Raw genomic sequence first — 82,822 nt, 5'->3', positions numbered from 1 at the left:
CCGCTACGACGGGGGCCCCACCCACACACGGTGGCGTCCCGGTCGTCGCGTTCCGGGTCGGAGGATCAGCAGTGGTCCGCCGACTTGGCCGCCAGCGACACCTGGTACAGCGTCTCCGTCCCACCTGCCGGCACGCAGGCCCAGCTGGAGATTCCTTCGTAGTACTGGAACCAGATCTTGACGGCGTGGTCCTCGCAGTTCCGGTAGTACTTGGGATCCCCGGTTCCGGAGAGCCCGCAGGGAAGGTCCACCACCGCGGCACCCGCGCTCGGGGTGGCGCCGGCCGGCACGGCGAGGGCGAGCAGCGCCGCCCCGGTCGCAGCCGCCACGAAGACCCGCTTCAGAGCATTTCGATTCTTCTGCATACCCGTCAGGCTGCCGGCGTCCCCTGCATTTTCTCTATACCAACAGCCTGCCGGTCCGCGCCCGATGCGGACCCGGCGGCAAGCACTCCCACCGGCCTGCCGGCCCGGGTTCCGGGACGCCTCCCGGGGCGGCGACGACGTGCCGCAGCCCCCGGGAGCCGGGTCCGGCCGAGGCGTCAACGGCGGGCCCGGCGGCGTCCGCCGCGCTCCCCGTCCGGCCGCCGGGAGGGGACGGGGAGCGCCTTGCGGTCGCACTTGCCGTTGGCCGTGAGCGGCAGTTCGGGAAGGACGACGACGAAGGACGGGACCATGTACTCCGGGAGCCTGGTGGCCAGGCGGGCACGGATCCGGTCGGCGTCGAGCTCCGCGCCGCCCGCCGGAACGACGTAGAGGACGAGCTTGGCGCCGCCGGGCACGTCGTCCCGCAGCACCACCACGGCCGAGGCGACGTCGGGGTGGTCGGCCGCGGCCGCCTCGATCTCGGCCGGCTCGACGCGCAGACCGCGCAGCTTCACCTGGTGGTCCATCCGCCCGAGGAACTCCAGGTACCCGGCAGGGTGCCAGCGGACCAGGTCACCGGTGCGGTAGAGGACGGCACCGGCACGGTCGGCGAACCGGTCGGGCGCGAACTGGCGCTCCGTCAGATCGGGCCGCCCGACGTAGCCGCGGGCCAGGCAGACGCCGCCGAGGTGGAGCTCGCCGGGGCTGCCGAACGGCGCGAGGCCGCCCGCGGGGTCGAGGACGAGCACGCGGACGCCGTCGATCGGGTGGCCGATCGGCACGGTCGGTCCCGGTTCGAGCGGGCCGCAGGTCCAGTGGGTGACGTCGACGGACGCCTCGGTGGGCCCGTACAGGTTGTGGAGTCCGGCCGGGTTCAGCTCGTGGAACCGGTTGGCCAGGGCCGGGCCGAGCGCCTCGCCGCTGGCGAACACCCGGCGCAGGCCGGTGCACTCGCGCAGGCCCGGCTCCTCGACCACGAGGCCCAGCATCGACGGGACGAAGTGCACCGTGGTGACGCCGGCGCTGCGGATGACGTCCACGAGGTACCCGGGGTCGCGGTGGCCTTCGGGCCTGGCCATCATCACGGCGGCGCCGGTGATCAGCGGCCAGAAGAACTCCCAGACCGAGACGTCGAAGGTGTAGGGGGTCTTCTGCAGGACGACGTCCTCGCGGCCGAGCCCGTACCGGCGCTGCATCCACAGCAGGCGGTTGACGATTCCGCGGTGCGGGACCGCGACGCCCTTGGGCCAGCCGGTCGAGCCCGAGGTGTAGATGATGTAGGCGGTGTCCCGGTCCGAGGCGGCGGGCCGGACCCCGGGCGCCCGGTCGACGGCGGCGCTGCCGGCGCGGGCGGCGCCGGTCAGCGACAGGACCGCCGTGTCGAAGCACTCGGCCATGAGAGCGGTGTACGGCTCGTCGCACAGGACCAGGACCGGCGCGGCCTCGGTGGCGATGTGGCGGATCCGGGCGGACGGCCAGGAGGGGTCCACGGGGAGGTAGGCGCCGTCGGCGAGAAGGACCGCGACCAGGGCGACGACCAGGGCGGCCGACCGTTCGGCGGCCACCGCGACGGCGGTGTCCGGGCCGACCCCGTGGGAGCGGAGGGTGGCGGCCAGGGCCTCGGCGCGTTCCTCCAGCTCACGGTAGGTGAGGCTCTGGTGGTGGTCGCGGACGGCCACCGCGTCCGGGGTGCGCCGGCACTGGGCGAGGATCAGCTCGGACAGCCGCACGCCCCCGTGGTCGGCCAGGCCGTCCCCCGCCAGGGCGAGCAGGTGGGAGCGTTCGGCTCCGCCGAGCAGCGGGAGCCGGGCGACCGGGGTGTCCGGGTCCGCGGTGACGGCGCTCAGCAGCGTGTCGAGCCGCTCGGCGAACCGGTCCGCCGCCTGCTCGTCGTAGCGGTCGCCGTCCAGGTGGATCCGGCAGCCGTGGGCGGGGTCGGCCTCGATCCGTACGGCGAAGGGACCGTCCGCGGGCGCGCCGTGCACCGGGTCACCGGTCCGCCCGGGGTCGGCGGCGGAGCCGTCGGCGCCGGCCGCCCCGTCGGCGCCGGAGAGGTCCCCGACCGGCCCGAGGCACCAGGCGGGCGCCGACCCTCCGGCGTCGTCGGACGCACGGCCGGGGCGGCCGGCGGGCTCGTCCGCGCCGGCCAGGGCACGGACGGTGGTGTCGCCGTCGTAGCTCCACCGGTCGGTGTACGGGTGGGCGCCCGGTCCGGGGCGGACCGCGAGGAGGATCTCGCCGTCGCCGCTGGTGCGCGCCAGCAGGACGCGCACCACCGCGTGCAGGACGGCGGCCGGAGTGCCGCCGACGGCGGTGGCCGCTCCGGTCAGGCGGTTCCACCCGAGGGCGAGGTGGCGGGTCCGCTGGGCGGTGTCCTCGGTCATACTCATGTCCCCTGTCGGTTCGCGAGGTACGCGGCGAGCGCGTCGACGGTGGCGTGGGTCAGCAGGTCGAGCACGGTGACGTCGCACCGGGGCAGCGTGCGGAGCAGGCCGTTGCGGACCTTGGCCAGTTGCAGCGAGTCCCCTCCGACGTCGAAGAACCGCTCGTCGTAGCCGAAGTCGTCGGTTCCGAGGACCTCCTCCCAGACGTCGGCGATCGCGTCGGCCAGCTCGTCCAGGCCGAGGGCCCCGTCGTCGCCGGTGTCCGCCGGACCGGTCGTCCCGGTCGTCCCGGCCCCGGCCCGCGCGTCCGGCCCGGCCTGCGGCGCCGCCCCGGCGACGGCGGCGAGCGGGGCGGCGGCTGCGGCCAGCCGAGCGGCGTCCACCTTGCCGTTGGCCGTGAGCGGGAGCCGGTCGACCACCGTCCACAGGGTCGGCAGGGCGTAGCCGGGCAGCAGCCGTCCGGCGTGCGCCGCGAGGGCCGGGAGCAGGTGCGGTGAGTCGTCGGCGACCACGGCGGCGGCCAGCAGCCGCTCCCCCGGTCCGGTGGTGGGGACGACGACGGCGTCCCGGACGCCGGGGTGGCCGCGCAGGACATGGGCGACGGCGTCGGGTTCGACCCGGAAGCCCCGGATCTTGACCTGGTTGTCACGGCGGCCGAGGTAGCGCAGCCGTCCGGCGCCGTCCCAGCGGACCAGGTCCCCGGTCCGGTAGTGGCGCCGGCCGCCGGGGCCGGTGCGGAAGGCCCGTGCGGTCGCCTCGGGGGCGTCGAGGTAGTCGGCGGCCAGGCCGTCTCCGGCGGTGTGGAGCTCGCCGACGGCGCCCGGCGGCAGGGGCCGCCCGTGGTCGTCGAGGACCGCGACCGAGGTGCCGGGGACCGGTCGGCCGATCGGCAGCGGGTCCTCGACCTCGACCGCGTCGCGGACGTGGTGGACGGTGGTGAAGGTGGTGTTCTCGGTGGGGCCGTAGCCGTTGGTGACGACCAGGCCGGGAGCGGCCTCCAGGACCGCGCGGACCTGGGCCGGCGGCACCACGTCACCGCCGGTGAGGACCTGCCGCACGCCGCGGAAGGCGGCGGGCTCGTGGTCGGCGACCAGGCGGAACAGCCCGGCGGTGAGCCACAGGCCGGTGATACCGCGTCGGCGGACGAAGTCGCGGAAGGCGGACGGCACCAGGTGCGGCGGCGCGTAGACCTCGACGGTTCCGCCGGAGGCCAGCGGCGCGAAGATCTCCAGGGTGGACGCGTCGAAGGCGAGCGGTGCGAACCGTAGGAACCGGTCGGCGGCCCCGGGCTCCAGTACGCCCGGCCCGCGGACCAGGCGGGCCACGCCCCGGTGCGGGACCCTGACGCCCTTGGGGGTGCCGGTCGAGCCGGAGGTGAAGGCGGTGTAGGCGATCCGGTCGGGGTCCGCCGGCGCGGCCGGGCCCGCCTCGGCGTCGCCGGGCTCCCACGGGTCGACCACCCGCGCGCCGGCGGCGCCGAGCGGGGCCAGCCGCTCCGGGTCGCCGAGCAGCGCCTTCGGGCGGACGGCCGTCAGGATGTGCCGGGCGACGGCGGCCGGGGCGCCTTCGTCGAGTCCGACGTACGCGGCGCCCAGGCGCAGCACGGCGAGGACGGAGACGAGCTCCTGCACCGAGCGGCGGTGGGCGAGCACCACGTGGTCGCCCACGCCGACGCCGGCGGCGCGCAGCACGGCCGACTGCTGCTCGGCGGCGTGCCGCAGCCGGTCGTAGGTCAGCTCGCGTCCGAGCGCCGCGTCGGCGACGGCGACGGCCTCGGGGTGGGCGTGGCAGGTCTGTTCGAAGAGCTGCCACAGGCCGGTGGCGGCCGGCGGCGGCGGTCCGGCGGCCAGTTGCTCGCGTGCCGTGCGGGCGGCGGTCGACGGGTCGCCGACGGTGGACAGCGGCTGGTCGGGGTCGACGGCGAACTCGGCGATGACCGCGTCGAGTTCGGTGGCGAGGACGGCGGCCTCGGCGAAGCCGAGCACCGAGGTCGCGTACTCCAGGGCGAGCACCACCCGGTCCTCGCGCCACTGCTGGACGTAGAGGACGGCGTCGAAGACGGTTCCGCCGCAGTGGCCCTCGTGGAGGTCGAAGGTGACCTCGCCGGCGGTGAGCGCGTCGGGCACCAGCTCGTCGTGGGCGGCGAAGGCGAACTGGGTCAGGGGGGTGCGCCGGGGGTCGCCGCCCGCTCCCATCGCGGAGACGATCCGCTCGGAGGGCAGCGGGCCGGTGTCCAGCGCCCGGCGCATGTCGGCGCCGACCCGCGCGAGGAACTCGCGGACGGTCGAGGCGGGGTCGGGGAGGCAGCGGACCGGCTGGATCTTCGTCAGCAGTCCCACGACGTCGCGCGAAGCGGCGTTGCGGCCGGCCGAGGCCATGCCGATCAGCAGGTCGGGTACGCCGGCCCGGCGGCCCAGGACGAAGGACCAGGCGGCCAGCAGCAGCCCGTTGCGGGTGAGGCCGGTCGCCCGGCCGAGGGCCTCGCAGCCGGCCACGGCGGTCGGGCTCAGGGTGAACCTGAGCCTGGTGCCGCGGCGGTCGGCGGTCCGGGGGCGGGTCAGGTCGGACGGGATCTCGATCGTGGTGGGGGCGCCCGCGAGTTCGGGGAGCCGGGCCGCGAGGGCGGAGCGCGCCGCTTCGGAGTCCTCCGCCCGGATCGCGGTCAGCGGTGAGGGAGCCGGGCCCGGTGCCAGGTCGCCCCGGTAGGCGGCGACCAGGTCCCGCCAGAGCACGCCGATGCTCCAGCCGTCGACGAGCGCGTGGTGCACCAGCAGGGAGAGGACGCAGTGGCCGGGGCCCAGCCCGGTGAGGACGAAGGCCGCCGCCGGCCGGTCGAGGGGCGACAACAGGTCACGGCTCGCGGGGACGACCACGGCGTGCACGGCGGCCACCGGGTCGCCGCCGGCCGGTGGCCGCAGCTCCTGGCGGATCACCGTGGACTGCCAGTGCGCCAGGATGCGGGCCGTCATGCGGCCGTCCTGCTCGACGAAGACGGTGCGCAGCGCCTCGTGCCGGGCGGTGAGCGCGGCGACGGCGCCGGTGAGGCGCCGCTCGTCGAGCGGTCCGCGGACCTCCGCGCTGAACAGCAGGTGGTGGACGGTGCTGGGGTGGGCCTGGTCGCTGAGCAGCATGGACTGCTCGCCCGCCGAGGCGGCGCGCAGGCCTTCGGCGGCGGCCCCGCCGTCCGCCTCGACCGGCGCGGTCGGGGCCGGCCGGGCGGCGGCGAGCACCTCGGCCAGCGGCAGCGGGCCGAGCAGCGCGCCCACCTCCGGGGCCAGGGCGAGCCGGCTCTCGGCGAGGGCCGCGAGTTCGACGGCGCGCAGGGAGGTGCCGCCGAGGGCGACGAAGGGCACCGTGGCGGCCCGCTGCCGGAGCTCCGGCTCCGGCAGCCGGAGGACCTGCGCCGCCAGCGCGGTCCAGGACTGCGCCGGGAGCGGCGGAAGGTGCTGGGCGGTCATGTCGTCTCCCTGGTGAGCCAGCGCAGGATCACGGCCGAGACCTGCGCGGCGTGCTGTTCGTGCATCAGTGCGTGGTGGTCGGCGTCGACGGCTTCCGCGCGCACCTCCCCGTCCACGTAGTCCTGCCAGCCCTCGGCGAGCCCGGCGGGCGTGCTGCCGGGGCGGTGGGTGAAGAGGCAGTCGATGCTGCCGAAGACGGCGTCGGGGTCGTACCGGGCGCAGGCGTTGCCGTTGATCCCGTAGATGTCGACCAGCGGCTTGAGGTCCTCGGCCCGGAAGGACACCGGTAGGCGCCGCTCGGCCACGGCACGTCGGAGGAAGCCGTCGAGGAGCTCGTCGTGCGGCGCCCCGTCCGGGGCGGTGAACGGCGTCGACAGGCCCACGGCGCGGGACAGCAGTCCGAGCGCCTGGCCGGTGCTCAGCGGGTCCTGCTGGGTGTGCGGCGGATCGGTGTCGAGCAGCCCGACGAGCGCGACCCGTTCGCCGCGGGCTTCCCACTGCCGGGCCATCTCGAAGGCGATGAAGCCGCCCATCGAGTAGCCGAGGATCTCGTACGGTCCCTCCGGCTGCACCGCGGTGACCGCCCGGATGTAGCGGGCGGCCATGTCCTCGATGGTCCGGTCGGCGGGGTTGGCGGGGCTGATGCCGTGGCACTGCAGCCCGTAGACGTCCCTGAGGTGGCCCAGTCGGCGGGCCACCGGGGCGTAGTAGGCGACCGTGCCGCCCAGGGCGTGCACGCAGTACACCGCCCGGCCGGTGCCGCTCACCTGGAGCGGCACCAGGCACTCGCTCGCGGGGCTCCACATCGCTCAGTTCCCACTCTGCTGTCGTGACAGGACATCGAGGATCCGCTGCACCGCCCAGGTGTCGAGCACGCCGCGGACGTCCGACCGCTGGGCGCCCTGGTGCTGCGTCGCGAAGACGTTGGCGTCCCGGGTCGCGGAGAGGAAGCGGTCCACCTCGGCGGCCAGGCCGGCGTCGACCGGGTCCAGGTAGCAGCCCCGGAGCCGGTCCCCGACCAGGGCTGCGGCGACGGCGTCCTGGTCGACCAGCTCGTACCGGCCGATGTTCACCAGGTACGGACGGCGGGGGGCGACGCGGGCGAGCCAGGCCTCGTCGACCATCCGGCGGGTGGCCGGCCGGAGCGGAACGGCCAGCACGTGGACGTCGGACTCGGCCGTCGCCTCGTCCGGGTCGACGACCGGGAGGCCGTCCGGCACGGACGGGTGCCGGACGAACCCGCTCGGCACCCCGAGCATCCCCAGCCGCCGGTGGACGGCCCGGCCGATCGGTCCGGCGCCCCAGACCACCACCCGCTGGTCTGCCAGGGACTCCCCCATCAGGCGGTGTTTGGCGAACGTGCCGTCGAGCAGCCAGCGGTAGCCGAGGCCCATCCGCCGGCAGAGCACGGTCAGTCCCGCGACGGCCAGCTCGGCCACCGCCTCGGCGCTCACGTCCGCGTTCCGGTGCAGCCGGATGCCGCGCGCCGCGACGACGTCCAGCGCGATGTTGTCGGTCCCGCTTCCGGGCCGCACCACGTCGGTCAGTGCGGGCAGTTCGGCGAGCTCGGCCGCGCCGAGAGCGGTCTCCGAGCGGAGCACCACCACGCGGCAGCGGCGGCGGGCGTCGGGTGTGAGCTCCGCGACGCAGCCGGCCACGACCACCTCGGCCGCACCCCCCAGTCGGGCGAGGAGGGGCTCGGCCAGGGTGGTCAGGACGGCCACCACCGGCCGGCCGCCGCTCACGCGGGCACCTCGCCGGCTTCGGCCGCGGAGGCGAGCAGCCCCAGCGTGACCGGGTGCAGCACGGTGTCGAGCGGCCGGCCGGCGGCCATCAGCTCGCGCACCTGCGTGCCCGACACCGCCGGGAGGTGCGTGACGTCGAGGCGTACCACGCGCTCGCCGAGCGCGGTCCAGGCCGCTGCCTTGGCATCCTCGAAGTCGTCCCGGGCCGGGACGGCGAACACCCTTTCCGGCGGCAGGAGTTGCCGGTAGAGCGGCCAGTCGAGGTCGAGCCGGTGCCCGGCGAGGACCTGCACGTCGGACACCCGCTCGGGGAACGCCGCTCCCACGGTCGCCCGGACCATCCGGTGGCGCAGCCAGAGCGGCCAGGGATTGCGCTCACCGGCGTGGTGGCCGTCCACGGTCCGCGAGAACTCCGGCACCGGGGAGGGGTGCCGGGCGTCGGCCGAGGTCTCGTTCGCGACCACGACGACGGTCAGCTTCTCGGTCCGCCGCAACAGCTCGCCGACGTAGGCCAGATGGCCCCGGTGGACGGGCTGGAACCGTCCTTCCCAGACCAGGTGGGAGAAGCGCTCGGTCATGCGTGGGTCAGAGCACCTTCACGGGACGCGTCCAGGAACCCCGGGTACGCGCGCTCGGCACCCACGTTCGGCCGTCCGGCCCGGCGCTGGGCCGGACGGCACACCACGGCCGGGATCCGGCGGCCGTGGCCGCGGGCGAACTCCGCCGCGACGGCGCACCGCATGGCCTCGTAGAGGTTGACCCCGGCCGTGGCGCCGATCGGGCTCGCGCCGATGGTCAGGGTGCCGATGATCGGGGTGCGGGTGTCGATGCCGGTGTCGGTGTCGGAGATGATCACGTCCACGGCGACCCCGTGGTCCCGCTTCACCGCGGCGGCGATCTCCAGCGCCCTCAGATTCGGGTCGTCCGTACCGAGGGTGGCCTGGTCGGTGCCGAACTCGTCTGCCAGCAAAAGGTGTTGCTCGGTCACCTGGTAGCCGAGCTCCTTGCTCCAGGCGGCCGCGATCTCCGGCAGCCGGTGCGCCGGAACCGTCTTGGGGTCCGGGTCGGCGAGCACCCGCCGGGGGCCCACCCGGCCGAGGCCGGCCGAGGTGACCTTGTCGGCCACGACCACCACGTCACCGTCGATGACGTGCGGGCCCACCAGCTCGGACAGCCGGTCGACGGTGGACTCCCAGCCGGCCTCGGTGTCGACCTCGCCCGGCGTCGGCTCGACCGAGGCGCAGATGTGCCCGGACTCGCCCATGCTGCCCAGCAGGCCCTTGAAGGCCGCGTTCATCGCGACGGCCAGCTCCCAGAACCAGTCCGGGCGCTCGTTGGACTCACTCGCCACGGAGGGCCTCCCGCAGGCTCAGCAGCCGCTCCTCCTCGGCGACGGAGTCGTCCTCGACCCCGTCGAAGCCGGGGTGGCGCAGGACGTCGTCCGGCTCCATGAGGGCGAGCTTCGGGAGCGGGGCCCGGTCGTCCGCCAGAGCGTTCTCCAGGTGGAAGATGGCCACCGACAGGTCGGAGACACGGATGCCGTCGAGGGGGCCCTCGGCCAGGGCGTCCAGCTGGGCGTGGGCCAGGACGGCCTTGGCCTGCGGGTGCTCCCTGAGCGTGGCGAGCCGGGCCGCGAAGTCCTTCCAGATCTGCAGTTCAGGGGCGATCCACGCCTCTGCGGTCATGGTCACGGTGCCTCCTTGGGGCCGTTGCCGGCTCCGTCGAGAATGTTCAGAAGTGCTTGTGTGTAAGGCTGTTCGGCTCCGCCGAGGAGCGCGTCGGTGAGCAGCTCCACCACCGGCCGGCCCGCCTCGGCGAGCGCGGGCAGCCCGCGGGTGATCTCACCGAGGTCCTTGGCGGCGAGCCGGCCCAGATAGGTCGAGCGCGCCGGGTGCCGGGCGTCGCGCACCACCGACCAGTCGGGTACCGCGCGCCCGGCGGTGCCGGCGGCCAGGACCTCCACCAGCGTCGCGTGGCCGTCGGGGCCCACCTCGCCCAGCGCGAGCGCGGCCGCCCACTGCTGCACCAGCAGCACCCAGTTGTGGAGCAGCTTCGCCCGGGCGGCCTCGGCCGCGCTGGGAAAGCCGATCGCCCGGCCCAGGGCCGAGACGACGCGGCCGGCGGGGCCGTCGGGTTCGACCGGGCTGCCCAGCAGCAGGACGCCCCGGCCCGCGGCGAGCTCGTGCCCGCCGCCGGTCAGCCCGCCGGCGTGGTAGGCGGCGCCGAGACCGGCCGCCAGGTGCGCGCACCGCGCCGCCGACTCCGGGCTCTGCGTGGTGAAGTCCAGGACCACTCCCGGGGCCTTCTCCAACTCGCCCAGCTGGAGCAGGCTTTCGTCACCCCGGGTCAGCGCCATGACCAGGACGTCCGGCGCGGCGTCGAGGACCAGGCGGCGATCGTCCCGGTCCGCCGCGCGGACGGCGAAACCGCGGTCGGTGAGCCGACGCGCGACCGCGCAGCCGACCGCACCCTGGCCGAGTACTCCGATGAGCGGCATCAGGCGTTCAGGTAGCCCGCGGCGAGCATGTTGCCGCTGTGCGCACGGACCATCGCGACGTGGGCCTCGCGGATGACCTCGCAGGCGCGCCGGGCGCGGTCCTGGGCCGGCGTGGTCCGCGCGAACACCTGCAGGCCGAGGTGGCCCAGCCGGGCGTGGAAGCGCTCGTCCGGGTTGATGTGCTTCTCGAACATCTCGGCGGTCTCGGGGTCGAACCGGGCGAGTGCCTTCTCGTTGCGCTTGAGGCTCTGGGTCTCCACCGTCAGCTGCTGCGCGGCGAAGAACTCCTCCGGGTAGGCCATCTCGTCGAGCAGGTCGCCGAAGCGCAGCTGCTCCGCGCTGGGACGGTAGTCGATGACCGAGCCGCCCAGGGCCTCGATACGGCGACGGCAGTGCTTGGCGTGCTTCGCCTCGTCACCGACCTGACGACCCACCAGGGTCTTGAGCGTCAGGTCCGGTACGCGCCCGATGAACCGGCCGATGATGTCGACACCGCGGATCTCGTTGTACCAGCGGGGCTTGAGGGCCTCTGCCGCCGCGAGTCCGTCCAGCTTTCCCGTCCAGTACACGGTGTCCGACTCCGGGAGGGCGGAGAAGTACTCCTCGTTCTCCCGGTTGAGCTGGGCGATGAACTCCTCGACGTCTACTGCCATGACCTTCTCCTTGTTCTTCGAATTCTGTACTGGAAATTCCGCCGCGTTCCGGTCAGCGGGAGAGCGAGAGCCATTCGTCGAGCTTCTGCAGCTCGAAGATCTCGCGGACGCTGGCGACCTCGTCCTCGACCGCCGAACTGGACCCGTTCTCGCGAATGGCGGAAAGCGTCCGGCGCACGGCGCTCACCGTCGCCCGAAGGCCCTGGTTCGCGTAGATGCTCATCGCCACGCCGGCCTTCTGCATCTCGTCGACCGACCAGTCGAAGTAGGTGGTCGGAACGACGACGACCGGCCGGATCCCGGACCACTTCCCCAGGAATTCCTGGACTTCGTCGGGCGCCGCGGACTTGGAGTGGACCAGGATCGCGTCCGCGCCGGCCGCCGCGTACGCCTCGGCCCGACGGAGGGCCTCGGCCACGTCGCAACCGGCGATCAGCGCCTCGGTGCGGGCGATCACCACGAGGTCCGGATCGCGCTGGGCGGCCTTCGCCACGGCGATCCGGTGCGCGAACTCCGTCACGTCCTCCAGGACCTGGCCCCTGGACGAGAAACTGTTGACCTTCGGAAAGATCTTGTCCTCGATGCACACCGCCGCAATTCCCGCGGCTTCGTACTCGTGGATCATATGCGCGATGTTGAGCGCATTTCCAAATCCGGTGTCGCAGTCGGCGACGACCGGAAGTCCGCACGCCCGGTCGACCTCGACCGCGGACCGAAGATAGTCGGTCATGGTCAGCAGACTGGCGTCGGGCAGCCCGCGAAATGCCGACACCTCGAAACTGGACGACCAGACGGCGTCGAAACCCGCCTCTTCCGCCAGAATCGCGGTGAGACCCGAGGAAGCCCCCATGACGGTGGTGACCTCGGCGGATTCGAGAAGCATTCTGAGCTTCCGAGATTTGAACACAGTCGCCCCCTCCTGTTGTGAACTTGACAATGCCGAGGGAAGACCGCGACCGGGCGCCGGGCCTCGTGGGCACGGCAGGACACCGGGGGTCGACCGAAGGGCGAAACGCGGCTGACACCGCGATGGATTGATCGAGAAGCCCCGGAGCGAAGCCGGGGGGAGGTGCTGCGCAAAAGCCGTTGACGCGGCCGTCGAAGGCGGCCACCAAGGCGTCCTGAACAATCGTCAGGCGCAGCGGCCGCCCCATCCCCTGTGGCGGCCTGTGAGCACCGGACACTAGATCAACCGTCAGTTCAAACGCAACTGAATAGGATCATGCTGAGGCGTGCGTCACAGTCTCAGCGGGGCGGTCGTGCGCCGGGGGTACGGTGAAACGTCCCGCGCTGCCCAGTGCTGCCGGCCGCCCCGCGGCCGAGGCCCGTCAGCGCCGTCGGACCTCACGTGTCCGCCCCTGACGACTCCCACCGACGACGGCCCCACCGGTCGCGTCCACCTGGGCGGGGCGGACCGATCCGCCGCACCGGGTGCGGCTGCTTCTGTGATCCTTCTTCGAGCGGGGGTTTTGCTGCCATGCAACTGGACGACGCCGTAGCGGTCGTGGGCCTGTCCGGCCGGTTTCCCGGCGCGGACTCACCAGCGGTGTTCTGGGAGAACATCCGGGCCGGCCGCGAGAGCCTGACCCGGTTGACCCCCGAACAGCTCGCCGCTGCCGGGGTCCCGCCGGAGGAGTCCGGCCACGACGCGTACGTACCGGTCCGCGGGCTGCTCGACGACGTCGAGTACTTCGACGCGGAGCTGTTCGGCTACCCGCCCCGCGAGGCGGAACTCATCGACCCCCAGCAGCGCCTGCTGCTGCAGTGCGCCCGGGAGGCGCTGGAGGACGCCGGTCACGGCGGCGCGGGCGGCCGTACCGGGGTCTTCGTCGGCACGTCGATGAGCAGCTACCTGCTGCGCCACCTGCTCGTCCGGCCGGAGCTGGAGCAGGGCCTGGGCCTGATGCCGATCATGGTGGGCAACGACAAGGAGCACGCGGCCACCCGGATCGCCTACCGCCTCGGCCTCACCGGCCCGGCGCTCGCCGTCCAGACCGCCTGCTCCACCTCGCTGGTCGCCGTCCACTACGCCGCGCAGAGCGTGCTGCGCGGCGAGTGCGATCTCGCCCTCGCGGGAGGCGCCTCGATCGCCCTGCCGCAGCACGTCGGCTACCGCTACCAGCGCCACGGGATCCTCTCCCCCGACGGCCACTGCCGGGCCTTCGACCGGCGGGCGGCGGGAACCGTGCCCGGCAGCGGGGTCGGCGTGGTGCTCCTCAAGCGGGCGGCGGACGCGCACCGGGACGGCGACGTCGTCCATGCCCTGATCCGCGGCTCCGCGGTCAACAACGACGGCGGCGACAAGGCCGGTTACAGCGCACCGAGCGTCGCCGGACAGTCGGCGGTCATCCGTGCGGCGCTGCGCGCCGCCGGGGTCGGCCCGGCGGAGATCGACTACGTCGAGACGCACGGCACCGGCACCGAACTCGGCGACGGCATCGAGATCGCCGCCCTGACCGCGGCCTTCCAGGACGGGACCGAGCGACGCGCCGGCTGCGCGATCGGCAGCCTCAAGCCGAACATCGGCCACCTCGACGCCGCCGCGGGCATCGCCTCCTTCATCAAGGCCGTGCTGGCCCTCAAGCACCTGGTGCTGCCCCCGAGCATCAACTGGGAGGAGCCCAACGACGAACTGCGACCGGACCGGAGCCCCTTCCACCTCAACCGCGAGGCCCGGCCGTGGCCGTCGTCCGGATCGCCCCGGCGCTGCGGGGTGAGCTCCTTCGGCATCGGCGGGACCAACGCGCACGTCGTCCTGGAGGAGGCTCCGCCGGCCGCACCGCCGACCGCCCCCGAAGCCCGGACCGTGGAGATCGTCGTCCAGTCGGCCCGCACCCGCGAGGGCGTCCTGGCCGCCGGTGCCGACCTGGTCCGGCACCTCGCCACCGCACGCCTCCCGCTCGGCGACGTCGCCCACACCCTGCAGACCGGACGGGCCCACCTGGAGTGGCGGCGCGCCGTCACCGTGGACGGGCTCGACGGACTCGGCGAAGCCCTGGACAGCGCCGCCGTCCGCCGCGTGCCCCGGTCCTCCTCGCTGGTCTTCCAGTTCCCCGGCCAGGGCTCCCAGTACGTCGGCATGGCGGCCGGCCTGCACCGCGAGGTCCCGGAGTTCCGCGCCGCGTTCGACCGCTGCCTGGCGCTCCTGGAGCCCGGCCTGGCCCAGGACCTGGCCCGTCTGCTGACCTGCGACCGGCCGACGTCCGCCGACACCGGGGAACTCACCGACACCCGGCTCGCCCAGCCCGCACTGTTCGTCACCGAGTACGCGTTGGCCACCGCACTGACCGCCTGGGGGCTGCGGCCGAAGGCGATGATCGGCCACAGCGTCGGCGAGTACACCGCCGCCTGCCTGGCCGGGGCGATGTCCCTGGAGGACAGCCTGCGCCTGGTCGCCGCACGTGGCGAGATCATGGCCCGGGCGCCGCACGGCGCGATGCTCGCGGTGCTCGCCCCGGAGTCGGCCGTCCGCGGCCGGCTGAGCGGCACCCTGTCGGTCGCCGCCGTCAACGCGCCGGCCGTGACCGTGGTCGGCGGCAGCTCCGAGGACGTCGCCGTCCTCGCCCGGCAGCTGGCCGACGAGGGGACGACGGCGCGACCGCTGCGCGTCGGCCACGCCTTCCACACCGCCCTGATGGACCCCGTGCTGGAGGAGTTCCGCACGCTCGCCGGCGCGGTCACGTTCTCACGGCTCAGGATCCCGGTCGTCTCCAACGTCACCGGTGCCTTCACCAACCGCCGCAAGGGCCACTCGGCCGACTACTGGGCCGAGCACCTCCGCGAGCCGGTGCGTTACGCCGACGGCCTGACCGCGGTCCTCGGTCTGCCCAACCCGATCGTGCTGGAGGTCGGTCCCGGACGGGCGCTGACCGGGCTCGCCCTCCGACGGGCGGCCGCCGACCCCGCAGTCCTGGCCGCGACCATGCCGCGACCCGCCGAGGACCCGTCCGACGCCCGCCGGATGCTGTCCGACGCCGTCGGCACCGCCTGGTCCGCCGGAGCGTCGGTGGACTGGGACGCCCAGCGCGGCGACCGGGTCCGCCGACGGGTCCCGCTGCCCACCTACCGGTTCGCCCGGACCCGGCACTGGATCGACGCACCGGGAGCCCGACCCGCCGCTGCAGCCGACTCCTCGACCGGGCGCCCGACCGACTCCTCGACCGACCCCTCGGCCACCACCGGGGAGCTGCCCGGCGCGCCGTCCCCCGCCCCCGCGGCCGGCTCACCGCAGGCCCGCACCGCACTCGCCGGGATCTGGAGCAGGCTGCTGGGCGCCGAGGGGATCGGGCCGGACTCCGACTTCTTCGAACTCGGCGGCCACTCACTGCTGGCCGTCTCCCTCCTGGCGGGCATCCAGGAGACCTTCCACGTCGAGCTCTCCCTCAACGACACCTACCAGGCCCGTACGCTCGCCGCGCAGGCCGCGCTCATCACGGCACGCCGCAGTGCCGACGGCACCGACAGGAGCAGCGGCCATGAGTGAGTCCTCGACCACCGGGGCAGCCGACCGGCACCCCACGCCGGCCCCGCCCGCGCCCACCCTGCCGACGGCCACCCCGCCCGCGGCCCCGACCCGGTGGCGCCGTCGCCTCACGGAGCGGCTGCCGGCGCCGGGGGCGGCCCGGCTGATCGTCCTGGCGTCACTGGTCACCAGCATCGGGCTCGGCCTGTACATCTCCGGCAGCGCCGTCTTCTTCGTCCGCTCCGTCGGGTTGTCACCCACCCAGGTCGGCCTGGGCCTGTCGGTGGCGGGACTGGCCGGCCTCGCCCTCGGCGTCCCCGTCGGCCACCTCGCCGACCGCCACGGCCCGCGCGAGGTGACGATCGCGATGGTCGCCCTGCAGGCGGTCCTGCTCGTCACGGCGACCCAGGTCACCTCGTTCTGGCCGTTCCTCCTGGTGATCACCGCCCTGGGCGTGGCGGAGAGCGGCGGGGACGTCGGACGGCAGGCCGTCCTGTCCGGCCTGATCGGGCCCGACCAGCGGGTCGCGGTGTCCGCGTACAGCCGGGCGGTCTTCAACGGGGGCTTCTCCCTGGGCGTCCTGGCCGCCGGCCTCGCCATCGCCGCGGACACCAGGGCCGCCTACACCGCGCTGATGCTCGGCAACGCCGCCACCGCCCTCCTGGCGTGCGGGCTCTACCTGCGCCTCCCCCGGCTCCCCGGTACCGGCGGCCGAAAGGACGCACCGTCGGGCCTCACCGCGCTGCGCGACCTGCCCTACCAGGCGATGGCCCAGGTCAGCGGGCTCATCATGCTGGGAGACATCGTGCTGACGGTCGGCGTCCCGCTGTGGGTGGTGTCGCACACCGACGCGCCGCGACCCGCCGCGTCGTGGCTGATCGGGGTCAACACCCTGCTCGTGATGGTCTTCCAGGTCCGCGCGGCCCGCGGCGCCGAGACCCTGGCCGGAGCGACCAGGCGCCACCGGTGGGCGTTCCTCAGCCTGGCGGCGAGCTGCGCACTGACCGCGGTGACCGACCGGCTCCCCACCTGGCCCGCGGTCGCCGCACTGGCCGTCTCCGTGGGCCTGCTGACGCTCGGTGAGCTGTGGGGGCAGAGCGCCCGGTGGACGGTCCGCTACGACCTCGCGGACCCCGACGCCCAGGGCCAGTACGGTGGCGCCTTCCAGCTGGGCACGACGCTGCCCAGGGTCCTGGGCCCCCTCCTGGTCACCGGGCTCACCGACCGGCTGGCCGGGGTCGGTTGGCTCGTCACGGGGTCGGTGTTCGCCCTCGGGTTCCTGCTCTTCCCGGCCACGATGCGGTGGGCCGAACGGACCCGCAGCACGTACACCGGCCGCACCTGACGGTGCGTCAGGCAGCCGGCCGGGCCCGGCACCTCAGCGCCGCTCCAGGCCGCCCTCCAGCAGGCGCATCAGCGCGTACAGGGCCACCGCGAGCAACGAGAGCATCAGGAGGGTGGAGAACATCCCGAGCGTGTCCGAGCCGTTGCGCTGGACGGCCAGCAGCTGACCGAGGCCCTCGCCGCCCATCACGAACTCGCCGACCACCGCACCGGTCACCGACAGCGTCACGCCGGTCCGGATCCCGGCGAGCACGCTCGGGAGAGCCAGCGGAAACTCGATGTGCCGCATCATTCCCCATCGGCCGACCCCGTCGACCCGCGCCGCGGCCAGGACCTCCTGGTCCAGGCCGCGGATGCCCAGCACCGTGTTGACCAGGATGGGGAAGAACACCATCAGCGCGCACAGCACGACCACCGGCCACGTGCCGTACCCGAGCCACAGCGCGAGGAGCGGCGCGAGCGCCACCGCCGGCACGGCCTGGGTCGCCGCGAGGTAGGGCTGCAACGCGCGGGCGGCGAGGCGGCTGCGGGCCAGCAGGTAGCCGAGCGGCAGCGCGACCGCCGTCCCCAGTCCGACGCCGGCCAGGCTCTCGTACAGGGTCGTCCCGGTCGCGTCCAGCAGCGTGTCGCGGCCGAGCTCCGCCACGAACTCCCGCGCCAGGTCGGCCGGGTGGGGGAGGAAGAACGGCGACACGGCGCCTCCGTCGACCGCCGCCGCCCAGAGTCCCAGCAGTAGCACGCCGGGCACGAGCGGGACCAGTAGCGTCCCGAGTACGCCCCGGAGGGCCCCTGCCTGCGTGTTGGGCCCCGTCCGTCGCACCGCTGATCTCCTCGCTCCTCGTACCGGGACACTCCGCTGTGCCGTGTCCGGCGACCGGCGGCGATCCTGTCACAACCGCGGCGACCGGCCCGGTGCGACCCAAAGCACTTCCGCATCCTGAGACGGATGTGTCATGATCCCTCCGAGTGTTCGCGCGCTCCGGGGTCGGTGTAATTCCGAACCGGCGGTGATAGTCCGCGACCCAGCCGACGCCATCGGCTGGTTGACCTGGTGAAACTCCAGGACCGACGGTGAAAGTCCGGATGAAAGGTAGTGCGCGGCGACACGATGTCCGGCCTGTCGGGGTTAGCTCCCCGCGGTGCGGACCTGGTGCTCGCTTTCCCCGGAACGGCGTCTGTGCACGGGGGCGAGCTGCCACTCGCCATCCCTCCCCGCGCACCCGGCGCCGTCCATTGCGGAAGTCCGTGTGCGTCAGCACGCGTCCTTCCTGATGGCCGCGTTCTCTCGTCGATCAGCGAACCCTGCGGACCCCACCGGTCCCGGGTTCCCCGACCAAGGAGAGAGCAGATGGCAACCACACTTTCCACCCCTACCGACCGCCTGCAGCGTGCGGAGCTGGCGATCGAGGCCTTTCGCCGCGGCGCCTTCGTGGTCGTCTTCGACGACGAGTCCCGCGAGAACGAGGGCGACCTCATGGTGGCCGCCGAGTACACCGACGAGGCCGCGATGAGGTACGTGCTGGACCACACCTCCGGTGTGGTCTGCGCGGCGGTGCCGTACGAGCGGTGCGAGGAGCTCGGCCTGCCGCAGATGACGGCCGACAACTCCGGCCTGCACGGCACGGCCTTCACCGTCTCGGTGGACCTGATCGCCGGTGGCACCACCGGCATCCCGGTCGACGAACGCGCCCGTACCGTGCAGGCCCTGGCCGACCCGGCCACCGGGCCGGCCGACTTCGCCAGGCCCGGCCACGTCTTCCCGGTGCGGGCGGCCCGCGGCGGCGTACTGGAACGGGACGGCCACACCGAGGCCGCGGTGGACCTGTCCCGCCTGGCCGGGCTGTCCGGCGTGACCACCATGTGCGAGGTGGTCCGACCGGACTGGAGCATGGCCCGCCTCGACGACCTGCGGGACCTCGCCGAACGGGACGGGCTGGTACTGATCTCGGTGGGCGACCTGCTGGCCTACCGGCTGGCCACCGAGTCGACCGCCCTCACGCCCTGACGCCCTGACGCCCCGCTGTCCTGACGCACTGTGCCGTCCTGACGCCCCGCAGCGCTGACGCACTGCCGTCCTGACGCACTGCCGTCCGATCGAACGAGGAAAACGATCCCCGTGAACAGTTCCCACCGGTCCGGAAGAGTCCGGCGGCTCACCGGCCTCACCGCACTCGCCGTGCTCGCCTCGTCGGCCCTCACCGGCTGCGGCGGCGCGACGGCGGGCTCCGCCGACCGCGCCGAGGGCCACGCGCTGACCATCGGCCTGACCTACGTGCCCAACATCCAGTTCGCGCCCTTCTACGCCGCCCAGTCCCTCGGCTACTACAAGGACGCCGGACTGACGGTGAACCTGCGCCACCACAGCTTCACCGACGCGCAGTTCGGCGCACTGGCGGCCGGCCAGGAGGACGTGGTCTTCGCCGGCGGCGACGAGATGCTCCAGGCCCGGTCCCAGTCGGTTCCGATCGTGGACATCGCCACCCTGTACAACCGGTACCCGGCGGCAGTCATGGTGCGCGCCGACTCGCCGGTGAAGGAGCCCGCAGACCTCAAGGGCCGCACGGTCGGCACCCCCGGCCCGTACGGCGAGACGTACTTCGCCCTGCTCGCCGTGCTGGAGAGCGCCGGCCTGTCCGCCTCGGACGTCCAGGTGCAGAACATCGGCTTCACGCAGCAGGCGGCGCTGGTCGGCAACAAGGTCGACGCGGTCACCGGCTATCTCAACAACGACGCCGTCCAGTTCGCGCAGTCGGGCACCGCCGTCCGGACGATCCAGCCGGCCGGCTCCGCGAGTTCCCTGCCCCTGGTCGCGGCCGGCCTCGGCGCCTCCCGGACCGTGCTGACGAACAGGAGCGCCGATCTCAAGGCGTTCGTCGCCGCGACCCTCAAGGGCGTCCAGTACACCGTGGACCACCCCGACCAGGCGGTGGACCTCAGCAAGAAGTTCATCCCCGGCCTGGACGACGCCAAGAAGCAGGCGGACGCCCTGGCGGTGCTCAAGGAGACCGTCCCGCTCCTGCAGTCCTCGGGTACGAAGCCCGGCTACAACGACCCGGCCGTCTGGGACCGCATGGAGGAGTTCATGCGGACCCACGGGCTGCTCACCAAGCCGGTCACGGCGCAGGAGGCGTTCGACAACTCCCTCCTCCCGTAGCGCCGGCGGACCGGTCCGCCGCCACCGCGCACGTCGGCCGAAACCCACCGGCCGACCGGCCGAACTCTTCCGGCCGGTCGGTGGGTTTCGGAAGGCGGGCCCTGGCATGGACGCTGGTCTTCGTGCCGTCCATCCCCTGAACCCGGCACGAACCCGAACACGCGCCGATTGCGACAGCCGGGCCGGCCGCGGCCCGGACCTCCGGCACGCATTCATCCGACAGGCAAGGAGTGGCCCCTGGACGACGGGCCCGTCGACGCGCCGCGCACGACGGCTCCGCCCACAGCCGAGTAGCCACCTTTTTGTGCGTACTGGGCAGCGGCATGCGGCACGACGAGACTGGTACCCAGAAGGACGAAGGGAGATGACAGCAGGTCAGGAGACCGACGGCTCGACCTGTCGGGCCTGTCCGGCGCGCCAGGCCGGCTCGGCCAGTCCGGCCTGCTCGGCCTGCTCGGCCACCATGCGGTCGAGGCGCTCGTGGCCCAGGTCGGAGACCGGGCCGAGGGCGTCGGAGAGCCGGCGGCCGAAGTCGGTCAGGGAGTAGACCGTCTTCAGCGGAAGGACGTCGTGCACCTCGCGGTGCACCAGGCCATCGGACTCCATCTCGCGCAGGGCCTGGGTGAGGACCTTCTCACTGAGGCCGGGCAGCCGTCGGCGGATTTCGGCGGGTCGCTGCGGGCCGGCCTCCAGCAGCCAGAGCAGGGACGTCTTCCACTTGCCGTCGATCACGGCAATCGCGGCGGTCACCCCGCACACGTTCGGGTTCACTGCCTGACTGCGCGTCATCTCTTTCCCTCCGGGTCATCGTTGTCCACCACCATGTCTACAGGAGATGAAGTATGCCCACCAACCACACCCAGCCCACCGTCACCGTGCTCGGCCTCGGGCCGATGGGACGCGCCCTGGCCGGTGCCTTCGTGGACGCCGGCGTCCGCACGACGGTCTGGAACCGCACCCCGGGCCGGGACGCCGCGCTGGTCGCCCGGGGCGCGGTGGGCGCGGCCACGGCGGCGGAGGCCGTGGCCGCGAGCGAGCTGACGGTCATCTGCGTGGTGAACTACGACGCCTCGGACGCCGTGCTGCGCCGCGAGGAGGTCGAGGCCGCACTCAAGGGCCGGACGGTGGTCAACCTGACCGCCGACTCGCCGGACCGGGCCCGGTCCACGGCCGCGTGGGCGGCGGAGCACGGCGTCGAGTACCTGGACGGCGCCATCATGACGCCGGCCCCGAGCATCGGCACGCCGGAGGCGGTCTTCATCCACAGCGGGCCGGCCGACCTCTACGAGCGGCACGCGCCGGTGCTGGCGGCGCTCGGCGGCACCCACACCCACCTCGGCGAGGAGATCGGCCGGGCGGCCGGCTTCGACATCGCGCTGCTGGACATCTTCTGGACGGCGATGGCCGGGTACGTGCACGCGCTGGCGCTGGCCAGGGCGGAGGGGATCAGCGGGCGGGAGCTGGCGCCGTTCGCCCAGGGGATCGGTGCGATCCTGCCCCCGCTGTTCGCGGAGTTCGCCGAGGACTTCGACAGCGGCAGCTACTCGGGCGCGATCAACCCGCTCACCTCGGGGGTCTCCACCATGGCCCACGTCGTGCACACCGCGGAGTCCCACGGCATCGAGTCCGGGGTGATGCGCGCGACCGAGGGCCTGGTCCGCCGGGCCATCGCCCTCGGCCACGGCGAGGACGGGGTGAGCCGCCTCGCCGAGGTCCTGGGCCGGCGCTGAACCCCGCCACCCCCAATCCAATATCCGGGTAACCTTTGTGACCCTCCATCACGTCCTATCAGTGCAGTGACTGAACTGTCGGACGATTTGACGGAGGCACGGTGCGGACTGCTCGTGGGGTGACCTGGGTGCTGGCGGTGGGGCTCGCTTCGGCGCTCGTCCTGAGCACGGGAGGCTCCACCCCCGGGAGCAGACCCACCGCCACCGGCACCGGCGCCGCGCCCGCGAGCCCCGCACCCGTGCCCCCCGTTCCCCCGAGCACCACGCCCTCGGCCCCCGACGGGACCCCGGCTCCGCCCCGCACACCCACGCCGACCTGGGACGGCCAGGTCAGGCTGCTCGGCGACGGCTCCACCTCCGACACCGGCCCGCAGCCCAGGCAGCCCGTGCCCGAGCGGCTGAAGCCCGGGGAGAAGCCGCCGCAGTTCGTGGTCTTCTCCTGGGACGGCGCCCTGGAGGGCGACGACCACCTCTTCTCCGGCTTCCGGAAGCTGGGCGTGGAGAACAACGCCCAGATGACGTTCTTCCTCTCCGGCCTCTACCTCCTTCCCAAGTCCAAACGCACGCTCTACCACCCCCCGAAGCACGACGCGGGCGCGGCCTCGATCGACTTCGCCACCGACGCCCACATCAAGGACACCCTGGAGCAGCTCCGCCTGGCCTGGCTGGACGGCAACGAGATCGGCACCCACTTCAACGGGCACTTCTGCGGCCCGCAGCCCGGCGGGGGCGGTGACTGGTCCAACGAGGAGTGGACGTCCGAGCTCGACCAGGCGATCTCCTTCGTCACCAACTGGCGCACCAACACCGGCTACCAGGACCTCCCACCGCTCCCCTTCGACTACACCGGGGAGTTGGTGGGCGGCCGCGCCCCCTGCCTGGAGGGCCAGCAGAACCTGCTGCCCGTCGAGAAGGCCAAGGGCTTCCGCTACGACGCCAGTTCGCCCGGCGAGTTCCAGGTGTGGCCGGTGAGGAAGGAGGGCGTCTGGAACTTCCCGCTGCAGTTGCTGCCGAACCCCGGCACGTCCTCCCAGAACCTCTCGATGGACTTCAACTACCTGGCCGGCCAGTCCGGCACCACCACGAACGGCGACCCGAAGAAGTTCGACGCCTGGGAGAAGGCGACCCGGGACAGCTACCTGGCCGGCTTCGAGCGGGTCTACAACGGCAGCCGGGCCCCGATGTTCATCGGCAACCACTTCGAGACCTGGAACGGCGGCATCTACATGCAGGCGGTCGAGGACGTGATCAAGAGCGTCTGCCGGCGCGAGGAGGTCCGCTGCGCCTCGTTCCGCCAGGTCGCCGACTGGCTGGATGCCCAGGACCCGAAGGTGCTGGACCAGTTGCGCCGGCTGGACCCGGCGCAGCCGGCGGACTGGTCGCGGCTGGTGAGATGACGACCGCCGGGCGGCTGCGGGACCGCAGCCGCCCGATCCACCTAGGGTCCGTCTTCAAACTCCCGCCTGCTCGGCGACGCCCTCCGGGCGAACCACGGGAGTTTGAAGACGGACCCTAGCGCCCGCCCGCCGCCTTCACGTACGTGCTCCAGATCCGGCCGGGCAGCGTCGAGTCCAGGGTGTCCGGGCCGGCCCCGCCCAGTCCTTCGAGAGACAGCAGCTTCATGTCCCGCAGGTCGGTCCGGAAGACCGTGACCGCCGTGGCGAGTTGTCCGCTGTAGCCGACCGCCCACCCCGCCGTGCGGTCCGGGGTGGTGCCGGGTTTCGCTGCCGGATCGGGCCCCGCTTCCTCCGCCCAGCCGGCGCTGCCGCCGCGGACTGCGCCCTTGAGGGCCGCGTCGACCTCGGCGGCGACAGCCGGTGGCAGCGCCTGGACGGCGGTGGGCAGGCGCAGCGTGAGCGGCTCGCTGTTGCGGGTGACGCGCAGAACGGAGTACGGGTCGGTGCGGCTGCCGCCGGCGGCGAAGGCCGTGTAGGCGTCGGCGGTGCGGATGGCGCTGGGGGTGGAGTTGCCGACGGCGAAGCCGGGGCTGAGGTCGCCCATCACGCCGGGCAGGAGGCCGAGGGCGGCGGCGGTCTTCTGGACCCGTTCGAGGCCGATGTCCAGGCCGAGTTGCATGATCGGCCCGTTGACGGACTGCTCGACGGCTCCACGCAGGGTGACCTGGCCCCAGTCACGCCTGCCGTCGTTGGCGGTCTTGGCGATCTTTCCGTCGCGCCCCCAGTACGGGCCTTCCGGGGTCATCACGTTCACCCCGTTGTCCCCGTCGTAGGTGGTACCGGGGGTGACCGGGGTCCGGGCGGCGCCCCGCACGCGCTGCACGCCCTGGTCGAGTCCGGCGGCGTAGACCAGCGGGGTGAAGGCCGAACCGAGCGGGACCGTCGAGGTGTTGGCGTTGTTGAAGCCCTGCTTGAGGTAGTCGGGTCCGCCGTAGAGGGCGAGGATCCGCCCGTCGGGGGCGACGGAGGCGGCGCCGACCTTGAGGAACCTGTCGGCGTCCCGGGCCCCGGGGTCGATGTCCTTCGTGGCGTCCTGGACGGCGGCGGCGAGGGCGGTGACCCTGGGCTTCTCGAAGGTGGTGTGGATCTGGTGGCCGCCGAGGTCGAACTCGGCGGGGGTGATGTCGGTGTGGCTCTCCAGGTAGGACTTGGCTATGTCGACCAGGTAGCCGACCTGGCCGCTGAGGCCGGCGGACTTCGGCTGCGGCCCGGGTTCGGGGAAGACGGTGTACCGGGCACGGTCGGCGCGGGAGAGCTTTCCGGTGGCGACCATCCGGTCCAGGATCCAGGACCACCGCTCCTCGGCCCGTTCGTGGTTGGCCGCGCTCAGTGCCGGGTCGTACCGCCCGGCGCCCTTGAGCAGGGCGGCGAGGAAGGCGCCCTCGCTGACGTCGAGTTGGGAGACGTCCTTGCCGTAGTAGGCCGCGGCGGCGCGCTGGATGCCGTAGCTGCCGCGGCCGAACCAGCTGCTGTTGAGGTAGCCCGCGAGGATGTCGTCCTTGCTCATCCGGTCGTCGAGCTTGACGGCGATGACGGCCTCGCTGAGCTTGCGGGAGAAGTCCTGGCGCTGGTTGAGGTAGATGTTCTTGACGTACTGCTGGGTGATGGTGGAGCCGCCCTGGGTCTCGCCGCCGGAGACCAGCTGCCACAGCGCGCGGCCGATGCCCTTGGCGGAGATCCCGGGGTCCGAGTAGAAGGTCTCGTTCTCGGCGGCGAGCACGGCCCACCGCACCGGTTCCGGGACGCCGTCGAGCGGCACCTCCTGCCGGTTGGTCTCGCCGATTCGGGCCATCTCGGTGCCGTCCGCCCAGTAGTAGACGTTGTTCTGCTGGGTGGCGAAGGCGTTGAGGTCCTCGGGCACCTGCGTGACGGTGTAGAACCAGCCCAGCCACCCGACCGGCCCGAGGACGCCCAGCGACACCACCAGGACCAGCTGCCGCCAGGAGGGAAGCCAGCGCCGGACCCCACGCCGCCCCCTGCGCGGATAGTCGACCCACCGCAGCGGCCGCCGCCACCGCCGACGCCCGGGCTTCTCGTCCTCGACTCCGCCACCTCGCTGTGCACGCACAGTCCGTTCTCCGCTTCGTTCGTGGGTACAGAACCCTTCGAACGGATAGATGCGGTGAGGGTCGGACCAGGACAGCAGGCGACCGGTGTGTTCATGGTCACACCGGGGCTCGGCTTCATCGATGCTCAACTCGATTGGATTCAGGCCACATTGGCGAAACGGGCCGGGCGGCCGGCCAGGCCCGAGGTACATCCACACTGAGCCGACTGCGTGTCAATAACATGTCAGTACACTGTCGTTGCCCCCACGGGCCGGTATTCGACGGCGCCGTGCCGGGTCGGTGTGACGACGAAGGGAGAGTCCGGTGAGCAGTCTCAACAAGGGTCTGGAACGGATCGAAGTAGGCCTGCTGTGGGATCCGAGTCCCGCCGGCTCGGCACGTCACGATCTGGACCTCGTCGCCGCGACGTACACCGTCGACGCCCCGTCCGTCGCCCCCGCCTACCTGGTCCACTTCGACAGCCGCGCTCCCGACGGCACGATCACACTCACCAGGGACAGCCCTGACGGCAAGGGCCTCGGCGTCGACGAAAGCCTGGTCCTGGAGCTCGACCGCCTGGCGCACCGCTACCTCCGGGTTGTCGTGGGCGTCGCCATCCAGCAGAACGCCGGCCGGCTGACGTTCGGGGACATAGCGAACCCCGTGGTGAAGATCCGGAACGGGCGCGACGAGTTCGCGGTCGTGGACCTCTCCGACGCCGGTGAGGCCACGGCGGCGAGGGTCGCCGAGTTCGTCAGGGACAGCTCAGGAGCCTGGGGATTCCGGCCCGGGGTCCACGGCTTCGACGCCGATCCGACGACTTTCGCAAGGATCATGGGCACCTGAAGCCTGTCGCGGAAGGCCGGGTACGGGTAGGCCGGAAGAACGGTCGACCGTTCATGCCGGCAGCCCCTTACCCGCCGGGCGCGACCAGCCCCGTCTCGTAGGCGAGGACGACGGCCTGGGCCCGGTCGCGCAGGGTCAGTTTGGCGAAGATCCGGGCGACGTGGGTCTTCACCGTCGCCTCGCTGAGCGTCAGTTCCTTGGCCAGTTCGGCGTTGGAGAGGCCCCGACCCATGAGCGTCAGCACCTCGCGCTCGCGCGGCGTCAGGGCGGCCAGGTCCCGGTGGACGGCCGGGGTCGCGGAGGGCGCGCCGGGCGCGCCGGCGCTCGGGGCGGCGGAGGAGAAGCGTTCCACCAGGCGGCGGGTGATCGAGGGTGCGAGCAGGGCGTCACCGGTGTTGACCAGGTGGACGGCGGCGGCCAGGTGCGCGGAGGTGACGTCCTTGAGCAGGAATCCGCTGGCTCCGGCGGCGAGGGCGGCGTAGACGTAGTGGTCGAGGTCGAAGGTGGTCAGCATGATCACCCGGCAGTCCGGGGACTGCGCGAGTATGCGGCGGGCGGCCTCCAGGCCGTCCATCACGGGCATGCGGATGTCCATCAGGACGACGTCGGGCCGCAGCCTGCGCGCGGCGGCCACGGCCTCGGCCCCGTCGCCGGCCTCGCCCACCACGTCGATGCCGCGCGCGGTCAGGATCAGGCGGAAGCCGGTGCGGACCAGTTCCTGGTCGTCGGCGATCACGACCCTGGGCGCGGGGTCGGTGGGCGTCGTCACGGCCGGTCCAGGGGGATCCGGGCCCGGACGCGGTAGCCGCCGCCGAGGCGGCGGCGGGCGTCCAGGTCGCCGCCGTAGACGGCGACCCGCTCCCGCAGGCCGAGCAGCCCGCGGCCCGTTCCCTCCGCCTTGCCCCGGGCCGGCGCCGGCCGGCCGCCCGACAGGACGCTCGGCCCGCTGTTCAGCACCTCGACCCGCAGGTGGTTGTCCGCGTATCGCACCGTCACCTCGGCTTTCGCTCCGTCCCCGTGTTTGAGGGCATTGGTCAGGGCCTCCTGAATGATCCGATAGGCGGTGACGTCGACCCCGGTCGGCAGCGGGCGCGGCTCGCCCGAGATGCGCATCTCGACGGGCAGGCCGGCGAAGGCGATCCGGTCGATCAGCGGGCTGAGCCGGCTCAGGCTCGGCTGCGGAGACAGGTCGACGTCGTAGGGTTCGTCGTCGCCGTTCTGCGCGGGTGCGAGCAGGCCGAGCAGGTGCCGCAGCTCGGTCATCGTGGTGCGGCCGGCGGTCTCGACGGCGCTCATCGCCGCCGCGGCCTCCGCGGGCATCGTGGCCAGCACCTCGCGAGCGGCCCCGGCCTGGACCACCATGAGGCTCACGTTGTGGCTGACGATGTCGTGGAGCTCGGCGGCGATCCGGGCCCGCTCGGCGTCGACCGCCGTCCGCGTCGCGCTCTCGCGCTCCCGCTCCAGCAGCCAGCCGCGCTCCTCGATGGCCGTCCGGTACAGCCGGCGCGCCCGTGCCGCCGCCACGCCGAGCCACCCGGCGGCGCCGACTGCCGCCACCAGGGCGATGACCAACCAGATCGTCCAGGATTCCCACACGTGATCATCTTCGCAGCCGGACGGGACGCCCCGCACCATCCCCGGGATGCAGCCCCGTACATCCCCGGGATGACCTGCCCGGACGGATACATCCGGTGGGTGACGCCCCGTCCACCGGCGTCGCCATAGGTTTCGAGCCATGACGACTGATCATGGAAACGGCCGGCCCGTGGTGGTGCGGTTGGACGACGTGCACAAGGAGTACGGCGACGCGAAGGCCCTGGACGGCCTGTCGCTGGAGATCAGGGCGGGGGACGCGGTGGCCGTGATGGGCCCCTCCGGCTGCGGGAAGTCCACCCTGCTCAACATGGTGGCCGGGCTGGACCGGCCGACCTCCGGCACGGTCGAGGTGCAGGGCCACGACCTCGGGAGGCTGAACGAGACCGGCCTGGCGCTGTTCCGGCGGCGCAACGTCGGCATGATCTTCCAGTTCTTCAACCTCATCGACGATCTGCCCGTGCTGGACAACGTGGCGCTGGCCGCGCAGCTCACCGGCACCCCGGCCCGGCCGGCCCGCCGCCGCGCCCTGGAGCTCCTCGACGAACTCGGTGTCGCCGAACGCCGGAACAACTATCCGGCGACCCTGAGCGGCGGCGAGCGGCAACGGGTGGCCGTGGCGAGGGCCCTGATGAACCGTCCCGCACTGCTGCTCGCCGACGAACCGACCGGCGCCCTCGACAGCCGGTCGGGCGAGCAGGTGATGGACCTGCTGATCGACCTGAACCAGATCGGCCAGACCCTGTTGATCGTCACCCACGACCCGCAGCTGGCCACCCGCTGCGCAAGCCGGCTGATCGAAGTGGCCGACGGCCGGGTCGGTCGCGAGAGCGTGCTGGAGCCGACCGCGTGAGCGCCGTGTGGAGGGCCTCGCGCGCGGCCGTGAAGCGCCGCCGGCTCCAGACCTTCGTCATCGGGCTCGTCGTGTTCTGCTCGACCACGACCGTCCTGCTCGCGCTGGCCCTGCTCGGCGTCGCGTCGAGCCCCTTCGACAAGGCCTTCGCCGAGCAGCGCGGCGCCCATACGGTGGCGACCTTCGACACCACGAAGGCCTCGCCGGAGCAGCTGGCGCGGACCGCCCGGCAACCCGGGGTGGAGGCCGCGGCCGGGCCCTTCGGGCAGGCCGTCGTCGACATCCCCAAGGACTGGCTCTGGATGGCCGGCGGCACCCTCACGGTGGTCGGCCGGGCCGATCCGGCGGGACCGGTGGACCGGATCGAGCTGCTGGAGGGCCACTGGGCCACCGCGCCCGGGGAGATCGTCGTCAACTGGTCCGTCCAGGGTTCCCCCGGAACGAAGCTGCTGGGCACCAGGCTGGAGACGCCCGGGGGGCCGACGCTGACCGTGGTCGGCTTCGCCACCAGCATGAGCAAGTCGGCGAGCGCCTGGGTCACCCCCGAGCAGATGGCCGCACTGCACCCGTCCGCGGCTCAGATGCTCTACCGCTTCACGGAGTCCTCGACGCAGGCCCGGCTGAACGCCGGGCTGGCCGCGGCCACCGCGGGGCTGCCCGCGGAGTCGCTGACCGGCGCGCAGACCTGGCTCGACCTCAAGCAGGCCTTCTCGGCACTGGTCGACTCCTACCTCCCCTTCATGACGCTCTTCGGCATCCTCGGTGTGCTGGTCTCCACCCTGATCGTCGGCAACGTGGTCAGCGGCGCGGTCGTCTCCGGGTACCGCCACATCGGGGTACTCAAGGCCCTGGGCTTCACCCCGAACCAGGTCGTCGCCGTCTACCTGACGATGCTCTCCGTGCCGGCCGTGGCGGGCTGCGTGCTGGGCACACTGGCCGGCAACGCCCTGGCCGGGCCGATCCTGAAGGTCGCGTTCACCGGTATCGACGTGGGCCGGGCCTCGGTCGGCGGCGTCAGCCCCTGGGTGTCCGTGGCCTGCCTCCTGGGCATGCCCGCCCTCGTCCTGCTGGCCGCGCTGGTCCCCGCCCTGCGGGCCCACCGGCTGCCCGCCGCGCAGGCGATCAGCGCGGGCGCCGCGCCGAAGACCGGGCGCGGGCTGCGCGTCCAGCGGATCCTCGGCACCACCCGGCTGCCCCGTCCGGTCAGCCTGGGGCTGGGCCAGCCGTTCGCCCGCCCCGCCCGCACGCTGCTCACGCTGGCGGCCATCGTGCTCGGGGTCACCACGGTGACCCTGTCGACCGGACTGACCAGCACCATGGTGGCCTTCGGCAACGTCGGGAAGGAGGACGGCGGCGCCAGGATCCAGGTGCAATCCGGGGGACCGGGCAACGGCCGGCCGGCCCCCCTGCTCGACGACCGGCAGATCGAGGAACGGCTGCGCTCCCTCCCGGGCGCGGACGGGGTGCGGGCCCGCGCGCTGGCCCAGGCGGGCATGACCGGGCAGAGCCAGCCCGTCTTCGCCGACTTCTACCGCGGGGACGAATCCTCGTACGCCCACGTGATCGTCAAGGGCCGTGCGCCGGCCGCAGCGGGCGAGGCCGTGGCCGGGCCGTCGTTCCTGACCCAGCGCGGGTTGAAGGTCGGTGACCGGGTCACGTTGGAGCTGAACGGCAGGCAGGTCCAGGTGACCATCACGGGTCAGCTCATCGAGGGCAACGCCCGGGCCCTGGAGGCCTCGTGGCAGACCCTCGCCCGACTCGCACCGGAGGCCCGCGCCACCGAGTACACGGTACGGCTCGCCCCCGGAGCCAACGCGCGCGCCTACGCCGAGGCGGTCGAGGCGATCGACCCGGGGCTGAGCGCCTCGGTGCTGGACGCGGGCAACGCCGGCACCGCCACCGTCATCACCTTCTCGACGGTGTTCACGGTGCTGCTGACCCTCGTCGCCTCGCTCGGTGTCTTCAACACCGTCCTCCTGAACACCCGCGAGCGGCGCCGCGACCTGGGCATGCTCAAGTCGATCGGAATGACCCCCCGGCAGGTGGTGGCGATGACGGTGACCTCGGTCGCCGGGCTGGGCGCGGTCGGCGGGCTGCTCGGAATCCCGCTCGGGATCGTGGCGCACCGCCTCGTGGTGGACAACGTCGGGGTGGTCGACTTCCCGGAGTACATGAAGGACGTGTGGCACGCGCCGCAACTGGTCGCGATGCTCCTGGCGGGTGTGGCGATCGCCGTCCTCGGCGCCCTCGTCCCGGCCCGGTCGGCGGCCCGGACGACCATCGCCTCGGTGCTGCACACCGAGTAGCCCGCCCGTCGGCACGGCGTTCGGATCCGGCCCGGGACAGCGGCGGTGACGCGTGCGGTCCGGGCCGGTCGGGTGGGAGGGCCGACTGCGGGCGACACTGGCCGCGCTGCCACTTCCCCGGATCGGCAACGGACGGATCGTCCTGGCCGTCGACGTCAGCTCCGAACCCAACCGACTCGGCGGCCTCCTCCACGAGTACCGACATGCGACCTGATCAGGGCGGATGAGGTTTTCGGCAAGAGCAGGTATGCGCAGCCGTCGGAGGATGAAGCCTTCCGACGGCTGTTCGCGCACAGGCCAGAACCGGGGCACGGATGGACCAGCCGGCTATGACCGGCGGACGTACGGTGACGACCGGAGTCGACCTCGCCTGCCCGTATAGCCCGGTCGATGCCCCACTCGCCCCCGTAGGGCGCGCCGCGGCCCCGCCCTCCCGGCGGAGGCCTGGTGGATGTCGACGAACAGCGGCCAACCGCCCGGAGCGCTCCGGTGTGCCGTCGGTGGCGCAACGGCCCTCGGGCTCATCGGGTGGTGCGGCCCGGGACCGGAGGAGAGAGCGACATGACGGACGACCACGGCCTCCCACGGAGGTTCGCCCGCTCCGAGACCGCCCGTGCGGAGGCGTTCAGCGACGGCGTGCTGGCCATCGCCGTGACCATCCTGGTCCTCGGGCTCACGGATCCGCCCCACGAACCGGGCGGACTCGGGCGGGCCCTGCTCCGCCAGTGGCCGGTCTACCTCGGGTACCTGGCCTCCTTCAGCTATGTGGCGGTCATCTGGCTGAATCACCATCAGGCCTTCGTGCGGATACGTGCCATGGACCGCGGGCTGCACGCGGCCAATCTCCTCCTGCTCTTCACCACCGCGGCGCTCGCCTTTCCCACCGCGGTGCTGTCGGGCGCACTGCAGAACAGCGTCATCGACACCGACGCCCGCGTGGCCGTCGTGCTGTACGCCGGGATCGCGGCAGGCATGTGCGGCAGCTGGATCGTGCTCTACGGCCATCTGGGCCGGCGTCCGGAACTGCTGCACCGCGCCGTCGAACCCTCCTACGTCGCTCACGGCAGACTCCGCTCGTGGGCCGGAGTGGTGGCATATCTCCTTGCCGGTGCGGTCGGCGCGCTGACCGCACCGGTCGTCGCACTCGCCGTGTTCGTCGTACTGCCGGTCTTCTACTTCCTGACCAGCGAGGGGCTGCGGCTGCCCGGTCGCAGCCAACGGGAAGCGAATCGCCAGACGTAGGCGAGAGAACCGGCGAGCCGTCCGGCCGGTACCCGGTTGCATGTTTGGGGGCCTCCCGCGGATGAGTCGCACCGTGGGAGGCCCCCGCGTGTGCGGTGGAGGGCCGACGGACTGCGGCGGGTGGTCACCGATGCGGGCGCCCGAGCGGATGGTCCGGGCGGTTACCGCGGAAGTCCGTGTCGCCCGCCCAGGTCGGTCCGCACGGAGAGGTGGACCGTCCCTGCGGCCTCCTGGCTCCGCGGCTCCGGCGTCCGTGCTGCCTCCGCGTCACCGCGTCACCGCGCCGATTCCTCCCCGGGTAGTGCGCTGTGGTGCCAATTCCTGAGCACAGAGGGAGGATTCGGCCGATCGATCCGACCGTAGTTTCGGGGTGTGCCGAAGCCGCGAATGCGGTGAGCACCCTACCGATTGCTCCGAGAGGATCCCTCATGTTCGACATCACCAAGGTTCAGGCTGCCCCGAGCTCGGACCTCCTCACGCCCGACAACGCGGTCATGCTCTTCGTCGACCACCAGCCGCAGATGTTCTTCGGCACCGGCAGCGGTGACCGCACCGCGATCATCAACAGCACCGTGGGGCTCGCCAAGGCGGCGCGGGCCTTCGACGTGCCGGCCGTCCTGACCACGGTGGCCGCCGAGTCCTTCTCCGGGCCTCTGCTGCCTCAGCTCGCCGAGGTGTTCCCCGAGCACGAGGTCATCGACCGCACGAGCATGAACGCCTGGGAGGACGAGGCCCTCGTGGCGGCGGTCAAGGCGACCGGGCGCAAGAAGATCATCCTCGCCGGTCTGTGGACCGAGGTCTGCCTGGTGCTGCCCGCGCTCTCCGCGCTGGAGCAGGGGTACGAGGTCTACGTCGTCTCGGACGCCTCCGGTGGCGTCAGCCCGGCCGCGCACGAGCACGCGCTGCAGCGGATGCTGGCCGCCGGCGCGGTGCCGGTGACCTGGGTGCAGGTGCTCCTGGAGCTGCAGCGCGACTGGGCGCGCCAGGAGACGTACGGCGCGGTCATGGAGATCGTCAAGGCCCACGCGGGCGCGTACGGCCTGGGCGTCGTGTACGCGCACAGCGTCATCGGCGCGCACGCCGCGGGCTGACGCTCGTGGACACCGGCATTCTGATCCTTCGTCTGCTGGCGGGCCTGCTCGTCGCCGGACACGGCGTGCAGAAGATCAGCTCCCACCTGGGCGGCAAGGGACTCGAGGGCGGGACGGAGGAGTTCCGCGCCGACGGCTTCCGCGGCGGTGTCGTCACCGCCCTGGCGGCGGGCGGCGGCCAGATCGGCTCCGGTCTGCTGCTCGCCGCCGGCCTTCTGACCCCGCTCGCCGCGACCGGCGTCATCGGGGTCATGACGGTCGCGCTCACCGTGAAGTGGCACCACGGACTCTGGGTGCAGAACGACGGGTACGAGTACCCGCTCGTCCTCGTCGGCACCGCCGCCGCCCTCGCCGCCACCGGCCCCGGCGCGTGGTCCTTCGACGCGGCCCTCGGCCTCACCCCGTACCCGCTGTGGTGGGCCGCCGCCGCCCTCGTGGCCGGCCTCGGCAGCGGGCTGCTCACCCGGCTCGTCCTGCACGGCCGGGCCCCGGCGGCGGCGCGGACCGCGGCCCCCGGCGGCCGCTGAGCACGAGCCGCGACAAGACCGGGTCCGGCCGCCCTGCGACCCCCGCGCGGGCGGCCGGGCCCTCCCACCTTCCACTCCAGGAGTACCGATGGAAACCGCGACCACCGCGACCACCACCTCATCCACCACCGCACCCTCGCGCGGCGGCGGTCAGCCGCTGCTGCACCAGAAGGGTGACGAGACCCAGACGTTCGGCACGCTGAAGCAGCTGCCGATCGGCCTCGGCCACGACACCCGCATGTACGCCTGCCAGCGCCTGAACCGCGTACTCGCCGATACGCAGATCCTGTACTCCCTCTACAAGAAGCACCACTGGCTGATGCGCGGGGCGACCTTCTACTCGCTCCACCTGATGCTGGACAAGCACGCGGAGGTCCAGCTGGCCGTCGTGGACGCGCTGGCCGAGCGAATCCAGAGCCTCGGCGGTGTCGCGGTCGGAGATCCGCGCCACGTCGCGGAGCTGACGGCCATTCCGCGGCCGCCGAACGGTGTGGAGAAGGTCCCCGTCATGCTGTCGCGGCTCCTCGACGCGCACGAGCGGATCCTGATCGACGCGCGGGACGCCGCCGCCCGGATCTCGGCGGAGGGCGACGAGGGCAGCACCGACCTGCTCGTCTCCGAGGTCATCCGCCCCGGCGAGGCGCAGGTGTGGTTCCTGGCCGAACACCTCGTGGACACCCCCCTGGTGCAGAGCTGATGGAGGACACGTTCGACGTCGTCGTGGTCGGCGGCGGCGAGGTCGTCACCGAGTCCGGGCAGCAAAGCCGGTGGGGCGTCGCTCGTCGTCCCGCTCGCGACATGCCCCCGCCGTTCCTCGCCCCCTGCTCCGGCCATTGAACGAGAGATCCCCACCATGAGTCCGACCTCCCCCTCCCCCTCCGCCACCGGCGGCGCCGACGACGTACAGGGCAGCCGGCCGGACGTTCCCCCGGAACGCCGCTTCGAACCCGACCTCCGGTCGATGACCCGGATCAACCTCCGCCCCATCGCCTCCCCCATGCCGCTGGGCTTCTTCACGGTCGCGATCGCCTCCGTGATGACGGGGTGCATGCAGCTCGGGCTCTTCGACACAGAGGCCCGCGGCGCCGTCGCCCTGTGCGTGCTGCCGGCCTTCGCGCTGCAGTTCCTGGTGAGCGTCCTGGCGTTCGGCGCCCGGGACGTGATCGCGGCGACGCTGATGGGCGTCTTCGCCGGCAGTTGGCTGGCCTACGCGCTCGTCATGTTGAGCGGCTCGGCCGACGGTCTGCGCGTGCTGGGCGTCTTCAACCTCACGCTCCTGGCTTTCGGGGTGCTGATGACCGCCGTGACACGGCCCAAGCGCGCGCTGTGGCTCGTCCTGCTGGTCTCCCTGCCCCGCTGGGCGACCACCGGTCTGTCAGGTCTCACCGGCGCCGAGTGGCTCACCCGCACGTCCGGTGCCCTCGGCCTCCTGGTGGCGGTCGTCGCGATGTACACCGCCTTCGCCCTGATGCTGGAGGACATGCGCAGTGAGGAGGTCCTGCCCATCGGCCGAAGCGGGCCGGCCCGCAACGCCGTGGAGGGCGGCCTCTCGGTCCAGCTCCGCAACCTGGAACGCCAGGCCGGCGTGCGGCGAACGCTCTGACCGTCCCGCGCTCATGAACACCGCAACCGCACCGCCCTGACGACCGAACAGGAGTTCCCCCATGTCCCGATCCGCCGAACCCACCGTCGTCCTGGTCCACGGCGCCTTCGCCGACGCCTCCAGCTACGCCCGCGTCATACCGGAGCTGACCGCCGCGGGCCTGAAAGCAGTGGCTCCCGCGGTGCCCAACCGCGGCCTGGTGGAGGACGCCGCGTACATCGCCTCGGTGGTTCGCGCCGTCGACGGCCCCGTCGTCCTGGTCGGCCACTCCTACGGCGGCGCCGTGATCACCCTGGCCGGCGTGGAGGAGAACGTCGAGGCACTCGTCTACCTGGCGGGGTACGCGCTGGAGGAGGGCGAGAGCCTGGGCGAGCTGCAGGGGCGTTTCCCCGACTCCGGCCTCGCCGACGCGCTCGTCTTCACGCCGTTCCCCGTGGCCGGATCCACCGAGGCCGGCACCGACGTCTCGGTGGATGTCGAGCGGTTCCCCGCCCTCTTCGCCGCCGACGTCGACCCCGGGCTCGCCGCGGTGCTCGCCGTCTCCCAGCGCCCCCTGGCCGCGCGGGCCTTCTCGGAGGCGGCCCCGGTCGCGGCCTGGAAGAGCAAGCCGTCGTGGGGCCTGGTCGCCACCTCCGACCGGACCATCAACCCCGACGTGGAGCGCTACGGCTACGAGCGGGCCGGCATGACCACCGTCGAGGTCGACTCCTCGCACCTGGTCATGCTCGCCCGGCCCGAGGCCGTGGCCGCACTGATCCAGGACGCGGCCCGGTCCGTCACCCGCTGACCCGCCCGCGACGCCGGTGCGTGTGCCCGCGCCTAGCCCACCCCCCGGTGCGGGCTCGGCACGGGCACACAAGCCTCTGACCTCGAACGATTGGTTGATTATGTTCGAACGCTGATAGCTTCGGTCCGCCCCCGGGAACACTCGGCGGGCGAACGGAGGAAGCACACCCATGAGGTTCGGCGCGAGGCTCGCGCTCGCCGTTATCGCCATCGTCGTCACGGCCGCCGCATGTGTCGCCCCTCCCAGCGCTTCCCCGTCCGGCGAGGCCGGGGACTGCGGGCCGTTCGCGCGGTACGGCAGCCACCCCGGAACCCACGTCACCGTCTACGCGCCCAGCCGGGACCGGGAAGCAGACCTGTTCGAAGCGACCTGGGCCGGCTTCGCCGCCTGCACGGGGATCGACGTCCAGTACGAGGGGAACGGGGAGTTCGAGGCCCAGATCCAGCTCCGGGTCGAGGGCGGCCACGCCCCCGACGTGGCGTTCTTCGCCCAGCCCGGACTCCTGGAACGTTTCGCGCGCGGGGGAGAGCTCGAACCCGCGAGCGCGGAGCTCGTCTCCCTGGCCGAACAGGGCTGGTCGGCGGACTGGAACAGCTACGCGACCGTGAACGGCACCCTCTACGGCACTCCGTTGGTCGCGAACGTGAAGTCCTTCGTCTGGTACTCGCCGAAGCTCTTCCGCGACCGGGGGCTGACCGTCCCCCGCACCTGGGCCGAACTGATGGACGTGACGGAGAAGGTCGCCGCTTCGGGGGTCAAACCGTGGTGTGCGGGCCTCGAATCCGGCGAGGCCACCGGTTGGCCCGTGACGGACTGGATCGAGGACGTCCTGCTCCGCCAGCAGGGGCCGGACGTCTACGACCAGTGGGTCTCCCACCGGATCCCGTTCAACGACCCGCGAGTGATCCGGGCCATGGACACGGTGGGGTCCGTCCTCAAGAACGACCGCTATGCCAACGGCGGCTACGGACCGGCCCGCTCGATGGCCTCGATCTCCTACCAGGACGGCGGCACGCCGATCCTCTCCGGCGACTGCGCGATGCACCGCCAGGCGTCGTTCTACGCCGAGCACTGGCCGAAGGGCACCCGGATCGGACCGGACGGGGACGTGTTCGCCTTCCTCCTTCCGGGGGCGGACACAACCAGCAGGCCCGTCCTGGGCGGAGGGACGTTCGCCGCGGCATTCGCCGACCGCCCCGAGGTGCGGGCCTTCCGGGAGTACCTGGCGAGCGCCGACTTCGCCAACGCGCGGATGAAGAAGGGCCCCTTCGTCTCCGCGAACAAGGGAGTGGATCCGGCCGACGCCGCCGGCCCGATCGACAAGCTCTCGATCCAGCTGCTCCAGGATCCCCGGACACAGTTCAGGTTCGACGGGTCCGACCAGATGCCCGCGGCGGTCGGCGCGGGCACGTTCTGGAAGGGAGCCGTCGACTGGATCAGCGGCAAGGACACCGAATCGGTGGCGGCGGCCGTCGAACGGTCCTGGCCGAGCCACTGATGCCGTTCGACGTCGTCGCTCAGCAGCCCAAGCTGGCCCACCTTCTCCAGGGCGTCGCCGCGTTCTCGGCCGTGGTCGGCCTGATCCTCCTGGCACTGCACCGGGGACCGGTACGGCGGCGGGGCGCGGCCCTCCTGCTGCTGGCCCCCGCCCTGCTGCTGCTCACCGTCGGCCTCCTGCTGCCCGGCCTGCACACCCTGGGCCTGTCGTTCACGGGCGACGAAGGGGACACCTGGGTCGGCGTCGACAACTACGTGTGGATGTTCACCGACCCCGGGGCACTGATCGCGCTCCGCAACACCCTGGCGTGGGTGGTGCTCGTGCCCCTGCTGGTGACGGGGATCGGTCTCCTCTACGCCGCGGCCGTCGTACGTGCGCGGTTCCGGGCGCTCGCCCTGTCCCTCGTCCTGCTGCCGATGGCGATCTCGTTCGTCGGCGCCGGCCTGGTCTGGAAGTTCGTCTACGCCTACCGGCCGGCCGGCGCGGAGCAGATCGGGCTGCTGAACGAACTCGTCGTGGCGTTCGGCGGCGAGCCGAGACAGTGGCTCGTGGACTCCCCCTGGAACATCCTGTTCCTCGTCGTGGCGATGGTGTGGAGCCAGGCGGGCTTCGCGGCCCTCCTGCTGGCGGGCGCGATCACGGCGGTTCCCGGCGAGATCGTCGAGGCGGCCCGGCTGGACGGCGCGTCACCGCGGCAGATCTTCCGGCACATCACCGTGCCGTCGATCAGACCCACGCTGCTCGTCGTCGTCCTCACCGAGGTGATCGGCACCTTCAAGGCGTTCGACATCGTCAAGACCATGACCGCCGGGCAGTTCGACACCGGTGTCATCGCCCACGAGATGTACGACCAGTCCTTCCGCTACGGGCGGACCGGCCACGGCGCGGCCCTCGCGGTGCTGCTCTTCCTCCTCGTCACCCCAGTCGTGGCCTACAAGGTCCGTGCGCAGCGGAGCGCGGCGTGAGCGGGGCGAGCGGGGAGCGCGGCGTGAGCGGGGAGCGCGGCGTGCGCGGTGTCCGGGAACGGCTGTCCTCCCGCGTGTTCTCTCTGGCCGCCGTGGTGATCGCGATCCTGTGGACCGTGCCGACGCTCGGCCTGTTCCTCTCCTCGTTCCGTCCCGAGGCCGCGATCAAGACGACCGGCTGGTGGACCGTGTTCGGCTCGCCCCACGTCACGCTCGCCAACTACCGTGAGGTGCTGTTCGGCACCGGGAACGCGTCGGGCCGGCTCGCCGACCACCTCGTCAACTCGATCGTCATCACGCTGCCCTCGGTGCTGTTCCCGCTCGTCCTGGCGTTCCTCGCCGCGTACGCCCTGGCGTGGATCGACTTCAGGGGGCGCGACGTGCTCGTCGTCGGCATCTTCGCGCTCCAGATCGTGCCCCTCCAGATGGTGCTCGTCCCGTTGCTGCGGCTCTTCTCCCGTGGATGGCTGTTCCTGCCCGCGTGGAACGCCACCGGAGCGGCTCGGTTCAGCCAGGTGTGGTTCGCCCACACGGTGTTCGCGTTGCCGGTCGCGGTGTTCCTCCTCCACAACTTCCTGGCCGGACTGCCCCGTGACCTGATCGAAGCGGCCCGGGTCGACGGCGCGTCACACGCGACGCTGCTGCTCCGGATCGTCCTGCCGCTGGCCCGCCCGGTCCTGGTGACGTTCGCGGTCGTCCAGTTCGTCTGGGTGTGGAACGACCTGCTGGTGGCGATGACGCTGTCGGGCGGGACCGCCGGGACCGCTCCGGTGACGGTCGGACTGGCGGCCATGGCCGGGACACGCGGCAACGAGTGGCAGCGGCTCACCGCGGGGGCGTTCGTGTCGGCGTTCGTCCCGCTCCTCGTGTTCCTCCTCTTCCGGCGGCACGTCGCCCAGGGTCTGCTCACGGGGTCCGTCAAGGGATGACACCGGAGGAGACGAGCACGGGCGCCCGGCTGAGCCGACCGGGTCTGCGCGGCCGGGAAGCCGAGCTGGAACAGCTGCGGGCCATGGTCGAGGCGGTGCGCGACGGCGACGGCAGCGGGCTCGCCCTGCTCCTCGGCGAGCCGGGGATCGGGAAGACCGCCCTGCTGGAGGAGACCGTCTCGATCGCACGCGCCAGCGGGTTCACCGTCAGCCGGGGACGCGCCGAGGAACTGCACGAGCTGGCACCGCTGGCGTCGCTGGCCTCGGGCCTGCTGCACGGCGACCCGCCGCTGCTGGCCGCGGAGGACTTCGCGCACCTGGCGGGCCACCACGACCAGCGTGTCTGGCTGGTGGAACGGCTGGCCCGGCTGATCGAGGAGCGCTCGGCGGGCGCGCCCGCGCTGATCGCGATCGACGACGTCCAGTGGACCGATCCGCTGAGCCGGTTCGCACTGAACGTCATGCCGGCACGACTGCTGGCCTCCCCGGTCCTCTGGCTGCTCGCGGGGAGGGAGAACCCGGACCTGCGCGGGGGCGCCACCCGGACGGCGACGCTCGCGCTGCGGCCGCTGTCAAATGCGGCGCTCGCCGAGTTGGCGCGGGACGTACTCGGCGGGACGGTACCGGATCGCGTCACCGGGCTGCTCGACACGGCCGGCGGCAACCCGTTCCTCGCGGTGGAGGTGCTGGAAGGCATCGCGGCGTCGGGTGCGGACGGGGCCGGGCCGCCGGAGCGGCTGGTGCTCGGGGTCCGCGGCAAGCTGTCCGCGCTCCGACCGGGCACCCTCGCGTTCCTGCGGATCGGCTCGGTCCTGGGCCGCGCCTTCCACCTCGCCGACGCCGCCGCCCTGTGCGGCAGGCCGGCCGCGGGCCTCATCGGCGAACTGCACGAGGCGATCGGCGCCGGGCTCATCGAGGACGACGGCGAACGCCTCGTGTTCCGTCATGATCTGCTCCGGCAGGCGGTCTACGCCGACCTCGCGCCCTCCGCGCGGCGGGCACTGCACCGGGAGGCGGCGAGTCGGCTCGTCGCGGCGGGCCGGACCTCGGCCGACGCGGTCCCGCACCTGCTCAAGAGCGCCGAACCGGGTGACCGGGAGGCGGTCCGGCTGCTCGGCCGCGCCGCCTCGGACGTGCTCACCGTCATGCCCGACCTCGCCGCCGACCTGTCCGTACGCGCCATGGAACTGGTGCCGCCCCACGATCCCGCGGAGTTCGACGTGGGTGAACGGGCCATCACCGCCCTCACCCGTGCGGGCCGGTACACCCGGGCACGGGAGATCGGCGACGTCCTCCTGGCCCGGCAGCCCCCGTTGGACGTCTTCGCCCGCCTGCAGTCGGTCCTCGGGGACACGCTGTGGCACCTCGACGACATCCATGAGCTGACCCGCCGCTCGACGGCCGCCCTGGGCGTCGTCACCGACCCGGCGGTCCGCGCCCGGCTGACCGCGCGACTCGCGCTCGCCCAGTCCCGCGGCCGCGACCTCGGCAGTGCTCGCGGGACCGCGGAACGGGCCTTCGCCGAGGCGGAGTGCGCGCAGGACCGGGAGGCCCGCGTCGTCGCGCTGTGGGGCCTGGGCGAGATCGCCCTCAACGCGGGCGAGTGTGCGTCCGCCGTCGACCACCACACGGCGCTCAGCGCGTTCGACGCGGCCTTCCTGCCCGAGGAGGTCGTCGCCCGGGTCCACCTGGACGACTTCGACACGGCCCGGCACCTGCTGCGGACGGCGGGCGACGACCCGCTGCGACCCGCGATGCTGATGTGGGCCCAGGGAAGCCTGAATCTGGGGCTCGGGCGGCTCGACGACGCGGAGGCCGACCTCGTCACCACCGAGCGGCTGGAGGCGGACATCCAGGTGCCCGCGAACCTGGTCAACATTCGCGTCCACCGGGGCTGGCTGGCGCTGCTGCGTGGCGATCGCGAGGCCGCGGAGGAACACGTCGGGGTGGTCAGGGCGGCGGTGGCCGGCCGGCCGAACCCGGGGAACCACGCCGTCCACCAGTACCTGGAGGCCCTCCTCGCCGACACCGACGGCGACCACGCGGCGGCGGCCGAACGGCTGCGATCCGCCCAGCGGGACCACCCCTTCGTCCGCTGGAGGCTCCTGCGCACCCGGTTCGTCGAGGCCGTGCAGATCGCCCTGCGTGCCGGAGACCGGGCTCTGGCCGCGGACCTCGCGGCCCAGGCGGCCGACTACGCCTCCCACAACCCCGCCGTGCCGACGGCACAGGGGACGGCCACCCACACGGCGGCACTGGTGAACGCCGATCCCGGCCTTCTGGAACGGTCCGTCCGGATCCTCCTCAACGGTCCCCGGCCGCTGCACCTCGCGGCGGCCCGCGCCGACCTCGGCCGCGCGCTGTCGGCCGTGGGGGACGCCGCCGCGGTACCCGCCCTGACGAGGGCCTACGAGGCGTACGCCCACGCGGGGGCCGGCTTCGAGGCCGACAAGGTCCGGGCGGAACTGGACCGGGCCGTGACGGGCTCCGGCCGGCGTCCGGCCCGCCCCCGTCCCGGCCAGGGGTGGGACGCGCTCACCGCTTCGGAACGCAAGGTCGCCCGGCTCATCGCCGCAGGACACACCAACCGGTCGGCCGCTGCCGCCCTGGTCGTGTCTCCGCACACGGTCAACACGCACCTGACGTCGATCTTCCGCAAGCTCTCGGTGAACTCCAGGGTCCACCTGACCCGGCTGGTACTGGCGCAGGCCGAAGTCGACACGGCCGACCCGTCGCCGTCCGCGCACTCTGCGCCCGCGGGCAAGGCCCGGGGCGCCGCACGACAATCGGCGGCTCCTCCCCCGCCATAGCGTGACGGCATTCCGCGCCGCGACGACGCGCGGACCAGCCGAACCGAAGCGAGGAAGACACAGCCATGCCGTACATCACCGTTGGCCAGGAGAACACCACCGCCGTCGAGGTCTACTACGAGGACCACGGCACCGGTCAGCCGGTCGTGCTCATCCACGGCTTCCCCCTCGACGGCCACTCCTGGGAGCGCCAGAGCGCCGCGCTCCTCGACGCCGGCTACCGCGTCATCACCTACGACCGCCGCGGCTTCGGCCGGTCCTCCCAGCCGACGACCGGCTACGACTACGACACCTTCGCGGCCGACCTGAACACCGTGATGGAGACCCTCGACCTGAACGACGCCGTCCTCGTGGGCTTCTCCATGGGCACCGGCGAGGTCGCCCGCTACGTCTCCGCGTACGGCTCCGCCCGCGTCGCCAAGGTCGCCTTCCTCGCCTCGCTGGAGCCCTGCCTGCTGAAGAGCGACGACAACCCGGACGGTGTCGCCCCGAAGGAGTTCTTCGACGGCATCGTCGCCGCGGTGAAGGCCGACCGCTACGCCTACTACACCGCCTTCTTCAACGACTTCTACAACCTCGACGAGAACCTGGGCACCCGCATCAGCGAGGAGGCCGTCCGCAACAGCTGGAACACCGCGGCCGGCGGCGGCTCCTTCGCGGCCTCGGCGGCGCCGTCGACCTGGTACACCGACTTCCGCGCCGACATCCCGGCCGTCGATGTCCCCGCCCTGATCCTGCACGGCACGGCCGACCGCATCCTCCCGGCCGAGAACACCGCGCGTCCCTTCCACAAGGCGCTCCCGTCCGCCGACTACGTCGAGATCGACGGCGCCCCGCACGGCCTGCTGTGGACCCACGCGGAGGAGGTCAACGCCGCGCTCCTCGCGTTCCTGGCGAAGTGAGGCCGTTCCCGCCCGCTCGCACGCAGTGAGCCCCCGCCCGCGGCAGCCCGTCATCCGGCTGCCGCGGGCGCCGGACGATCAGGAGTCGTCCGGCTACGAGGCCCGCGACCACCGCATCCAGACAGGTTCAGGAGAGCAGAAGCATCATGCAGTTCGGCATCTTCACCGTCGGGGACGTGACACCCGACCCCACCGACGGCCGCGTCCCGACGGAACACGAGCGCATCAAGGCGATGGTCGCCATCGCCCTCAAGGCCGAGGAGGTCGGCCTGGACGTCTTCGCGACCGGAGAGCACCACAACCCCCCGTTCGTCCCGTCGTCCCCGACCACCCTGCTCGGCCACATCGCCGCCCGCACCGAGAGACTGGTCCTGTCCACCGCCACGACCCTGATCACCACCAACGACCCGGTGAAGATCGCGGAGGACTACGCGATGCTCCAGCACCTGGCCGACGGCCGGGTCGACCTCATGCTGGGGCGTGGCAACACCGGACCGGTGTACCCCTGGTTCGGCCAGGACATCCGCCAGGGCATCGACCTCGCCAGGGAGAACTACGCGCTGCTGCGCCGGTTGTGGCGTGAGGACGTGGTGGACTGGGAGGGCAGGTTCCGCACGCCCCTGCAGGCCTTCACCTCGACACCGCGGCCGCTGGACGGCGTCGCGCCGTTCGTCTGGCACGGGTCGATCAGGTCGCCCGAGATCGCGGAACAGGCCGCGTACCACGGCGACGGTTTCTTCCACAACAACATCTTCTGGCCCGCCGATCACACCAGGCGCATGGTCCAGCTGTACCGGCGCCGGTACGCCCACCACGGCCACGGCCGTCCGGAGGACGCCATCGTGGGGCTGGGCGGCCAGGTCTTCATGCGCAAGAACTCGCAGGACGCGATACGGGAGTTCCGTCCCTACTTCGACAACGCGCCGGTCTACGGCCACGGCCCGTCGCTGGAGGAGTTCACCGAGCAGACCCCGCTGACCGTGGGCTCTCCCCAGCAGGTCGTCGAACGGACCCTGTCCTTCCGGGACGGCGTGGGCGACTACCAGCGCCAGCTCTTCCTGATGGACCACGCGGGCCTGCCCCTCAAGACCGTCCTGGAGCAGCTCGACATCCTCGGCGAGGAGGTCGTGCCCGTGCTGCGCCGGGAGTTCGCGATCGGACGTCCGGACGACGTGCCGGACGCCCCCACCCACGCGGCACGGGTCACGGCCGCCGCGACCGCGCGGGAGGTGAGCGCCGCGTGAAGCTGGTCGCCGTTTCCGCGGGGTTGAGCACCCCTTCCTCCACCCGCCTGCTCGCGGACCGACTGGCCGGGTCGGTCCGCGACGAACTCGCCGTCCGGGGCCGTGCCGTGTCGGCCGAGGTCGTGGAGCTGCGCGAACTGGCCGTCGATGTCGCCAACCATCTCCTGACCGGCTTTCCGGCACCGCGCCTGGCCGCCGCGATCGACGCGGTGACCGGAGCCGACGGCCTGATCGTCGTCACCCCCGTGTTCACGGCCTCCTACAGCGGCCTGTTCAAGTCCTTCTTCGACGTGATCGCCCCGGACGCCCTCGCCGGCAGACCGGTCCTGATCGCGGCCACCGGTGGTACGGCTCGCCACTCCCTCGTCCTCGAGCACGCCGTGCGACCGCTCTTCGCGTACCTGCGCGCCACCGTCGTCCCCACCGCGGTGTACGCGGCGTCCGCGGACTGGGGATCCGGAGGGGACCAGTACGCCGACGGCCTGCCCGCCCGCATCCGCCGCGCGGGCGGCGAGCTGGCCGCGCTCCTGGCCGACCGCCCGGAGCGGGCCGAACCCGAGGACGACGTCACCGCCCTCGAACGGCAGCTCGCCGACCTGCGGTTCGACTGAGACCGGTCGCTCCGAGGCGCCGCCTGCCCGGGCGGAGCCGCCGTGCCGCATACTGATCCGCCGTACCGCACGTGGACGGATCTCGTCCCGTGCGGCCCCGGCCGGCGGAGTGAGTGTGAACCGATTGACGACATGGCCCTTCCCCGAGGGCGTCGGGGGTGGGGGGACTCCGGTCCGCGGCCGGGAGGAGGAACTGGCGTTCGTCGAGGCGCGGCTCGATGCCCTCGCCCGGGGGGCAGGCGGGATCGTCCTCGTCGAGGGCCCCGCGGGAATCGGCCGGTCGAGGCTGCTCGTGGAGGCCTCGGCCGCCGCGAAACGGCGCGGGACGAGGGCGTTCCAGGGTGGAGCCGACCCCGACGAGCAGTTCGTACCGCTCAGCCCGTTGCTGGACGGGCTGTTCGCGGGCGAGGAACCGCTCTCGGGCGCCGACCGGCTGCGGGACCTCGCCGCGACGCCCGGTCAGCGGTTCTGGCTGCTCCAGGAACTGGGGGACCGCCTGCGGGAGGCCGCTCGGAACGGGCCGCTGCTCATCGTCCTCGACGACCTCCAGTGGTGCGACGAACTGACGCTCCTCACCTTCCACACCCTCGCGGGCGCACTCGCGCCGCACCCGATCCTGTGGCTGGTCGCCGTGCGCCACGGGAGCGTGCCTCCCCGGGTCCGCACGACACTGGACAGGATTCGGCAGGCCGGGGCGCACGAGTTGGTCCTGGGGCCACTCGGTGACCCGGCGGTCGCCCGGATCGCCGAGGACGCCCTGGGCGCGGTTCCCGACCCGGGCGTCCTCCGTGTCGCGCGCCGCGCCGAGGGTGTACCGCAGTTGCTCAAGGACCTGCTCGACGCGCTACGGGACGAGGGGCTGGTGACGATCGAGAACGGCACGGCCCGACTGCCGGCCGGGCCCCTCCCCCTCCCGCGACTGCCCTCCGTCGCCGGCCGGCTGACCCGGCTTCCCGCCCCGACGCGCGAACTCGTGGAGACGGCGGCCGCGGTGGGACGCCCCGTGACCGTGCAGCTGCTGGCCGAGCTGCTCGGCAGGTCACCGGCGGCGCTGATCGGCGCCGTTCAGGAATCCCTCGACTCCGGTCTGCTCGTCGAAAGGGACGACCGTCTGGAGTTCCGCCACGAGCTGATCCGTGAGGCCGTGGAAGCCGGTCTCCCTCCCACCTTGCGCGCCACCCTGCGGGGTCATGCCGCCGAGGTGCCACCGGCGCGTACGGCGTCCCCGGTCGCCCCCTCCGCGCCGGTGCCCGCGGGCGTGCGGCTCAGCGACCGGACGGCCGTCGAACGGCTGCGTGCCGCCGCGGCCGATCTCGCGGCCACCGCGCCCGAAGCAGCGGCGGAGCTCAGCCTCAGAGCCCTGGAACTCACCATGGAGGACCCGGCGCAACGGCCGAAGGTCATCGCCGAGACGCTCCCGCTGCTCTGGCAGATGGGGCAGCCGACCCAGGCGCACGACCTGGGGGCGTCGGCCCTGGCCGCCGGTGATCTCGGGCCCGACGACGAGGCGCGGATACGCCTCGCCATGGCGCGCCTTGCCAGTCACTTCGATTTCGCCGAGGCCGTCCGCCAGGCCCGTGCGGGGGCGGCACTGCCCGGGATCCCGGCCGCACTGCGGGCCCGGCTGCTCGCCCTGTTGTGCCTGGGCCTGTCGCTGGCGGGTGACCCCGAGGGTGCGGAGCGGACCGCTGCCGAGGCGCGGGAGGCCACCGACGCGGCCCGGGACGGCATCGCCCAGGCCACCATGATGGTGGTCGACTCGGCCCTGTGCTTCTACCGGATGGACTGGAACGAGGCGCTCCGCCGGGCGAGCCGGGCGGCCGCCCTGGCGGCCGGACTGGGCATCACCCCTTCGGTCTGGATTCCGGAGGCACTGTGGCAGTGCCTGCTGCTGACCGTGGCCGGCCGCACCGCGGAGGCGCTCGCGCTCGCCGACGCCGGGGTCCACGACACCCGCCACCAGGGCCGGGCGGCGGCCGCACGCCTGTGGCTCATGCACCGCGCCCGGGCGCTCCTGGACGCCGGGCGGCTGGCGGAAGCCCGGGCCGAGGCGGAAGCCGCCGCCGACATGAGGGGTGCGTTCGACGGCGGAGACCTCGCTGAACTCATGCTCCTGTACACGCTGACGCGAGTGGCGATCCACACCGACGACCGCGAAGCCGCTCAGCGGTGCGCGGCGCAGGCGCGGCGCGTGCGGGGGACGGGCGCACCGCTCGCCCGTAGCGTCAGTGCCTGGATGCTGGTACAGCTGGCGGACTTCGACGGTCGGCCCGACCGGGCCCTGGCGGAACTCCACGAGGTGCTGGCGGCGCTCGCCGAGGAACGGCCGGCCCTGGTGAGCCCGGTCGACCCGATGGACACTCCCGCCCTCGTCCGCACGGCCCTGCGCGCCGGCGCATCCGAGCGGGCCGCCCCGGCCGTCGAGGTGGCCGAGCGGCGAGCCGCGCGCAACCCGGACTTCACGATCCTCGCCGCCAGTGCCGCGCACGCCCGCGGGCTGCTCGACAACGATCTGGCACACCTCCTGCGCGCCGTCCGGCTGTACGAGGGGTGCTCACGCCCGATCGCCCGGGCGTCCGCGCTGGAGGACGTCGGACGCAAGCTCGCGACCACCCGCAGGCCCGAGGCGGTGCCGTACCTGGACAAGGCTCTGGTCCTCTACACCCAGGCAGGCGCCGAGCGGCACGTCGCGCGGGTCCGTCGGCGCCTGCGGGCCGCCGGCGTGCGCCGGCGCCCCTCGCCGGCCGGATCGGCCAAGGAATGGCCCGAGCTGACGGCGTCCGAGCTCCGGGTGGCACGGCTCGTGGCCCAGGGTCTGACGAACCCGCAGGTGGCCGAACAGCTCTCCCTGTCGCCCCACACGGTGGGTTCGCACCTGCGCCGTGCCTACACCAAGCTCGACATCGCCTCCCGGGCGGAGCTGGCCCGACTGGTGGAGAGGCGCGACAGCGGAGAGTGATCGCTTCGTATCCCCCGTCGACGCCGTACCTATGGACCCTTCGTGCGATGTGCGGACATCGCCGCCTCCTCAAAATGATCAACAGCTGCGGAAAGGAAGCGTTCCGCAGGGAACAGTTGGTCGAGAGAGGAACAGCGCATGACCGCAAGGCTCCAGCGAGCCCGCCCTGGCAGCCCTGGACTCCAGGCGCTCGTCGACGAACTCGCGGAGCAGCTCGGCCGGTCCGTCGCGATCGACGATCCGCTGGTCCGCGTGGTCTGCACGAGTCGCCACTTCGGCGACGAGGACCCGGTACGCATCGGCACGCTGCTCCAGGGCCGTGCCGACAACGCGACGATCCGCTACGTACTCGCCCAAGGAGTCACCCAGTGGCCCAGGGCCGGATTCATCGAGGGCCGTGACGACCTCGGACTCCTGCCCCGCTACGTCGTGCCGCTGCGCGAGCGCGGGCACCTCCTGGGGCTGCTCATGGTGGTGGCGCCCGAGATGACGCTCGAACCGAAGGAGACCGAAGCCATCGGGCGGGCCGCCGGCCTGATGGCCGCCCAGATGTACGTCGAGCAGCTCGGCGCCGACACCCGGAAGACCGACGAGCGGACCCTGGTCCTGGAACTCGTCGGCACCAACGTCGTCACCCGCACCGCCGCACGTCGGCGGGCCGTGGAACTCGGGCTGCTCGGCGAGGCCGAACACGTCCTGGTCACCCTGGTCAGGCTGCGCCGCGGAACGGAGCCCGTACGGCAGCCCGAGGCGGCTCTGTGGGGAGCCCTGGAGGGCTTCCGGCAAACACGTTCGGCGCACGGCGTCCTCGCGGTCGACCAGGACCGGGCGGTCCTGCTCCAAGTCCGTGAGCGGCCTCCCGCCCCGCCCGAGGTCGCCACCCAGTCGGCCCGCATCCTCGACGAACTCGCCACCTTCCTGGAACCGTCGGCGGCTCCGGTCATCGGTGTCGGCGGGCGGCACCCGGGCCTGCAGCACGCCTGGCGGTCGTACGAGCAGTCCCTCGTCGCGGCCCGGGCCGCGCGCCGGATCCCCTCGCTGCGAAGCATCGGCGACTGGGACCTGCTCGGGGAGTTCGCCGTGCTCCTCCAACTCCCCGAGCACGCACTGAACTCCTCCCTCGTCCCCGAGCCACTGCGCACCCTGAACGAGGCCCACGGCGACGACCGGCTCCGGGACACCCTGCGCTGCTTCCTCGAACACGCCGGATCGATCCCCAGGACCGCCGAGGCGCTGCGGCTCCACCGCACGTCGCTCTACTACCGCCTGCGCCAGATCCAGGAGATCACCGGACTCGACCTCGACGACGGCGGTCACCGGCTCACGCTGCACCTGGGGCTCAGGATCGAGGAACTCCTCGCCACCGGGGACGACCGGGCCGCCTGATCCCGGCCGGCCCCACCGGTCCACCGGTCCCCACCGGTCCACCGGTCCCCGCCGGTCCCCGCCGCTTCGACAAAGCGAGAAGGATCCGCGACCCGATTCCTACAGCGCGCGGTGGTGGCGGCGAAGGGCCCCAATCGAAGATGTGAGAGACGGCGCGGGCACGACCACACGCCCGTGGCCAGAGAAGGAAGAGGTCATGAAGGAACTGATCACCACCGACGGGACACGCCTCGCCTACCGGGACACCGGTGGCGAGGGCATCCCCCTGGTCATGCTCCACGGCTGGGGCCAGAGCCAGGCGATGTTCCGCCACCAGGCCGAGAACCTGTCGCCCGGCCGTCGCGTGATCACCGTCGACTTCCGGGGCCACGGGCTGTCCGACAAGCCGAAGCACGGCTACCGCATCGCCCGGCTCTCCCGCGATGTGCTCGAACTCGTCGACCACCTAGGGCTGGTGCGCTTCGACGCCCTGGGGTGGTCGATGGGCGTCTCGGTCTGGTGGAGCTTCATCGACCAGTACGGCACCGGACGCATCCGCCGCCTCGTCGCCGTCGACCAGCCGGCGGCCGTCGCCGCCGTCCCCTGGACGACCGGGGAGGAGCAGCGGCAGTCCGGCGCCATCTTCGACGTGTCGCGACTCCTCGAACTACTCGCCGCGCTCGCGGCCCCCGGTGGTGACGAGGTGCGCGCCGACTTCGTGCGCGGCATGTTCTCGGGCGAGCCGGACCCGGAGATCCTCGCCTTCGTCGCACGGGAGATCACCTCGACTCCCGCCCACGCCGGCGTCCCCCTGCTGTTCGACCACTGCGCCCAGGACTGGCGCGACGTGCTTCCCCGGATCGATGTGCCGACCCTGGTGATCGGCTGCGAGGGAAGCCATGTGAACCCCGAATCGCAGCGCTTCATCGCCCGGCAGATTCCGGGCGCCCGAATCCATGTGTTCACGTCCGAGGCGGCGAATTCACATTTCCCGTTCCTCGAGAACCCGGCGGCTTTCAACGCGGTGGTGGAGAAGTTCCTCGCCGAGGACCCGGACCTGGGGGCGTAGACCGTCTCCGTGTCCGTTCCGGCAGCCGCTCGAACGGCTGCTCCACCGCAAAGAACCGAAAGGCTTGGAGTTCTCATGATTCAGTCAGTGATGTCACGCGCGCCGGAAAGGGAGGAACACCGGCCCGCCGCTCTCCGGCCGGTTTCCTCCTCCGAATGGCTCGTCGAGATCCCTTCCGGCATACCGAGCGAGGGGGACGGAAACTTCCTCTATCTCGGGATGCACGTCCGGGGGTCGGCGACCAGCGTCCGCGCGGGGGTCAGGACGGCGCTGGAGCCGCACGACCTGGTCTTCTGCGACCCGGCGAGGCGCCACCTCCTGCAGTTCGGCGACGACTGCCGCATGATCTTCTTCCGGGTGCCCCGCGGCTATCTGGGAGTCACGGAGTCGGAACTGGACCAGGTGGTGGGTGTTCCCGTGCCCGGTGGCGACGGGCTGGGCGCACTGGTGTCGGACTTCCTGTCCGCGCTCGCCGACCAGGCCGACTTCCGCCGGTCCAGGCACGGGGACCGGCTCGCCCGTACGGCCGTCCACCTCCTGTCCGTCCTGCTCATGGAAGTCCTCGGGACCGGGGAGGAGGGCGAGGAGGCCGAGGCACCGACGATCGGCAGCGAGATGCTGTCCCGGATCCGGTGCTTCGTCGAGGAGCACCTCATGGACCCGGACCTCTCGCCGGAGTCGATCGCACGCGCCCACCACATCTCCGTCCGGTACCTGCACAAGCTCTTCCAGAACGAGGGCATCACGGTGAGCCAGTGGGTGCGGCGACGTCGGCTGGAGTCCTGCAGGGTCGAGCTGGGCCGGTCCAACCGCCGGTTCACCGTGGCGGCGGTGGCGCACCGCTGGGGCTTCAGCAGCCCCTCGCACTTCAGCCGCACCTTCCGGGGCGCGTACGGCATGACCCCGAGCGAATGGCAGTCCATGGCAGCCTCGGCCGTCGCCGACGCCCCGCACGCGGCCTGACACCGAGAAGAGAACCGCCATGACCACCCCCACCGTCGTCCTCGTACACGGCGGCTTCGGCGACGCAGCGGCCTGGATAGGCGTCATCTCGGAACTGCGCAGCCGCCGCATCCCGGTGATCGCACCGCCGAATCCCCTGCGCGGCCTCGCCTCCGACGCCGCCTACGTCGCGTCCGTCGTCTCCCAGATCGCCGGCCCCGTCCTTCTCGTCGGCCACTCCTACGGCGGTGCGCTGATCACCGTGGCCGGCGCCGCGGAGAACGTCGTCGGACTCGTCTACATAGCCGCGTACGTGCTCCACGAGGGCGAGTGCCTCGGCGATCTGGAGAGACGCTTCCCCGACTCCTCGCTCACGAGCAATTTGAAGCGGTGGACCTACCCGCTCGTCGACGGCGACTCCGCGGTCGAGGTCACCATCGACGAGGCGGCCTTCCCCGCCGTCTTCGCCGCGGACGTGGCGGAGGAGGTCGCCGAGGTCCTGGCAGCGGCCCAACGCCCGGTCGCCACTGCGGCCTTCACCGAGACGGCATCCGCCGCCGCCTGGCAGCTGAAGCCGTCCTGGGCCCTGGTGGCCGGAGCCGACCGCGCGATCAACCCGGAGGTCCAGCGCTTCGGCGCCGAGCGGGCCGGGTCCGTCGTCATCGAGCTCCCGGACGCCTCCCACGCCGTCGCCCTGTCGGAGCCCAGGCAGGTCGCCGATCTGATCCGGGACGCGCTGCGGGCGACGAGCTGACCGCAACGCACCGAGTGGCGCCGGCGAATCCCGGTCCGTCCGCGCCACGTTGATGCGCGAATCGCGTGCACCAGAGGACAAGAACGCGTGCGTGGAACGGCTCGACGACATCCGGATCACCGGTAATTTCAAGGAAGGCGAAAGGAACCGCAATGCAGCCCCCACTCGAAAAGACGATCAGCGCGAGGCTGATGACAGCAGAGCACGAATGGCATGAACTGACCTTGCGCATGAGGCATTCGCCGGACGATGCGCTGGCAGTCCGCATGGACCTTTTCGCAGTCGAGGACGATCCACCGGCCGCGACCTGGGTGTTCGGCCGGGATCTGCTCGCCACCGGACTCATCCTGCCGACGGGCGAGGGAGACGTACGCGTCCGGCCCCACGGCGAGGACGAGACGGACGTCGAGCTCATCTCGGGGCAGTCCTGGTGCGTCGTCAGGATGGCGTCGGCCCATGTGCGCGACGTGGTGGCCAGGACGCAGTCCGCCGGGGAACGCTGGGAGGACAAGGCCCGGGCCGAACTCGACAGGGTTCTGGCGGAGATCCTTTCCAGCGGTATCACGAACGCGGATTCCTAGGCCTCAAGTACCGCCCGGGCCCGCGCCGAAACGCTGACCATCCGCGTTCGCACAGCCGTTGCCCCCGCCGTCCCGGCTATTCCCGCGCCACCCCGCTCTCGAAGGCCATCGCGGGCGCCCGCCTGGTGGTGCTCGAAGACGCCCCACACGGCCTCATCTGGACGCACGCCACCGAGGTCAACAAGGAACTGCTCGCCTTCATCGGCGAGTGATCGACCGCTCCCCCGCTCCCTCCTCTCTGCTCCTCTCCTCGCTGTTCCCCTCTTCCTCCTCCCCTCTTCCTGCTCCCCGAAAGCGAGATCGCATGTCGAGCATGCCCGTCGCCGGGATCCGTCCCGGGCCCTCGGCCCCCGGCGCCTCCCCCGACCACACCGCCGACCTGGTCGTGCGCAACGCCAAGGTGTACACCGGCGACCCCCTGCGCCCCCGGGCGAGCGCGGTCGCGATCCGCGCCGGCCTGATCACCGCCGTCGGCGACGACGCCGACGTCCTGCCGCAGGTCGGCCCGCGCACCCGCGTGGTCGACGCGCTCGGCCGGCGGGCCGTCCCCGGCCTCAACGACTCGCACCTGCACGTCATCCGGGGCGGCCTCAACTACGTGATGGAGCTGCGCTGGGACGGCGTGCCGACGCTGCGCCAGGCACTGGCCATGCTGCGCGCCCAGGCCGAACGCACCCCGCCGGGCCAGTGGGTCCGGGTGGTGGGCGGCTGGTCCGCCGACCAGTTCGCGGAGCGCCGGCTTCCCACCCTCGCCGAACTCAACGCCGCCGCCCCCGACACCCCGGTGTTCGTGCTGCACCTGTACCAGTCGGCGCTGCTCAACCGGGCGGCACTGCGGGCCGCGGGCTTCACCCGAGACACCCCCGACCCCGTCGGCGGGCAGATCGTGCGCGCACACGACGGTGAGCCGACCGGCATGCTGCTGGCCGCCCCGGGCGCCCTGCTGCTGTACTCCACCCTGGCCAAGGCGCCGACCCTGGACGAGGCCGACAAGGCCGCCTCCACCCGGCACTTCCTGCGCGAGCTCAACCGCTTCGGGCTCACCTCCGCCATCGACGCGGCGGGCGGCTTCCAGAGCTTCCCGGAGAACTACGGCACCGTCACGGAACTGGCGAAGAACGGCCAGCTGACGCTCCGGATCGCCTACCACCTCTTCCCGCAGACCGCCGGGCAGGAGCTGGACGACCTGCGGCGCTGGGTGGAGACCGTCCGCCCCGGCGACGGGGACGAATGGCTGCGGCTCAACGGGGCCGGGGAGAACCTCACCTGGGCGGCCGCCGACTTCGAGAACTTCTCCGAACCGCTCCCCGAACTCGGCCCGTACGAAGCCGGGTTCGAGCAGGCGGTACGCCTGCTGATGGAGCACGACTGGGGCTTCCGGCTGCACGCGAGCTACGACGAGACGATCCGCCGCGATCTGGCGGTCTTCGAGCGGCTGGCCGCCGAGGGCCTGTTCCCCGGTGGGAACCGCTGGCTCTTCGACCACGCCGAGACGGTCTCCACCGCGAGCCTGGACCGGATCGCGGCGCTCGGCGGCGCCGTCTCGGTGCAGAACCGGATGTCCTTCCAGGGCGAGGCGTTCGTCCGACGCTACGGCGCGGCCGCGGCCGCCGACGCCCCGCCGGTGCGGGCGATGCTGGAGCGCGGCCTGACGGTGGCCGCCGGCACCGACGCCACCCGGGTCTCCTCCTACAACCCGTGGGTGGCGCTGCACTGGCTGGTCTCCGGACGGGCCGTCAGCGGACGTACGCTCCGCCCGACCGCCAACCGGCTGAGCCGAGAGGAGGCGCTGGAGCTGTACACCCTCGGCGGCGCCCGACTCACCGGCGAGGAGGAGGTCAAGGGCCGCCTCCGGGTGGGCAGTTACGCCGACCTCACGGTGCTCAGCGCGGACTACCTGACCGTCCCCGAGGAGGACATCCCGCACATCGAGTCGGTGCTCACCGTGGTCGGCGGCCGCATCGTGTACGGCACCCAGGAGCACGAGGGCCTCGCCCCGGAGCTGCCGGCCGTGGTCCCGCTGTGGAGCCCGGTGGCCCGCTTCGGCGGCTACCAGGCCACCCCGGCGCCGAGCCTGTCCGGCGTCCGGCAGGCCGAACGGCTGGCCGAGGCGGCGGCCGACTCCGACGAGCAGCGCGCCTGGCGCGCGGCCCGCGGCCAGTGGGTACCCGGACAGGCCGCCGGCCCCGCACTCGACGACCCCTGCTTCCTCTGAGCCACCCACTTCCGGGCCGACAGTCTCACCACCGTGCGCCGCCAGGCCTTGCCACCCGGCGGCGCACGGCGTCGCCCGGCACGAGGACAAAACCCGACCTCGGCGACATACCCGTCCCCGCCCGGCGCCGAGTCAAGCCGCCTGACGGATACGCAGCAGCGCTCCACACAGAGGCGCGCAGAACACCGGGCAGCCGAACCACAATTGGCGCCCACTCAAGCAACCGCCCACAGACATGCCCGCACACAGAAGCATCAAAGCCATTCCGACGCAGACCCGCGTCCGATCGGCCTGTCAGCCGCGCTCAACTCGCCACTCGAGGAGCAACCGGCCACCCCAAGGCACTCCCATGTGCAGGACGCACCCCCAGAAGGCAACGTGAATAACCGTTCACGACCACACTGCGACCACCAGCACAAAAAGGCCGCCCCTGCCCTTCGACAGAAACGGCCTCCGACCTGCGTAAACGCCGGTCAGGACGACAGGATTTAAACCTGCGACCCCTTAGGCATAGCCATCGCTGCACGTCGGACGGTAGACAGCCCGCGCTTTTCGTTCGCCGAAAGGCACCTCAGAGACGGTGGTGAACGACGCGTGGTCCCCGGCAAGTCCCCAAATCTACCCGCTCCCAATCAGCTTCGGTTCCATCGCTGCGACTGCTGAGAAACCGCCTCAAGCTGACAAGGCTCCAGCCGTCGTGATCCTCGGCACCGGATGCGATCGCTACCACGATGCGCCTGGCACGGTTGAACTCGGTGGCGGCGTTGCGGCCCTCGGTCGCCCGCAAGGGCGACTGCCACGGGGCGCCAGGGCACCGTGCGCACACGATGCCAATTCCGTTGGATCACTCTGACACCTGGCCACGCGTAGCGCTGTCTGATCGCTCTACGACCTCAATCTGCCCAGTCCAGGAACGCACCGTCCACGTCAGCAGAACCATCCCACCGCCGACCATCAGAGACCAGACGACCGCCACTGGGATGGATAAGGAAATCCTCTCGCTCTCCGCGTACACGCCTCCGGTCGCGACCGTCAGGGCCCAAACAGTCAAAGGGACAAGAACTGTGGGATATCCGAGCCGCAAACGCCAGTGACCGAAGAAGAAAGCAAAGACGAGATTGGATCCGACGACCGCCGGACAGAGGCCCCAGAACGACGGGTCACTAGAAGCGAACGAGGCGCGGCCCGATACGTAGCCCATGAGAGCCAGATACATCACGGCTACGCTGGAGCTGAGAATCCGCATAACGCCCGGCCGCGGAGCGTGGATAACCACTCGCGTGTGGACTGGTAGAGGCAAAGCGTCGGTTGTGGCCTTGGCGGGGCGCGCCGCAACGGTCGGTGCAGACGGTGCTGGCTCTACCTCGGCCTCATCAGGCGTGTGGGACTTCAGCGGATCCTGGGGATCCGGCTCTGCGGTCGACATCGTGGGTTTGGCCGGAGGTTCGGTGGCTACAGTTCGGGGGGCAGCGCGGCTGCGTCGGTGGTCCGCCGGGCGTAGTTGGGTGAGGGTGGAGGTGACTGCACCGGCAGCCCAGTCGAAGGTGGTAGCGAAGTCATCGTCCTCGCTTGCGCGTTCGATGAGGGCGTTCTGGAGGTTGAGAAGCAGGTCGCGGGCGGATTCCGGAGCCGCTTGGGTTGCGATCCGCTGGGTGACCATAGGCAGGAGGAGCGCTGGGGCGGCGGCCACGGCCCGGGCAGCACTGGTGACGAGTTCCGGCTGGGTGGCCGAGGCGCGGGTGATGACGGTTAGGCCTTGGTAGCGCTGGGCGTTGGTGAGATGAGGGTGAGGCAGAAGGCGTTCGATGAACTCACCCCCACTGTCCTGCTCGACTTCCGCGACTAGAGCGGCACCGAGCAGGTCGGGGCCCATGGCACCCCAGCGAGCCCCGCTGCCGGACGGGTAGAGCGCGGTAAGGATCTCCTCGTAGGCCGCCAGGTCCCCAGCCTGGGGAGCCGTCGTGGCAGGGAGCCCGTGATGGTGAACTTCGAAGCCGGCACTCACCGCCGCTCGGGCATCCCTCCGTGTCTGAGCACCTGTCAGTCGCTGAACGGCAACCATGGAGCGGACCAGTCCGATGTCGAAGGCGACGTTCGGCATACGAGCGGCGGCGACGCGCCGCCAGTAGTTCTCCTCGTGGGCGAGCAGGACGTCCATTGGCCTGTCGAACACTGCCAAGGCGGGATTACGCTTGGCCAGGACGTCGGCGAGCGCGGCCATGTGGAGCGCAATCACAGTCTTGTCAGCCATTGCGGGAAGATGGCGCATACCTGTGGTCCCGGGCCCGACAGCAGGTACCGGCCATTCCTCGCCCAGGCCTGCTTGCTGCAACAGACCGATGCACTCGGTGAAGGCGGTTTTGGCGACGGCGTACGTACGCGCAGTTCCGATTCCCTTGAGGGCATCCGTCGCCGTCGCCTCGACCGACAGGCCTACTCCCATCGCAGCGGTGCCCTGGTGGGCCCGGCGCAACGGCGGCCACCAGTTGTCACGACCGCGGGCGATGAGTAGCAGGCGGATGCGGCCTCCTAAGCGCGGTGCGGCCAGGAGGTCGAGGATGTGTCTCACCTGGTCAAGTCGGGTCTCGGCGTAGTCGACGACGATGAGCAGTGGTCGGCGGGCGGTGGTTAGCATGACGTACTCGGGCGGCTGGCGGCGGGGGTTGTCGGCAAGGAACCCGCCGATCCATGCGTCTTGCCGCCTCGGTGTGTGGGAGAGCCGGTGGAGCAACTCGCTGGCAAGTCTGGTCTTCCCGATGCCGCCCGTCCCGGTAATCACGGCGACGTCGGTGGCACGGCTGGTCAAGCACCATTCGTCCAATGCCCTGAGGTGGTCAACTGTGCCACTGAGGGGGACGACCCGGGAGTGGGGGTTGAGCAAGTGAGAGGAAGACAGCTGCGCGTCGCGCAGGTCGGTGAGAAGGGGGTTGAGGTCGGCAGGCCGCAGCTGCGGAGGCATGCCGGTGACGTTGGTGATGGTCTCGGCGAAGCCGGTGGCGGCAAGAAGCTGGTCGGCTGGGACGACGAGGAGCATCTGACCGTGCCAGTGCTCAGCGGCTCTGGCAGCGAGGCCGACAACCAGATCGTCGCAAAATACGGCGGCACCCGACATGCCCTTCCAAAGGTCGTGGGAGCCGGGAGGTGCATCGCCGATCTCGAAGACATAGAAATCAGAGCGTTGGCCAGAACCCGGCTTGATCCGGCCGTCCACAGTCTTCGGATCGTCAACCGCGGTCTCCTGATCCCCCCGGGTCAACAGGCGGCTCATCGCCCGAGGAAACCCGGTCATCGTGCAAACTGGCCGCACCGCTGCGTGCTCGCAGGTCAGCTGTCCCCAGCGCACAGCGGTCAGATCGGTGCCGATCCGCGCCCGGTCAGTCCGCAGCAGCACGGCATCCAGCTCAGCGTCGGACCACACCACCTCGGCGTCGGCCTGACACCCTCCCTCCAACGCCCTTACAATGACTGGCTTGTTGTCGCCCTTCAAGCAGACCACGTGGTACGCCGTCAGCACCAGTCCGGGTGCGATGATGCTGCCAGAGCCGACAACACCGACTCGCGGGTTACAGACCTCGACGGTCCGCTGTGCTGGCGTTCCCCCCATCCGCCGCCCGCCTAGTTCGCAGCCGGACCCGGCAGCGGGGCCAGACCACGCCGATCCCCAATGAGCACATCACCTCCGGCTCGGCCGGACTGAACGTCCAGAGTGACCGTCAGCCGGTGCGCACTAGTGCTCGCCCGTTCGCCCTTGGCGTCGGCGGACACGACGAAGGCCTTCACGCCACCGCCCGCCGACACGCTGTGGCGCAGCTCGACCTCCAGGTCAAGTGTGATCTCCCGGACGGAGAATCGGATTGGCAAGCCATCCCCGTCCTGCTGGGCCTCTACAAGGCCCGTTCGAACGGCCTTGATCGCTTCCGAGAGCTCAGTCGCTCGAATCTCCACATGGCCCCCTCGATCGCCGTCTCGATGCGCACCAAGTCTGCCGCGACACCCTCCTCGGCACCCGCGGTTTGCTGATGTTCGTGGTGGCGATCTTCAGGCTTACCGGTTGTGGCACGCCCGCCCTGCACTGGGCGACGTCCGCCTGCCCGACTGCGTTCTCTACATCCAGCGTCGACAACAGCCCAGCTCGTCCTCGCCCGGCCAAAGACCCGCGCCGGCAGGGGCCTCCTCTCCGCGCAGACGGGGCTGCTCCGGCTGCTGGCCTGGCGTTGCCACGCACCCTCTTGCTCCCAGCGGGCTTGCAGGATGGTCAAGCCGTGCTCAGTACGGACGGAGAACCCGCAGGCGCCGGAAGCCGTCGAGCCAGGCGGTGGGTGTGCCTGCGGGTCCGGCTGGATAGCGACGTTGTCTCCCCGCCGGCGTGGCCACGGCCCTGCCCCCACTCTCCTGTCGCCATGCCACGCAGGCCGTCTGAGTAAATCGTTCCCTGCCCTCGGGCTTGGGCGGATATTCCTTCAGCAGGCGTTCGGGTACGAGCTCAGACTCCCCGTTGTAGGTTTGACCCTGTCATCAGCGCGGCCCGCCGGGCTTCCCTCCAGGGACATGCCCCCACCCGCACGAGTCACTTCGTGCTGCCTGGGAGCATTCCTTGCTGTTCCGCGACTCCGCGTCCGCGGTCGCTGCCGAGAGCCTGGCCGGATCACTGTTCGTGCGTCTCATCGACCAGTTCGTCCACAAGCACGGCCACAAGCCCAGCCCGTCCGAGGTGCGCTCCTGGGAGCGCAGCATCCCGACTCTGACCAACGCCCTCCTGGACGCCGGGCTCGGCATGGTGGAGGTGCTCCTCGAGTACTCGCTGCCGCTCAACAGCAAGCGCGCGGACGTCATACTCGCCGGCGTTCACCCGAGTACGGGCGAGCCGTCGTACATGGTGGTCGAGCTCAAGCAGTGGAGCAGCGCGCTTCCGGAGGACGGTGATCCGCTGCTCTGCCGGGTCGACGCGTACACCCGGCCGGTGCTGAACCCGATCGAGCAGGTCCGCGGCTACTGCGACTACCTGATCTCCTTCAATGGCGCACTCGCCGCTCATCCCGAGCGGCTGTCCGGCGTGGCCTTCCTGCACAACGCGACGGAGTTCGGCGTTCAGGGCCTCTATGAGGTGCCGCAGGACGAGCGTGGCCGGCTCTTCACCGCGGAGCGCCGCGGGGAGTTCGTCCAGTACCTCCGCTCGAGGCTGAAGCCGGTCTCCGGCGCGGAGGCCGCAGATCAGTTGCTCGCGGGCAAGGTGGCCCCGTCCAAGCAGCTGATGGCGGTCGCCGCCGACGAGGTCCGCGAGCGCGAGCAGTTCGTGCTGCTGGACGAGCAGCGGGTCGCCTATGAGCTGGTGCTGCGTGCGGTCCGCCAGGCGCAGCAGTCCGATCACAAGGAGGTCGTCGTCATCACGGGCGGCCCGGGTACCGGGAAGAGTGTCATCGCGCTGTCCCTCCTGGGTGATCTGTACCGGCGTGGTGTCACGGCTCTGCACGCGACCGGGTCCAGTTCGTTCACCACCACCATGCGGCGGGTCGCCGGCGCACGGAAGCGTGAGGTCCAGGACCTGTTCAAATACTTCAACAGCTTCATGAGCGCCGAGCGCAACGGTCTGGACGTGCTGATCTGTGACGAGGCGCACCGGATCCGGGAGACGTCGGCCAATCGCTACACGCGGGCTGCCGAGCGCACAGGGAAGGCCCAGATCGAGGAGTTGATCGACGCCGCCCGGGTGCCAGTGTTCCTGTTGGACGAGCACCAGGTCGTCCGGCCGGGTGAGATGGGCACGGTGGCCCAGATCCGGGCCGCCTCCGCGGTGAAGGGCCTGGAGTGCCAGGTGGTGGAGCTGGACAGCCAGTTCCGCTGTGGCGGCAGCGATGCCTACCTGAACTGGGTGGTGCGTCTGCTGAACCTCGAGCCCGGTGGCCCCGTCGGCTGGGAGCCCGACGGCAAGGTCGCCCTGGATGTGGTCGACAGCCCCTACGAACTGGAGGCGTTCCTCGAGGCACGGCGTGCCGAGGGATACGGCTCCCGCATGTCGGCCGGGTACTGCTGGAAGTGGACGACGAAGGTGGCCCCGGGCGACCCGCTCCCCCTCGACGTGCACATCGGAGACTGGGCCCGTCCGTGGAACGTGTACGGCGACCGCTCGATCGCTGGCGCCCCGCCGGCCGCGCTGTGGGCCACCGACCCTGCCGGGTTCGGCCAGGTCGGCTGCGTGTACACCGCCCAGGGCTTCGAGTACGACTGGAGCGGTGTCATCCTCGGGCCGGACCTCGTCTGGCGGACCGATCGGTGGGTCACCGACCGGACGGCGTCCAAGGACCCCGTGTTCCGCAAGTCCACCAGCGATGCCGACATCGACCGTCTGATTCGCAACACCTACAAGGTGCTGCTGACGCGAGGAATGATCGGCACGGTGGTGTACTCGACGGACCCGGAGACACGCGCCAAACTGCGGGAGCTGGTCACCGGGCAGCAGGTAGGACAGATCGCGATGGAGCAGAGCCACCCACGGCCGATGACCACTCACTGATTCCGGGCGGGACACACGGTGCCGTCCAGTCTGCACGGTTGGGAACGGGCCACTCGAAGTGGAGTCGGACGGCGCACGGTCGCTGACAAGTCAGCGACCGTGCGGCCTCTTTCAGCCCGTGTACGCCGGGGTCAGGGGCTCCCGGGCCTCACCTCGGAAGACCTGTTCGGCGTGCCACTGCCGGTACCGGCCCGCGACCGCAGGAACCCCCGCTTGCGGGCCGATGACCGGCCGTCCGGCCAAGGCGAGCACATGCTGCCTGCTGGCCTCGCTGCGCCCGACGAAGCGCTGGGAGACGAGTATGCGGCGGCCCTCCCCCAGGCCCAGGACACCCTTGTCGAAGAGCTTGTGGTGCAGCGAGCACAGGCACAGGCCGTTGTCGACCTCGTCCGGCCCGTCGTACGACCACCAGCGCACATGCGCCGCCTCCAGGCCGACCGTGCTCGCACCCAGCATCCCGTCGTAGCCGCAGAAGGCGCACTGGAACTCATATGCGGTCAGAACGAGTTCACGCATCCGCCGGTCCCGCTGCCGTCGCGCCGCCCGCTCCCTCCCGCCCGGGCCACCGGTCACACCCGAGGCCTCGACCGGGTCCAGGTCGAGGCCGACGGCTTCGCACAGGTCGGCGTGCAGTGACGGCGGGAAGTGGAAGTCCAGGAGCACCCGCGCCAGACGGCCCATGAGCGCCGGGTCCTTCCGCAGAGCTGTTCGCAACTCGGGCGCGAGCCGTCCGGTCGCGCCGCTGGAGCGCAGGACCCGCACGCCACTTCCCGGGCTTCCGAGGCCCTGGTCGGTTCTGACCTCCCAGACGCCGTCACTGACCAGATGATGGAACGGGTACGCGGGGGTGGTCGGATGGGACGGCCCGTACTCCTCGAGCAGCCGCTTCAGCTCCTGCTCAACAGCGCTGTACCTCAGTTCGCCGTCGGCATCGCGCTGGAAGCTGCCCAGCGCGTACAGCAAAAGCAACGGTTTGTGCGGCGCCCGAACGTCGTTGTTCGTCCACCGTCTCAGCTTCGCCACCCGCTCCAGCCAGTCCATGACCGCACAATGTATTCCGGGACACCGACACAACCACAGCCTCAAGCCCCCGCACAGGACGCTGCCCGAGCGCCGCCCGAACGATGCACCTGGTAGACAGCCCGCGCTCGACACAGGACGTCCGCCCCGGCCTTACCGGCGCCAAAATCACTGGCCCGTTCACCAGACGTTCAAGTCGGTCACCGGTCTCAGCGCACGAGGGTCAGCTTCGGGCGGGTGCCGCCACCTTCTCTGGCTGGCCGCTCGTTGCTGCCGCTCCTGCTGGTCACGATGAGACCGAACACCCAGCTGCTCAGTTCCTTGGGTGTGACGTGAAGCTCTCTCGCAACGTCCGAAAGCCCACGACCCTTGGCTTTCAGGTTCGCAAAGACCTTGTCCAGGAGCTGAGAGCTTTCACGGACGGGCATGCCCTTGGGTTCGCCGGTACGGTAACCGCGTTCTCCGAGGTCGATGACGGTTCGCCGGTATTGCCAGTCGGTGAGGAGGCCCAAGTCGTGCAGGCGGTAGGTGAGGGAGAGGGCGGACACGTTCCAGATCGCCTTGGCCTGGAGGATCTGTGAGACTAGGGGTGAGCGGGGCATGTGGTCGAGCACGCTGGTGCGGGGCATGAGGAACGCGCTGGCGAAGGCGTTGGCTTCCTGCTCGGCCTGGGGGCCGACGAGTGAACGGTCTTCGCCGTGCAGGACCAGGTGGCCAAGCTCGTGTGCGGCGTCGAAGCGGCCGCGTTCTGGCGTTTTGAGCGTACTCAGGAAGACGAACGGGATGCCGTGCCGCCACGTTGCGAAGGCGTCCACGTCCGTGTACTCGGGGGGCAGGGAGAAGACGCGGACGCCATGGGATTCGAGCAGGTGGACCATGTTGCCGGCTGGGATGTGACCTAGGCCCCAGCGGGCGCGGACCATCTCGGCTGCCGTCTCGGGGTCCGGCTTCCCCAGTGTTGGTACGTCCACAGCGGGGAGCCTGAATCGGTCCTCGATCCAGTCGTGGAGTTCGAGGGCGAGCCGGCTCGCCGCGAGCGCTCCTTCGCGTGGGCCGGCGGCGAGCTTGCTGCGGGCCCGGAAGGAGACGGCTTCGAGTGGGATGGGCTCCAGGTCCGACTGGTAGAAGAAGGACTCGGGGAAGTCGAGGGCGGTCGCCAGCTGTGTGAGGCTGTCGGCAGTTGGTTCGGTCCGCCCACGCTCGTAGTTCGACAAGCTTTGGAGGCTGATTCCCGCACGGGTCGCGAGGTCGTTGAGGGTGTAGCCGCGCCGCTTGCGGGCGACGACGATGCGCGAGGAATTGATCATCGCTCCTCGTCATCCTTAGCTGGTCGATGTGCTCGCTGTCACCGCTCCTGGACGTCTACCACGTAGCTTGCGGCGTGATCGCCAGTGTAGTCCTGGATCTTTTCGATTCGAACGGCGGGAAGCAGGATCCGGGCCCTCCAGCTGTCGATTCGCCCCTTTGGCCCCACCCTATCCGGCAGCGAGAGCTCACTGCGAATCTCCACGATGTTCGATTTCCGGCCCTCGGTGCGGCGTGTCAGCAGGTACCAGGTGGCGAGGTTGGCGTACTCGTCGTCGTCCAGGTGGACTTCGTCGGGTCCGGCAGCGGGGGTGAACAGGGAGAGCTGCTGCAGGTTCTGGTTGCGGGCGACAGCGGCTTCCTTGGTGATTCCGGCAGGCCGTTGGCTGCGAGGCTGCGGGTTGCCCGGAAGACCGGTGCGAGCGTCACCCAACAGGACTCCGATGGCGATGGTCTTGTCGGGGTTGACGATCAGTGGCGCTTGCTTCGGATCGTAGCGCTTCCAGCCGAGTTCGGTGCGGAGGAGGAAGCGGAGCTCCCGTACGCGGGCCAGGTAGTCCTGAGTACCGCGGGCGTTCTTTGGGTCGTCCTTGGTGCACTGTTCGCGGGACCGCTCTCCCGTGCGAACAACACGGTCGAAGTACTCGGGGCTCAGGCCCATGTCGGCGAGCAGCCGCGTGCTGTCGTCCGGGTTGCCGCGAGCAGCGTTGAGAAGCACGAACCCTCCGGGTCTTATAAGAATCGCACCACACATGCGGGCGCGTTTTTATAAGGGTAGCGCGTGACACTGACTCAAGTGGCGCGGCGAGATCGCTAGTTGTTGCGCCTGGGAGTTCGAGCGGGCTGACCTGGGCGGTTGCCAGAGGGTCGGTCGAGACGTTCGTCCTTGGGCTGGGGAAACGTTCGTCAGACTCCCTGATCCTGGGCCACCCAGGTGGCTGACACTTGGATTCAGCGGGTTCCCCGCTTGGATCGGGACGTTGTGAGCTGGACAGGAGCAGTCCACGCTCGGTCGCCCTTGCGGGCGGGACATGCCCTGTCGTAGCAGCGCCAGTACCAGCCGGCTTTGCCTCGTCTGAGGTCGAGCTGGTCTCCCTGGCAGCCAGCGCATTTCGGAGGGCGGGCGAAGTCCTCGGCGTGCTCGTGCTCAAGGATCTTGCGGGCGAAGTGGGCGCCTCGCACGGTCAGCATGATCTCGCGGGAGTGGCTCTGAGAGAGGGCGTTCAGACTGCCGAGGAGCACGGTCTTCTCGTCGATGACGACGATCTTCTGGTGCATGACGTTGACGGGGATCACGGAGGGGGTGACGGCTTTCAGCTCGTCGAGGTACTCGGTGAAGCGCTGCTGGTTCTGGTCGCTCTGGTCCCGGACGAAGACGGTGACCTGCACGCCGCGTCGTACGGCGTCCTCCAGGGCGGGGAGCAGGCTTCGCACGCGCTTGGCGACCCACGGGGTCCAGATCCACAGGGAGTGCTTGGCTTCGGCGAGGCGGTCGGCGAAGGTCTTGTAGAAGGAGACTTCGTCCTGGACGTCGGCGATTTCGACGTGTCGGCTGAGGATGTCCGCAAGGCGGGCACCGACCGGGCCGAGTCCGGGGGCCTGCGCTGCGAGTGGGGTGACGAGGTTGGCGGCTCGGATGGTGCGGACGGCGCCGGCTTCGATGAGCCCTCGGACGGCTCCGAGGGCGCTGTCGTGGGGTGCGGCCAGGATGCGGTCGCGGCTGCCGATGAGGTACAGGCGGTTCTGCACGCGGGTGGTGGCGACGTTGAACAGGCGGAGGCCGTTTTGGGCCCAGTCTCCGCTGCCCGGGCGGCGTGAGGCCTGGGCCATCCACATGCCGCGGCCGTGTCGTTCCTCGACGAGGTCGAAGATGACGACGGGGAACTCGCGGCCTTGGAAGCGGTGGGCGGTGCCGACTTCGGCGAGGAGTCCGGAGTCGCCTTCGATGTCTCGCAGGGCTGCGAGCGTCGCTTCCGCCTGTGCTCCGTAGGGGGTGACGATGCCGGTGGTGTCTCCGTCGGCTCGGTGGAGTTCCACGAGGGTGCGGGCGAGGAGGAGTCCGGCCGGCCACCATCCGCTGGACGGGCCGTGGTGGTGGATCTGGGCGAGGTCGCCAAGTCCGTCGGTGTCGACGATGACGATCTCTGCGTCGTCCTGTGCCTTGGTTCGGGCGCGGGCTTGGACGGTGGGCCCGCCGGTGAGCAGTCCGTCGTAGGCGAGGGTGTTGGCCAGGCGCATGACGTCGGGGCCGAAGCGGTGTTGGACGTCGAGGCTGATGCATCCGGGGTTGGCGCGGGCGGCGGCCGGTGTGTCGATGTGGCAGTGCTCGAACACCTCAGTGAGGAGCCACTGTTGGATGTCGGGGCGCCTGCTGCCTTTGAGGGCTTCGGGGAGTACGGGGCCGAGTTGCATGAAGTCACCGAGGAGTACGGCGGTGCTTTTGGCCTTGGCGACGGCGAGGAGGACTTCGGGCAGGGTGGCGGCGCCGACCTCGTCGACGAGGACGACGTCGTAGGGGCCTTCGAAGACGGTGGGGTTGGTGCGGAATCTGGCGAGGGTGGTGGCGACGAGGCGGGCTTCGCGGATGATCTGGCCTTGTGCGTCGCGGGCGAGGCGTTCGTACTGTTCGTGGAGTTCGCGGTGCTGCTTGACCAGCGCGGGTTGGCGGGTGGTGTCGGCGGCGACCTGGGGCCGCAGGGTCTGGGCTTCGTGGTGGGTGGCCGGGTGGCCGCGGCGTTCGGCCTTCTTGACGTCGTCGGACGCGGCGAGGGTGAGGCGCAGTTGTTCGTCGAGGTGGACGAGGAGGGCGGCCGTGGCCTGTTCGGTGTCGCGGGCCCGGCGGAGCGCGGTGTCGGCCTGGTGTAGTTCGGTGTCGATGGCGGCCAGGTCGTCGCGGGTGAGCGGGATCTGCCGGCTGAGTCGGGTGATGGTGGTGTGGGTCTGGAGGCGGTGGCGGTCGGCGAGGGCGCGGGCTTGTCGGGCGTTGTCGAAGGTGCCTTGGTGGCGTGCGAGGGTGGTGTCGCGGTGCTTCGCGGCGGCGGCGATGGCTGAGCGCGCGGTGAGTTTGGCCAGGCCCTTCTTGGCTTCGAGGTCGTCGAGGGCCTGCTGGGCCTCGGCTACTTCCTGGTGTGCGAGGAGCGCACGGGCCTCGGCGCTGGTGGCGGCCTCTTCGACGTCGGCTGTTTCGGCTTCCAGCGCGTCGATCTCGGCCCAGGCAGCGCGGTTGCCGGCGGCGTTGTCGCTGCTCTGTCGGGCTTGCTCGGCCCGGTCCTCGGCGTGCGCGAGGAGGGGCTGAAGGTCGCGGTGCTGGTCGGAGTAGGCGGCGAGTTGGGCGGTGAGATGTTTCGCCGCGAGGGTCGGATCGTCGAGGCGTTGACGCTGGCGGGTGTAGTGGTCGGTGTCGAAGTCGGCGAGGCGGAGGGTGAGTGCGGCGAGGTGCTGGGCTCGTTGTTGCTGGGCGCTGAGTTCAGCGGCGACGGCTTCGCGCTGCCCGCCGATGGCGGCGAGCTTCGCTCTCACCATGAGGGGAAGGCAGACCTCGGGGTCGTCGGCGATCTGTTTCAGGTGCGGTGGGCCGACGCGGACCAGTTTCCCGGGAGAGTGGCGCTGTTCCTTCACGACGCCGAGGAGGGCGTTGTCGACGGCGATGTTGGTCGCCGACACCAGTAGCACGCGCTTTCCGGCGGAGATGAGGTCACTGATGGCGCGTTTGAGGACCGAGGTCTTGCCTGTGCCGGGTGGGCCCCACACGAGCCACAGGCCGGTGCCGACGCACGCGCGGTAGGCGAGGTCCTGGGCCGGCAGGAGGGTGCCCGACGGCAGGCCGTGCGGTGAGAGTCGCCCGCCGGGCTCTCCGCGGGCAAGCAGGCCGGCAAGGCCGTCGTCGGTGATGCCGGCGATACCGTCGCGCAGGGACTTGACGAGGAACGTCGCGGGTTGCTGGTGGAGCCACAGGCACGGGTCGGCGGGGTCTGCGAAGTCGGGTACGCGGATGCGCAGGGCGGTGCCGTCGTGGGTGACGTCGAGGACGGGGTGGCCGTCTTCGACCGTGTTCTCATCCGGTTCCGCGAGGCGGAGGCTGTCGGTCTGGAGTTGGTCGGCGTTGATGGTGAGGCCGCGGATGTCGATGGCGTACTCGCCGGGGCCGGCTGCGACAGCGCGTCCCAGTATCCGCCAGTAGGGCTTGCGCCCGGTGCCGCCTTCTGCGGCGAGCCAGGAATCGAGCGCCGTCACCGTTTCCTCGCGCCAGCCCACAGTCCCCCCATCGCCAGTACGCGTCCCCCGGTCGCCTATGTCCTACCACTGGGGACGGTTCGTCGTAGGAGCATTGCCGAGATCCACGGCCGGCGTTCGGCACCCGGGGCCACGTGTCCCGGCCGGCTTCCCTGCTCCCGGACAAGGCCGCGATGTCCTCTCCGCGCATCCCGGGGCTCCCGGGCAGGGGCCGCCTTGCGACGCCGCAGGTCCACACTGGCTGTGCGTCCACCCTCAAGTCCGGAAGGAGGACACCATTCGTGGCTCTGGAACGATCTACAAGCGGTGCGGTTGCCGGGACTCCCGCACTGGTCGACAGCTCGGAAGGACCTGCCCTGACCTCCACCGCCGCGGCCACGGTTCCTGGTATCTCGCGATGCCACGGCCCGCGACCGTCGACGATCACCGCTCCCGCCTGCGTCGGGGCGAGTATCGCACCCGCAAGGACGCCACCGAGGCTCTCCAGCGCCTGCGCGACCGCGACCGCGTGCGCCAGGGCGAGCTCCTCACCACCGGCCAGTGGCTGCTGCGCTGGTACAGCACCGTGGAGCCGCACCTCCGGCCGTCGACCGCGCGCGGCTACCGCAAGCACCTGGAGCAGTACCTCGTTCCGCTGCTCGGCCACGAACTGCTCTGCGAGCTGACCAACGAGGGCGTCCAGCAGGCCTTCAGCAACATCGTCCGTCGGCACCAGAGCGCGGGCCGGCCGATAAGCGCGGGCACGCTACGCCGGATCCAGGCGACCTTGCGTGCCGCCCTCAACGTTGCCGTACGCAACGAGATGCTGACCACCAACCCGGCGCGACACCTCGACCTTTCGAGGGCGCCGCGCCCCCACCCGGTGGTGTGGACCGATGGTCGAGTGGCGGAGTGGGAGCGAACAGGCGAGCGTCCTCCCGTCGCCGTGTGGACGCCGACCCAGACCGCCGCCGCCTTCCTCGCCTACGCGAGCGGGCACCGCTTGTACGCGTTGTATCACCTGTACGCGCTGCGTGGCCTACGTCGCGGGGAAGGCGTAGGCCTCCGCTGGTCGGACTTCGACGCCTCCGACCGAACGCTCACGGTCGCCAGGCAGCTACAGCAACGGGAGAACGGCCGCCTTGAGGCCTGCCCCGTCAAGACTCGTGCCGGCGAACGAACGATCGCCCTCGACGGGAGCCCGTCCGCATATTGAACACTCACCGTAATCAGCAGAGGAGGGAGAAACTCGCCGCGGGAATTGAATGGAATGAATCCGGATACGTATTCACCGACGTCTACGGGAGTCCGCTGCGCCCGGACCACGTCGGTCACGTCTTCCAGGGCATGGTGCGCAGAAGTGGCCTACCGCCGGTCCGCCTCCACGACCTGCGCCACGGCGCGGCAAGCCTTGCCCTGACCGGCGGATCCGATCTCAAAGTCATCCAGGCCCAGTTGGGTCACTCGACGATCGTCACCACTGCCGACACCTACACGTCGGTCCTGCCCGAGACGGCCCATCTCAGCGCAGAAGCGACGGCCCGCGTGGTGATCGACGCAGCTCGGATGATCTCCAGAGGCATCCGTAGTCAGCCCAAGACGCGCAAGCGGCGCTCAGGGATCCGCCCCGCCGCCATTGCAAGCAGAAGAATCCGTAGCTCAGAGTGAGTTATTGACGTTTCGTCGGCGTGCTTTGCCGCCCCACGCGCGCCCCACTCGCCACCCATCACGGGACCCCACCCAAGCCAGTCCCCCATTCCGTGACGCACGCCTTCCCAGGTCAAGAGGCCTACGACCAAGAAAGTGATGTCCAGAGAGGAATCCGCAGGCCTACGGATTAAAACGGCCGACTGATCGTCATGGGCGAGGCGCAGAAGGGTGTCGCGGGTGCGTGGGTGGTGGGCCCAACCGGTCAGCATGGTCCGCAGGGCGGCGCTGCGGGCGAGCGGGTCGCTCAGGCGAGTGGCGGCCACCAGGATCGCCAGTTCGTCGTCGGGGGCCAGCGGCGAGTCGTCTGCGAGTGCGTGTTGCAGCTCGTCGACTTTCTGCTCCTCGGCGTCGTTGTACTCCTGTACCCGGCCGAGGGCGGTCGCGATGTCCGCGAGCGCGGACTCGGCGTGGAGGCCTGGGGAGACGCCCCGGGGCGATAGCGGCGGAGGGTCGGGCAGCGGCCGCAGGTGCCCGACGTCGGTGTGTGCGGCCAGCCGCCGCAGGTTGCCCTGTGCCTGGTCCCACAGCAACTCCAGCACCGCCGCCGGTGGTCCACCCGGTCGAACTCCGTCTCCGCCGCTGCCTTGTACTCGACCGCATCGGTGCGCTGCCGCTCGGCCAGCGAGCGTGGAACTGTCCGTCCAGCGGTGCGTGGTGCGCCGACCAGGTCTAGATCGAGCTCGGTGATGATGTCCCGCAACGCGTCGATGATCTGCAGCAGCGTGCCCATCAGCGCCTGGGTGTCGCTCAGCTCCCGGCGGAGGCGGTCCCCGGTGCGATGCGCCCGTTCGAGGTCTAGCTGCGCCTGCAGCGTGGCGATGGCCGCCGCCGTGGTGGGCGGCTCCGGGTGCGGCTGTGGCAGCGCAGTTGGGCGGGTCCGCAGCCGCCGGGCCTTGGTCAGCAGTTCCGTCGCCTCCCGGATCAGCGCCTGGTGGCGCTGCGGAGGCAGGCCGGCGGCGGCGCTGGTGATTTCCAGGAAGACCCCGAGGAACCGGCCGGATGGCAGCGCGGTACCGCCCTTGAAGAGGCGGTCGAGGTGCGACTTTGAGAAGTTCATCCCACTCACTGGGACAGCTGACCCGCCAGCCCCTGCCGCGATTTGAGCCTGCTCCCGGTCGGCCCGCACCTCGAAGGCGCGGGCGATCCCACGCGCGCTCAGGCCCGCCTCCTGCGCCCGGGTTCGGAGGAAGTTGCCGAGTGCGTAGGCGGCATCGGCGCCGTCTCCCGCTGTTTCACTCATCGCTGTTTCCCTCGAACTCCTGCCCCGGGGGCGTCTCAGGCGCGCCCCTGGGACGGGCCCGGGACACCCGCGATCCTCCCAGATCAGGCCCTCGGCGACCGGGCGATGCCCCGAGCGGTCCCGGGCTGCCCCAGGTTGTCCCAGGGCGGGTTGGGGACACCACCCGCGCCGAGCACTCTGGCTGCGCGGTCGACGGCGGCCGTGAGGTGTTCCGAGCAATGGAGGCGTACTGCGATGTCGACAGAGATCAACGAGGCGGTCCAGGCGATCGGCGAGGGATGCGCCGGCCATCCGGGCGGCATCCCGGAGCTGTTGGTGGCCGCAGTACCGGAGTTCCTCGGCGGACTCGCCGTGGCGCTGGTCACCACGCTGGCAGCCTGGGGCCTGCGTCGGCGACGCACCCGTCGGGTGCCCAACGACGCGCGCTGAATCGGTAAGGTCCCAGATGCCCCTGTGCCCACGCGATCCCAGGACTATGGTAAGCCGCAGCAGGGTCCTGACTCCGCCAGCTCGCTGGTCCCCGACTGGTTCCTGGCAAGATCACGAACGGGCCGCTCCAGCACCGTGGACCACCTGTCGGACCATCAACAAAAAGGCCGCTGGCCTGGGCGTTAACCCGGCCAACGGCCTTTCCGACATCACTGTCGGGACGACAGGATTTGAACCTGCGACCCCTTGACCCCCAGATCGCGCCGGAACCTATATTCGCAGGTCAGAGCGCATGCCCTGCACACTACGACGGTCGGCCGACCAGCTACTGTTCAGTTCTGCGCGTAGCGTGTGGTCCCGTCCTGGTCCCGCAGATGGACCCGGCGCATCCACCACGAGCAAGGTAACGAGCGGTCCCAGCGCACCCCTCCGGTCGCAATGCTAGGCAGAAACCGCACCTAGGACATTGCTGGTTACCCCGCAGCAACGACCGCGGATGCCTTGGTCATGAAGTCCTCGACTGCACTGTGCATCTCCGCGGCGGCTTCGTCCCATGCTCTTGGCTCAGGGGGGCGCTGAGCGTCTTTCGCGGCTCGAACACGCTCTTCTGCCGCGTTTCGGAAGCCAGCCATCGAGAAGAGCATCCGCTGCACAGCCTCGGATACACCGTCGGGCCCCTCCAACCGCACTACCTGACACTTCTGGAAAGCATCGTCGTAGGCCTCCCTAAGCCGGGCAATCAGGCCATCGACGCGCACAACATCACCCTCAGACATGGCTTGCGGCACCGGCCAAGGAAGCACCTCCGCCAACGGCGAGAGGACGTCACGGAACCTCTCAAAGGCCACCACGCAGTCTGCGTACGACTGCCGGCGAAGCTCACGGTGCCACTTCTTGAGATCGCGACTCGCCTGGATCTCAGCCTGCTGTCGCTGAGCACTGCGGTTGATGAAAGCCAGCCATATGCCGAACAGTCCAGTCACGGTAACGCCACCGAGGGCTGAGAGGACCGCCGCCATGGTGATGTCGCCGTTCGTCGCCTGCTCAGCGGCCTCGGCCAGTGAAGGGAATGCCATGGCAGGGAGTCTGCCGCAGCCCCAGGGTGGCTGGAGGAGAGCCCTGGTGTCGACTTCGTTACGACTCGGCCTCGGAGCTATGCGTAGACCGCGATCGCTGCGGTCGCACATCCCTTTGTACTGTGGAGAGGTCCATGTGCAGACTACGGTCCTGGCCACGACCTGAGGCTGTTGTCCATGTCGCTGCAGCCCCCTGACCAGGACGGTAGGCCGGTTACTGGCTGCTAGGCGCCACAATCGTTCATCCTGGCTGGGTATCTGCCCAGAGAAGGGAACGGCTAGTGCCCGAACGGAGCCCACGCGGCACCTACCTGCGGATCGCCGATGCGATCGAGACCGAGATCAGCAGAGACTCCGCCCTGACCTCCCTTCCATCCGAAGCCCAGCTGATGGAGGCGCACGGCGTCGGACGAAGCACGGTACGTCGCGCCCTTGACTCCCTCGCGGCCAAGGGCCTTATCAAGTCGCGTCCCGGGGCCGGATGGGTCGTCCTGGGCACCGAACCCAAGGCGCCCGTGCTCGACCAGCTCACCGCCCTGGTCCGAACGCTCGGCATCGGCGACGACTTCCCTTCGGAGAAGGAACTCGCCGAAACAACCGGCGCCGCACGAGGCACCATCCGGCGGGCTCTCGCACAGCTGGAGGGTGCCGGCGTTCTCGAAGTACGCCACGGAAAGGGTCGACGCGTCCGGGCCCTGCCCATCGATCACTCCTGACCACAATCACAGAGGAGCAGTTACAACCCGTGTGGGCCTACGAACTTGCCGAGTCCCTCCTGTCCACCGACCTGCCACGCCGCTGGTCACATTCCAAGGGAGTGGCCATTAAGGCGCGCGCTCTCGCCAGCATTCTCGGCCCGGACGCGGAGCTACTGGAGTCTGCCGCTGTCCTGCACGACGTCGGCTACTCGCCGCGGATCGTCGACACCGGATTCCACCCGCTCGACGGCGCGCGGTTCCTGCGCGCGGAGAGCGTGGACGAGCGCGTCGTGCGGCTGGTCGCCCACCACTCCTGCGCGCTGCTCGAAGCGGAGGAGCGTGGCCTGCGGCGGGAGCTGGAGGCGGAGTTCCCGCTGGAGGAGCCGCACCTGGTGGATGCGCTGATCTACTGCGACATGACGACGACGCCGGACGGCACGCCGACAACGACTCCCGACCGGATCGCGGAGATCGTGGGCCGGTACGGACCCGACAGCATCGTCGGCCGGTTCATCCGTCGCGCCGAGCCGGAGATCGACGCGGCCGCACGCCGGATCGATGGCCGACTGGCCCGGGCCCGCGCCACGGCCTAACCGATGTACGGCTGCACCCGGGCGTACTCTAGGCCGTGCGTGATCCGCAGCCGCATGGATGGGTGAATGTCCAGGTCGTCGAGGTCCGCTGGGTCGACCCAGCGGACCTCCTTCGACTCCGAACTCGTCCGCAGTTCACCGCCGACAGGCCGAACCCTGAAGCAGATCGAGAACTGCTGCCGAACCTCCCCATCGTCGTACGCCATGACGTGGCCCGGGTCCGTGTACAGGCCCACGACGGAGTCGACCTCGACGTCGATTCCCGTCTCCTCGCGTACCTCACGGACCACCGTGGCCGCGACGGATTCCCCGATGTCGTGCCCCCCGCCGGGAAGCGCCCAGAGGTTGTTGTCGGTCTTGTGGATCAGCAGCAGACGCCCCGCCTCGTCCGTCACCACGGCGGTGACCGACGGCACAACCGAGTTCGCCGGCGGGGCGGCCGGGTCGTGGAAATAGTCGATCCGGCTCATACGGCGGCCTCACTTTCGAGCTGGGGCGAGGTGAGGATCCGGGAACCCTCCCAGATGCGCTCGATGCTCGCCGCGTACGTACTGAACAGCTCTCCGCCGGGCACCTGCGAGAGGTGCAGCACCGGGGCCAGGTAGGCGCCGACTCCGTAGACGTGCCCGTTGACGAGCAGGTCGTCGTCGGCGCGGTAGAGCGAGTTGTAGAGCGTCGTCGAGTGAAGCCGGAACTCGACTCCGGGAATCCCGAACAGCGGCGCGTAGTTGGCCAGCGCGTTACGGATCTTGCCCGCCATGGCAGGTCCGATCCCCTCGTCTTCGCCCCGCTGGGCCACCCCGGGGCTGTCGGGATCGCCCAGCATGAGCCGCACGGGTACGCCAGCCTGGGCCTTCTCCCGGATGAGCCGGAAGAACAGCGGGTCCTCGGAGAGCCAGAAGCCGGCATAGACCACCAGGTCGAAGTGGCGCGTGGCCTTTGCGTAGAGCGAGGTCCACAGCTCCTTCGGGACGACGGCCCGGTGGGGGTAGAGCTTCACCAACTCCGCCCGGCCAGCCTCGGCCGTCGCGCTGCTGGTCTGCTCATCCGACCACAGGTCCGACAGGTCCCGTTGCAGGAGATTGGCGAGCGCGTACTGGAAGCGCCGGTAGGGACGGCGCCCGTCCTTGGCCTCCACCCACCGCTCCACCGTCCGGGGGCTCGTTCCTAGCCGCTCGGCGATCTGCTCAATCGTCAACTTGCTGGCGAGGATCGCCCCTCGCAGCCTCTCGTTGGCCATCGCGCCCCCTGGGCGACGTTGCGGCACTTGGACGATCTGGGACGACTCGACCGTAGCGAAGTCGGAGGGTAGCCGTCCAGGTGCGCCGTGTTCTGGCATGCCTGAAGCGCCGAATCTAGTGATGCACGGTCGGGAATCGCCGACCGAACCAAGCGAAGGACTTGACGCAGCGTCGGCTTCTCGGCATCGTAAGAGACATGTTCAACATGTCTCGCATTGCGAGGCGGGCGAACTGGCAGACCTTCTTTGGGCTGCTCTGAGCTGCGTAGAGGCGCGGCTCTCTCGTGATGCTCCACCTGTCTGTTCAGGAGGCTTCGCCATGCTCGCCACACCTCGCACGTCCACTGCCCCGACTCTGACCGGTCGTTCCTACGCCCGTCGTGTGGCGTCGTTGACCAGCGGTTCCGGCCGGGTGTCGGCCGGTGCGTGGGTGGCGGAGGCCCGGGGCGTGGAGCGGCGGCGCCGCGCGGTGGCGTGCCGGATCGGTCGGCTGACCGGGACGCGGGCGCCGCAGTGGGCCGGCGAGATCGGCGAGCAGGAGTGGCGCACGATCCTCGCGGTCGGTGTGGCGGCGCTGGCCGACAGCGCGGCGTCGCCCCGGATCGCCCCCGAGGAGAAGCGCTCCTGCATCACGTGCGGTACTCGGCTGAACCGGGCGAACCACGGCGCCGCGTGCAGCCCCTGCCTGGCCTCCTCCGCTCCCGAACCGGCGGAGCAGGCCCCCGCCGGTACCCGCCGCGCGCCGGACATGGGCCACCTGGCCGACACCGCGCGGGAGGTCGCGCCGCATCTGACCAGCGGTACGAGCGGCGGTGTGGTCGACCGGACCCGCAACGGCCGCGTCGAGGCCCTGGTCGGCGAGCTGCTGACCGCCCGGGCGCCGAGCGCGCTGGACGTGGTCGGCGAGGACGAGCGTCGCAGGGTCGAGAAGTGGAGCCCGTTCCGGGGCGGTCCGCGCCACGTCGTGCGGTGCGCCGACGGCTCCCGTCGCTACGGCAACGGCGAGTTGGCCCCGGAGCACTAGATCCGCAGTTCAACCCATCTTTTGCCCTGTGCGGTGGACGGCTCCCTAACTCCTTGGCCGGATGAGGAGCCGTCCCCGCCGGGCCCACCCACCAAACAGGAAGAGGTAGACCCGTGAGGTCGATTGTGGCAGGCCAGACGGCCCTGAACGAGGACGAGTTCGCCGAGCTGGCGCTCGGTGTGGACTCCGAGTTCACCCACCTGTTCACCGGGGTGCCGGGCGAGAGCGAGGCCGAACGTGAGGCCCGGACGGACGCCGCGGCCGACGTGCTGGCGGACCTGCGTCGGGAGGACCCGGTGCTGGCCGCCTTCGCCGAGCGCCTGATGGACCGGGCGCCGGTGCCGCTGCGGCGCCCGGCGGTCATCCGCCGCACCGCGAGCGTGGAGCGGGTGGCGGCATGAGCGGCCTGAACGAGTACCGCGCCGAGCGGCGCGCGGACCGGCAGGCCGAGCGGGCCGAGGACCGTACCGACCGCCGCGAGGAGCGCGAGCAGGCCAGGGTCGACGCCGAGGCCGACCGCCGGGGGCGGGAGGCCGATCGGCTCGCCGCCGAGCAGGCCCGCAATCGGGCCCGCGCCGCGCGGGCCGAGCGTCTCGGTCGGGTGACCGGCTGGATCGGCGCGAGTCCGGCGCGGGCGTTCGTGCGCCTGGTGCAGGCGTGCTCGATCGTGCCGGCGGTGGTCTCGCAGGTGGCCGCGCTCGACCACGCGGACGTGGCGCTGCTGCTGGCGGTGCTGCTGGCCGCGATGCTGGAGGGCGGCGCGTGGGCGCTGGTCGCCATGGGCGCGCAGGCCGAGGGCGAGCGCTCGACCCGCACCTACCGGCTCGGCGCGTGGGCGGCCGGCATCGTGGCCGGGGGTATCAACTTCGCCCACGGCTGGCAGCAGTACCCGCACCACCACTGGGTCGCCGCGGTGCTGGCCCTGTCCAGCATCGGCGCCGTGTGGCTGACCGACCTCCAGACCCACGGCGGCCGGGGCCCGACCACCGCCGAGAAGAAGCAGGCGACGGAGCGGGCCGAGCACACCCGCCGCCGGACCGAGCACCACCCCGAAGTCCGGGCCGTCGCTGACCGGCTGCTGTCCGCGGCCGCGTACGGCGCACTGAGCGCGGATGACGCATGGCGGATCGCGTGGGAGTACGTCCACGGGGTCACGGTGCCGGGGCTGACGGCGGATCTGCTGGCCCGTCGGCTCAACGCCCGGGCCCGGGTCGCCGAGTTGAGCGCGCTTCCCGCGCCGGCGGATCTCTGGCCGGGAATGCCCGACGACCCGTTCCCCGCCCTCACGCTCCCGCTGCCCTCCGGCCCCCTGGACAGTGTCTATCTGGACACCGTTCCCGAGGCTCTGCGGAACGCTTCCCCGATCACCCGGGAAGCGCTCGGAACCCTTTACGGAACCGGTTCGGACGTGACCGAACCTGATGCCGGGACGGCGGTGGACGGGGACTCGGCGGGTGCGGGCGGGAACGCTTCCCCCGCTCTGGCGGAAGCGCCCCTCGACCCGGCCGATGTCGCCCGGGTCCGGGTCCTGGCCGCCGATCTCGCGGCGGTGGGCGAGGAGCTGTCGACCCGCAAGGTTCGTGCGCTGCTCGGCTGCCGCAACACCCTCGCCGTGCGCCTGCGCGCCGCGGTCGACGCCGAGCTGCACACCCCCGGCACCGACACCCCCGCGAAGTAGCCGAAGGAGGACCCCGCCATGTCCGTGACCACCATCGAGGTCATCAGCTTCGGATACCTGCACGGCGCCCCGCCTGAGGCCCACCTCACCCTCGACCTGCGCAAGCACTTTCGCGACCCGCACGTCGACCCCGCCCTGCGCCACCGGACCGCTAACGACCTGCCGGTCCGTCAGGCCGTGCTCGGCACGCCGGGCATCCGGGAGGCGATCACCGCGGCGGCGCTCGTGGTCGACGCCTTCGACGCCGGGCCGAGCGAGGCGCCGCTGACCGTCGCGGTCGGCTGCGCGGGCGGCCGCCACCGCGCCGCCACCGTCGCCATGGCGCTCGCCCGCCGCCTCGGCAAGACCGGCACGACCGTCCACCTCACCCACCGCGACCTCGGCAAGCCCGTCATCGACCGCTGACCTTGAGGGAGACCGTCATGACCAGCATCCGCGCCGTCCGGTTCGCCGCCGTCTACGCCCTGCTGCGGGCGTCGGCGGACGTGGCGGACCACTGGATCCAGACCGACCACCAGGCCGCGACCAAGGGCCAGCACGACCACGCCGAGGGCCAGTCGAGCGCGGCCGGGCGTCGGGCCTGCGCCGCGCACGTCGCCTCCTACACCGCGACGCAGGCCGTCGTCCTGCTCGCCGGCACCCGGCTGCTCGGCGTCCGGCTGCGGCCGGTGCCGCTGGCCGCAGCGCTCGCGGTGTCGGCGGTGACGCACTACGCCGCCGACCGGCGCGAGCCGCTGCGGCGGCTGGCGGACGCGACCGGCAAGGGCGTGTTCGTGCGGCTCGCCGACCACGGGCTGAACGGCGGCTACCTGCTCGACCAGTCGTGGCACCACGGCTGGGAGACGGCCGCGGCCCTCATCGCCTCGGCCTGAACACCCCATCGAGCCCGTGAAGGAGGGCATCGTCATGGCCGACGACGACTCGGTCTACAACGACTCGACCTACAACATCACGTCCGTGCCGTCGTGGAAGTCCCCGCCGCTGCACGGCGCCTATGCCCCGAACGCCCGGTTGTCCGGCCGTGCGTGGGCGGGGATCGGGGCGGGGGCGGTGGTGCTGGCCGCGGCCGGGATGGTCGCCTACTCCTCCTACGCCTCCGCACAGGCCGACGCGGACGTCCGCAAGGCCCAGATCGCCCTGGACGCCTCCCGGCTGGAGCTGGAGAAGCAGCGGCAGGCGGCGGACCTGGCGAAGGCGGGCGAGCAGGAGACGCCCGTGCAGAAGGCCCGCCGGGAGGCGGTGCAGGCATGCGTTGCGAAGGCCAACGGCTACGGGGCGGTCGCCGACTGCGGCAAGGTCTACCCGGCGGTGGACACGAACGGGATCGTCAACACCTCCCGGACGGTGGCCGGCGGGGATGACGGCGGGTCGAACTCCGGTGTCGGGCTGGTCGTGCTGGGGTCCGCCGGGGCCTTGGCGGCGGCCGGTTGGGCGAAGCGGAAGTTCTCCCACCGGTAACTTTCCGTAATCTCCCCCCACCCACCCCCCATCCGGAGAAGCGTCTTCCCCACCCGCTCAGGGGTGCTGGGAGGCCGCGCTCTGCCCGGGTGGGGGGTGGGTGGGAGGTCACTCACCGTGAGGAGTAGAGATGACCACACCCACCGCGGCCGGTGTCCCGCTCCCGCCCGTACAGCCGCCCGCGCCGCCCGTGGCCGGGCCCCAAACGGCTGCTCCGGGAGGGGGCTCGGCGGGGTCGGGGTCTGCCGCGGGTGCGCCGCCGAGCGCGCTCGCGCAGATCCTCGCCCCCGTCCAGCCTGCCCGCCCGAACGTCCCGCTCGGCACCACCCACACCCTCCCGCAGACCGCCGCCGACCCGGCCCCCGACCGCGGGAGCCCCGCCCACAGCGCTGGCCCGGCGGGCGGGGGTGGTGGGCAGGGCAGTGACCGGGAGGGCCCGCTGGCCGCTCTCGTTCGGGCGCTCGCCGAGCGGTGGCGCCGCACCGGCACCACCGCGACCGTGAAGAACTCCCACGACGTCAAGGAGACCCGGGTCTCCGGAACGTCGACCAGCACCACAAACGCCAACAAGGCCGACCGGAGCGCGAAGCACGAGACCAGCGCCCACAGCCGTTCCCAGCGCGACGCCAAGACCGCCGACCTGAACAACAAGACCAGCCAGCACAAGGGCTCCGACCTGCGGGACGTCAAGAAGAGCGACGCCACCGACGCAAAGTCGACCGCGAACCGCGACGCCCGCACGGCCGCCACCAGCGACGCCAAGACCGCCGACACCAAGGCCGCCAAGACCGACACCGCGTCGCGGACCGGCAAGGACAGCAAGGACACCCGGGACGCGAAGACCGCGGACCTGAAGAGCGCCAAGGCCGACACCGCCACCAAGGCCAGCACCGACCGGCGCGACAGCGCGGACACGAAGACGGCCGACACCCGGTCCGCGAAGAACGACCGCAGCGCCCGCACCGGCAACGACGACAAGAACCACCGCGACGCCAAGACCTCCGCGGCCTCCGCCGCGAAGGACGCCGCCGCCAGGGTGGGAACCGACCGGCGGGACGGCCCGGACAGCACACCCGGCGTCCCGGGGCCGGCCGGTGGGGCGAAGGCCGACCGGCCAAAGAAGACCGACCCGGGCACCGCGCCGAAGGCCACGGCCGACCCCGCAACACCCGGCCCGACCGCGCACGGCCCCAAGCCGCCCGCCGGTGCCGGACCGGCGGGCGGGCCGAAGGGCCTGGACACCAAGTTCGCCGGCGCGCAGGCGATGGCCAACCGCGAACGCGCCCGCACGACCCCGCCCGGCACTCCCCACCCCACCCCGCCCCCGGTTCCGGCTCCGGCCCCGGCTCCCAAACCCACCGGGCCGACGGCCCCGGCCGCACCGGCTGCACCGGCTGCACCCGCAGTACCCCCGGCTTCGACCGGCGGTGTGCCGAGGCCGACGCATGCCGCGAACGCGGGCGGGGCGGGCCGGCCGGCTCCCGTGGGTGCCGCGATTGCGGCAGAAAGGAAGACGATGAGCGCCCCGAAGATCCCCGCCGCGTCTGCGGCGCCGCCGATGGCGCCGGTGAGCGGCTCGACCGCCGATCTGGCGAAGAATCAGGCCACGAACACCGGACCCGCCGGCCCGGCCGGAGCACCTGCCGGGCCTCCGGTTCCGCCGCGGCCGACAGTGGCGCCGCAGGTCCCGACCCAAGGCCCGACGACATGGGGGGCCGCTACCCCCGCGCGGAGCATCTCCGTCGGCGAGAAGGACGTCGCCTTCACGGGCGGCGCGTTCGGCCTGCGGCACACCATGATCCGCGGTGAGGTCCGCACGCTGCGCGGCTTCGAGCAGCGTATGGAGGACAAGCAGGCGGTGCTCGCCCAGATCGCCGAGGACAGCAGGATCGCGCGCGAGCACGCCGTCGCGCACGCGGCGCGCGCGCAGAAGCTCGCCGAGGACGCCAAGGACGTCAAGGGCGGCGTCGCGCTGGTCACCAAGCTGCACCGGCTGGCCGAGCAGGCCCAGCAGCTGCAGGCGCGGGCCGAGGCCGCGGAGAGGAACGCGGTCCGCGGTGCCGAGGCTGTCAAGGTCCTGGCTGCCAACGCCCGGACGCGGCACGGGGGCATCTACAGGGCCGTCGCCGACAGCCCGCTGACCACGCCGGCCGAGCGCGAGTTCTACGACGACCACCAGGGAGGCTGACATGGCCGCAGGGCTGACCTACCGCGAACTCGTGCGTGAAGTAGGGCGGTTGACCGGGGAGGTGCGGCGCGACACCGCGGCCTTCCGGGCGCTGGCCCAGGCTCAGAAGGAGCAGGCCGCGGACACCCGGCGGATCTCCGAGCAGATCGCGGCTCTGCACGTCGACGAGGCGACCGTCGCCGAGACGTCCGAGGTCTCGAAGATCATGCAGGGCCTGTCGGATGCCGCGCTCGCCTACGAGAGCGCCGCCGAGGAGGCCGGCCGCGCCGCGGCGGACGCCGGCGCGCAGGCCGCCACCGATCACGACGGCATCCAGCAGGCCGCCGATTCCGCTCCCGTCCCCATGGCCGACCGCACGTGGTACACCCAGGAGTAGACGCGATGACCATCCCCGAAACCACCCCCAACCACGCCCCCGCGCAGGTCCGGGCGGGGGCGTCCCGTGAGAAGGTGTTCGCGCTCGCGGAGGTCGCCGCCCCGCTGGTCACCGCGGGCGTGATGCCGCTCCTCGACGCGCAGGCCGCCGCCGCCGTCTCCACCTTCCTCGCCGCCCCGGTGCTGGTCGCCGGCGCGAACGCCGCCGGCCTGCTGTCCGAGAGGCTGCTCGCCGACGTGCCGGGCGGGGACATCCTGCGCGCCCACCAGCGTCCGTTCCTGTTGTCCGCCGTCACCACCGCGACCGCCGCGGCGACCGCCACCGTGAGCGGGCTGCCCGGGATCGACGCCCTGCTCGCCGGATGGATGACCATGCCCTCCGTCTCCGGCGCCGTGTCCGCCGCCTGGTGGGCCGCCACCGGCCTGGTCGCGTTCTCCCTGCGCCGCGTCCTCGCCACCCCGAAGCCGCACGCCGCGGCGCAGGTCGTGGACGGGCCGGCGCAGGCCGTCCTGCCGCCGGAGGTGGAGCGGGTGCTGCAGCGGTGGCTGGCGCACATCTCCGGCGAGTGGGGCGCCCACCCCGGCCAGCACCTGTCCCTCACCGGCCACGGACCCGAGGCGTGGGAGGGCGTGATCGACGCCCAGCCCGGACGGCCGGTCACCGTCACCGCCGCGACCGTCTCCGGCGTCTACCGGGTGCCGGCCGGGCAGGTCGTCATCACCGACGGCCCGCACGGCAGCGCCAAGCACATCCTGGTCCACCTCGTGGCGCCCGCCGAGGATCAGCCGCAGTACGGGGCCCTTCAGGCTCTGTGGTTGCAGCGGGTCGCGCGCCGGGGCGGCTGCATGCCCGGCACCCACCTCGAAGAGGTCACCCCCGACCCCGCGACCGGCGGCGTCGCCGCCTGGATCTGCGCGGACGACGAGACCGACGCCCTCACCGTCCCCGACCTCTACACCGTCGCCGGGGCCCTGCGCACGACCCCGCTGCTGGTCTCGGTCGAGCGGACCAGCAACCCCCGTCGGGCGATCCTGCGGATGATGGACCGCTCCCCGCTGGAGGACGGCCGTCCCCT

Annotated in this window: 71 protein-coding genes and 1 riboswitch (1 of these 72 running past the window's edge); of the genes, 45 read left to right on the top strand and 26 right to left on the bottom strand. The window is 71.6% G+C overall.

All coding sequences use genetic code 11. The annotated features are described in order from the left end of the window. Positions 1-65: 65 nt before the first annotated feature. The 11 genes from ACFVVX_RS27125 to ACFVVX_RS27075 all read right to left on the bottom strand — a co-directional run bounded on the left by ACFVVX_RS27125 (position 66) and on the right by ACFVVX_RS27075 (position 11,985). Complete coding sequence (locus tag ACFVVX_RS27125) at positions 66-365, bottom strand: hypothetical protein (protein ID WP_387949233.1); 300 nt, start codon at positions 363-365, stop codon at positions 66-68. 176 nt (positions 366-541) lie between these two features. Beyond that, positions 542-2,755: an amino acid adenylation domain-containing protein gene (locus ACFVVX_RS27120; RefSeq protein WP_387949232.1), complete on the bottom strand. Its 2,214-nt coding sequence runs from the start codon at positions 2,753-2,755 to the stop codon at positions 542-544. Beyond that, on the bottom strand, positions 2,752-6,207 hold the full coding sequence (locus ACFVVX_RS27115) for an amino acid adenylation domain-containing protein (protein WP_387949231.1): 3,456 nt from the start codon (positions 6,205-6,207) through the stop codon (positions 2,752-2,754). Before ACFVVX_RS27115 ends, ACFVVX_RS27120 begins: the two co-directional genes overlap by 4 nt. After that, positions 6,204-7,013 carry a thioesterase domain-containing protein gene (locus tag ACFVVX_RS27110; protein ID WP_387949230.1) on the bottom strand — a complete coding sequence of 270 codons (810 nt, stop codon included), beginning with the start codon at positions 7,011-7,013 and terminating at the stop codon, positions 6,204-6,206. The genes ACFVVX_RS27115 and ACFVVX_RS27110 overlap by 4 nt, the downstream gene beginning before the upstream one ends. Before the next feature lie 3 nt (positions 7,014-7,016). After that, complete coding sequence (locus ACFVVX_RS27105) at positions 7,017-7,952, bottom strand: NAD(P)-dependent oxidoreductase (protein WP_387949229.1); 936 nt, start codon at positions 7,950-7,952, stop codon at positions 7,017-7,019. Further along, a complete protein-coding gene (locus ACFVVX_RS27100; protein WP_387949228.1) occupies positions 7,949-8,530 on the bottom strand; it encodes a hypothetical protein in 582 nt (193 codons plus the stop codon). Before ACFVVX_RS27100 ends, ACFVVX_RS27105 begins: the two co-directional genes overlap by 4 nt. After that, positions 8,527-9,303, bottom strand: coding sequence for a hypothetical protein (locus ACFVVX_RS27095; protein ID WP_387949227.1), 777 nt, complete (start codon positions 9,301-9,303; stop codon positions 8,527-8,529). Before ACFVVX_RS27095 ends, ACFVVX_RS27100 begins: the two co-directional genes overlap by 4 nt. Continuing rightward, complete coding sequence (locus ACFVVX_RS27090; RefSeq protein WP_387949226.1) at positions 9,293-9,643, bottom strand: hypothetical protein; 351 nt, start codon at positions 9,641-9,643, stop codon at positions 9,293-9,295. The genes ACFVVX_RS27095 and ACFVVX_RS27090 overlap by 11 nt, the downstream gene beginning before the upstream one ends. After that, the gene (locus ACFVVX_RS27085) at positions 9,640-10,449 is read right to left on the bottom strand and encodes a hypothetical protein (protein ID WP_387949225.1); all 810 of its coding nucleotides are present in this window, start codon (positions 10,447-10,449) and stop codon (positions 9,640-9,642) included. The genes ACFVVX_RS27090 and ACFVVX_RS27085 overlap by 4 nt, the downstream gene beginning before the upstream one ends. Further along, complete coding sequence (locus ACFVVX_RS27080; protein ID WP_387949224.1) at positions 10,449-11,102, bottom strand: hypothetical protein; 654 nt, start codon at positions 11,100-11,102, stop codon at positions 10,449-10,451. The genes ACFVVX_RS27085 and ACFVVX_RS27080 overlap by 1 nt, the downstream gene beginning before the upstream one ends. Positions 11,103-11,154: 52 nt before the next feature. Further along, positions 11,155-11,985, bottom strand: a complete 831-nt coding sequence (locus ACFVVX_RS27075) for an isocitrate lyase/phosphoenolpyruvate mutase family protein (RefSeq protein ID WP_387949223.1) — start codon at positions 11,983-11,985, stop codon at positions 11,155-11,157. Positions 11,986-12,579: 594 nt separating this feature from the next. On the opposite strand from ACFVVX_RS27075, the gene ACFVVX_RS27070 reads away from it, so the two are divergent. Both ACFVVX_RS27070 and ACFVVX_RS27065 read left to right on the top strand, forming a co-directional pair. Beyond that, entirely contained in the window at positions 12,580-15,585 is a 3,006-nt protein-coding gene (locus ACFVVX_RS27070) for a type I polyketide synthase (protein WP_387949222.1), read from the top strand. Continuing rightward, a complete protein-coding gene (locus tag ACFVVX_RS27065) occupies positions 15,578-16,909 on the top strand; it encodes an MFS transporter (RefSeq protein WP_387949221.1) in 1,332 nt (443 codons plus the stop codon). Before ACFVVX_RS27070 ends, ACFVVX_RS27065 begins: the two co-directional genes overlap by 8 nt. Positions 16,910-16,942: 33 nt before the next feature. On the opposite strand, the gene ACFVVX_RS27060 is transcribed toward ACFVVX_RS27065, so the two are convergent. After that, on the bottom strand, positions 16,943-17,647 hold the full coding sequence (locus ACFVVX_RS27060; RefSeq protein ID WP_387949220.1) for an ABC transporter permease: 705 nt from the start codon (positions 17,645-17,647) through the stop codon (positions 16,943-16,945). Between the two features lie 231 nt (positions 17,648-17,878). Continuing rightward, a riboswitch (FMN riboswitch) is annotated at positions 17,879-18,009 on the top strand. 247 nt (positions 18,010-18,256) lie between these two features. Here ACFVVX_RS27060 and ribB point away from each other — a divergent pair. Then, on the top strand, positions 18,257-18,913 hold the full coding sequence (gene ribB / locus ACFVVX_RS27055; RefSeq protein ID WP_387949219.1) for a 3,4-dihydroxy-2-butanone-4-phosphate synthase: 657 nt from the start codon (positions 18,257-18,259) through the stop codon (positions 18,911-18,913). A gap of 111 nt (positions 18,914-19,024) precedes the next feature. Beyond that, positions 19,025-20,062: an ABC transporter substrate-binding protein gene (locus ACFVVX_RS27050; RefSeq protein WP_387949218.1), complete on the top strand. Its 1,038-nt coding sequence runs from the start codon at positions 19,025-19,027 to the stop codon at positions 20,060-20,062. A 375-nt stretch (positions 20,063-20,437) separates the two neighbouring features. Here ACFVVX_RS27050 and ACFVVX_RS27045 read toward each other — a convergent pair whose 3' ends face one another. Beyond that, entirely contained in the window at positions 20,438-20,851 is a 414-nt protein-coding gene (locus tag ACFVVX_RS27045; RefSeq protein ID WP_387949217.1) for a winged helix-turn-helix transcriptional regulator, read from the bottom strand. 53 nt (positions 20,852-20,904) lie between these two features. Between ACFVVX_RS27045 and ACFVVX_RS27040 the strand changes: the two genes are divergently transcribed. Both ACFVVX_RS27040 and ACFVVX_RS27035 read left to right on the top strand, forming a co-directional pair. Next, positions 20,905-21,792: an NAD(P)-dependent oxidoreductase gene (locus ACFVVX_RS27040; protein ID WP_387949216.1), complete on the top strand. Its 888-nt coding sequence runs from the start codon at positions 20,905-20,907 to the stop codon at positions 21,790-21,792. A gap of 101 nt (positions 21,793-21,893) precedes the next feature. Beyond that, positions 21,894-23,189 (top strand): hypothetical protein, encoded by a 1,296-nt coding sequence (locus tag ACFVVX_RS27035; RefSeq protein ID WP_387949215.1) that lies wholly within the window; start codon positions 21,894-21,896, stop codon positions 23,187-23,189. A 115-nt stretch (positions 23,190-23,304) separates the two neighbouring features. Here ACFVVX_RS27035 and ACFVVX_RS27030 read toward each other — a convergent pair whose 3' ends face one another. After that, positions 23,305-25,317, bottom strand: coding sequence for a transglycosylase domain-containing protein (locus ACFVVX_RS27030; protein ID WP_387949214.1), 2,013 nt, complete (start codon positions 25,315-25,317; stop codon positions 23,305-23,307). A 304-nt stretch (positions 25,318-25,621) separates the two neighbouring features. Here ACFVVX_RS27030 and ACFVVX_RS27025 point away from each other — a divergent pair, with 304 nt between their 5' ends. After that, positions 25,622-26,143 (top strand): TerD family protein, encoded by a 522-nt coding sequence (locus tag ACFVVX_RS27025; protein ID WP_387949213.1) that lies wholly within the window; start codon positions 25,622-25,624, stop codon positions 26,141-26,143. Positions 26,144-26,210: 67 nt separating this feature from the next. On the opposite strand, the gene ACFVVX_RS27020 is transcribed toward ACFVVX_RS27025, so the two are convergent. Both ACFVVX_RS27020 and ACFVVX_RS27015 read right to left on the bottom strand, forming a co-directional pair. Beyond that, positions 26,211-26,912 (bottom strand): response regulator, encoded by a 702-nt coding sequence (locus ACFVVX_RS27020; RefSeq protein ID WP_387949212.1) that lies wholly within the window; start codon positions 26,910-26,912, stop codon positions 26,211-26,213. Beyond that, entirely contained in the window at positions 26,909-27,739 is an 831-nt protein-coding gene (locus ACFVVX_RS27015) for a sensor histidine kinase (protein ID WP_387949211.1), read from the bottom strand. Before ACFVVX_RS27015 ends, ACFVVX_RS27020 begins: the two co-directional genes overlap by 4 nt. A gap of 139 nt (positions 27,740-27,878) precedes the next feature. Between ACFVVX_RS27015 and ACFVVX_RS27010 the strand changes: the two genes are divergently transcribed. From ACFVVX_RS27010 to ACFVVX_RS26900, 23 genes are all read left to right on the top strand, one after another. Beyond that, positions 27,879-28,589, top strand: a complete 711-nt coding sequence (locus ACFVVX_RS27010) for an ABC transporter ATP-binding protein (protein ID WP_387949210.1) — start codon at positions 27,879-27,881, stop codon at positions 28,587-28,589. Next, positions 28,586-30,895 (top strand): FtsX-like permease family protein, encoded by a 2,310-nt coding sequence (locus ACFVVX_RS27005; RefSeq protein ID WP_387949209.1) that lies wholly within the window; start codon positions 28,586-28,588, stop codon positions 30,893-30,895. The genes ACFVVX_RS27010 and ACFVVX_RS27005 overlap by 4 nt, the downstream gene beginning before the upstream one ends. A 561-nt stretch (positions 30,896-31,456) precedes the next feature. Next, a complete protein-coding gene (locus ACFVVX_RS27000; protein ID WP_387949208.1) occupies positions 31,457-32,137 on the top strand; it encodes a TMEM175 family protein in 681 nt (226 codons plus the stop codon). A gap of 428 nt (positions 32,138-32,565) precedes the next feature. Then, on the top strand, positions 32,566-33,228 hold the full coding sequence (locus tag ACFVVX_RS26995; protein WP_387949207.1) for a hydrolase: 663 nt from the start codon (positions 32,566-32,568) through the stop codon (positions 33,226-33,228). Between the two features lie 5 nt (positions 33,229-33,233). Beyond that, on the top strand, positions 33,234-33,755 hold the full coding sequence (locus ACFVVX_RS26990) for a DoxX family membrane protein (protein ID WP_387949206.1): 522 nt from the start codon (positions 33,234-33,236) through the stop codon (positions 33,753-33,755). A gap of 88 nt (positions 33,756-33,843) precedes the next feature. Continuing rightward, positions 33,844-34,452 carry a Dps family protein gene (locus tag ACFVVX_RS26985; RefSeq protein WP_387949205.1) on the top strand — a complete coding sequence of 203 codons (609 nt, stop codon included), beginning with the start codon at positions 33,844-33,846 and terminating at the stop codon, positions 34,450-34,452. Next, positions 34,452-34,592 (top strand): hypothetical protein, encoded by a 141-nt coding sequence (locus ACFVVX_RS26980; RefSeq protein WP_387949204.1) that lies wholly within the window; start codon positions 34,452-34,454, stop codon positions 34,590-34,592. Before ACFVVX_RS26985 ends, ACFVVX_RS26980 begins: the two co-directional genes overlap by 1 nt. Positions 34,593-34,608: 16 nt before the next feature. Further along, on the top strand, positions 34,609-35,358 hold the full coding sequence (locus tag ACFVVX_RS26975; RefSeq protein WP_387949203.1) for an acetate uptake transporter family protein: 750 nt from the start codon (positions 34,609-34,611) through the stop codon (positions 35,356-35,358). A gap of 61 nt (positions 35,359-35,419) precedes the next feature. Continuing rightward, positions 35,420-36,145 (top strand): alpha/beta fold hydrolase, encoded by a 726-nt coding sequence (locus ACFVVX_RS26970; protein ID WP_387949202.1) that lies wholly within the window; start codon positions 35,420-35,422, stop codon positions 36,143-36,145. A gap of 169 nt (positions 36,146-36,314) precedes the next feature. After that, complete coding sequence (locus ACFVVX_RS26965; protein ID WP_387949201.1) at positions 36,315-37,643, top strand: ABC transporter substrate-binding protein; 1,329 nt, start codon at positions 36,315-36,317, stop codon at positions 37,641-37,643. Next, complete coding sequence (locus tag ACFVVX_RS26960) at positions 37,643-38,608, top strand: carbohydrate ABC transporter permease (RefSeq protein ID WP_387949200.1); 966 nt, start codon at positions 37,643-37,645, stop codon at positions 38,606-38,608. Before ACFVVX_RS26965 ends, ACFVVX_RS26960 begins: the two co-directional genes overlap by 1 nt. After that, positions 38,605-39,537: a carbohydrate ABC transporter permease gene (locus ACFVVX_RS26955; protein WP_387949199.1), complete on the top strand. Its 933-nt coding sequence runs from the start codon at positions 38,605-38,607 to the stop codon at positions 39,535-39,537. Before ACFVVX_RS26960 ends, ACFVVX_RS26955 begins: the two co-directional genes overlap by 4 nt. After that, a complete protein-coding gene (locus ACFVVX_RS26950; RefSeq protein ID WP_387949198.1) occupies positions 39,534-42,347 on the top strand; it encodes an ATP-binding protein in 2,814 nt (937 codons plus the stop codon). Before ACFVVX_RS26955 ends, ACFVVX_RS26950 begins: the two co-directional genes overlap by 4 nt. 65 nt (positions 42,348-42,412) lie before the next feature. Next, on the top strand, positions 42,413-43,249 hold the full coding sequence (locus tag ACFVVX_RS26945) for an alpha/beta fold hydrolase (protein WP_387949197.1): 837 nt from the start codon (positions 42,413-42,415) through the stop codon (positions 43,247-43,249). A 146-nt stretch (positions 43,250-43,395) separates the two neighbouring features. Beyond that, positions 43,396-44,493: an LLM class flavin-dependent oxidoreductase gene (locus ACFVVX_RS26940; RefSeq protein WP_387949196.1), complete on the top strand. Its 1,098-nt coding sequence runs from the start codon at positions 43,396-43,398 to the stop codon at positions 44,491-44,493. Continuing rightward, positions 44,490-45,104, top strand: a complete 615-nt coding sequence (locus ACFVVX_RS26935) for an FMN reductase (protein ID WP_387949195.1) — start codon at positions 44,490-44,492, stop codon at positions 45,102-45,104. The genes ACFVVX_RS26940 and ACFVVX_RS26935 overlap by 4 nt, the downstream gene beginning before the upstream one ends. Positions 45,105-45,219: 115 nt before the next feature. Beyond that, positions 45,220-48,063 carry an AAA family ATPase gene (locus tag ACFVVX_RS26930; protein WP_387949194.1) on the top strand — a complete coding sequence of 948 codons (2,844 nt, stop codon included), beginning with the start codon at positions 45,220-45,222 and terminating at the stop codon, positions 48,061-48,063. Between the two features lie 138 nt (positions 48,064-48,201). Beyond that, positions 48,202-49,449, top strand: a complete 1,248-nt coding sequence (locus ACFVVX_RS26925) for a PucR family transcriptional regulator (RefSeq protein ID WP_387949193.1) — start codon at positions 48,202-48,204, stop codon at positions 49,447-49,449. A 196-nt stretch (positions 49,450-49,645) separates the two neighbouring features. Then, on the top strand, positions 49,646-50,497 hold the full coding sequence (locus ACFVVX_RS26920; RefSeq protein ID WP_387949192.1) for an alpha/beta fold hydrolase: 852 nt from the start codon (positions 49,646-49,648) through the stop codon (positions 50,495-50,497). Between the two features lie 75 nt (positions 50,498-50,572). After that, entirely contained in the window at positions 50,573-51,460 is an 888-nt protein-coding gene (locus tag ACFVVX_RS26915; protein WP_387949191.1) for an AraC family transcriptional regulator, read from the top strand. Positions 51,461-51,479: 19 nt separating this feature from the next. Further along, the gene (locus ACFVVX_RS26910; RefSeq protein ID WP_387949190.1) at positions 51,480-52,193 is read left to right on the top strand and encodes an alpha/beta fold hydrolase; all 714 of its coding nucleotides are present in this window, start codon (positions 51,480-51,482) and stop codon (positions 52,191-52,193) included. A 152-nt stretch (positions 52,194-52,345) separates the two neighbouring features. Beyond that, positions 52,346-52,774 (top strand): SsgA family sporulation/cell division regulator, encoded by a 429-nt coding sequence (locus ACFVVX_RS26905; protein ID WP_387949189.1) that lies wholly within the window; start codon positions 52,346-52,348, stop codon positions 52,772-52,774. A 304-nt stretch (positions 52,775-53,078) separates the two neighbouring features. Next, the gene (locus ACFVVX_RS26900) at positions 53,079-54,989 is read left to right on the top strand and encodes an amidohydrolase (protein WP_387949188.1); all 1,911 of its coding nucleotides are present in this window, start codon (positions 53,079-53,081) and stop codon (positions 54,987-54,989) included. An 844-nt stretch (positions 54,990-55,833) separates the two neighbouring features. Here the strand turns inward: ACFVVX_RS26900 and ACFVVX_RS26895 are convergent. Both ACFVVX_RS26895 and ACFVVX_RS26890 read right to left on the bottom strand, forming a co-directional pair. Then, the gene (locus ACFVVX_RS26895) at positions 55,834-58,593 is read right to left on the bottom strand and encodes a trypsin-like peptidase domain-containing protein (protein ID WP_387949187.1); all 2,760 of its coding nucleotides are present in this window, start codon (positions 58,591-58,593) and stop codon (positions 55,834-55,836) included. An 11-nt stretch (positions 58,594-58,604) separates the two neighbouring features. Next, entirely contained in the window at positions 58,605-58,934 is a 330-nt protein-coding gene (locus tag ACFVVX_RS26890; protein ID WP_387949186.1) for a trypco2 family protein, read from the bottom strand. A gap of 649 nt (positions 58,935-59,583) precedes the next feature. Here ACFVVX_RS26890 and ACFVVX_RS26885 point away from each other — a divergent pair. Continuing rightward, positions 59,584-61,500, top strand: a complete 1,917-nt coding sequence (locus ACFVVX_RS26885; RefSeq protein WP_387949185.1) for a DNA/RNA helicase domain-containing protein — start codon at positions 59,584-59,586, stop codon at positions 61,498-61,500. Positions 61,501-61,611: 111 nt separating this feature from the next. Here the strand turns inward: ACFVVX_RS26885 and ACFVVX_RS26880 are convergent, their stop codons facing one another. The 4 genes from ACFVVX_RS26880 to ACFVVX_RS26865 all read right to left on the bottom strand — a co-directional run bounded on the left by ACFVVX_RS26880 (position 61,612) and on the right by ACFVVX_RS26865 (position 68,079). Beyond that, entirely contained in the window at positions 61,612-62,541 is a 930-nt protein-coding gene (locus ACFVVX_RS26880; protein ID WP_387949184.1) for a phosphorothioated DNA-binding restriction endonuclease, read from the bottom strand. Positions 62,542-62,729: 188 nt separating this feature from the next. Next, positions 62,730-63,827 (bottom strand): helix-turn-helix domain-containing protein, encoded by a 1,098-nt coding sequence (locus ACFVVX_RS26875; protein WP_387949183.1) that lies wholly within the window; start codon positions 63,825-63,827, stop codon positions 62,730-62,732. Positions 63,828-63,865: 38 nt separating this feature from the next. Beyond that, positions 63,866-64,543, bottom strand: coding sequence for a hypothetical protein (locus ACFVVX_RS26870; protein WP_387949182.1), 678 nt, complete (start codon positions 64,541-64,543; stop codon positions 63,866-63,868). Positions 64,544-64,776: 233 nt separating this feature from the next. After that, a complete protein-coding gene (locus tag ACFVVX_RS26865) occupies positions 64,777-68,079 on the bottom strand; it encodes an AAA domain-containing protein (protein WP_387949181.1) in 3,303 nt (1,100 codons plus the stop codon). Between the two features lie 376 nt (positions 68,080-68,455). Between ACFVVX_RS26865 and ACFVVX_RS26860 the strand changes: the two genes are divergently transcribed. Further along, positions 68,456-69,253: a tyrosine-type recombinase/integrase gene (locus ACFVVX_RS26860; protein WP_387949180.1), complete on the top strand. Its 798-nt coding sequence runs from the start codon at positions 68,456-68,458 to the stop codon at positions 69,251-69,253. Further along, the gene (locus ACFVVX_RS26855; protein WP_387949179.1) at positions 69,250-69,705 is read left to right on the top strand and encodes a tyrosine-type recombinase/integrase; all 456 of its coding nucleotides are present in this window, start codon (positions 69,250-69,252) and stop codon (positions 69,703-69,705) included. Before ACFVVX_RS26860 ends, ACFVVX_RS26855 begins: the two co-directional genes overlap by 4 nt. A 286-nt stretch (positions 69,706-69,991) precedes the next feature. Here the strand turns inward: ACFVVX_RS26855 and ACFVVX_RS26850 are convergent, their stop codons facing one another. Then, positions 69,992-70,987 carry a hypothetical protein gene (locus ACFVVX_RS26850; protein WP_387949178.1) on the bottom strand — a complete coding sequence of 332 codons (996 nt, stop codon included), beginning with the start codon at positions 70,985-70,987 and terminating at the stop codon, positions 69,992-69,994. A gap of 234 nt (positions 70,988-71,221) precedes the next feature. Between ACFVVX_RS26850 and ACFVVX_RS26845 the strand changes: the two genes are divergently transcribed. Next, positions 71,222-71,416, top strand: coding sequence for a hypothetical protein (locus ACFVVX_RS26845; protein WP_387949177.1), 195 nt, complete (start codon positions 71,222-71,224; stop codon positions 71,414-71,416). 473 nt (positions 71,417-71,889) lie between these two features. Here the strand turns inward: ACFVVX_RS26845 and ACFVVX_RS26840 are convergent, their stop codons facing one another. Beyond that, positions 71,890-72,492 (bottom strand): hypothetical protein, encoded by a 603-nt coding sequence (locus ACFVVX_RS26840; protein WP_387949176.1) that lies wholly within the window; start codon positions 72,490-72,492, stop codon positions 71,890-71,892. 281 nt (positions 72,493-72,773) lie between these two features. Between ACFVVX_RS26840 and ACFVVX_RS26835 the strand changes: the two genes are divergently transcribed. Then, a complete protein-coding gene (locus ACFVVX_RS26835) occupies positions 72,774-73,208 on the top strand; it encodes a GntR family transcriptional regulator (RefSeq protein ID WP_387949175.1) in 435 nt (144 codons plus the stop codon). A gap of 29 nt (positions 73,209-73,237) precedes the next feature. Next, complete coding sequence (locus tag ACFVVX_RS26830) at positions 73,238-73,783, top strand: HD domain-containing protein (RefSeq protein ID WP_387949174.1); 546 nt, start codon at positions 73,238-73,240, stop codon at positions 73,781-73,783. Here the strand turns inward: ACFVVX_RS26830 and ACFVVX_RS26825 are convergent. Both ACFVVX_RS26825 and ACFVVX_RS26820 read right to left on the bottom strand, forming a co-directional pair. After that, the gene (locus tag ACFVVX_RS26825) at positions 73,780-74,253 is read right to left on the bottom strand and encodes an NUDIX domain-containing protein (protein WP_387949173.1); all 474 of its coding nucleotides are present in this window, start codon (positions 74,251-74,253) and stop codon (positions 73,780-73,782) included. The two genes, ACFVVX_RS26830 and ACFVVX_RS26825, sit on opposite strands and share 4 nt — an antisense overlap. Beyond that, complete coding sequence (locus ACFVVX_RS26820; protein ID WP_387949172.1) at positions 74,250-75,023, bottom strand: helix-turn-helix domain-containing protein; 774 nt, start codon at positions 75,021-75,023, stop codon at positions 74,250-74,252. The genes ACFVVX_RS26825 and ACFVVX_RS26820 overlap by 4 nt, the downstream gene beginning before the upstream one ends. A 382-nt stretch (positions 75,024-75,405) precedes the next feature. On the opposite strand from ACFVVX_RS26820, the gene ACFVVX_RS26815 reads away from it, so the two are divergent. From ACFVVX_RS26815 to ACFVVX_RS26775, 9 genes are all read left to right on the top strand, one after another. Beyond that, positions 75,406-76,047, top strand: a complete 642-nt coding sequence (locus tag ACFVVX_RS26815) for a hypothetical protein (RefSeq protein WP_387949171.1) — start codon at positions 75,406-75,408, stop codon at positions 76,045-76,047. A 113-nt stretch (positions 76,048-76,160) separates the two neighbouring features. Then, positions 76,161-76,448, top strand: a complete 288-nt coding sequence (locus ACFVVX_RS26810) for a hypothetical protein (protein WP_387949170.1) — start codon at positions 76,161-76,163, stop codon at positions 76,446-76,448. Beyond that, positions 76,445-77,725: a hypothetical protein gene (locus ACFVVX_RS26805; protein ID WP_387949169.1), complete on the top strand. Its 1,281-nt coding sequence runs from the start codon at positions 76,445-76,447 to the stop codon at positions 77,723-77,725. The genes ACFVVX_RS26810 and ACFVVX_RS26805 overlap by 4 nt, the downstream gene beginning before the upstream one ends. A gap of 18 nt (positions 77,726-77,743) precedes the next feature. Continuing rightward, on the top strand, positions 77,744-78,130 hold the full coding sequence (locus tag ACFVVX_RS26800) for an ATPase (RefSeq protein WP_387949168.1): 387 nt from the start codon (positions 77,744-77,746) through the stop codon (positions 78,128-78,130). 17 nt (positions 78,131-78,147) lie between these two features. Beyond that, positions 78,148-78,597, top strand: a complete 450-nt coding sequence (locus tag ACFVVX_RS26795; protein WP_387949167.1) for a hypothetical protein — start codon at positions 78,148-78,150, stop codon at positions 78,595-78,597. Between the two features lie 34 nt (positions 78,598-78,631). Further along, on the top strand, positions 78,632-79,183 hold the full coding sequence (locus ACFVVX_RS26790) for a hypothetical protein (protein ID WP_387949166.1): 552 nt from the start codon (positions 78,632-78,634) through the stop codon (positions 79,181-79,183). A gap of 130 nt (positions 79,184-79,313) precedes the next feature. After that, on the top strand, positions 79,314-81,371 hold the full coding sequence (locus ACFVVX_RS26785) for a hypothetical protein (RefSeq protein ID WP_387949165.1): 2,058 nt from the start codon (positions 79,314-79,316) through the stop codon (positions 81,369-81,371). 1 nt (position 81,372) lies between these two features. Further along, a complete protein-coding gene (locus ACFVVX_RS26780; RefSeq protein ID WP_387949164.1) occupies positions 81,373-81,747 on the top strand; it encodes a hypothetical protein in 375 nt (124 codons plus the stop codon). A gap of 5 nt (positions 81,748-81,752) precedes the next feature. Next, on the top strand, positions 81,753-82,822 hold the beginning of the coding sequence (locus tag ACFVVX_RS26775; RefSeq protein ID WP_387949163.1) for a hypothetical protein. Its footprint extends 1,195 nt past the window's final position; only the first 1,070 of its 2,265 coding nucleotides appear in the window; it begins with the start codon at positions 81,753-81,755; the stop codon falls past the right edge of the window.

Source organism: Kitasatospora sp. NPDC058170, from assembly GCF_042883905.1.
Taxonomy (GTDB): domain Bacteria; phylum Actinomycetota; class Actinomycetes; order Streptomycetales; family Streptomycetaceae; genus Kitasatospora.
The sequence above is the reverse complement of the archived record's forward strand: the minus strand, read 5'-3'. Positions and strand labels throughout refer to the sequence as shown.

Excerpts from the sequence above, each read along its gene's own strand:
- ACFVVX_RS26925 (WP_387949193.1), top strand. The coding sequence starts at position 48,202 with ATGACCGCAAGGCTCCAGCGAGCCCGCCCTGGCAGCCCTGGACTCCAG.
- ACFVVX_RS26850 (WP_387949178.1), bottom strand. The coding sequence starts at position 70,987 with ATGAGTGAAACAGCGGGAGACGGCGCCGATGCCGCCTACGCACTCGGC.
- ACFVVX_RS26995 (WP_387949207.1), top strand. The coding sequence starts at position 32,566 with ATGTTCGACATCACCAAGGTTCAGGCTGCCCCGAGCTCGGACCTCCTC.
- ACFVVX_RS26910 (WP_387949190.1), top strand. The coding sequence starts at position 51,480 with ATGACCACCCCCACCGTCGTCCTCGTACACGGCGGCTTCGGCGACGCA.
- ACFVVX_RS26905 (WP_387949189.1), top strand. The coding sequence starts at position 52,346 with ATGCAGCCCCCACTCGAAAAGACGATCAGCGCGAGGCTGATGACAGCA.
- ACFVVX_RS26820 (WP_387949172.1), bottom strand. The coding sequence starts at position 75,023 with ATGGCCAACGAGAGGCTGCGAGGGGCGATCCTCGCCAGCAAGTTGACG.
- ACFVVX_RS26840 (WP_387949176.1), bottom strand. The coding sequence starts at position 72,492 with ATGGCATTCCCTTCACTGGCCGAGGCCGCTGAGCAGGCGACGAACGGC.
- ACFVVX_RS26900 (WP_387949188.1), top strand. The coding sequence starts at position 53,079 with ATGTCGAGCATGCCCGTCGCCGGGATCCGTCCCGGGCCCTCGGCCCCC.
- ACFVVX_RS26920 (WP_387949192.1), top strand. The coding sequence starts at position 49,646 with ATGAAGGAACTGATCACCACCGACGGGACACGCCTCGCCTACCGGGAC.
- ACFVVX_RS26985 (WP_387949205.1), top strand. The coding sequence starts at position 33,844 with ATGGAAACCGCGACCACCGCGACCACCACCTCATCCACCACCGCACCC.
- ACFVVX_RS27120 (WP_387949232.1), bottom strand. The coding sequence starts at position 2,755 with ATGAGTATGACCGAGGACACCGCCCAGCGGACCCGCCACCTCGCCCTC.
- ACFVVX_RS27100 (WP_387949228.1), bottom strand. The coding sequence starts at position 8,530 with ATGACCGAGCGCTTCTCCCACCTGGTCTGGGAAGGACGGTTCCAGCCC.
- ACFVVX_RS26960 (WP_387949200.1), top strand. The coding sequence starts at position 37,643 with ATGCCGTTCGACGTCGTCGCTCAGCAGCCCAAGCTGGCCCACCTTCTC.
- ACFVVX_RS26860 (WP_387949180.1), top strand. The coding sequence starts at position 68,456 with ATGCCACGGCCCGCGACCGTCGACGATCACCGCTCCCGCCTGCGTCGG.
- ACFVVX_RS27080 (WP_387949224.1), bottom strand. The coding sequence starts at position 11,102 with ATGGCAGTAGACGTCGAGGAGTTCATCGCCCAGCTCAACCGGGAGAAC.
- ACFVVX_RS26880 (WP_387949184.1), bottom strand. The coding sequence starts at position 62,541 with ATGGACTGGCTGGAGCGGGTGGCGAAGCTGAGACGGTGGACGAACAAC.
- ACFVVX_RS26945 (WP_387949197.1), top strand. The coding sequence starts at position 42,413 with ATGCCGTACATCACCGTTGGCCAGGAGAACACCACCGCCGTCGAGGTC.
- ACFVVX_RS26970 (WP_387949202.1), top strand. The coding sequence starts at position 35,420 with ATGTCCCGATCCGCCGAACCCACCGTCGTCCTGGTCCACGGCGCCTTC.
- ACFVVX_RS26785 (WP_387949165.1), top strand. The coding sequence starts at position 79,314 with ATGACCACACCCACCGCGGCCGGTGTCCCGCTCCCGCCCGTACAGCCG.
- ACFVVX_RS26895 (WP_387949187.1), bottom strand. The coding sequence starts at position 58,593 with ATGGGGGGAACGCCAGCACAGCGGACCGTCGAGGTCTGTAACCCGCGA.
- ACFVVX_RS26845 (WP_387949177.1), top strand. The coding sequence starts at position 71,222 with ATGTCGACAGAGATCAACGAGGCGGTCCAGGCGATCGGCGAGGGATGC.
- ACFVVX_RS26975 (WP_387949203.1), top strand. The coding sequence starts at position 34,609 with ATGAGTCCGACCTCCCCCTCCCCCTCCGCCACCGGCGGCGCCGACGAC.
- ACFVVX_RS26790 (WP_387949166.1), top strand. The coding sequence starts at position 78,632 with ATGGCCGACGACGACTCGGTCTACAACGACTCGACCTACAACATCACG.
- ACFVVX_RS27115 (WP_387949231.1), bottom strand. The coding sequence starts at position 6,207 with ATGACCGCCCAGCACCTTCCGCCGCTCCCGGCGCAGTCCTGGACCGCG.
- ACFVVX_RS27045 (WP_387949217.1), bottom strand. The coding sequence starts at position 20,851 with ATGACGCGCAGTCAGGCAGTGAACCCGAACGTGTGCGGGGTGACCGCC.
- ACFVVX_RS26800 (WP_387949168.1), top strand. The coding sequence starts at position 77,744 with ATGTCCGTGACCACCATCGAGGTCATCAGCTTCGGATACCTGCACGGC.
- ACFVVX_RS27000 (WP_387949208.1), top strand. The coding sequence starts at position 31,457 with ATGACGGACGACCACGGCCTCCCACGGAGGTTCGCCCGCTCCGAGACC.
- ACFVVX_RS26965 (WP_387949201.1), top strand. The coding sequence starts at position 36,315 with ATGAGGTTCGGCGCGAGGCTCGCGCTCGCCGTTATCGCCATCGTCGTC.
- ACFVVX_RS27125 (WP_387949233.1), bottom strand. The coding sequence starts at position 365 with ATGCAGAAGAATCGAAATGCTCTGAAGCGGGTCTTCGTGGCGGCTGCG.
- ACFVVX_RS26875 (WP_387949183.1), bottom strand. The coding sequence starts at position 63,827 with ATGATCAATTCCTCGCGCATCGTCGTCGCCCGCAAGCGGCGCGGCTAC.
- ACFVVX_RS27070 (WP_387949222.1), top strand. The coding sequence starts at position 12,580 with ATGCAACTGGACGACGCCGTAGCGGTCGTGGGCCTGTCCGGCCGGTTT.
- ACFVVX_RS26980 (WP_387949204.1), top strand. The coding sequence starts at position 34,452 with ATGGAGGACACGTTCGACGTCGTCGTGGTCGGCGGCGGCGAGGTCGTC.
- ACFVVX_RS26950 (WP_387949198.1), top strand. The coding sequence starts at position 39,534 with ATGACACCGGAGGAGACGAGCACGGGCGCCCGGCTGAGCCGACCGGGT.
- ACFVVX_RS26825 (WP_387949173.1), bottom strand. The coding sequence starts at position 74,253 with ATGAGCCGGATCGACTATTTCCACGACCCGGCCGCCCCGCCGGCGAAC.
- ACFVVX_RS27085 (WP_387949225.1), bottom strand. The coding sequence starts at position 10,449 with ATGCCGCTCATCGGAGTACTCGGCCAGGGTGCGGTCGGCTGCGCGGTC.
- ACFVVX_RS27065 (WP_387949221.1), top strand. The coding sequence starts at position 15,578 with ATGAGTGAGTCCTCGACCACCGGGGCAGCCGACCGGCACCCCACGCCG.
- ACFVVX_RS27110 (WP_387949230.1), bottom strand. The coding sequence starts at position 7,013 with ATGTGGAGCCCCGCGAGCGAGTGCCTGGTGCCGCTCCAGGTGAGCGGC.
- ACFVVX_RS26795 (WP_387949167.1), top strand. The coding sequence starts at position 78,148 with ATGACCAGCATCCGCGCCGTCCGGTTCGCCGCCGTCTACGCCCTGCTG.
- ACFVVX_RS27040 (WP_387949216.1), top strand. The coding sequence starts at position 20,905 with ATGCCCACCAACCACACCCAGCCCACCGTCACCGTGCTCGGCCTCGGG.
- ACFVVX_RS26915 (WP_387949191.1), top strand. The coding sequence starts at position 50,573 with ATGATTCAGTCAGTGATGTCACGCGCGCCGGAAAGGGAGGAACACCGG.
- ACFVVX_RS26940 (WP_387949196.1), top strand. The coding sequence starts at position 43,396 with ATGCAGTTCGGCATCTTCACCGTCGGGGACGTGACACCCGACCCCACC.
- ACFVVX_RS27010 (WP_387949210.1), top strand. The coding sequence starts at position 27,879 with ATGACGACTGATCATGGAAACGGCCGGCCCGTGGTGGTGCGGTTGGAC.
- ribB (WP_387949219.1), top strand. The coding sequence starts at position 18,257 with ATGGCAACCACACTTTCCACCCCTACCGACCGCCTGCAGCGTGCGGAG.
- ACFVVX_RS26805 (WP_387949169.1), top strand. The coding sequence starts at position 76,445 with ATGAGCGGCCTGAACGAGTACCGCGCCGAGCGGCGCGCGGACCGGCAG.
- ACFVVX_RS26780 (WP_387949164.1), top strand. The coding sequence starts at position 81,373 with ATGGCCGCAGGGCTGACCTACCGCGAACTCGTGCGTGAAGTAGGGCGG.
- ACFVVX_RS27075 (WP_387949223.1), bottom strand. The coding sequence starts at position 11,985 with ATGCTTCTCGAATCCGCCGAGGTCACCACCGTCATGGGGGCTTCCTCG.